Annotated in this window: 99 protein-coding genes, 1 tRNA gene, 2 pseudogenes and 1 riboswitch (2 of these 103 running past the window's edge); of the genes and pseudogenes, 53 read left to right on the forward strand and 49 right to left on the reverse strand. The window is 65.3% G+C overall.

The annotated features are described in order from the left end of the window. From nth to C1720_RS00255, 3 genes are all read left to right on the forward strand, one after another. Positions 1-248 carry the 3' portion of an endonuclease III gene (gene nth / locus C1720_RS00245; protein WP_102282821.1) on the forward strand. The gene continues 403 nt to the left of window position 1, outside the view, so only the last 248 of its 651 coding nucleotides appear in the window; the start codon falls outside the window, past its left edge; the stop codon is at positions 246-248. Between the two features lie 13 nt (positions 249-261). Then, positions 262-624, forward strand: coding sequence for a DUF488 domain-containing protein (locus C1720_RS00250; protein ID WP_050716089.1), 363 nt, complete (start codon positions 262-264; stop codon positions 622-624). Between the two features lie 267 nt (positions 625-891). Continuing rightward, the gene (locus C1720_RS00255) at positions 892-2,598 is read left to right on the forward strand and encodes an ABC transporter ATP-binding protein (protein ID WP_102282822.1); all 1,707 of its coding nucleotides are present in this window, start codon (positions 892-894) and stop codon (positions 2,596-2,598) included. Between the two features lie 327 nt (positions 2,599-2,925). Here the strand turns inward: C1720_RS00255 and yccS are convergent, their stop codons facing one another. The 9 genes from yccS to C1720_RS00300 form a co-directional block, all read right to left on the reverse strand. After that, positions 2,926-5,247, reverse strand: coding sequence for a YccS family putative transporter (yccS, locus tag C1720_RS00260; protein WP_102284413.1), 2,322 nt, complete (start codon positions 5,245-5,247; stop codon positions 2,926-2,928). 177 nt (positions 5,248-5,424) lie between these two features. Then, a complete protein-coding gene (gene tadA, locus C1720_RS00265) occupies positions 5,425-6,789 on the reverse strand; it encodes a tRNA adenosine(34) deaminase TadA (protein WP_102282823.1) in 1,365 nt (454 codons plus the stop codon). A 237-nt stretch (positions 6,790-7,026) separates the two neighbouring features. Beyond that, positions 7,027-8,955 carry a MacB family efflux pump subunit gene (locus C1720_RS00270; RefSeq protein ID WP_158241743.1) on the reverse strand — a complete coding sequence of 643 codons (1,929 nt, stop codon included), beginning with the start codon at positions 8,953-8,955 and terminating at the stop codon, positions 7,027-7,029. A 110-nt stretch (positions 8,956-9,065) separates the two neighbouring features. Next, the gene (locus tag C1720_RS00275) at positions 9,066-10,274 is read right to left on the reverse strand and encodes an efflux RND transporter periplasmic adaptor subunit (RefSeq protein WP_102282825.1); all 1,209 of its coding nucleotides are present in this window, start codon (positions 10,272-10,274) and stop codon (positions 9,066-9,068) included. A 360-nt stretch (positions 10,275-10,634) separates the two neighbouring features. Beyond that, positions 10,635-11,276, reverse strand: a complete 642-nt coding sequence (locus C1720_RS00280) for a TetR/AcrR family transcriptional regulator (RefSeq protein WP_102282826.1) — start codon at positions 11,274-11,276, stop codon at positions 10,635-10,637. Positions 11,277-11,322: 46 nt separating this feature from the next. Next, on the reverse strand, positions 11,323-12,909 hold the full coding sequence (locus C1720_RS00285) for a TolC family protein (protein WP_158241592.1): 1,587 nt from the start codon (positions 12,907-12,909) through the stop codon (positions 11,323-11,325). 5 nt (positions 12,910-12,914) lie between these two features. After that, positions 12,915-14,072, reverse strand: a complete 1,158-nt coding sequence (locus tag C1720_RS00290; RefSeq protein ID WP_233199711.1) for an ABC transporter permease — start codon at positions 14,070-14,072, stop codon at positions 12,915-12,917. Between the two features lie 177 nt (positions 14,073-14,249). Continuing rightward, positions 14,250-17,084: a ribosome-associated ATPase/putative transporter RbbA gene (gene rbbA / locus C1720_RS00295; RefSeq protein WP_102282828.1), complete on the reverse strand. Its 2,835-nt coding sequence runs from the start codon at positions 17,082-17,084 to the stop codon at positions 14,250-14,252. Beyond that, complete coding sequence (locus C1720_RS00300; protein WP_158241593.1) at positions 17,081-18,190, reverse strand: HlyD family secretion protein; 1,110 nt, start codon at positions 18,188-18,190, stop codon at positions 17,081-17,083. The genes rbbA and C1720_RS00300 overlap by 4 nt, the downstream gene beginning before the upstream one ends. A 153-nt stretch (positions 18,191-18,343) precedes the next feature. Here C1720_RS00300 and C1720_RS00305 point away from each other — a divergent pair, with 153 nt between their 5' ends. From C1720_RS00305 to C1720_RS00315, 3 genes are all read left to right on the forward strand, one after another. Next, on the forward strand, positions 18,344-20,101 hold the full coding sequence (locus C1720_RS00305) for a PHA/PHB synthase family protein (protein WP_102282830.1): 1,758 nt from the start codon (positions 18,344-18,346) through the stop codon (positions 20,099-20,101). A gap of 76 nt (positions 20,102-20,177) precedes the next feature. Continuing rightward, complete coding sequence (locus C1720_RS00310) at positions 20,178-20,684, forward strand: phasin family protein (protein ID WP_102282831.1); 507 nt, start codon at positions 20,178-20,180, stop codon at positions 20,682-20,684. Positions 20,685-20,726: 42 nt separating this feature from the next. Further along, complete coding sequence (locus C1720_RS00315; protein WP_102282832.1) at positions 20,727-20,933, forward strand: hypothetical protein; 207 nt, start codon at positions 20,727-20,729, stop codon at positions 20,931-20,933. A gap of 194 nt (positions 20,934-21,127) precedes the next feature. On the opposite strand, the gene C1720_RS00320 is transcribed toward C1720_RS00315, so the two are convergent. After that, positions 21,128-22,291, reverse strand: coding sequence for a D-alanyl-D-alanine carboxypeptidase family protein (locus C1720_RS00320; protein ID WP_102282833.1), 1,164 nt, complete (start codon positions 22,289-22,291; stop codon positions 21,128-21,130). Between the two features lie 45 nt (positions 22,292-22,336). Beyond that, complete coding sequence (locus tag C1720_RS00325) at positions 22,337-22,990, reverse strand: alpha/beta hydrolase (protein ID WP_102282834.1); 654 nt, start codon at positions 22,988-22,990, stop codon at positions 22,337-22,339. A gap of 363 nt (positions 22,991-23,353) precedes the next feature. Here C1720_RS00325 and C1720_RS00330 point away from each other — a divergent pair, with 363 nt between their 5' ends. From C1720_RS00330 to C1720_RS00360, 7 genes are all read left to right on the forward strand, one after another. After that, positions 23,354-25,033, forward strand: a complete 1,680-nt coding sequence (locus C1720_RS00330) for an NAD+ synthase (RefSeq protein ID WP_102282835.1) — start codon at positions 23,354-23,356, stop codon at positions 25,031-25,033. Between the two features lie 119 nt (positions 25,034-25,152). Then, positions 25,153-26,793, forward strand: a complete 1,641-nt coding sequence (locus C1720_RS00335) for a phosphoethanolamine transferase (RefSeq protein WP_102282836.1) — start codon at positions 25,153-25,155, stop codon at positions 26,791-26,793. A 44-nt stretch (positions 26,794-26,837) separates the two neighbouring features. Further along, the gene (locus C1720_RS00340) at positions 26,838-28,154 is read left to right on the forward strand and encodes an RsmB/NOP family class I SAM-dependent RNA methyltransferase (RefSeq protein ID WP_102284415.1); all 1,317 of its coding nucleotides are present in this window, start codon (positions 26,838-26,840) and stop codon (positions 28,152-28,154) included. Between the two features lie 61 nt (positions 28,155-28,215). Further along, positions 28,216-28,851, forward strand: coding sequence for a uracil phosphoribosyltransferase (upp, locus tag C1720_RS00345; RefSeq protein ID WP_050716073.1), 636 nt, complete (start codon positions 28,216-28,218; stop codon positions 28,849-28,851). 41 nt (positions 28,852-28,892) lie between these two features. After that, positions 28,893-29,258 (forward strand): DUF4398 domain-containing protein, encoded by a 366-nt coding sequence (locus C1720_RS00350; protein ID WP_102282837.1) that lies wholly within the window; start codon positions 28,893-28,895, stop codon positions 29,256-29,258. A 51-nt stretch (positions 29,259-29,309) separates the two neighbouring features. Continuing rightward, positions 29,310-30,212 (forward strand): OmpA family protein, encoded by a 903-nt coding sequence (locus tag C1720_RS00355; protein WP_050716071.1) that lies wholly within the window; start codon positions 29,310-29,312, stop codon positions 30,210-30,212. Positions 30,213-30,501: 289 nt separating this feature from the next. Next, complete coding sequence (locus tag C1720_RS00360; protein WP_102282838.1) at positions 30,502-31,689, forward strand: PepSY-associated TM helix domain-containing protein; 1,188 nt, start codon at positions 30,502-30,504, stop codon at positions 31,687-31,689. A 212-nt stretch (positions 31,690-31,901) separates the two neighbouring features. On the opposite strand, the gene C1720_RS00365 is transcribed toward C1720_RS00360, so the two are convergent. From C1720_RS00365 to C1720_RS00385, 5 genes are all read right to left on the reverse strand, one after another. Then, positions 31,902-32,321, reverse strand: a complete 420-nt coding sequence (locus C1720_RS00365) for a BLUF domain-containing protein (protein ID WP_050716069.1) — start codon at positions 32,319-32,321, stop codon at positions 31,902-31,904. A gap of 7 nt (positions 32,322-32,328) precedes the next feature. Next, the gene (gene folE / locus C1720_RS00370; protein ID WP_102282839.1) at positions 32,329-33,045 is read right to left on the reverse strand and encodes a GTP cyclohydrolase I; all 717 of its coding nucleotides are present in this window, start codon (positions 33,043-33,045) and stop codon (positions 32,329-32,331) included. Positions 33,046-33,113: 68 nt separating this feature from the next. Beyond that, a complete protein-coding gene (locus C1720_RS00375) occupies positions 33,114-33,473 on the reverse strand; it encodes a hypothetical protein (protein ID WP_050716067.1) in 360 nt (119 codons plus the stop codon). After that, positions 33,470-33,868 (reverse strand): phage holin family protein, encoded by a 399-nt coding sequence (locus tag C1720_RS00380; protein ID WP_102282840.1) that lies wholly within the window; start codon positions 33,866-33,868, stop codon positions 33,470-33,472. Before C1720_RS00380 ends, C1720_RS00375 begins: the two co-directional genes overlap by 4 nt. Positions 33,869-33,992: 124 nt before the next feature. Then, on the reverse strand, positions 33,993-34,352 hold the full coding sequence (locus tag C1720_RS00385) for an ElaB/YgaM/YqjD family protein (RefSeq protein ID WP_082203286.1): 360 nt from the start codon (positions 34,350-34,352) through the stop codon (positions 33,993-33,995). An 85-nt stretch (positions 34,353-34,437) separates the two neighbouring features. Here C1720_RS00385 and C1720_RS00390 point away from each other — a divergent pair, with 85 nt between their 5' ends. Next, entirely contained in the window at positions 34,438-37,041 is a 2,604-nt protein-coding gene (locus C1720_RS00390; protein ID WP_102284416.1) for an ABC transporter permease, read from the forward strand. 568 nt (positions 37,042-37,609) lie between these two features. Here the strand turns inward: C1720_RS00390 and dnaX are convergent. Further along, positions 37,610-39,865, reverse strand: coding sequence for a DNA polymerase III subunit gamma/tau (dnaX, locus tag C1720_RS00395; protein WP_102282841.1), 2,256 nt, complete (start codon positions 39,863-39,865; stop codon positions 37,610-37,612). Positions 39,866-40,145: 280 nt separating this feature from the next. Between dnaX and tal the strand changes: the two genes are divergently transcribed. Both tal and pgi read left to right on the forward strand, forming a co-directional pair. Beyond that, positions 40,146-41,099, forward strand: coding sequence for a transaldolase (gene tal / locus C1720_RS00400; protein ID WP_102282842.1), 954 nt, complete (start codon positions 40,146-40,148; stop codon positions 41,097-41,099). Continuing rightward, positions 41,096-42,667 (forward strand): glucose-6-phosphate isomerase, encoded by a 1,572-nt coding sequence (pgi, locus tag C1720_RS00405; protein ID WP_102282843.1) that lies wholly within the window; start codon positions 41,096-41,098, stop codon positions 42,665-42,667. The genes tal and pgi overlap by 4 nt, the downstream gene beginning before the upstream one ends. Before the next feature lie 206 nt (positions 42,668-42,873). Here the strand turns inward: pgi and queG are convergent, their stop codons facing one another. Beyond that, on the reverse strand, positions 42,874-43,986 hold the full coding sequence (gene queG / locus C1720_RS00410; RefSeq protein WP_199170911.1) for a tRNA epoxyqueuosine(34) reductase QueG: 1,113 nt from the start codon (positions 43,984-43,986) through the stop codon (positions 42,874-42,876). Positions 43,987-44,074: 88 nt separating this feature from the next. On the opposite strand from queG, the gene tsaE reads away from it, so the two are divergent. Beyond that, the gene (gene tsaE / locus C1720_RS00415) at positions 44,075-44,680 is read left to right on the forward strand and encodes a tRNA (adenosine(37)-N6)-threonylcarbamoyltransferase complex ATPase subunit type 1 TsaE (RefSeq protein WP_102284418.1); all 606 of its coding nucleotides are present in this window, start codon (positions 44,075-44,077) and stop codon (positions 44,678-44,680) included. A gap of 3 nt (positions 44,681-44,683) precedes the next feature. Beyond that, entirely contained in the window at positions 44,684-46,144 is a 1,461-nt protein-coding gene (locus tag C1720_RS00420) for an N-acetylmuramoyl-L-alanine amidase (protein WP_102282844.1), read from the forward strand. 339 nt (positions 46,145-46,483) lie between these two features. Here C1720_RS00420 and C1720_RS00425 read toward each other — a convergent pair whose 3' ends face one another. Further along, the gene (locus tag C1720_RS00425) at positions 46,484-46,978 is read right to left on the reverse strand and encodes a hypothetical protein (protein WP_199170912.1); all 495 of its coding nucleotides are present in this window, start codon (positions 46,976-46,978) and stop codon (positions 46,484-46,486) included. Positions 46,979-47,467: 489 nt separating this feature from the next. Beyond that, entirely contained in the window at positions 47,468-47,863 is a 396-nt protein-coding gene (locus tag C1720_RS00430) for a DoxX family protein (protein WP_102284419.1), read from the reverse strand. A 173-nt stretch (positions 47,864-48,036) separates the two neighbouring features. On the opposite strand from C1720_RS00430, the gene C1720_RS00435 reads away from it, so the two are divergent. The 6 genes from C1720_RS00435 to C1720_RS00460 all read left to right on the forward strand — a co-directional run bounded on the left by C1720_RS00435 (position 48,037) and on the right by C1720_RS00460 (position 56,683). Then, positions 48,037-49,038 carry a metal ABC transporter substrate-binding protein gene (locus C1720_RS00435; protein WP_102282846.1) on the forward strand — a complete coding sequence of 334 codons (1,002 nt, stop codon included), beginning with the start codon at positions 48,037-48,039 and terminating at the stop codon, positions 49,036-49,038. Next, positions 49,035-49,916 carry a manganese/iron ABC transporter ATP-binding protein gene (locus tag C1720_RS00440; RefSeq protein ID WP_050716052.1) on the forward strand — a complete coding sequence of 294 codons (882 nt, stop codon included), beginning with the start codon at positions 49,035-49,037 and terminating at the stop codon, positions 49,914-49,916. The genes C1720_RS00435 and C1720_RS00440 overlap by 4 nt, the downstream gene beginning before the upstream one ends. Continuing rightward, positions 49,913-50,815, forward strand: coding sequence for a metal ABC transporter permease (locus C1720_RS00445; RefSeq protein ID WP_102282847.1), 903 nt, complete (start codon positions 49,913-49,915; stop codon positions 50,813-50,815). Before C1720_RS00440 ends, C1720_RS00445 begins: the two co-directional genes overlap by 4 nt. Positions 50,816-51,019: 204 nt before the next feature. Beyond that, entirely contained in the window at positions 51,020-51,892 is an 873-nt protein-coding gene (locus C1720_RS00450) for a metal ABC transporter permease (protein ID WP_050716050.1), read from the forward strand. A 444-nt stretch (positions 51,893-52,336) separates the two neighbouring features. Next, positions 52,337-54,505 (forward strand): TonB-dependent receptor, encoded by a 2,169-nt coding sequence (locus tag C1720_RS00455; RefSeq protein WP_102284420.1) that lies wholly within the window; start codon positions 52,337-52,339, stop codon positions 54,503-54,505. Positions 54,506-55,315: 810 nt separating this feature from the next. Continuing rightward, entirely contained in the window at positions 55,316-56,683 is a 1,368-nt protein-coding gene (locus C1720_RS00460) for a hypothetical protein (protein WP_146006786.1), read from the forward strand. A gap of 202 nt (positions 56,684-56,885) precedes the next feature. Here the strand turns inward: C1720_RS00460 and C1720_RS14680 are convergent. From C1720_RS14680 to C1720_RS00470, 3 genes and pseudogenes are all read right to left on the reverse strand, one after another. After that, positions 56,886-57,102 (reverse strand): annotated as a pseudogene (locus C1720_RS14680) (hypothetical protein); the annotation flags it as partial. A gap of 90 nt (positions 57,103-57,192) precedes the next feature. Next, positions 57,193-58,371 (reverse strand): hypothetical protein, encoded by a 1,179-nt coding sequence (locus tag C1720_RS00465; RefSeq protein WP_102282849.1) that lies wholly within the window; start codon positions 58,369-58,371, stop codon positions 57,193-57,195. A gap of 118 nt (positions 58,372-58,489) precedes the next feature. Beyond that, positions 58,490-59,209 (reverse strand): helix-turn-helix domain-containing protein, encoded by a 720-nt coding sequence (locus C1720_RS00470; protein ID WP_102282850.1) that lies wholly within the window; start codon positions 59,207-59,209, stop codon positions 58,490-58,492. Between C1720_RS00470 and C1720_RS13540 the strand changes: the two genes are divergently transcribed. Together C1720_RS13540 and hemN are read left to right on the forward strand one after the other, a co-directional pair. Then, positions 59,208-59,381, forward strand: a complete 174-nt coding sequence (locus C1720_RS13540) for a hypothetical protein (protein WP_158241594.1) — start codon at positions 59,208-59,210, stop codon at positions 59,379-59,381. The two genes, C1720_RS00470 and C1720_RS13540, sit on opposite strands and share 2 nt — an antisense overlap. Before the next feature lie 51 nt (positions 59,382-59,432). After that, positions 59,433-60,821: an oxygen-independent coproporphyrinogen III oxidase gene (hemN, locus tag C1720_RS00475; protein ID WP_102282851.1), complete on the forward strand. Its 1,389-nt coding sequence runs from the start codon at positions 59,433-59,435 to the stop codon at positions 60,819-60,821. Between the two features lie 270 nt (positions 60,822-61,091). On the opposite strand, the gene C1720_RS00480 is transcribed toward hemN, so the two are convergent. Next, a complete protein-coding gene (locus C1720_RS00480; RefSeq protein ID WP_102282852.1) occupies positions 61,092-62,327 on the reverse strand; it encodes a cobalt-precorrin-5B (C(1))-methyltransferase in 1,236 nt (411 codons plus the stop codon). A gap of 266 nt (positions 62,328-62,593) precedes the next feature. On the opposite strand from C1720_RS00480, the gene C1720_RS00485 reads away from it, so the two are divergent. From C1720_RS00485 to rsgA, 3 genes are read left to right on the forward strand one after another with little or no spacing between them, the layout of a single operon-like run. Continuing rightward, the gene (locus C1720_RS00485; RefSeq protein ID WP_233199713.1) at positions 62,594-63,919 is read left to right on the forward strand and encodes a M48 family metallopeptidase; all 1,326 of its coding nucleotides are present in this window, start codon (positions 62,594-62,596) and stop codon (positions 63,917-63,919) included. Positions 63,920-63,978: 59 nt separating this feature from the next. Beyond that, a complete protein-coding gene (locus tag C1720_RS00490) occupies positions 63,979-64,359 on the forward strand; it encodes an ACP-like domain-containing protein (RefSeq protein WP_102282853.1) in 381 nt (126 codons plus the stop codon). 58 nt (positions 64,360-64,417) lie between these two features. Further along, on the forward strand, positions 64,418-65,419 hold the full coding sequence (gene rsgA, locus C1720_RS00495) for a ribosome small subunit-dependent GTPase A (RefSeq protein WP_102282854.1): 1,002 nt from the start codon (positions 64,418-64,420) through the stop codon (positions 65,417-65,419). A 387-nt stretch (positions 65,420-65,806) separates the two neighbouring features. On the opposite strand, the gene C1720_RS00500 is transcribed toward rsgA, so the two are convergent. Continuing rightward, positions 65,807-68,335, reverse strand: a complete 2,529-nt coding sequence (locus C1720_RS00500; RefSeq protein ID WP_102282855.1) for a DUF1631 family protein — start codon at positions 68,333-68,335, stop codon at positions 65,807-65,809. Between the two features lie 106 nt (positions 68,336-68,441). Here C1720_RS00500 and C1720_RS00505 point away from each other — a divergent pair, with 106 nt between their 5' ends. Next, complete coding sequence (locus tag C1720_RS00505) at positions 68,442-69,635, forward strand: FAD-dependent monooxygenase (RefSeq protein ID WP_102282856.1); 1,194 nt, start codon at positions 68,442-68,444, stop codon at positions 69,633-69,635. Positions 69,636-69,661: 26 nt separating this feature from the next. Continuing rightward, positions 69,662-69,877: a hypothetical protein gene (locus C1720_RS00510; RefSeq protein ID WP_050716032.1), complete on the forward strand. Its 216-nt coding sequence runs from the start codon at positions 69,662-69,664 to the stop codon at positions 69,875-69,877. 53 nt (positions 69,878-69,930) lie between these two features. On the opposite strand, the gene C1720_RS00515 is transcribed toward C1720_RS00510, so the two are convergent. Next, a tRNA-Asn gene (locus C1720_RS00515) sits at positions 69,931-70,006 on the reverse strand. Positions 70,007-70,103: 97 nt separating this feature from the next. Continuing rightward, positions 70,104-70,223: riboswitch (TPP riboswitch) on the forward strand. Between the two features lie 57 nt (positions 70,224-70,280). Between C1720_RS00515 and thiC the strand changes: the two genes are divergently transcribed. After that, positions 70,281-72,173 (forward strand): phosphomethylpyrimidine synthase ThiC, encoded by a 1,893-nt coding sequence (thiC, locus tag C1720_RS00520; protein ID WP_050716031.1) that lies wholly within the window; start codon positions 70,281-70,283, stop codon positions 72,171-72,173. 343 nt (positions 72,174-72,516) lie between these two features. Here the strand turns inward: thiC and C1720_RS00525 are convergent, their stop codons facing one another. The 5 genes and pseudogenes from C1720_RS00525 to C1720_RS00545 form a co-directional block, all read right to left on the reverse strand. Continuing rightward, positions 72,517-73,536, reverse strand: a complete 1,020-nt coding sequence (locus C1720_RS00525) for a Bug family tripartite tricarboxylate transporter substrate binding protein (protein ID WP_102282857.1) — start codon at positions 73,534-73,536, stop codon at positions 72,517-72,519. Next, on the reverse strand, positions 73,533-74,381 hold the full coding sequence (locus C1720_RS00530; protein ID WP_199170914.1) for a creatininase family protein: 849 nt from the start codon (positions 74,379-74,381) through the stop codon (positions 73,533-73,535). Before C1720_RS00530 ends, C1720_RS00525 begins: the two co-directional genes overlap by 4 nt. Before the next feature lie 89 nt (positions 74,382-74,470). After that, positions 74,471-74,651 (reverse strand): annotated as a pseudogene (locus C1720_RS00535) (IS5/IS1182 family transposase); the annotation flags it as partial. A 117-nt stretch (positions 74,652-74,768) separates the two neighbouring features. Further along, positions 74,769-78,290: a transcription-repair coupling factor gene (gene mfd, locus C1720_RS00540; RefSeq protein ID WP_102282859.1), complete on the reverse strand. Its 3,522-nt coding sequence runs from the start codon at positions 78,288-78,290 to the stop codon at positions 74,769-74,771. A gap of 381 nt (positions 78,291-78,671) precedes the next feature. Continuing rightward, a complete protein-coding gene (locus C1720_RS00545) occupies positions 78,672-79,379 on the reverse strand; it encodes a sulfite exporter TauE/SafE family protein (protein ID WP_102282860.1) in 708 nt (235 codons plus the stop codon). Between C1720_RS00545 and C1720_RS12610 the strand changes: the two genes are divergently transcribed. Further along, positions 79,380-79,712 (forward strand): hypothetical protein, encoded by a 333-nt coding sequence (locus C1720_RS12610; RefSeq protein WP_146006787.1) that lies wholly within the window; start codon positions 79,380-79,382, stop codon positions 79,710-79,712. A gap of 378 nt (positions 79,713-80,090) precedes the next feature. Here C1720_RS12610 and C1720_RS00555 read toward each other — a convergent pair whose 3' ends face one another. Continuing rightward, positions 80,091-82,448, reverse strand: a complete 2,358-nt coding sequence (locus C1720_RS00555; protein WP_199170915.1) for a DEAD/DEAH box helicase — start codon at positions 82,446-82,448, stop codon at positions 80,091-80,093. Between the two features lie 662 nt (positions 82,449-83,110). Further along, the gene (locus C1720_RS00565; protein ID WP_233199715.1) at positions 83,111-83,983 is read right to left on the reverse strand and encodes a DNA ligase; all 873 of its coding nucleotides are present in this window, start codon (positions 83,981-83,983) and stop codon (positions 83,111-83,113) included. A 439-nt stretch (positions 83,984-84,422) separates the two neighbouring features. Between C1720_RS00565 and C1720_RS14070 the strand changes: the two genes are divergently transcribed. After that, on the forward strand, positions 84,423-84,542 hold the full coding sequence (locus C1720_RS14070) for a hypothetical protein (protein WP_233199981.1): 120 nt from the start codon (positions 84,423-84,425) through the stop codon (positions 84,540-84,542). 19 nt (positions 84,543-84,561) lie between these two features. On the opposite strand, the gene C1720_RS13545 is transcribed toward C1720_RS14070, so the two are convergent. After that, positions 84,562-84,726: a hypothetical protein gene (locus C1720_RS13545; RefSeq protein WP_158241595.1), complete on the reverse strand. Its 165-nt coding sequence runs from the start codon at positions 84,724-84,726 to the stop codon at positions 84,562-84,564. A 518-nt stretch (positions 84,727-85,244) separates the two neighbouring features. Here C1720_RS13545 and ybeY point away from each other — a divergent pair. From ybeY to C1720_RS12615, 9 genes are all read left to right on the forward strand, one after another. Continuing rightward, a complete protein-coding gene (gene ybeY / locus C1720_RS00575) occupies positions 85,245-85,712 on the forward strand; it encodes an rRNA maturation RNase YbeY (RefSeq protein WP_102282864.1) in 468 nt (155 codons plus the stop codon). Beyond that, positions 85,712-86,974: a branched-chain amino acid ABC transporter permease gene (locus C1720_RS00580; RefSeq protein ID WP_102282865.1), complete on the forward strand. Its 1,263-nt coding sequence runs from the start codon at positions 85,712-85,714 to the stop codon at positions 86,972-86,974. The genes ybeY and C1720_RS00580 overlap by 1 nt, the downstream gene beginning before the upstream one ends. Positions 86,975-87,172: 198 nt before the next feature. Beyond that, the gene (locus C1720_RS00585) at positions 87,173-87,817 is read left to right on the forward strand and encodes a sigma-70 family RNA polymerase sigma factor (protein WP_102282866.1); all 645 of its coding nucleotides are present in this window, start codon (positions 87,173-87,175) and stop codon (positions 87,815-87,817) included. Next, positions 87,817-88,062 (forward strand): hypothetical protein, encoded by a 246-nt coding sequence (locus C1720_RS00590; RefSeq protein WP_102282867.1) that lies wholly within the window; start codon positions 87,817-87,819, stop codon positions 88,060-88,062. Before C1720_RS00585 ends, C1720_RS00590 begins: the two co-directional genes overlap by 1 nt. 549 nt (positions 88,063-88,611) lie before the next feature. Continuing rightward, positions 88,612-88,938, forward strand: a complete 327-nt coding sequence (locus C1720_RS00595; protein ID WP_102282868.1) for an FmdB family zinc ribbon protein — start codon at positions 88,612-88,614, stop codon at positions 88,936-88,938. 20 nt (positions 88,939-88,958) lie between these two features. Continuing rightward, positions 88,959-89,654, forward strand: a complete 696-nt coding sequence (locus C1720_RS00600) for a DUF502 domain-containing protein (protein WP_102282869.1) — start codon at positions 88,959-88,961, stop codon at positions 89,652-89,654. A 15-nt stretch (positions 89,655-89,669) separates the two neighbouring features. Continuing rightward, the gene (aspS, locus tag C1720_RS00605) at positions 89,670-91,469 is read left to right on the forward strand and encodes an aspartate--tRNA ligase (RefSeq protein ID WP_050716019.1); all 1,800 of its coding nucleotides are present in this window, start codon (positions 89,670-89,672) and stop codon (positions 91,467-91,469) included. Positions 91,470-91,484: 15 nt separating this feature from the next. Continuing rightward, positions 91,485-92,261: an endonuclease/exonuclease/phosphatase family protein gene (locus tag C1720_RS00610; protein ID WP_102282870.1), complete on the forward strand. Its 777-nt coding sequence runs from the start codon at positions 91,485-91,487 to the stop codon at positions 92,259-92,261. Between the two features lie 121 nt (positions 92,262-92,382). After that, the gene (locus tag C1720_RS12615) at positions 92,383-92,610 is read left to right on the forward strand and encodes a hypothetical protein (RefSeq protein WP_146006788.1); all 228 of its coding nucleotides are present in this window, start codon (positions 92,383-92,385) and stop codon (positions 92,608-92,610) included. A 114-nt stretch (positions 92,611-92,724) separates the two neighbouring features. Here C1720_RS12615 and C1720_RS12620 read toward each other — a convergent pair whose 3' ends face one another. The 6 genes from C1720_RS12620 to C1720_RS14075 form a co-directional block, all read right to left on the reverse strand. After that, on the reverse strand, positions 92,725-92,970 hold the full coding sequence (locus tag C1720_RS12620; RefSeq protein WP_158241596.1) for a hypothetical protein: 246 nt from the start codon (positions 92,968-92,970) through the stop codon (positions 92,725-92,727). Between the two features lies 1 nt (position 92,971). Next, positions 92,972-93,502, reverse strand: coding sequence for a DUF1643 domain-containing protein (locus C1720_RS00615; protein ID WP_102282871.1), 531 nt, complete (start codon positions 93,500-93,502; stop codon positions 92,972-92,974). Between the two features lie 12 nt (positions 93,503-93,514). Next, positions 93,515-94,024 (reverse strand): hypothetical protein, encoded by a 510-nt coding sequence (locus C1720_RS00620; protein ID WP_199170916.1) that lies wholly within the window; start codon positions 94,022-94,024, stop codon positions 93,515-93,517. Between the two features lie 186 nt (positions 94,025-94,210). Further along, positions 94,211-94,579 (reverse strand): hypothetical protein, encoded by a 369-nt coding sequence (locus C1720_RS00625; RefSeq protein WP_102282872.1) that lies wholly within the window; start codon positions 94,577-94,579, stop codon positions 94,211-94,213. Positions 94,580-95,463: 884 nt separating this feature from the next. Continuing rightward, complete coding sequence (locus tag C1720_RS14760) at positions 95,464-95,640, reverse strand: type I CRISPR-associated protein Cas7 (protein WP_199170918.1); 177 nt, start codon at positions 95,638-95,640, stop codon at positions 95,464-95,466. Continuing rightward, positions 95,618-96,037 carry a type I CRISPR-associated protein Cas7 gene (locus C1720_RS14075; protein ID WP_199170919.1) on the reverse strand — a complete coding sequence of 140 codons (420 nt, stop codon included), beginning with the start codon at positions 96,035-96,037 and terminating at the stop codon, positions 95,618-95,620. Before C1720_RS14075 ends, C1720_RS14760 begins: the two co-directional genes overlap by 23 nt. A 138-nt stretch (positions 96,038-96,175) precedes the next feature. Here C1720_RS14075 and C1720_RS00640 point away from each other — a divergent pair, with 138 nt between their 5' ends. After that, positions 96,176-96,637, forward strand: a complete 462-nt coding sequence (locus C1720_RS00640) for a YbjN domain-containing protein (RefSeq protein WP_158241597.1) — start codon at positions 96,176-96,178, stop codon at positions 96,635-96,637. 308 nt (positions 96,638-96,945) lie between these two features. On the opposite strand, the gene C1720_RS00645 is transcribed toward C1720_RS00640, so the two are convergent. The 3 genes from C1720_RS00645 to C1720_RS12625 all read right to left on the reverse strand — a co-directional run bounded on the left by C1720_RS00645 (position 96,946) and on the right by C1720_RS12625 (position 98,870). Beyond that, positions 96,946-97,404: a hypothetical protein gene (locus C1720_RS00645; protein ID WP_102282874.1), complete on the reverse strand. Its 459-nt coding sequence runs from the start codon at positions 97,402-97,404 to the stop codon at positions 96,946-96,948. Between the two features lie 282 nt (positions 97,405-97,686). Continuing rightward, positions 97,687-98,220: an Ivy family c-type lysozyme inhibitor gene (locus tag C1720_RS00650; RefSeq protein WP_102282875.1), complete on the reverse strand. Its 534-nt coding sequence runs from the start codon at positions 98,218-98,220 to the stop codon at positions 97,687-97,689. A 401-nt stretch (positions 98,221-98,621) separates the two neighbouring features. After that, complete coding sequence (locus C1720_RS12625) at positions 98,622-98,870, reverse strand: hypothetical protein (RefSeq protein WP_146006790.1); 249 nt, start codon at positions 98,868-98,870, stop codon at positions 98,622-98,624. On the opposite strand from C1720_RS12625, the gene C1720_RS00655 reads away from it, so the two are divergent. The 5 genes from C1720_RS00655 to C1720_RS00675 all read left to right on the forward strand — a co-directional run bounded on the left by C1720_RS00655 (position 98,869) and on the right by C1720_RS00675 (position 104,284). Beyond that, positions 98,869-100,359 (forward strand): mechanosensitive ion channel family protein, encoded by a 1,491-nt coding sequence (locus tag C1720_RS00655; protein ID WP_102282876.1) that lies wholly within the window; start codon positions 98,869-98,871, stop codon positions 100,357-100,359. The genes C1720_RS12625 and C1720_RS00655 overlap by 2 nt on opposite strands. Before the next feature lie 197 nt (positions 100,360-100,556). After that, positions 100,557-100,880, forward strand: a complete 324-nt coding sequence (locus C1720_RS13925; RefSeq protein WP_050716012.1) for a hypothetical protein — start codon at positions 100,557-100,559, stop codon at positions 100,878-100,880. Positions 100,881-100,892: 12 nt separating this feature from the next. Then, the gene (locus C1720_RS00665; protein WP_102282877.1) at positions 100,893-101,915 is read left to right on the forward strand and encodes a homoserine kinase; all 1,023 of its coding nucleotides are present in this window, start codon (positions 100,893-100,895) and stop codon (positions 101,913-101,915) included. Beyond that, positions 101,912-102,706 (forward strand): BPSS1780 family membrane protein, encoded by a 795-nt coding sequence (locus tag C1720_RS00670; protein ID WP_102282878.1) that lies wholly within the window; start codon positions 101,912-101,914, stop codon positions 102,704-102,706. The genes C1720_RS00665 and C1720_RS00670 overlap by 4 nt, the downstream gene beginning before the upstream one ends. Before the next feature lie 378 nt (positions 102,707-103,084). Beyond that, the gene (locus tag C1720_RS00675) at positions 103,085-104,284 is read left to right on the forward strand and encodes an amino acid aminotransferase (RefSeq protein WP_102282879.1); all 1,200 of its coding nucleotides are present in this window, start codon (positions 103,085-103,087) and stop codon (positions 104,282-104,284) included. 169 nt (positions 104,285-104,453) lie between these two features. Here C1720_RS00675 and C1720_RS00680 read toward each other — a convergent pair whose 3' ends face one another. Then, positions 104,454-106,196, reverse strand: coding sequence for a LysM peptidoglycan-binding domain-containing protein (locus C1720_RS00680; protein WP_102282880.1), 1,743 nt, complete (start codon positions 106,194-106,196; stop codon positions 104,454-104,456). Between the two features lie 376 nt (positions 106,197-106,572). On the opposite strand from C1720_RS00680, the gene C1720_RS00685 reads away from it, so the two are divergent. Both C1720_RS00685 and C1720_RS00690 read left to right on the forward strand, forming a co-directional pair. Then, positions 106,573-109,500 carry a LysM peptidoglycan-binding domain-containing protein gene (locus tag C1720_RS00685; RefSeq protein ID WP_158241598.1) on the forward strand — a complete coding sequence of 976 codons (2,928 nt, stop codon included), beginning with the start codon at positions 106,573-106,575 and terminating at the stop codon, positions 109,498-109,500. A 153-nt stretch (positions 109,501-109,653) separates the two neighbouring features. Then, the gene (locus C1720_RS00690) at positions 109,654-109,869 is read left to right on the forward strand and encodes a hypothetical protein (RefSeq protein WP_146006791.1); all 216 of its coding nucleotides are present in this window, start codon (positions 109,654-109,656) and stop codon (positions 109,867-109,869) included. Here C1720_RS00690 and xseA read toward each other — a convergent pair. Both xseA and C1720_RS14375 read right to left on the reverse strand, forming a co-directional pair. Next, a complete protein-coding gene (gene xseA, locus C1720_RS00695) occupies positions 109,854-111,248 on the reverse strand; it encodes an exodeoxyribonuclease VII large subunit (RefSeq protein WP_369406075.1) in 1,395 nt (464 codons plus the stop codon). The two genes, C1720_RS00690 and xseA, sit on opposite strands and share 16 nt — an antisense overlap. Before the next feature lie 38 nt (positions 111,249-111,286). Further along, entirely contained in the window at positions 111,287-111,409 is a 123-nt protein-coding gene (locus C1720_RS14375; RefSeq protein ID WP_255397726.1) for a hypothetical protein, read from the reverse strand. 256 nt (positions 111,410-111,665) lie between these two features. Here C1720_RS14375 and C1720_RS00700 point away from each other — a divergent pair, with 256 nt between their 5' ends. Further along, positions 111,666-112,307, forward strand: coding sequence for a MotA/TolQ/ExbB proton channel family protein (locus C1720_RS00700; RefSeq protein ID WP_102282882.1), 642 nt, complete (start codon positions 111,666-111,668; stop codon positions 112,305-112,307). After that, the gene (locus C1720_RS00705) at positions 112,304-112,723 is read left to right on the forward strand and encodes an ExbD/TolR family protein (protein ID WP_050716004.1); all 420 of its coding nucleotides are present in this window, start codon (positions 112,304-112,306) and stop codon (positions 112,721-112,723) included. The genes C1720_RS00700 and C1720_RS00705 overlap by 4 nt, the downstream gene beginning before the upstream one ends. Positions 112,724-112,869: 146 nt before the next feature. Here C1720_RS00705 and C1720_RS00710 read toward each other — a convergent pair whose 3' ends face one another. The 3 genes from C1720_RS00710 to C1720_RS13550 form a co-directional block, all read right to left on the reverse strand. Next, entirely contained in the window at positions 112,870-113,082 is a 213-nt protein-coding gene (locus tag C1720_RS00710; protein ID WP_146006792.1) for a hypothetical protein, read from the reverse strand. 14 nt (positions 113,083-113,096) lie between these two features. After that, a complete protein-coding gene (locus tag C1720_RS12630; RefSeq protein ID WP_146006793.1) occupies positions 113,097-113,321 on the reverse strand; it encodes a hypothetical protein in 225 nt (74 codons plus the stop codon). Between the two features lie 272 nt (positions 113,322-113,593). Next, positions 113,594-113,752 carry the 3' portion of a hypothetical protein gene (locus C1720_RS13550; RefSeq protein ID WP_158241599.1) on the reverse strand. 93 nt of this gene lie beyond the right edge of the window, so only the last 159 of its 252 coding nucleotides appear in the window; the start codon falls outside the window, past its right edge; the stop codon is at positions 113,594-113,596.

Genomic DNA, 113,752 nt, shown 5'->3' on the forward strand with positions numbered 1-113,752 from the left:
TGGCCGTGGACACGCACATCTTCCGCGTGAGCAACCGCACGGGCCTGGCCCCCGGCAAAACGCCGCTGGCCGTGGAACAAAAACTGCTGGAGCGCGTGCCGCCGCATTACCTGCTGCACGCGCACCACTGGCTCATCCTGCATGGCCGCTACGTGTGCCAGGCGCGCAAGCCCCGCTGCTGGGAATGCGCCGTGGCCCACCTGTGCGACTGGCCGGACAAAACCCCTGCCCCTTCCAAAACCACATGAACGGAGCACCGACATGAGCGCCCCTGCCAACTTTCCCGCCGAGCGCATCTACGACTACGTGCACGCCCCTCATAAAAGCGCCGTGCTGCTTGACCGCCTGTGGCCGCGCGGCATCAGCAAGGCCGCCCTGCAAGGCGTGGCCTGGGAAAAAGACGCCACCCCCAGCACCGAACTGCGCCACTGGTTCCACGAAGACCCCGAAGGGCGCTTCGACGAGTTCTGCCAGCGCTTCCGCCAGGAACTGGCTGCCCCCGCCGCCCAGGCCGCCCTGGAGCGCCTGCGCGCGCTGCCCCGGCCCCTGACTTTGCTCACCGCCGCCAAAGACCCTGCCCACAGCCACATCGCCGTGCTCCAGCAGGCGCTGGCCGGGCGCTGAAAGGCGCGAGGGCGGAGCGCAGCAGGTTCTCCATGCAGCTGGGCCGCGCCTTTGGCCTGCTTTGCCAGTCGGAAAATATCAAAAACAGGAGCGAATTCAAGGGGTAAAAAACGGCGCCTGCGCCCGTATCTCTAGGACCTCATGCTATTTTTTCAGAAGCAATATGCTGCACTTACCATCTGAGGCATTCCACGGCGTGCGGCGCTGGCTTGCGCGTGTGGCTTTGCGCATGCCCTGCGCGCCCCATTCACTCTCATTGCCGCGTTCATGAATTCCGCTTCTTCCCGCCTGCCTCTGCTTGACGTGCAGCACTTGTGCATCCGCTTTGGCGCCAAACCCGTGGTGCAAGGGGTTTCGTTTGCTCTTGCGCCGGGGGAAAAGCTGGCGCTGGTGGGCGAGTCAGGCTCTGGCAAAACGCTGACGGCGCTCAGCCTGCTGCGGCTGCTCGATGGCGCGGCCTTGCAGGGGCGGGCGCTGTTTGCCGGGCGCGACGGGCAGGCGCGCGACCTGCTGGCGCTGCCCGAGCGGCAGATGCGCGCGCTGCGCGGCGATGAAATCGCCATGATTTTTCAGGAGCCGATGACGGCGCTCAATCCGCTGATGACCATCGGCGCGCAAGTGGCCGAGGCCCTGCGCCTCAAGCGCGGCCTGTCCGCTGGCCGCGCGGCGCAAGAGGCGGTTGAGCTGCTGGCGAAAACGGGCATTGCCGAGCCGCAGCGGCGTGCGCGCGCTTTCGCGCACCAGCTCTCGGGCGGGCAGCGCCAGCGCGCCATGATTGCGATGGCGCTGGCCTGCCAGCCGCGCCTTTTGCTGGCCGATGAGCCGACCACGGCGCTGGATGTGAGCCTGCGCGGGCAAATTCTGGATTTGCTGGAGAGCCTGCGGCGCGAAAACGGCATGGCCGTGCTGATGATCACGCACGACCTGAACCTGGTGCGCCGCTTTGCCGACCGCGTGGCCGTCATGCAGCAAGGCCGCCTGGTGGAGCAAGGCAGCGCCGCCGCGCTGTTTGCCGCCCCGCAGCACCCTTACACGCAAAAACTGCTGGCCAGCCGGCCCGTGCGCGATGTCGATGAATCGCCCGCTGGCGACGCGGCGCAAGCCCCCGCGCTGGCCGCGCAGCACGTGCGCGTGACTTACCCCGCGCCGCTGCCGGGCCTGCGCGGCTGGTTCAAAAAAGGGCAGTTCGTGGCCGTGCATGACGCCAGTTTTTGCCTACCGGCGGGGCGCACGCTGGGGGTGATTGGCGAGTCAGGCTCCGGCAAATCCACCCTGGCGCAAGCGGCGCTGGGCCTGCTGCCTTTCACGGGCGAGCTGCGCGTGGCGGGCCGCCCGTGGCAGCGCCGCACCCGCGCCGACAGGCCGCTGCGCCGCGTGGCGCAAGTGGTGTTTCAAGACCCGTTCTCTTCCCTTTCGCCGCGCATGACCGTGGAAGAAATCGTGGGCGAGGGCCTGCTGGTGCATGCCCCCCACTTGAGCGCCACCGAGCGCGCCGCGCGCGTGCGGCAGGCGCTGGCCGATGTCGGCTTGCAAGACGGCGGGCAAGAAGGCGGGCTGGACGGCAAAGAGGAAAGCGGCCCGCAAGCCGCTCAAGCCACGCCAGACAGCGCCAGCCGCGCCAGCCGCTTTGCGCATTTGCTGGGCCGCTATCCGCACGAGTTTTCGGGCGGGCAGCGCCAGCGCATCGCCCTGGCGCGCGCGCTCATCGTGGAGCCGCAGCTGCTGGTGCTGGACGAACCCACCAGCGCGCTGGATGTGACGGTGCAAAAACAAGTCATCGCGCTGCTGCAAAAGCTCCAGCGCGAGCGCCGCCTGGCCTATCTGCTCATCACGCACGACGTGGACGTGGTGCGCGCCCTGGCGCATGACGTGCTGGTGCTCAAGGACGGGCAGGCCGTGGAAACCGGCCCCGCCCTGCAAGTGCTTGAAAAGCCGCAGCATCCCTACACGCAAAAGCTGCTGGCGGCGGCGTGAGGCTTTGCAAGGCTTTGTCCAGGGCCTGCTTCAGCCTGCCTGCGAAACAGATTCGGCGTTTTGAGATTCGGCGTTTTGGCCCTGCGGCGGCCTGCTTTATCCGGCTGCATCCGGAAGCAGGCGCGGCCGGCGGGCGGCGCAGCGCCTTCACGCCCACCCGGAAGCATCAAAAACAGGAGCGAATTCAGAGGGCTTGAAATACCCATCTGCGCAGGCTCCACTAGGACGTATTGCTATGGATAGATGAGCAAAAATACGCGATAGCGGCCTATGCACGGCTTATTTCCAGCCCATTCCAGCGCGCCTTTGCGCCTCGCGGGCTGGGCGCTACGGCTTCTGGAGCGGCGCGGTTGGCCCGGCTTCGCCGGGCGGCGTCATGCTTTTCAGCATCTGGCGGCAAGGCGCGAGCTGGCGGGTGATGAGCGAGAGCTGCTGCCAAAGCACGCTGTTGGGGCGGCGACCCTGCACGCGCGCGCGCAAGGCGCGCACGCCGCTTTGGATGCGCTCGCTGGCGGCGGCAAAGGCGCTGTCGTCCAGCCCGGGCAGGGCTTGCAGCAGCTGGGCCGTTTGGCGGGCGGTGTCGAAAAAGAGGGGAGTGAAGGCTTGCGCTTCGGGTGCTTCGGGCGCTTGCGGCGCGGCTGCCGCTTCAGGCGTTTCAGGCGCGGCGGGCGAGGGCTGCGTTTGCGGCGGCTGTCCGGCGGCGCTGGCTTCCTGCCGCGCCTCCTGGGCAATCTGGCTGCGGTAAGCGCCCAGGGCGGAGATGTAGCCAATGAGCGCGTAGCTGGTTTTCAGCAGGTTCAGCCCCGCGCCCTGCATTTGCGGGCTGTGGCGGCCTGGCTGGCTGCTCATGTCGGAGATGGCGCTGCTCAAGGCGGCCGCCTTTTCGTGCGCCAGGCGGCGTACGCTGCGGTAGGCCACATCGTCGTCCACGCCGTTTTCAAGCTGGCTGATGATGCGTTCCAGATACGCGCCGTTGCTGGCGATGGAGGCGCTGGCGCTGGCGGGCAGGCTGAGGTAGCGCCAGTCGGGCCAGAGAAAGTGCACGGCGGCCCAGGCGATGGCCGCGCCGGTGATGGTGTCGATGATGCGCACGGGCATGGCCGCGTAGATGTCCACCCCCATGAGCGAGAGGCTGGTGAGCGCCTGGATGGTGATGAAGAAGGTGGACCAGCTGTATTTGTAGTTGCGCATCAGGAAAAACAGCGTGGTGGTGAGCACGATGATGCCCAGCTTGGTTTCCACCGTGGGCGTGAACCAGGGCACGACGGAGCCGACGAGCACGCCCGCGATGGTGCCGCCGATGCGCTGGTTCACCCGGCTGCGCGTGGCCGAATAGTTGGGCTGGCACACGAACAGGGCTGTCAGCAAGATCCAGTAGCCCAGATTCAGATGCAGCAGCTCCACCACCGTGCACGAGAGGGCCACCACCAGCGACAGCCGCACGGCGTGGCGAAACACCGGCGAGCGCATGTTCAGCTGGCCGCGCATGGCGCGCAGGGCGTGCAGCAGCGGGCCGTCTTGCTCCTGGGCGGCGATGCGGGTTTTGTCGGAGTTTTCGCCAAAAGCGGCGTCTGCGGCGCTTTCAATGTGGCTGAGCTGGTAGTCAATGCCCGCCAGGTTGTCCATGAGCCTTTGCAGCGCGTGGAGCTGGTCGGCCTGACCGCCCTGCTCCGCCTGATCCGCCTGTTCCGCCTGGCGGCTTTGGGCATGCACGCGCAGCGACTGCTGGCAGCCCGTCATGGCGCGTTGCAGGCGCGCGGAGTAGGCGTAGGGCATGTCGGCGCGCAGGCTGGAAGCCACGTCGCGGCAGGCCTGCCCCTGCAATTCCAGCAGGCGGTGAATGCGGAAGATGAGATCGGTGTTTTTCAGGCTCTCGGCCAGCTCGCGGTAATCGGCATGCGTGGAGCTGATGCGCTCATGCACGTCTTGCGCAATGAAATACAGCCGCAGCATGCGCGCCGTACGCGGGTGCCGGTGCTGGCCGCGCATGCGGTAGAACAAGGCGCTGCGGCACTGGTTGAAGGCGTTGATCACCGCCGTGTTCTGCCGCGCCAGCGCCAGGCGCGGGCCGTCTTCCAGCCACTCGGCCTCGTCGGGGTCGAAAAAAGCGGCTTTGGCGTCGAAATACCCGCCCAGCTCGGCAAAAGCGGCGGCCATGCTGTCTTGCACGGGCCGGTGCGGAAAGACCACGTGCAGGCACAGCGTGACGCTGCTGTACAGCAGCGTGCCGCACAAAATCAGCAGCGGATTCAGAAACCAGGGCGTCTGCGGCGCATAGGCCAGCGTGGTGTAAGTGGCCACCGCCAGCGCGCCAAAGGCAATGGTGCGGTAGCGCAGCCCCAGCGCGCCCAGCACCGTGAACAGGAAAGTGAGCGCCGTCATCGTCACGATAAACGGCAGCCCCGTGCCCAGCATCGTCTGCACCAGCAGCGAAGAAAAAGAAAAGGCCAGCGCCGTCAGCACGATGTTTTGCACCCGCCCCGTCAGCCCGTTGTCCAGATCGACCAGACCGCCCGCAATCACGCCCAGCACCAGCGGCATCGTCCACGCGGGCTGCCGCACGGCCCACACAAAGCCGCAAGCCAGCATCACGCAGCAGAAGATGGGCAAGGTGGCGATGACTTTGGAATTGATGGCAGGCGTGCGCATGGCGTGGGAGCGCGCCGCCAGCGGCTGGCGGCGCAAAAAGGCGCAGATTGTGCGCCTGGCGCCAGTCAGTCGCGCATCAAAACAATGCGCTTTGATCAAGCCGGAAATGAAAACAGCCCGCCAGGCGCGCCAAAGCTTTTTTTGCGCGGCGCAGCCGGAAAACCGGGAAAAACGCGTTCAGTCTTTTGCCCATTGCGCGGGCTGCGCCAGCCGCGCCAGCGCCAGCTGTGCGATTTCGCGCCCTGCCGTGGCGCAGCTGAAGTGGCCCGCGCCGGGCAGGGGCAAGGGCGGCGGCGCGCCCCGCACGGCGGCTTGCAGCGCGCTCATGGCGGCGGGGCCATAAAAAGGGTCGGGCGTGCCGCAAATCAGCAGGCTGGCGCCGTGCCAACGGTTTTGCCAGAAGGCGCGCAAGTCAGGCTCATGCCCGCCATCGGCCAGGCGCGGCAGGGCGCGCAAGGCGGCGTGGTGGCCGCTGTCAGGGAAAGGGGCTTCGCAAGCGGCTTGCTCGTCAGCGGGCAGGCGCGGCAGGCGCGAAAGAGGCAAGCGGGCAGGCGCGCCCTGCCCTGCCCCGCTGGCCTGCGCCGCTGGCGCAAAGCCGGTGTTGATGGCCAGCAGCGCGGCGTAGCGCTGCGGATCGGCGGCGGGCAGCGCCAAGCCCGCCGCGCCGGCCGTGCCGTGCAGGGCCAGGGCCACGCGGCGCACATCCAGCTTGCGCACCCATTCAGTCAGGATTTGCCGGTGCCAGGCCAGGGTGTGGGCGCTTTCTTTCTTGGGCTTGTCGCTGCGGCCAAAGCCGATCAAGTCAGGCGCGATCACGCGGCAGCCCGCCGCCAGCCACTGGGCGGCCATGTGCCGCCACAGGTGGCTCCAGGCGGGCGCGCCGTGCAGGCACAGCCAGGTGATGGGCGCGTCGCGCGGGCCTTCGTCCATGTAGCTCAGGCGCAAGCCGCCCAGGGCGGGCAAGCCGCTTTCGGCATGGCGCGGCCAGGGGTCATCGGGCAGATGGGCAAAGCGCGCGGGCGGCGTGCGCAGCGCGTCTTGCCGCAAGGGGGCGGCATTGATGCGGCGCGGCCTGAAAAAGCCGTGCAGCGCAGCGGCGCATTCGCCCGCCAGCACGCCGCCAGTGACTTGCGTTTGATGGTTGAGTGCGGGCTGGGCAAACAGGTTGAGCAGCGAACCGGCCGCGCCCGTTTTGGGGTCGGCCGCGCCAAAAACCACGCGCGCCAGCCGCGCGTGCAGCATGGCCCCGGCGCACATGGCGCAAGGCTCCAGCGTCACATACAGCGTGCAGCCTTGCAGCCGGTAATTGCCCAGCGCCCGCGCGGCCTGGCGCAAGGCGGCGATTTCGGCATGCGCGCTGGGGTCATGCGCGCCCACGCAGGCGTTGCCAGCAGCGGCGATGCAGCGCCCGTCCTTGACCACCACCGCGCCCACGGGCACTTCGCCGCGCGCTGCCGCCTCATGCGCGACTTGCAGGGCCAGGCGCATCCAGCGGGCGTCTTCAGACGTTTCGGCAGGGGCAGCTTCTGGGAACTTGTTCATGATCTGGCCGGGAGGGACAAAAGAGCGGATCGGGATGGGCCGCGAAACGCAAGCCGCAGACGGGCCTTCGCCGCTTCTTTGGCTGGCTGCTCACGGCTTTTCCCGTTTGGCGAAGCCTTGCCCTGCGCCGCATCAGAAACAGGAGCAAATCTGAGTGGCCCAAAATGCCGGTCAGCGCAGTTTCCACTAGGACATCATGCTATGGATTGAGGAGCGGAAATATCTTGTGCCCAGTGCTTATTGCCGCGAGAGCGCGTCAATCGGGTTCAGGCGCGCGGCGCTGCGGGCGGGCCAGAAGCCAAAGGCCAGGCCGATGAAGGTGGAGCAGGCCACGGCCAGCACGATGGCGTTGGCGGAGAACACGAGATGCACTTCGCTGGAGAGGCGCTCCAGCACCCAGCCCAGGCCAAAGGCCAGACCGATGCCCAGCAGGCCGCCCAGCAGGCAGACGAAGACGGCTTCGATGAGAAATTGCTGGAGGATGTCGGCCTGGCGCGCGCCCACGGCCATGCGGATGCCGATTTCGGGCGTGCGCTCGGTCACGCTCACCAGCATGATGTTCATCACGCCGATGCCGCCCACCACGAGGGCGATGACGGCAATGGAGGAGATGAACACCTGCATGGTGAAGGTGGTTTTTTCGACCATTTCGCGCACGGTGTCGCTGTTGCTGGTGAAAAAGTCTTTGCTGCCGTGGCGGCGCGTGAGCAGCTCGGTGATTTGCTTTTCGGCGTAGTGGGTGGTGTAGCCGTCTTTGACGCGCACGGAGATGTTTTGCAGCACCTGGCTGCCGGTGAGGCGCCCCATGACGCTGGTGTAGGGCAGCCAGACGGTGTTGCCCGAGTTGAAGCCGAAGTTGCTTTTTTCCTTGGCGGTGACGCCAATGATGCGTGCGGGCACGCTGCCCAGCAGGATGATTTGGCCCAAAGGGTTGCCGCCGCCCGGAAAGAGCGTTTTGCGGGTGTTGTCGTCGATCACGGCGTCCAGCGCCAGGTTTTTGACGCTGCTTTCGTCAAACAGCACGCCGGCGGCCAGGGTGAGGCCGCGCACGTTGAAGTATTCGGCGGATACGCCGCTGACGGTGGCGGTTTTTTCCTGGTTGCCCATGCGCAGGGTGACGCTGGTTTGCACTTGCGGCGTGGCGCTGTGTGCGTAGGGCTGCTCGGCCAGCGCGGCGGCGTCGGCAGCCGAGAGGGTGCGGATGGCGTCGGCGCGCCGGTCGCCAAAGCCGGAGCCGGCGAAGATGGAGATGGTGTTGGTGCCGATGGAGCTGATGTCCGAGAGGATTTGCTGCTTGGCGCCTTCGCCGATGGCATTGACCAGGGTGACGGAGACGATGCCGATGATGATGCCCAGCATGGTCAGCAGCGTGCGCATGCGGTGCGAGAGCATGGCGTGCAGGGCCATGCGCGCCGCTTCGCGCAGGCGCATGAGCCAGGCGGCCAGGCCCGCTTTGGGCGGCGGCGCTTCGCTGGCGGGCGCAGCAGGCGGCGCAGCAGCGGCGCTGTCGCGGGTGATGCGGCCGTCGGCAATTTCAATCACGCGCTGCGCGTGGGCGGCCACCTTGGCATCGTGCGTGACGAGGATGATGGTGTGCCCGGCGGCATTGAGTTCCTGAAGAATCTGCATGACCTGCTCGCCCGTGTGGCTGTCCAGCGCGCCGGTGGGTTCATCGGCCAGCACCACGCTGCCACCGTTCATGAGGGCGCGGGCAATGGACACGCGCTGCTGCTGCCCGCCGGAGAGCTGCCCGGGCTTGTGCGCCAGGCGCTCGCCCAGCCCCAGGCGCTCCAGCAGGCGGGCCGATCGCGCGCGGCGCGCAGCCGCGCCCAGGCCCGCGTAGATGGCGGGAATTTCCACGTTGTCTTGCGCCGTCAGGCCCGTCAGCAGCTGATAGCGCTGAAAGACAAAGCCGAAATGCTCGCGGCGCAGGCGCGCCAGTTCATCCGGCTGCATGTCGCGCGTTTCGCGGCCCAGCACCTGGTAGCTGCCGCGCGAAGGCTGGTCCAGGCAGCCGATGATGTTCATCAGCGTGGATTTGCCAGAGCCGGATGGGCCGACGATGGCCACCATCTCGCCCGCGCGAATCGTCAGGTTCACATCCTTGAGCACGGCCACCGGGCCGTCGCCCGCCGGAAATTCGCGCGTGACGCCGCGCAGGCGCATCAGCGGCGCGCCCGGCCCGCCGCCATTCGCTTTTTCCGCTTTTTCCGCGCTTTCTTTCCCGCTTGCTTCCCCGGCTTGTGCCAGGCGGTGTTCGGTCATGGCGCGCTCCTTCAAGGCCCCATGGGCGGCGGCCCCATTTCCACGCTGACGGTATCCCCGGCCGGCGTGGCCTCGCCGGTGATCACGCGCTCGCCTTCTTTCAGGCCCTCCAGCACCTGGGCATGCACGCGGTTGTTCAGGCCCACGCGCACCAGGCGGGTTTCTTCGCGCTGCTCATCGCCCTCGCCCGTCAGCACGCGCACGGCGTAGCGGCCTTCGTCATCTTTGGCGCCCAGCGCGCTGGCGGGCACGGTGAGCGCGCCCTGCACACGGTCCACCACGATGTGCACTTGCGCCGTCATGGAAACGCGCAGCACGCCATCGGGGTTGGGCGCGTGCAGGATGCCGTTGTAGTAAATGGCCGTGGCGCTGGCGGCGGATGTGGCCGACGCGCTGGTATCGCTGCTGCCGCTTTCATCGGCCGGCGGCAGCAGGGCGATGGCTTTCAGCTCGGTGGCGTAACGCTTGTCCGGCTCGCCCAGCAGCGTGAACCAGGCGGCCATGCCGGGCTTGACGCGGGGCACATCGGCCTCGGAAATCTGCGCCTCAATCTTCACTTCGTCCAGCCGGGCGAGCTTGACGATGGTGGGCGTGGACATGGCGGCATTGACCGTCTGTCCCTGCTCCGTCACCACGGCCACGATGGTGCCGTCCATGGGCGCGGCAATGCGCGTGTAGCCCAGATTGGCGCGCGCCGTCTGCGCCTTCAGGTTCGCCTGCTCCAGCTGGGCGGCGTTGGTTTTCAAATCGGCCTCGGCGGCGGCCAGCTGGTTTTGCGCCGACTGCAAATCGGCGCGGGAGGTGGCGTCCTTGGCCATCATCTCCTGCTGGCGCGCCAGGTTTTGCCTAGCCAGCGTGAGCGCCGCCTGCCGCGAAGCGCGCTGCGCCTTGAGCGACTCGATGCCCGCCAGCTCGTCACGCAAGGCGTTTTGCTGCGTGGTGTCGTCAATCTCGGCAATGAGCTGCCCTTTTTTGACCACATCGCCCACCTTCACATGCAGCGCCTTGACCTGCCCCGTGGCCTGCGCGCCCACATTCACCTGCCGCAGCGCGCGAATGGCGCCCGTGGCCAGCACGGTGTCTTCCAGGTCCTGCTTTTGCACGGGCGCCGTCACCCACTGCGGCGCAGGCGGGCCGCCAGAAGTCTTCCACCACCAGAAGGCTGCGCCCAACACCAAGGCCAGCGCCAGCCAGCCTCCTGTTCGCCAAGATTTGCGCATCAGTAAAAACCCTGTGTTGCCCATAAAAGCGCGCGAGTGTACCGAGCGCGCTTTGCGCCTCGGTAAAGAAATAAGGACACCTGTTCCAGTCTGTCCGCGAGGGGCGGCAAGGAGCGGCAAGCGCGAACCGCAGGCAGGTCTTGGCATGCGTTTGCCGGAAGTCGCTTGCAACCTGCCGCAAAGGGCGGGCGCAGCGGCCATGCCGGAAAGGGGGAAAAGCGGATGAAAAGCCTGGGCAAAGAGCTGAATCAGCTCCTTGATTCATAGCATCAGGTCCTAGTGGAACGTGCGCAGATGCCACTTCAAACGCCCTTGAATTCGCTCCTGTTTTTGATGCGTCTGCCAGGCGCTGCCGGTCCGTCAATCCATGCGGGCGCGCGCGATGCGCAGCGCTTCGCTGGCGGGCAGGCCCAGCGAGAGCAAAAGCAGCTCGGTGATGTCGCTGCCAATGCGGCGCGGCGAGGCGCCGCTTTGCTGCATTTGCGCGAAGCCGCCCAGCACGGCGCCGGCCACCAGCACGGCGGCGGTGCGGGCCTGGCCGGGGCGCAGCGTGAAGCGGCCGCTGGCGATGCCTTCGCGCAGGTAGCGCATGGTGGGGCCGTGCCATAGCTGGGCCAGCGGGGGCTGGGTCAGGCCGTAGCGCAAGATGAAGCGCGCCCAGTGCGGCTCGTCGCGCGCGCGTTGCAGGTAGTGGCGCACGCCGGCGGCCAGGCGCATGGCGGGGTCGGGTTCGCCGCTCATGGCGCGGTCGATGCGTTCGCTCATGTCGGCGCACAGGCGTATGACGAGCTGGCCGAAGAGGGCTTCCACGGATTCCAGATTGTTGTAGATGGTGCCGCGAGCCACCTGGGCGGCGGCGGCCAGTTCGCTGATTTGGACGGTGGCCGGGTCTTTTTCGGCGAACAGCCTGAGCGCGGCCTGGTGAATGCGCTGCTGCGCGGCGTTCAGCGGGGGGCAACGGCCGGATGCTGCGGCGGCAGCGGCGGATGGGGTGGCGGGCATGTTTTCTGTTTTCTTGCTGCGGAGCGGGTGCGCGGGCGGGCGGCTTTCACCAGCCGCCGCCCAGCGCCTGGTAGAGGCGGATGCTGGCGCTGGCCTGCTGCATGCGGGCCTGGGCGAGGGCGTCGTCGGCTTCGGCCAGCTCAAGCCGCGCCTGCAAGGGGGCGTCGCGCTGGCGCTCGCCAGCCTGGTAGAGGGCTTGCAGGCCGCTGGCGCGGCGGGCGGCGCTTTGGCGGGCGGCTCGCAGGCTTTCAACGCGCGCGTCCAGCGCGGCGCGGGCGGCGTAGGCGGCTTCAACTTCTTGCAGCGCGTCGAGCACGGCGCGGTCGTATTCGGCCACGGCGGCGTGCAGGCGCGCGTCGCCCGCCCGCGCCTGCGCCTGCAAGCGGCCTGCGGTGAACAGGGGCAGCGAAACGCGCAGGCCGATCAGGCCGCCCGCGCCGCTGGCGCGGGGCAGGCCGCTGAAGTCCAGCCGCCCTTCGTTGCCGAGAAAGACGATGCCAAAGCTGGGCAGCAGTTCGGCTTTCAGGCTTTTGAGCTGGGCGGCGCGCGCCTGCACGGCCTGCTGGCGCGCGCGCACGTCGGGGCGGCGCGCCAGCACGCTGGAAGGCAGCTGCCCGCTTGGCGGCGCGGGCGGCGCAGATGGCTCGGGCGGGGCGGCGGTTTCGGATGCGGCGGCTTCAGGCGCGGCGGCTGGCGCATTCGGCGCATTCGGCGCATTCGGCACATCCGGCAGCAGCGCGGCCAGCGCGGCGTCGGGCTGGCCTGGAGGCTGTCCGCAGAGCGCGGCCAGGCGCTGGCGGCGGGTGAGCAGCAGCGCCTGCAAGGCGGGGCGGGCGGCTTGCAGCCCGGCCAGGCGCGCCTGGGCGGCGGCCACGTCGGCGGCGCGGGCCTGGCCTGCGGCCAGGCGCGCCTGGGCGTAGCCGTGCAGCTGGGCGGCGGTGGCCGTGGCGGCATCCAGTATGGACAGGCGCTGGGCCAGGGCCAGGGCTTCGCGCCAGTTGCTGGCGGCTTCGGCGGCCACCAGCATGTGTGCGCCGTGCAGGCGCTCCTGGGCAATGGCGGCGGCGGCCTGGGCGGCGCTGGCATCGGCGCGGCGGGCGCCGAACACGTCGGCCTCCCAGACGGCGCCCACGCCAGCGGCCAGGCCCCGCGCGTCGGCTGAAGAAGGCAGCGCGGCGCTGTAGGGCGGCGCCAGCGTCCGCCAGGCGCTGGCATTGCGCCAGTCGGCCGTGCCTGCGCCAGCGGCGGCTGCGGCCACGACGGTGGGATACAGGGCTGATTCGGCCACGTCGGCCAGCGCGCGGGCGGCTCGCAGGTTGGCCTGCGCGGCGCGGATGTCAGGGCTGGCGGCCAGGGCGCGTTCGATCAGCGCGTTCATCCGCGCGTCGCCCCAGAGCCGCCACCAGCGGCCCAGGTCTTGCTGCGGCCCGCCAGCGGCTTGCGCGGCGGGGGCAGAAAAAGCGTCCGGCACGCGCGCCTGGGCAGGGGGCGTGTGCACTTTCAGCGCCTGGCCGCAGCCGGCCAGCCAGGCTGCGCAGGCCAGGGCCAGCAAGGGCGCGGCGCGGCGCGGGGAGCAAAGAGCGCGGGGAGCACGAGGAGCGCGGGGAGCGCCTGAGGCGCGAAGAAGGGGCATGGCATTCATCCTTGTCGGGCGAGCATGGAGCGAAAACGCGAAACGGCCAGCGCCAGAAAGAGCGCGCCGGAGACGGCGATGCCCGCCAGCTGCGGCGCGATGGCCCGCACGCCCGCGCCCCGGTAGATGACCGCCTGCGTGAGCGACACGAATTGCGTGGTGGGCAGCCAGCGCACCAGCTGCTGGAGGGCGGGCGGCATGGATTCCACGGGCGAGGCCGCGCCCGAGAGCAGGTAGGCGATGGCGTACACCGGCACCACCAGCAGCCCGAACTGCGGCATGGACGGCGTCAGCGTGGCCAGCCACATGCCCAGCGCCGTGGCCGAAAACAGATACAGCGCCGTGGCCGCGCCGAACAGCAGCCAGGAGCCATTGACCGGCACGCCCAGCCCCAGGCGCACCACGCCCCACAGCGAGAGCAGGGCCGCCGCCAGAATGACCAGCCCGTTGGCCGCGATCTTGCCCAGGGCGATTTCGCTGGCGCGCACGGGCATGACCAGCAGATGCTCGATGGTGCCGTGCTCGCGCTCGCGGATGACGGCCGCGCCCACCAGCACGATGGCCAGGATGGTGACGTTGGTGGCGATCTGCATCACCGAGGTGAACCACGCCGAATCGTTGTTGGGGTTGAAGTGCAGGCGGCTTTGCACCCGCAGAGGCAGCAGCGCCTGCGCGCTGGCGCCGGGGCCGCGCAGCCAGGCCATTGTTTCCTGCAGAAAAATTTGCTGGAAGTAGGCCGCGCCCAGGCTGGCCTGCGTCATGGCGGTGGCGTCCACCAGCACCTGCACCGCCGGGCGGCGGCCCGCCAGCGTGTCGGCCTCGAAGCCGGGCGGAAACTGCACCACGAAGATGTACTCGCCCGCATCCATGCCCGGCGCAACCTGATCGCGCGCGATCAGCGCCGGCGGCTTGAAGTGGGGCGGGCGAATGGCGTCGCGCAGCCGCAGGCTCAGCGACGAGCGGTCGTCGTCCACCACCGCCACCGAGGCATTGAACACGTCGGCGCGAATGCCGTGCGCGATGCTGACGATGGCGAAGGTGAAGGCAAACGCAATCAGCGCCACCAGCACCGGGTCGCGCGCCAGGCTGCGCAGCTCCTTGCCCGTGAGCAGCCCCACGTTCAGCAGCCAGCGCCCGGCGGCGCTCATCCAGCGCGCACGCATGACGCGGCCCTCAAAGCCGGGCGGGCACAAGCGGAGAAAAAAGCGGGCAAGGCATGAAAAGGCATGGCGTGGCGCATCAATAAAAGGAGCGAATTAACGGGGTCTAAAAATGGCATCTGCGCAGTTTCCACTAGGACATCATGCTATGAATAAAGGAGCTGAAACAGGCTCTTTGCCTCACGCCTCCTGCTTGCGCAGCAGCAGCCGCGCGCCCGCCAGGCAGGCCAGGGCCATGAGGGCCAGCATGGCGTAGGGCCAGCCGAAGCTGCCCGCGCCCAGCCCCTTGGAGAAAGCGCCCAGGCTCACCAGCTGGAACCAGGACGACGGAAACGCCTTGCCGATGACGTAGCTGGCGCCGGTCATGGTCGAGACGGGGTACAGCAGGCCCGAAAAATTGGCCGACGGAATCAGGCACAGCAGCGAGCAGCCGAAGATGGCCGCCACCTGCGAGCGCACCAGCGTGGAGGCCAGCAGCCCCAGCGCCGTGGCCGTCAGCGAAAACAGCAGCCCGCCCGCCAGCAGCGCCCAGAACGAACCTTTGAGCGGCACGCCAATCACCGCCACGGCCAGCAGCGCCAGGCTCACGAAACTCGCCGCCGCCAGCGCGGCATAGGGCAGCTGCTTGCCCAGCAGGTACTGCCCCACGCTGGCCGGCGAGGCGTAGAGATTGACGATGGAGCCGGTTTCCTTTTCGCGCACCACGCCCAGCGCGGTGAGCATGGTGGGCACCAGGATCATGGCCAGCATGATCACGCCCGGCGTGATGGCGTAGATGCTGCGGAACTCCTGGTTGTAGACAAAGCGCGTTTGCACCGTGACGGGCCAGGCCGCCGCCGCTGCCGCGCTGACGGGCAGCGGTTGGCTGCGCAGCAGGCGCTGCGCGTAGTCCAGCGTGATGGCGCTGGCGTAGGCGCGCACGCTGGCGGCGGTAAAAGGCACGGCCCCGTCAATGGCGAAGTCGATGCCGGGCTGCCGCCCGGCGGCCAGGTCGCGCCCGAAGCCCGGCGGCACGTCAATGAGCAGGCGCAGGCGGCCATCGCGCAGCCAGGCATCGCCCTCGGCGCGGCTGGCAGGCGAGGGCTGCTGCGCAAAGTAGCGCGAACCCTGGAACTGCTCGATGAAGTGGCGGCTGGCGGCGCTGCGGTCGTGGTCAATGACGGCAAAGCGGATGTTCTCCACGTCAAACGAGATGCTGTAGGCCGCAATGCACAGCAGCGCCACCGGCCCCAGCAGCGCGAAGGCCAGGCGCAGGCGGTCGCGCGCCAGCTCCAGCGCCTCGCGGCGGGCGAAAGTCCAGGCCAGGGCGAGCCAGCGCGCCAGGGCGCTGCGGGGCGCTGGCGGGGCCGGAGCCGCCGCTTCGGGCGCTGGCGGCTCGGCTGGCGGGGCTGCGGGCAGGACTTCAAGTGCGCCTTCCGCGCCTTCTCCATCCTCCGCGCTTGCCTGGCCATCCTCGCGCGCGGCATCTTGCAGCCAGGCGATGAAGGCCCGCTCCAGATCGCCGCCGCCGCGCGCGTCAGCCAGCGCCTGCGGCGCGCCCACCACCAGCACGCGCCCCCGGTGCATGAGCGAAATGCGGTCGCAGCGCGCGGCCTCGTTCATGAAATGCGTGGACACGAAGATGGTCACGCCCTCCTGCCGCGACAGGCTGGCTAGGCGCTGCCAGAACAGATCGCGCGCGGCGGGATCGACGCCCGAAGTCGGCTCGTCCAGGATGAGCACTTCAGGCCGGTGCAGGCAGGCCGCCGCCAGTTGCAGGCGCTGGCGCATGCCCAGCGGCAGCGCGGCGGGCAGCGCGTCGGCGTGCGCGCGCAGATCGAACTCGTCCAGCGCGCGCTCCACGGCCTGCGCCGCCGCAGGCGCGGGCATGCGGTACAGCCGCGCGTGCAGCCACAGGTTGCGGCGCACGCTCAGCTCCTCATACAGCGAAAACGCCTGCGACATGTAGCCCACGCGCATGCGCGTGTTCATGTCGCCCGCGCGGATGGGCTGGCCCAGCAGGCGCGCGCTGCCGCTGGTGATGTCCAGCAAGCCGGTGAGCATCTTCATGGTGGTGCTCTTGCCGCAACCGTTGGAGCCGAGAAAGCCGAAGATTTCGCCGCGCCCGATGCGAAAGCTCACGCCATCGACGGCCGTGAAGCCGCCAAAGCGGCGCGTCAGCCCGCTGGCCTCAATGGCGGGCGCGCCGCCCGTGTCGCGCCAGGGCGCGATGCTCAGCGCGCCGCCCGCCGGGCGCTTGGCCGGCGGCAGCAGGGCGATGTAGGCCTCTTCCAGGCTGGCCGCGCCCGTGCGCTCCATCAGGCTGGCGGGGCTGCCCTGGGCCAGCACGCGGCCTGCGTCCATCGCCACCAGGCGCTCGAAGCGCCCGGCCTCGTCCATGTAGGCGGTGGAGACGATGACGGTCATGCCGGGCCGCTCGCGCCGCAAGCCTTCCACCAGCGCCCAGAACTGCTGCCGCGAGAGGGGATCGACGCCGGTCGTGGGTTCATCAAGAATGAGCAGCTCGGGGTCATGCACCAGCGCGCAGCACAGGCCAAGCTTTTGCTTCATGCCGCCGGAGAGCTTGCCCGCCGCGCGGCCGGCAAAAGGCGCCAGCCCCGTGGCGTGCAACAGCCGTGCCTGGCGCGCCTGCCGCTCGCGCGCGCCCAGGCCAAACAGGCGCGCGAAAAAGTCCACGTTCTCGGCCACGCTCAGCGTGGGGTAGAGGTTGTGCCCCAGCCCCTGCGGCATGAAGGCAACGCGCGCGGCCAGCGCGGCGCGGCCCCGCGCGTCGGCCAAGTCCTGCCCCAGCGTCAGCACGCCCCCGGACTGGATGCGCTTGACGCCCGCCGCCAGCGCCAGCAGCGTGGATTTGCCCACGCCATCCGGCCCCACCAGCGCAATGCTCGCGCCGCGCGGCAGCTCAAGCGACACCTCATGCAAGGCCAGCGCCTGCCCGTAGCGGTGCGTGACGCCGCGCAGCGCCACGGCGGCGTCAGCGGGCGCTGCGGCGGGCTGCGGCGCGCCGCCGCTCAAGGCGCGCCCCCATCAGCGGGCGCGGCCCCTGCGGCCTTCTCCTGCGGCGCCTGCGCGGCGCTTTCCGGGCCGGCCTGCGCTTGCACCTGCACCTGCAATTGCGCGGGCCAGGGCTGGCTGCCGGTGCGCACGTAGCCGTCGCCCGTGACGCCGCCTTTGAGAACGCCCGGCCAGGCCAGCGCCGTCTCACGCGGAATGCGCAGCTTCACGCGGTAAACCAGGTTTTCCCGCTCGCTGGCCGTTTCCACGTATTTGGGCGTGAATTGCGCCTGCTCGTCCACCAGGGCCACCGTGGCGGGCAAGGCGGCGGACAGGCCTTCCAGAGTGACGCGCGCCTCATCGCCCACCTTCAGCTGCCCGGCCACGGCAGCGGGGAAGAACACCGTCAGCCAGGCATCGCCCGCGTCCAGCAGCGTGGCGACGCGGCTGCCCGGGGCCAGCATGGCGCCCGGCTCGGCCAGGCGGTATTCGACGCGCCCGTCCAGCGGCGCGCGCAGCTGCAGCGATTCCAGCATGGCCTGCGCCAGCTCAATCTGCGCCTGCGCTTCTTCTGCGGCGTGGCCTGCGGTTTGCACGGCCCCTTGCGCAGCCTCCAGCACGGCGGTTTCGGCGTCAAGCGCCAACTGGCGCTTTTCCAGCTCCACGGGCGAAATCTGCTGCTGGCGCAGCAGGCTTTGCGCCTGCTGCCACTCCAGCCGCGCCAGCGCCGCCTTGCGCGACTGCGCGGCCTGCCCGGCGCGGGCGCGCGCCTGCTCCGAGCGCGCGCGGGCCAGCGCGGCGCGCGCCTGTGCCAGTTTGGCCTGCAATTCGCCGTCTTCCTGCACGGCCAGCACCTGCCCGGCCTGCACGCGCTCGCCTTCCTGAAAGGCCGCTTCGCGCAAGCGGCCTGGGTATTTGGCAGCCACATCCACGCGCGTGAGTTCCAGCCGTCCGTTGGCGCGGTAAATGCCCTCGGGCAGCGCCTGCTGCCGCGCGCCCGGCCACCACTGCGGCCACCACGGCGGCAATTTCTGGCAACCCGCCAGGGCCAGCGCGGCGGCCAGAAGAAAAAAGCGCAAAGGCGGACGGTTGAAACGAAGGGCCAGACGGGCAAAAGCAGCGGTCATGAAAAACTTGATCGGGGGCAAAACGCCGGGCATTGTGCGCAGCCGGATCATCCAAGTGATTGATGCGCATCAACTGTGCGCCTGAATTTGAACATGAGTGTTCAATTCATGACTAGCATTGCGGACGCAAGAGAAATTTCATCCCGCAACGCCATGCCAGAAAAAAAACCTGATTCCGCCCTGCTGGGCGTGCGCCGCCTGGATTTGCTCACGCATGCCGCCTTGGCGCGCCTGTCGTTTTCCATCTCGCCCCAGTCAATGGTCCTGGCCGTGACGGACTGGGCCACGCACCTGGCAGCCAGCCCCGGCCGGCAGCTTCAGCTGCTGCGTTTGGCGGGGCAGCTTGGCGGACAGCTGCTGGCCTACGCGCAGCGCCTGCTGCTGGCCGATGGCCTGCGGGCCGCGCAGCTGCAAGGCGATCAGCCCCTGGCCGCCGAGCCGCCCGTGCAAGACCGCCGCTTTGCCGACCCGGCCTGGCAGTGGTGGCCCTTCAACCTGCACCACCAGGCTTTTTTGCTGCAACAGCAGTGGTGGGAGGCGGCCACGCAAGACGTGTGGGGCGTGTCTGCGCATCACCAGCAAGTGGTTTCCTTCGCCGCGCGGCAGTGCCTGGACGTGTTTTCGCCCGGCAACTGGCTGCTCACCAACCCCGTCGTGCTGCAACGCACTTGGCGCGAGAGAGGGGCCAACCTCACGCGCGGCCTGAACTACTGGCTGGATGACTTCCAGCGCCTCATGGCCGAAGAGCCGCCCGCCGGAGCCGAGCGCTTCACGCCCGGGCGCGAGGTGGCCGTGACCCCGGGCAAGGTCGTGCTGCGCAACCGGCTGATGGAGCTGATTCAGTACGCGCCCGCCACGGCCAAGACGCGCCCCGAGCCGGTGCTCATCGTGCCCGCGTGGATCATGAAGTACTACATCCTGGACCTTTCGCCGCACAACTCGCTCGTCAAATACCTGGTGGACCAGGGCCACACCGTGTTCTGCATTTCATGGAAGAACCCGGATGAAAACGACGGCGATCTGGGCATGGACGACTACCTGAACCTGGGCTTTCGCGCCGCGCTGGAGGCCATAGAAACCATCGCGCCGGGCCATGCCGTGCACGCGGCGGGCTACTGCCTGGGCGGCACGCTGCTGGCCATCGCGGCGGCGGCGCTGGCGCGCGACGGGCAACTGGGCCGCCTGGCCTCCATGACGCTGTTTGCCGCGCAAACCGACTTCAGCGAACCCGGCGAGCTGAGCCTGTTCATCGACGAAAGCCAGATCGCGCTGCTGGAAGCGCAGATGACCCAGCGCGGCTGCCTGACCGGGCGGCAAATGGCAGGCGCTTTCCAGATGCTGCGCTCCTATGACCTGCTCTGGTCGCGCCTGCTGGGCGAATACCTGCTGGGCGAGCGCCGTCCCATGAACGACCTGATGGCCTGGAACGCCGACACCACGCGCATGCCCGCCCGCATGCACGCGCAGTACCTGCGGCGGCTTTTCCTGCACGACGACCTCAGTGAAGGCCGCTACCTTGTGGACGGCCAGCCCGTCTCGCTGGGCGCGCTGCGCCTGCCCGTGTTCTGCGTGGGCACCGTGGCCGACCACGTGGCCCCCTGGCGCTCGGTCTTCAAGCTGCACCGCCTCGCGCCCGCCGAAATCACCTTCGTGCTCACCAACGGCGGCCACAACGCTGGCATCGTCAGCGAACCGGGCCACCCGCGCCGCCACTACCAGATGCTCACCCGCCACGCGGGCGGCGACAGCCTGACGCCCGATGCCTGGCTGGCCGCCGCGCCCCGCCACGAAGGCTCATGGTGGCCCGCCTGGAACGACTGGCTGAACGCCCGCTCCGGCAAACCTGCCCAGCCTCCGCGCATGGGCGATGCCGTGGCCGACGCGCCAGGCCAGTACGTATTGCAGAAATAAAAGACAAACCAGGCTCCGGCCTTGGCCCATGCAAAACCCCGCATCGTTTTCCCCACCCTGAAGCAAAGGAGCTTTCATGAGCACGACCCAGGACCAATCCACCCGGAACCTGCCCTTCACCCTGCACAAGCTCAATCTGGAACTGCAAGTGAAACTGCTGCGCCTGTTGCAGGAAAACAGCCAGCAATGGCTGGACTACAGCCACCGCCTGCTGCATGACAGCATCAGCGAAAGCGACGCCGCCATGCAAAGCCTGCTGGACGCCGACGACTGGCGCAAGCTCGCCGACCTGCCCAATGACGCCTTCTGGCAGAAAGTGCAGCGCCGCCTCAGCGACAGCCAGGCCGCCATGCAGGCTCTTTTGAAAACGCAGGCCAGCTTTTCCACAGGCGCGCAGCAAGCCATGCAAGCCTGGCAGAAAGACCTGGCCCAGATTCTGGGCGCCATAACCCAAGGGCAGCCGCAAAACCCGAGCGGCCAGAACGCCTTGCAGGCCTGGCTGCAACCTTGGCAATGGCTGCAAAACCCGGCCACGCCCGAACCCGCAAAGGCCGAAGCCAAGGGCAAGAAGCCCGCCCAATAACCAAACTTTCAAGGCCGCGCCTGCCGCACGGGCCATTTGAAAATGAAAAGCCTGCTTTCCATCTGGAATGCAGGCTTTTTCTCTTTTCCACATGGCCCGTTTTCTCAGCAAAGGCCTGTTCAAAGCCAGCTGCAAGGTGCAGAAAGGTTGTGTGACTTGCTGACAATTTGCAAGGCAGCCGCCTTCAAGGCTGCGCTTTTCGTGCTCATGGACAAACAGCAAATGGATTCAGAGGGCTTCAAAAAATAGCTCCTGAATCAATAGCATGAGGTCCTAGTGGAATCTGCGCGAGATGGCTTTCAAGCGCCTTGAATTCGCTCCTGTTTTTGATTCTTTCTGGCGGGCGCAGGCTGCGCTGCCCCAAGCGCCGCACGAAAGCGCGCAAAAAAGGCCGCTGGCAAAGCGGCCTTTTTCATCATGGCGGGGCGCGCAGGCTGCGCCGCTCAGTGCAGCCACAGGCGCATGCCGTCCCACATGCGGCCAAGCCAGCCGGCTTCGGGCACGGCTTCCAGCGCGATGAGGGGCTGCTCGCTCAAGGTCTGGCCGTCCAGCGACACCTTGAGGGTGGCAATGGCCTGGCCTTGCGCGATGGGGGCCACCAGCGGGTCGGGGCGGGCGATTTCGGTTTTCAGATTGCTGGCGCTGCCATGCGGGGCGGCCACGATGATGGGTTGCGTGCGGCCCAGCTTGAGGGTGTTGCTGGCGCCTTTCCAGATGCGGGGTGAGGCGGCGGGTTCGTTGGCGTCAAAGAGTTTCACGCCTTCATAGGCGGTGTAGCCCCAGTTCAGGAGCTTTTGTGACTCATTGGCGCGGGCCGATTCGCTGTCGGCGCCGAGCACGATGGAGATGAGGCGGCGGCCGCCCAGGCCGGGAAAGTCGCGCTTGGCGGTGGCCACCAGGCAGTAGCCGGCGGCTTTGGTGTGGCCGGTTTTGAAGCCGTCCACCGTGGGGTCGCGCTGGAGCAGCCAGTTGCGGTTGTTTTCGTTGCTGGCGGGGGTGCCGGGGTAGCGGTATTTCTTGATGCTGTAGTAGTGCATGTATTCGGGAAAGTCCTGGAGCAGCCGCGTGGAGAGGGTGGCCAGGTCGCGCGCGGTGGTGGTGTGTCCCGCTTCGGTCAGCCCTTCGGGGTTGGTAAAGCCCGTGTTTTTCAGGCCCATCGCCTTGGCCTGCTCGTTCATGAGGCGCACGAAGTTTTCAACGGTGCCGCCCACGCCCTCGGCCAGGGCCACGGTGGCGTCGTTGCCGGACTGCACGATCATGCCCTTGAGCAAATCATCCACGGGCACCTGCATCTTGGGGTCAATGAACATGCGCGAGCCAGGCATCTTCCACGCGCGTTCGGAGACGGGCAGGCGCTGCTCCAGCGTGACTTTGCGCGCGCGCAGGGCGTCGAACACCAGATAGGCGGTCATCAGCTTGGTCAGGGAGGCTGGTTCGACAGGCTCGTCAATATCTTTGGCAGCCAGAATCTGGCCGCCTGCCGTTACGTCCACCAGCATGTAGGCGCGCGCGGCGATGTCGGGCGGCTGGGGCAGGGTCTGGGCGGTGGCCGCCAAAGCGGCTGCGGCGAAAAAAAGCGCGGCCAGCGCGCGGGCAAATCGCGTCATTTCGGAATGAAAAAAGGGGAAAAAACGGGGAAGGACGGTTCAGGCTCAAGCCAGGGAGCGCAAATGGCGCGCGGCCAGCCCCTTGAGCAGCGGCAATTGTCCGTGAAAGAAATGCCCGCCTCCGGGAATAACCGTGACGGGAAGTGACTGCGGCCGCGCCCAGTCCAGCACGGCGGCCAGGGGCACCGTGTCATCGGCCTCGCCATGCAACACCAGCGTTTTTTCATGCAGGCTTTGCGGCACGGGCGGCACGGCAAAGCGCGAAGCGGCCGTGCCCACCAGCACCAGCGCCGCCGGCTCGTCACCGGCTTGCGCCAGGCTGGTTGCGGCCTGTGCAGCCACGAAGGCGCCGAAAGAAAAGCCGGCCACCGCCAGCGCTTCGCCGCCCTCGCGCGCCTGGCTGATGACGGCCAGCATGTCGCGCGCCTCGCCCCGGCCTTCGTCATGCACGCCCGCGCTCGCGCCCACGCCCCGGAAGTTGAATCGCAGCGCGCGCCAGCCGCACTGCACGAAGGCGCGCGCCAGCGTTTGCACCACTTTGTTGCTCATGGCGCCGCCAAAAAGCGGATGCGGATGGGCGATCACGGCCAGGCCGCGCGCGGCCTGGCTGCCGGGCTGGCTGGCGCCGGGGCGGTCCAGCAGCGCCTCAATGGCTCCGGCCTCGCCTTGCAGGGTGAGAGATTGGGTGTGAGCGTTCATGGGCTGGCGATTTTGCTTCAGAAAAGATAGCTGCCTGCGCCCATTCCACAAGGGCTGGCGGGCGATGGGGCGTTGAGGCCCTGATGCTGAAACGGCAAGCGTGCCAGCAAGCGGCAAAGGGCAGAGGGTGGGCGCGGCAAGCTGCCCACATAGCCCGGGTGTATCAGAAACAGGAGCGAATTCAAGGGGGTCAGAATGCCTCTTCGCGCTGATTCCACTAGGACCTCATGCTATGAATGAAGGAGCGAAATCAGGCCATGCGCCGGGCCGTCTTTTTCTGCGCTTTGCGGCCTGGCCGCGAGCAGGCTCCGGGCTGCCGGGCGCATACTCGCCGCCCTTTGCGCAACCGCTTCTTTCACTGCCATGCCCCTGCACATTGCCATTGCCCAGATCAACCCCACCGTGGGCGACTTGCCGGGCAACGCCCGCCTGATTGTTGAGGCCGCACGCGCGGCGCACGCGCAGGGCGCGCGGCTGCTGCTCACGCCGGAGCTGGCAGTGTGCGGCTACCCGGCGGATGACCTGCTGCTTCAGCCCGGTTTCGTTGCGGCCTGCCAGGCCAGCGTGGCGCGCATTGCGCAGGAGACGGCGGCGCTGGCTGATTTGACGCTGGTGGTGGGCCACCCCGCGCCCGTGGCGGGGCCGCACGAAGCGGGGCGCGCGCTGTGCCACAACGCAGCCAGCGTGCTGCGCGGCGGGCGCATCGTGGCCACGGCGCTCAAGCAAAACCTGCCGGATGACGCCGTGTTTGACGAGCGCCGCCACTTTGTGCCGGGGCCGCCAGCGGCCTGCGTGTTCGAGGCAGGCGAAGGCGCGCAGAGCCTGCGCGTGGGCCTGCTCATTTGCGAAGACGCCTGGCAGGCCGCGCCCGCCACGCAGGCCAGGGCGGCGGGCGCGCAGCTGCTGGCGGTCATCAACGCCTCGCCCTGGCGGGCGGGCAAGCCAGACGAGCGCCAGCAGGCCATGCGCCAGCGCGCGCTGGAAACGGGCCTGCCGCTGGTTTACGCGAACCTGACGGGCGGGCAAGACGAGCTGGTGTTTGACGGCGCATCGTTTGCCTTGCAGGCCGATGGCGCGCTGGCCGGGCGTGCGGCGCGCTTTGAGCCGCAGCTGTGGCCGGTGCGGGCGGCCTGGCAAGGCGGCCATCTGGCGCTGGCGGCGGATTCGCCCGAATCGCCTGAATCACCCGAAGGCCAGCTTTGGGACGCGCTGGTGCTGGCGCTGCGTGACTACGCGCGCAAAAACGGCTTTGGGCAGGCGCTGCTGGGGCTGTCGGGCGGCATTGACTCGGCGCTGGTGCTGGCGCTGGCGGTCGATGCGCTGGGCGCAAGCCAGGTGCGCACGGTGATGATGCCCAGCCCCTACACCGCCAGCATCAGCCTGCAAGACGCGCGCGAAATGGCCCGGCGCGTGGGCGTGCGGCATGACGAAATCGACATTGCCCCCGCCTTTGAAACCCTGCAAGCCAGCCTGGCGCCGCTGCTGGACGGCAAGCCTGCCGACACCACGGAAGAAAACCTGCAAGCGCGCGTGCGCGGCGTGCTGCTCATGGCCTTGTCCAACAAGCACGGCCACCTGCTGCTGACCACGGGCAACAAGAGCGAATACGCCGTGGGCTACTGCACGCTGTATGGCGACATGTGCGGGGGCTTTGCGCCCATCAAGGACGTTTACAAAACCGCCGTTTTCGCGCTGGCGCGCTGGCGCAACGCGCACAACCCCTGCGGCACGGTGGACAACCCCATTCCCGAGCGCATCATCACCCGCCCGCCCAGCGCCGAGCTGCGCGAAGGCCAGACCGACCAGGACAGCCTGCCGCCCTATGAAGTGCTGGACGCCATGCTGGCGCGCGTGCTGGAGCAAGGCGATGGTCGCGCCGAATTGGAAGCCGCCGGCTTTGACCCCGCGCAGACGGCGCAGGTGCTGCGCCTGCTGCGGCTGGCCGAATACAAGCGCCGCCAGTCCGCGCCGGGGCCGTGCGTTTCGCAGCGCGGCTTTGGCAGCAAAGACTGGCGTTACCCTGTCACGAACGGTTTGCGATAGACTCGCGCGCCATTTCCAATAATCCTGTTCAGCCCTGCCGCCGGTTATTCATGAAAAGTCCGCCAAACCAGCGGACTTTTTTGTTTTCCGGCAGCAAGCCATTCCGTCATGATTCAGCCATGAAAATACCAGCGCCGCGCCTGACTTCCACCACGCTGGCGGCTTTTGCCGCGCTTTTTTTCACCCTGCTCAATTACGCCTTTTTTGCCGAGGCCTTGCGCGCCCACCCTTTCCGGGGTGAAAGCGGCGACTGGTTTTTGCTGACGCTGCCGTTTTTCATTTTCTTTTTCATCAACATTTTCGCGCAATTGCTGGCGCTGCCGTTTTTGCACCGCGTCATCATGCCCGCGCTGATCGTGATTGGCGCGGCCATTTCATGGAGCAGCATTTTTCTGAAAGTGTATTTTTCGCGCGAAATACTGAATAATGTTTTGCAAGCCACGTCGGCAGAAACGCTGCGCGTGCTCTCGCCTTCTTACGCCATTTGGGTTGTCGTGTTTGGCATTGCGCCCGCGCTGCTTTATTTACTGGTGAAAGTGCAATGGCGCTCTTTGGTGCGGGAGCTGGGCTGGCGCATGGCCTGGATTATTTTTTCGGCGCTGGGCATGGCGGGCATTGCCTGGGGGTTTTATCAGGATTACGCCAGCTTTTTTCGCAATAACCACGGCATCATGAAGCTGGTGGTGCCTTCCAATTTTGTGGGCGCGGCGCTTTCCAAGGCGCGCATGGCCTGGCGCGCGCGCATTCCTTACACCCGGCTGGACGTGAACGCGCGCCAGCTGCCGCCCGCGCCTGGCGCCAAAAGGCGCGTGGCCGTCATCATCGTGGGCGAGACGGCGCGCGCGCAAAACTGGGGGCTGAACGGCTACGCGCGCCAGACCACGCCCCGGCTGGCCGCGCGCAGTGACATCATCAATTTCACACAGGTTTCAAGCTGCGGCACCGATACCGCCACGTCCGTGCCCTGCATGTTTTCCGTCATGGACCGCGCGCATTATGACGAGGCGCACGCCGAAATGCAGGATAACCTGATGGATATTTTCCAGCGCGCGGGCGTTTATGTTTACTGGGTGGATAACAATACCGGCTGCAAAGGCGTTTGCAACCGCATTCCCAATGAATTGATCACCCATCGCAATCTGCCCGAATACTGCCAGGGCGGCGAATGCATGGACGATATTTTGCTCACTGATTTCGACAAACTGATTGACAGCGCGCAAGAAAAAGACGCCGTGCTGGTGCTGCACACCATTGGCAGCCACGGCCCGGCCTATTACGCGCGCTATACGCCTGAATACCGCCAGTTCACGCCCACTTGCGATACCAATGAAATTCACCGCTGCACCAATGAAGAGCTGGTGAATACGTATGACAACACGCTGCTTTACACCGACAAATTCATTGCCGACGTGATTGGGCGGCTGGAAAAGCGCACGGATATGGCCAGCATGGTTTTCTACGCTTCAGACCACGGCGAATCGCTGGGCGAAAACGGCATTTACCTGCACGGCACGCCGCGCAGCATTGCGCCCAAAGAGCAAACGCGCATTCCCATGATTTTCTGGTTTTCGCCCGCCTGGCTGGAAGAAGGCGATTTCGACATTCAGTGCCTGCGCCAGCGCGCGCAAAGCGGCTCATACAGTCAAGATAACTTCTACAGCACCCTGTATGCCCTGATGCGGCTGGACACGCAAGCGCCCGGCAGCACCTGGCAGCAGGCGCTGGACATCATCCAGCCTTGCCGCCGGGCGGGCCGCTGATGGCCGTCCGCCGCCCTGCGGCGCAATGGGAAAATTCGCGCCCCATGCACCTTCTTGCCCTGAGCGCCGCCGCCGCTGACTTGCTGCAAACCCTGCTGGCCCATGCGCAGCCTGCCGATATGGCGGTGTCGCAGTTCTTTGAAAAGCGCCGCACAGGCTCGCGCGAACGCGCCCGGCTGGCCGATGCCGCCTACGCCGTGCTGCGCCGCAAGCGCTGGTATGAACACTTGGCGCGCCGCTTTGAAGCCGAAGCGCCCGCCGGTTTTGCCAACAGTGCTGACTGGCCCATGCCGCGCCGCATGGCGCTGCTGGCGCTGCTTGATGGCGAAGGCAGCGAAAGCAGCGATTTTTCAGACGCGCCCGCCGAACTCCGCTCCTGGCTGGCCGCCTGCCGCGCCCTGCAAAGCCAGCCCGCCGGCCTGTCTGAAGCCTGCCGCCACAACCTGCCCGACTGGCTGGCCGCCGCCTTGCAGGCATCCATGACGCAACAGCCGCAAGACTTCTGGCCGCTGGCCGAAGCCCTGCTGCAAGCCGCGCCGCTGGATTTGCGTGTGAACGCCATGAAGGCCAAGCGCCCTGCCGTGGCCGCCGCGCTGGCCGCAAGCGGCATTCAGGCGCAGGAAACGCCCTGGTCGCCCTGGGGGCTGCGCGTGGCGGGCAAGCCGCGCCTGGCCCATCTGCCCGCGTGGCAGCAGGGCCTTGTGGAAGTGCAAGACGAAGGCTCGCAGCTGCTGGCGCTGCTCACGCAGGCGCGGCGCGGCCAGCTGGTGGTGGACTTTTGCGCGGGCGCGGGCGGCAAAACGCTGGCGCTGGGCGCCATGATGCGCGGCGCGGGCCGGCTGTATGCGTTTGACGCCTCCGCCCACCGCTTGCAGGGCCTTCAGCCGCGTCTGGCCAGAAGCGGGCTGGGCAACGTGCACACCGCCGCCATCGCCCACGAGCGCGACGCACGCCTCAACGTCCTGCAAGGCAAGGCCGATGCCGTGCTGGTGGACGCGCCCTGCTCCGGCCTGGGCACGCTGCGCCGCGCGCCCGGCCTGAAGTGGCGCACCTGCCCTGAAGACATCGCCCGCCTGGCCGAACAGCAGTTTTCCATCGCCCAAAGCGCCGCCCGCCTCGTCAAGCCCGGCGGGCGGCTGGTTTACGCCACGTGCAGCCTGCTGCCGCAGGAAAACGAAGCCGTGGCGCAGGCCCTTTCAAACGCGCTGCCCGGCTTTGCGCCGCTGCACGCGGGCGACGTTCTCGCCGCCGCCAAAGTGCCGCAGGCGGCCCGGCTCACGACTGAAGCGGGACATTTGCGCCTGTGGCCGCACTTGCATGGCACGGACGGCTTTTTTGCCGCCGTCTGGCAGCGCCGGTAAGGACAGGCGTTCGCGCCCGCCGCTTCATTTCGCATCGTCTCCTTCCGAAAGAAGAAAACCAATGACACCGCCCCAAGTCCACCACGTCACCCACCCCCTCGTGCAGCACAAGCTCACCCTCATGCGCAACAAGAACGCCAGCAGCACCACCTTCCGCACCCTGCTGGGCGAGCTGGCCATGCTCATGGCCTACGAAGTCACGCGCGACATGCCCACGCATCTGGTCGAGGTTCAAACCCCGCTGGAAACCATGCAAAGCCCCATGATCGACGGCAAAAAGCTCGTGTTCGCCTCCATCCTGCGCGCGGGCAACGGCATGCTCGACGGCCTGCTGCGCGTGGTGCCCAGCGCCCGCGTGGGGCACATTGGCCTGTACCGCGACCCGGCCACGCTCAAGGCCGTGGAGTACTACTACAAGATGCCCGCCGATCTTCAGGAGCGCGATGTCATCGCCGTGGATCCCATGCTCGCCACTGGCCACTCCGCCGTCGCTGCGCTGGACAAGCTCAAGGCCGCCCGTCCGCGCTCGCTCAAATTCCTGTGCCTGCTGGCCGCCCCCACCGGCATCCAGACCCTGCACGCCGCCCACCCGGACGTGCCCATCTACACCGCCGCCATTGACCGCGAACTCAACGATCACGGCTACATCCTCCCCGGCCTGGGCGACGCGGGCGACCGCATTTTTGGCACAAAATAAAACGTTTCAACCACCGCTTTTTCAAACAGAGAGGAAATACCATGCGCATCACCTCCATTGCCTTGCTTGCCGCCAGCGCCGCCCTGCTGGCCGCCTGCTCCAGCGCCCCCGTTCCGCGCGAGCAAATGGCCGTGGCCAAAAGCGCCGTCGAGCGTGTGAACGCCAACCCCGGCATCGTCAGCAGCGCCCCTGTTGAACTGCAAGCCGCGCGCGACAAGCTCGCCCGCGCCGAGCGCGCGATGAGCAACCGCGACTACGTGCAGGCCCGCCGCCTGGCCGAACAAGCCAGCGTTGACGCCCGGCTGGCCGAATCCAAGACCGCCGCCCTGCGCGGCGAAAGCGCCGTGCGCGAAGTGCAGGAATCCATCCGCTCGCTGGATGACGAACTCCAGCGCCGCGGCCAGTAATTCGCGGCCAGCCATATCTGCGCCATTCCTTTACTCAAACCCCTTATCGCCATGACCCGACAACGCCTTCGCACCTCCGCCTTGCTGGCCGCCAGCGCCGCCGCCCTGCTCGCTGCCTGCGGCGCCAACCCGCCCAACCCCGCGCTTGAAGAAGCCCGCCGCGCCGTCAATCAGGCCGCCGCCACCCCCGCCGTGGCCGAACGCGCCGCGCTCGAACTCAAAGCCGCCTCCGACACCCTGGCCCGCGCTGACCGCGTCTGGGCGCAGGACGGCGACCAGGCCGAAACCGAACACCTGGCCTACCTGGCCCGCCAGCGCGCCGCCATCGCCCAGGCGCAAGCCCAGGCCCGCAACGCCGACAGCCAGCTGCAACACGCCAGCAACCAGGCCAGCCAGCTGCGCCTGCAAGCGCGCACCCGCGAAGCCGAAGCCGCCCGCGCTGAAGCCCTGCGCGCCCAGCAAAGCGCCGAAGCCGCCCGTGCCGAAGCCGCCCGCCAGCAAAGCGCCGCGCAGGCCGCGCAGGCCCGCGTCGCAGCGCTTGAAGCCAAGCTGCGCGAAATCGAAGCCCAGCAAACCGAACGCGGCCTGCTCGTCACCCTGGGCGACGTGCTCTTTGAATTCGGCAAGGCCGACCTGCTCGCCGCCGCCGGCCCGCGCCTGGACAAACTCGCCGAATTCCTGCGCCAGTACCCCGACCGCCGCCTGCTCGTGGAGGGCTACACCGACTCTGTCGGCTCCGCCAGCTACAACCTCGACCTCTCCCGCCGCCGCGCCCAGGCCGTGCAGACTGCCCTCACCCAGCGCGGCATCGACATCAGCCGCATCACCGCGCAGGGCTATGGCAAGGACTACCCCGTGGCCAACAACGCCACTGCCGAAGGCCGCGCCATGAACCGCCGCGTGGAAGTCATCATTGCCGACGACAAAGGCAACCTTCGCGGCCGCAACCAATAAAGAAGCCGCAAGCCATGCCCGCCGGGCCGCCACGCGCGGCCCGTTTTCATTTATGCAAAGCTGCACCAACCCTGACCGTGAAGGACAGCGAATCGGGATGGGCCGCGAGGTGCAAACTACAGACGGGCTTTGTCACTTGCTGAAGATTGGCGAAACCCAAGAGCGCCCGGATCTGCGCTTTTCGCGTCCACGAATAGACTGCGAACAGATTCCTCAATCCATCGCATCCGGCGTGAGGTCATGCAGCTTGTCTTCCTCGCACCTTTTGCCTTTTCAGCCTTTTCATCTCATGACGCCACAAACCACCCGCGTCTGGCTCTGGCTGCACAAATGGAGCAGCCTCATTTGCACCGTCTTCATGCTGCTGCTGTGCCTGACGGGGCTGCCGCTCATCTTTCACCACGAGCTGGGGCACTGGCTCGGCACTGAAATGCAAGCGCCGCCGCTGCCCGCCGGCGTGGCCGCGCGCGCCGTCACCCTGGACGAAGCCGTGGCCGTGGCGCAGCGCGTTCACCCCGATCGCGTGGCGCAATACGCATCGCCCGAAGAAGACAGTGACGATCTCTGGCGCGTGACGATGGCCCCCACGCCCGCGCCCACGGATGACTTCCGCCTTGTCGTGGTGGATGCGCGCACGGGCGACTACCTGGGCACGCCGCCGCTGCACAGCGGCTTTTTGTGGATCATGTTCAAGCTGCACGTGGACCTGTTCGCGGGCCTGGCGGGCAAGCTCTTTCTGGGGCTGATGGGCGTGTTGCTGCTCGTCTCGCTCATCAGCGGCACGGTGCTTTACGCGCCCTTCATGCGCAAGCTCGCATTCGGCACAGTGCGGCGCGGCAGCGACCGCCCGGCCAGCCGCCAGGAAGATGACAGGGCGCGCAAACAGCGCGCTGCCCAGCGGCGGCTGAAGTGGCTGGATTTGCACAACCTGCTGGGCATCGTGCTGCTGGCCTGGCTCTTTGTGGTGGGCGGCACCGGCGTCATCAACACCTGGGCCGATTTGCTCGTCAAATACTGGCAGCACGACCAGCTCTCGGCCTACCTGGCCCCCTACAAAGGCCAGCCCACGGTGCCGCAAGGCGAGCGCGCGCCCATTCACCAGGCCCTGCACGCCGCACAAGAGGCCGTGCCTGATACGCGCCTTTATTTCATGGCCTTCCCGGGCACGGCCTTTGCCAGCCCGCACCACTACGTCTTTTTCATGCGCGGCAACACGCCGCTGACAGCGCACCTGCCGCGCCCCGTGCTGGTGGACGCGCGCACCGCGCAAGTGACCGCCGCGCCGCGCCTGCCCTGGTACCTGACGGCGCTGCTCATGTCGCGCCCGCTGCACTTTGGCGACTACGGCGGCTGGCCCATGCAAATCCTGTGGGCGCTGCTGGACGTGCTGTCCATCATCGTGCTGGGCAGCGGGCTTTACCTGTGGCTGAAAAAGGGCAACAAGACGGCCAAAGCGGGTTCGGTGCAGCGGCGCTGAAAACGCCAGCCCGCTTTCGCTTTCTCCGACATGCTGGCCTGGGATTATCAAAACAGGAGCAAATCAAAGGGATGAAAAAGCCGCTTCGCGCTCATTCCACTAGGACATCATGCTATGGATTAAGGAGCGAATAAAAGCGTCTTTTTCCCGCCTTTGCCGTGCGGCACATTCTTTTATGGCCGGGTTTCAAAGCTCGTGCACTGAACAGGCTCTCAGGCGCGGCCAATGCTGGCCGTGGCGACGAGTTCTTCCAGCAGCGCCAAGCTAGCCTGGCCAGGCAAGGCGTAGGGGTCGAGGGCGGCGCGTTCGCTGTATTTGAGGAGGATGGCAGGGTTGATGCGGCGGGTGTCCACAACGCCCATCGTCCAGCCGGCAAAGCGCCTTTCGGTGATTTCTTCGTAGCGCAGCAGCACCACGTCGCGGTGGCGCGCGTCGCGCAGGATTTCGCCGTAGAGGCTGTTGACGGCGGCGCGGCCGCCTTCAATGGCTTGCATGAACACGCCGTCGCCGCAGACCAGCACGCCAGTGATGCCGCGTTCGGCATTGCGCGGCTGGGAGTGCTGGCAGATGGAGGCGATAGTGGCCGCTGCCGGTTCGGCGGCGCGGCTGGCAAAGAGCAGGCGCACGAGCATGGCGGTTTCAATCCCGGGGAATGAGTGAGAGAAATTCGCGGCGCAAGTTGGGCTGCGTGAGAAATACGCCGCGCATGACGGAGTTGATCATCTTGCTGTCCACGTCTTTCACGCCGCGCCAGGCCATGCAAAAGTGCGTGGCCTGCATGACCAGCGCCAGCCCGTCGGGGCGGGTTTTCTGCTGAATGAGATCGGCCAGCTGCACGACGGCTTCTTCCTGGATTTGCGGGCGGCCCATGACCCATTCGGCCAGGCGCGCGTATTTCGACAGGCCAATGACGTTGGTGCGTTCGTTGGGCATGACGCCGATCCACAGCTTGCCCATGACGGGGCAAAAGTGGTGGCTGCACGCGCTGCGCACGGTGATGGGGCCGACGATCATCAGTTCGTTGAGCCGCTCGGCGTTGGGAAATTCGGTGATGGCCGGCGCGGCGGCGTAGCGGCCCTTGAAGACTTCATTCACATACATCTTGGCCACGCGGCGGGCGGTGCTGGCGGTGTTGTGATCGTCCTCGGTGTCGATAACCAGGCTTTCGAGCACGCCTTGCATTTTGGCGGTGACTTCGTCGAGCAGCTGCTCCAGCTCGCCGGGCTGGATGAAGCTGGCGATGTTGTCGTTGGCGTGGTAGCGCTGGCGCGCGGCTTTGAGGCGCTCGCGGATCTTGGTGGAGACGGGCACGCCTTCGTCTTCGGCGCTGGCAGGCGCAGGGGCGTTGGGGTTCATGGACTGCATGGGCTTTTGGGAGTGGAGCGGAGCGCCGGGGCGCTGATGGCGGGAGCGGCGCGCGGGCGTCAGCGCAGGGTTCGCCCTTTGGCCAGGCCCCGCAAAAAGCCTTGAGCCAAAGGGCGGACGCGCTGATAAATCTGCCAGCCAGACCAGACGCGCAGGCCCAGTCCAAGCAGCAGGCGCGGGCGCGTGAGGGCCGCGCCCGCCAAGGCCGCGCCCGCGAGCAGGAGCAGCGGGCCGTGCTTTCGCATTTGCTCGCGCGCCCGGCTGGCGAGGCTGGCAGCGCCGTCGGCCATGCGGGCGGCGGGGCGCAGGGCCTGGCTGCCTTGGGCGATGCGCTCGCGCAGCTCGGCGGAGCGCGCCAGCAGCCGTGCGCGGCGTTCAGCAAGGGATTCGGGGCTGGAGGGCGTCACGGGAGGCGTCATGAGCGCAGCCTTTCGCAGTCGCGCGCCAGCTCCTGCCGCGTGGCGGCGAACCAGCCGCGCCCATCGCGCGCGCGCGCCAGCGCCAGCCAGGCCAAGCCCGCGCCGCCGCCCAGAAAAAGCGCCGTGAAAACGCCCAGCGCGAGCAGCCGGTGCTCATCCCACAGCAGCACGGTGAGAAATACGGCCAGGAACGCCAGACCAAGGCATAAGAAGGCGGCGGCGGCCAGCGCGCACAGCAGCACGGCCAGCAGGCGGGCGCTTTCTTCGCGCGCTTCCAGCGCCAGCAGCTCCAGGCGCACGTGGGCCAGCTCCAGCGCGTCGGCCAGCAGGCCGCGCAGGCGACTGACGAAGCCAGGGCGGCTGGCGGCGGTATCAGCGGAATCGGCGGCGGGCATGGGCGGGCCTTTCTGGCAGGGGAGACAAAGCAAAACCGGGCCTTGGCAGCCCGGTTCGCGCATCAGACAGGTTTCTGGCGAGGCGGTTTTTGGCAGGCCAAGCGCGCCTTGTGTCAGAGGCCCATCAGCGGCGGCCAATCAGCACGCCAATGAGCAGGCCCAGCGCCGCCGCCACGCCGATGGAAGACCAGGGGTTGTCGTGCACGTAGTCATCCGTAGCGTAGGCCATTTCGCGCGTTTTGGCGCGGATGGCGGCGTCGGCGTCAGCCAGTTTTTCGCGGGCGATTTGCAGGTTTTCGCGGGCGCGGGTGCGCAGCTCGGCCAGGCGGCTGTCGGTCTGGCCGGCGGTGGCGCTGAGCAGATCTTCGGCGTCGGCAATCAGGCGGCGCAGGTTGGCGGCCAGCTGTTCCTTGGTTTCGATGGCGGCTTCTGTCAGCTGCTCGGAGGCAGCAGCGACCTTTTTGGCGGCTTTGGATTCAGGCATGGTTGGCTCCTTGCGAAAGGTGGAAAGACACTTGCGCGGCATGATAGCAGCGGCCAGCTTCTGCAAGCCTGCTACCTTCGCAGCCATGAATCAAACGGTTTCGGTGCTGGCGCTGGGCTGGCGGGGGCTTTGGCGCGATGCGCGCGCCGGGGAGTTGCGGCTGCTGATGCTGGCCGTGCTGCTGGCGGTGGCGGCGCTGGCTTGCGTGAGTTTTTTTGCCGACCGGCTGCAAGGCGGCTTGCGGCGCGACGCGCGACAGCTGCTGGGCGGCGATGTGGTGCTGGCCAGCGACCACGCGCCCGCGCCGCAGTGGCAGGCCAAGGCGCAGGCGCTGGGCCTGCAGACGGCGCTGACGCTGAACTTCGCGACGATGGCGCGCGCGCCTGACAGCGTGGCGGGCGAGCCGGGCGCCAGCCGCCTGGTGTCGCTCAAGGCCGTGCCGCCGGGCTATCCGCTGCGCGGCAGTCTGCGCGTGGCCGATGGGCCGGATGCGCCCGATGAAACCACGCGCGAAGTGCCCGCGCCCGGCCAGGCGTGGGTGGATGCCGCGCTGCTGGAGGCGCTGGACATGGCGCCCGGCCAGAAGCTGCTGCTGGGCGACGCGGCGTTCACGGTGGCCAAAGTCATCACGGCCGAGCCAGACCGGGGCAGCGGCTTTGCGGGCTTTGCCCCGCGCGTGATGCTGCGCGAGAGCGATTTGGCCGCCACGGGCCTGGTGCAGCCGGCCAGCCGCATCACCTGGCGGCTGGCGGTGGCCGGTGATGGCGCGGCGGGCGACGAGGCCGTGGCCACTTTCACGCAATGGGCCGAGGCGCGGCTCAAGGGTGCGGACAAGGCGGCATCCGCAACGCCTGCTGCACCGGACGCACCGGACGCACCGGACACGCGCGGCATGAGCCTGGAGTCGCTGGACAGCGGCCGCCCTGAAATGCAAACCACGCTGGCGCGCGCCGAAAAGTTTCTGAACCTGGTGGCGCTGCTGGCCGCGCTGCTTTCGGCTGTGGCCGTGGCGCTGGCCGCGCGCGCTTTCGCCCTGCGGCGGCTAGATGACGCCGCCGTTTTGCGCGTGCTGGGCCTGCCGCAGCGCGCGCTGGCGGGCGCTTACGCGGTGGAATTTTTGCTGGCCGGGCTGGCGGCCAGTCTGGCGGGCGTGGCGCTGGGCTGGGCGCTGCACCACGCTTTCATCTGGCTGCTGGCCGGGCTGGTGCAGGCGGATTTGCCCGCGCCCGGCCCCTGGCCCGCGCTGCTGGGCCTGGGCGTGGGACTGACGCTGCTGGCCGCCTTTGGCCTGCCGCCCGTGCTGCAACTGGCGCGCGTGCCCCCGCTGCGCGTGCTGCGGCGCGATATGGGCCAGCCCAAGGCCGCCCCGCTGGCCGTGCTAGGCCTGGGCATGGCCGGTTTTGCCGCGCTGCTGCTGGCCGCCAGCCGCGACGCCACGCTGGGGCTGATGGCCGTGGGCGGCTTTGCGGGCGCGGCGCTGCTTTTCGCCCTGCTGGCGCGGCTGGCCGTGGCCCTGCTGCGCCGCTGGGCGGGCGCGGCAGATGGCGCCCCGCGCTGGCTGGCGCTGGCCGCGCGGCAAATCACTGCCCGCCCCGCCCATGCCGTGGCGCAAGTCAGCAGCCTGGCCGTGGGCCTGATGGCGCTGGTGCTGCTGGTGCTGCTGCGCACCGACCTGATGGCCAGCTGGCAGCGCGCCACGCCGCCTGATGCGCCCAACCGCTTCACCATCAACGTCATGCCCGATCAGGCCGAAGACTTTCGCGCCGCCCTCGCGCAAGGCGGCGTGCGCGGCTACGACTGGTACCCCATGTTCCGGGGCCGCCTGGTCAGCATCAACGGCCGGCCCGTCACTGCCGCCAGTTTCAGCGACGAGCGCGCGCAGCGCCTGGCCGAGCGCGAATTCAACCTCTCCCACACCCCCACGCTGCCCGCCCACAACAGCCTGGTCGCCGGCCGCTGGCAGCCCGAAGAAGCGGGCGCGGCCAGCGTGGAAGAGGGCCTGGCCGAAACGCTGGGCATCCGCCTGGGCGACACGCTGGGCTTTGACTTCGCCGGCGCCACGCACGAAGTGCGCGTGCGTTCGCTGCGCAAGGTGGACTGGGGATCGCTGCGCGCCAATTTCTTCGTGCTCCTGCCCGTGAGCGAATTGCCCGATGACGTGGCCTACACCTGGATGGCCGCCTGGCGCTCGCCTGGCCAGCCGGGTTTTGACAATGCCCTCGTGCGCCAATTTCCCAACATCACCAGCATCGACATGAGCGCCACTTTGGCGCAGGTGCAGCGCGTGCTGGCGCAAGTGATTCGCGCAGTGGAATTTCTTTTTGCCTTCACCCTGGCTGCCGGGTTGCTGGTGCTGGTAGCCGCCATCACCGCCACGCGCGAAGAAAAAGCGCGCGAATTCGCCATCATGCGCGCCCTGGGCGCTTCTGCCGCCTTGCTGGGTAAGGTGCAGCGCGCCGAACTGGCCGGCGTGGGCCTGCTGGCCGGCGCGCTCGCCAGCCTGGTGGCCAGCGTGCTGGGCTGGGGGCTGGCGCGCCACGTCTTTGAATTTGACTGGACTGCGCCCCTTGCCACGCCTTTGCTGGGCAGCCTGGCGGGGGCGGCCCTGGCCCTGGCCGCCGGCTGGTGGAGCCTGCGCGAAGTGCTGCGCCGCCCCGTGGCGCAAACGCTGCGGCAGGCGGGCGAATAACCGGAGCGAATGCCCCTGCCTCTTTTCACGCTCACGGCCAACCCGCGATCCTTGCGGCGCGGTGGCGCCAGACGTTTTGCGGCGGCTGATTCATCAGCGGGAATGAGCGCAACTGCAACACGCAGCCCGTGCTGAGAAGCTTGTTCAAAGTCCGTGAGCACGGAAAGCGCGGACTTGGGCAGTCCATGGCGTTGCAAACGCCTTGTCAGGCAGCAGGCGGACAGTCAGGCCTTGCATCTTGCGGTCCATCCCGATTCACTCTTTTCCCCTCACGGCTCAACTCTGGGCAGAATCTCAGAAACAGGAGCAAATTTGAGGGGTCTAAAACACCAGCCTGCGCAGTATCCACTAGGACATCATGCTATGAATAAGGGAGCTAAAATAGACCTTCCAACGTTCGCCCACAGTCGCTAAAAACGACCCCGACGGCCTGTTGCGTCGCAATTGGCTGGCCGGTCAGCCAGCCCGTCTGCGGCTTGCGCTGGCTGCCAAGCTCTCATCTGCTCTTTCATCCTCTCGTGGCCAGCCCTTGAACAAGCTCTGGGGCCGTGCTGGTCGCCTGGCGCGCTCAAAGCGCTTTCAGGCTGCCGGGAACAAGGCGGGCGCCCAGCTCGCGGGTGATGTGCTGCACAAAGGGGTCGGCCATGAGCAGCTCGCGGGCGGCTTGCAGGCGGGCGGCGGCGTGCTGGGCATTGCGGCGGGCGGGGGTGTCGGTGAGGTCGGCGGTTTCGCCGGTTTGCACTTGCAGCGTGATGGCGTGGCCTGCGGCTTGCAAGGCGGCTTGCAGGCGGGCGGCGGTGGCGGGCTGGGCCAGGGTGGCATTGGCGGTGCGCAGCGTCCAGACGCCTTCGCCTCGGGCGATGAGTTGTGATTGCAAGGCAAGTTCGCGCGCGAGGGCGGTGATGGCTTCGCGGGCGATGAGTTCTTGCACGAGGGCATGCCAGAAGCTGCCTTCGGGCGAGGGGGTGAGGGCGGGCGGCGCAGCGCTGGAGGAAGCGGCGGGCGCGCTGGAAGGGCTTTCGTGCGCTGAGGTTTCGCGCACGGGAATGGCGATGAGGCTGGCGGCGGAAGGCGTTTGAGCCGCGCCTGGCTCGCCGGTTGCGCCAGGCGCTTCAGGGGCGGGCGGCGCGTCCACATCCGGTGTGGCGTGGCGGGCGTGAGGCGCGGCGATGACGGGCAGGGCCTGCACGGCTGGCGGGCGCGGCCGCTGGCGGGCGGGTTCGGCGGCGTCATGCCAGGGCGGGGCGCTGCCGGGAGCGTCTGGGTCGCCTTCAGCCATGAGGGCGTCGAACCAGCCGTCGTCATCCGGTTCGCTGGCGCTGTCTGGCGGCGCAGGGAAGGCGGGCTGGGCGAAGGCTGCGGCTTTTGCTGTTTGGGCTTCTTCGGTTTGGGCTTCTTCGGTTTGGGCTGTGTCTGGCAGGGCGGCAGCGGCTGGCGCAGGGGGCGCATCAGCCGCGTGGGCGAGCGATGGGGCCGGGCGGGAGGCAGGCGCTTGCGGGGCGCCGGGCGCGGAGGCTGCCGGGGAACCGGCGGCGGGCTGGGCGGCCGGGGCGGGCTGCCGGGCTTCATTGGGCGCGGCTTCTGGGCCTGCGGCAGGTGCGATGGGGTTTGCGGCGCTGGCGGGCGGCGGCGTTAGCACAGCGGGGGTCGATGCGGCGGCCTCATCCGCTTTCAGTGTTTTTTTTTCTGGCGCGGCGCAGCCGCTGCCGCCGGGTTGGGCGGCAGATGGTTTGAAGGGCAGCAGGCGCAGCAGGGTCATCAGCAGGCCGGTGTATTCGTCGGGGGCCAGGCCCAGTTCGGCGCGGCCATGAATGCACAGGCTGTAGAGCAGCTGCGTTTCATCGGGCGGCAGCAGGGCGGCCAGGCGGGCGGTTTCCTGCGCGTCGGGGTCAGCTTCGTCCACGGGCATGCCGGGCACGGCCTGGTGCACGGCCATGCGCTGGAGCACGCTGGCCATGTCTTCCAGCGCGGTGGCGGCTGAAAGACCGTGGGCGCGCAGGTGGTCCACGGTTTGCACCACGGCGCAGCCATCGGCGGCGGCCAGCGCGTCAATCAGGGCAAAGACGAGGCTGCCGTCCACGCTGCCGAGCATCTGGCGCACGCCCGCTTCGGCAATCTGGCCGCTGCCGAAGGCGATGGCCTGGTCGGTCAGGCTGAGCGCGTCGCGCATGGAGCCGCGCGCGGCGCGCGCCAGCAGGCGCAAGGCGGCGGCTTCGGCGGGCACGTCTTCTTGCGCCAGCACGCGCTGCAAGTGCGCCAGCACGGTTTCGGGGGCCATGGGCCGCAGGTTGAATTGCAGGCAGCGCGAAAGAACGGTGACGGGCACTTTCTGCGGGTCGGTGGTGGCGAGCACGAATTTCAGGTATTCGGGCGGCTCTTCCAGCGTTTTGAGCATGGCGTTGAACGCCGTGTTGCTGAGCATGTGCACTTCGTCAATCATGAAGACCTTGAAGCGCCCTTGCACGGGCTTGTAGACGGCTTGCTCGAGCAGGCCCTGCACTTCGTCCACGCCCCGGTTGCTGGCGGCGTCCAGCTCGGTGTAGTCCACAAAGCGCCCGGCGTCGATGGCCGTGCAGGCCGCGCACTGGCCGCAAGGGGTGGCGGTGATGCCGCCTTGCCCGTCAGGCCCCGTGCAGTTGAGCGATTTGGCCAGGATGCGCGAGACCGTGGTTTTGCCCACGCCGCGCGTGCCGGTGAACAAATAGGCGTGATGCAGGCGCTGCTGCGTGAGCGCATTGCCCAGGGCCTGCACCACGTGCTCCTGGCCCACCATTTCTGAAAAGTTGCGCGGACGGTATTTGCGGGCCAGGACGAGATAGGACATAGGGCGCGGATTCTATGGGCCGCCCCATGCGGCGCAGGGGCATGGCCGGGTGCGGAATACGGATGGAGCGAGCACGGCATGGCCCTTTGCTTGCCAGCAAGAAACAGGAGCAAATTCAAGCAGGCAAAAAATCCATCTCGCGCAGATTCCACTAGGACCTCATGCTATGGATAAAGGAGCGAAATACCTTGCCTGCCCGCAGCCTGCGCCCGGCCCTTCTTTTCTGCGCCTGTTTTCACCGCCAGGCCCAGGCGGGCAGCGCTGATAATCCGCGCCCATCATGAATCAGCTCGACTCTCTCAGGCAGTTCACTGCCGTGGTGGCCGATACGGGCGACTTTCGCCAGCTGGCGCAGTTTCAGCCGCAAGACGCCACCACCAACCCTTCGCTCATTCTCAAGGCCGTGCAAAAGCCCGAATACGCGCCGCTGCTGGCGCAAACCGTGGCGGCGCATCGCGGCCGGCCGCTGGACGAAGTGGCCGACCGGCTGCTGGTGCGCTTTGGCTGCGAAATCCTGGCGCTGATTCCGGGGCGCGTTTCCACTGAAGTGGACGCGCGCCTGTCGTTTGACGAAAACGCCACTTACACCCGCGCCGAGCGCCTGATCGAGCTGTATCAGGCCGAGGGCGTGCCGGTGGAGCGCGTGCTCATCAAGATTGCCGCCACATGGGAAGGCATCCGCGCCGCAGAGCGGCTGCAAAGGCGCGGCATCAACTGCAACCTCACGCTGCTGTTTGCCTTTTGCCAGGCCGTGGCCTGCGGGCAGGCGAAGGTGCGGCTCATCTCGCCTTTTGTGGGCCGCATTTATGACTGGCACAAGGCGCGCGCGGGCAGCGCGTGGGACGAGGCGGCGCACGCGGGCGCCAATGACCCCGGCGTGCAGTCCGTCACGCGCATCTTCAACCACTACAAGCGCTTTGGCATTGCCACCGAAGTGATGGGCGCGAGCTTTCGCAACACGGGCCAGATTGCCGCGCTGGCCGGGTGCGATTTGCTCACCATCAGCCCCGATTTGCTCGCCCGGCTGGCCGAAAGCCGCGCGCCCCTGCCGCGCGCGCTGGACGCCGCAGCCGCCCGCCAGCTTGACTTGCCCGCCGCCAGCTTCGGCGCCGATGAGGAAGCGGCCTTTCGCTTTGCGCTCAATGAAGACGCCATGGCCACCGAAAAGCTGGCCGAAGGCATCCGCGCCTTCGTGGCCGACGCGAAAAAGCTCGACGCGCTGTTGCAGCAATGAGCCTTGCCAGCCGCCCGCGCTGCGACGCCACGCCCGCCTGGGCCGCCCTGGCCGCGCACCACCGGCAGCGCTTTGACGGGGCGGATGCGTTTGATTTGCGCCGCGCCTTTGCCGAAGACGCCCGGCGCTTTGAGCGCCTGAGCCTGCAAGCGCCGCACGTTTTCGCCGATCTGTCCAAAAACCTGCTTGACGAGCGCGCCCTGGCGCTGCTGCTGCAACTGGCCGCCCAATGCCAGCTTGAAAGCTACCGCGACGCCATGCTGGGCGGCCAGGCCGTGAACAACACCGAAGGCCGCCCGGCCCTGCACCCGCTGCTGCGCTGCCCGCCCGGCGCTGCGCCCGCCGCGCTGCAAGCCGAACACCGCGAGTGCATGAAGCAGCTTGACGCCATGCTGGCGCTGGCCGAAAGCATCCGCGCCCAGGGGCGCTTCACCGACGTGGTTCACATCGGCATCGGCGGCTCTGACCTCGGCCCGCGCCTGGCCTTGCAGGCGCTGCAAGATCACGTGCGCCCCGGCGGGCCGCGCATCCACTTCGTGGCCAACATGGACGGGCACGAGCTGGCCGCCGCGCTGGCCGCGCTGCAACCGGCGCGCACGCTTTTTGTCATTGCCTCCAAGAGCTTTGGCACCGCCGAAACGCTGCAAAACGCCCGCTCCGCGCGCGCCTGGTTTTTGCAAAACGGCGGGCAGGAAAGCGATCTGGCCGCGCACTTTGCCGCCCTGACGGCCCGGCCCGAAGCCGCGCGCGCCTTTGGCGCGGGCCAGTGCCTTACTTTTGCCGACGGCGTGGGCGGGCGCTACTCGCTGTGGTCGGCCATTGGCCTGCCCGTGGCCATTGCGCTGGGCGCGGCAGGCTTCAAGGCGCTGCTGGCGGGCGCGCATGCCATGGACCGCCACTTCGCCAGCGCCCCCTTGCACGCCAACCTGCCCGCGCTGCTGGGCCTGCTGGATGTGTGGAACCGCAACTTCCACCGCTTTGCCAGCCGCTGCATCGCCCCCTACCACCACGGCCTGCGCCGCCTGCCCGCCTATTTGCAGCAGCTTGAGATGGAAAGCAACGGCAAGCGCGTGGACGCCGCCGGCCAGCCCCTGGCCTTTGACAGCGCCCCCGTCGTCTGGGGTGAAGCGGGCAGCAACGGCCAGCACGCTTTCTTTCAGATGCTGCACCAGGGCACGCAAGTCATTCCCGTCGATTTCATCGCCACGCGCGAAGCCACGCACGAGCTGCCCGGCCATCACGCCAAGCTGCTCACCAACGCGCTGGCCCAGTCGCGCGCGCTCATGATGGGCCAGGCGGGCGAAGACGGCCACCGGCACTTTCCCGGCAACCGCCCCAGCACCTTCTTGCTGCTGGAGCGGCTGGAGCCGGCCAGCTTCGGCGCCCTGCTGGCGCTGCACGAGCACCGCGTGTTCACCAGCGGCGCCATCTGGGGCCTCAACAGCTTTGACCAGTGGGGCGTGGAGCTGGGCAAGCGCCACGCGGGCGACATCGAAGCCTGCCTGCTGCAAGGCCACGCGCAAGACATGGACGCTTCCACGGCCGGGCTGCTGGCGCGGCTGCGCTAGCGCGGCCCAGGCCAGGGCAGGCGCAAGCCGCCCCGGAGCCTGTTCATGAAAGCCAACTGGCCGTCTGAATCAGCTCCTTGATTGATAGCATGATGTCCTAGTGAACATTGCGCGAGAGCTAGTTTTCATGCCGCCGGATTTGCTCCTCTTCTTGAAGAATGAAACCCTGCCGCGAGGAGCGAATGGCCAGACGGCGCAGGCGGTTCTCAGGCTTTTTGCTCCATGGCCCAGGCCACGTGCTCGCGCACCATTTCGTCGGGGTGTTCGCGCCGCGCAGCCAGCGCGGCCAGCAAGGGGGCGCGGGCGGGGTCGTCTGCGGGCAGGCGGGCCAGGGCGTTGCCCAGGGCGACGGCCACATTGCGCAGCCAGCGGGCATGGCCGATGCGGCGGATGGGGCTGCCTTCGGTGCGGCGCAGAAATTCTTCTTCGCTCCAGGCCAGCAGGGCGGTCAAGGGCGCGCCCGTCAGGCCCTCGCGCTCGTCAAAGTCGGGCAAGGCGCTGACGTGCGCGTATTTGTTCCAGGGGCATACGCGCTGGCAGTCGTCACAGCCGTAGATGCGGTTGCCAATGAGCGGGCGCATGTCTTCGGGAATGGCGCCGTGCAGCTCGATGGTCAGGTAGGAGATGCAGCGCCGCGCGTCCAACCGGTGGGGCGCGACGATGGCGCCGGTGGGGCAGGCGTCCATGCAGGCGGTGCATGTGCCGCAGTGGTGGGTGACAGGCTCGCTGGGCGGCAGGGCGATGTCCACATAGATTTCGCCCAGAAAGAACATGGAGCCTGCATCGCGCGAGAGCACGAGGGTGTGCTTGCCGCGCCAGCCCTGGCCGCTGCGGGCGGCCAGCTCGGCCTCCAGCACGGGGGCCGAGTCGGTGAAGACGCGGTGGCCGAAGGGGCCGAGTTCGGCGGCCATGCGCGCTTGCAGCTTTTGCAGGCGCGCGCGCATCACCTTGTGGTAATCGCGCCCACGGGCATAGACGGACACCACGCCTTCTTGCGGGCGCTGAAGGCGCTCGAACTCCACGCGCTGCCAGCCTTGGGGCGTGCTGCGCGGCAGGTAGTCCATGCGGGCGGTGATGACGCTGACGGTGCCGGGCACCAGCTCGGCAGGGCGCGCGCGCTTCAAACCGTGCGCGGCCATGTAGTCCATGCTGCCGTGAAAGCCTTGCGCCAGCCACTGGCTCAGGCCCGCCTCGGCGCTGGACAGGTCCACGCCCGCCACGCCGATTTGGGAAAATCCCAGCTCCTTGGCCCAGGCGCGCACGCGCTCCAGCAGTGCAACAGGGTCGATCCGGGCCTGCGGGTCTTGATCGGTGGGCATGATTTGTATTTGTCGTTTCCGCAAAGGGGCCGGATTGTTGCCAAAACAGCCCGCCCGCCGCCGCCCCGTCCATATCCATGAACACGCCATGACCGCCCTGCAAGCAGCGCCTTCACCTTCCGCCTTGCAGAAAAACACCCCGGACAGCGCCGCAAACAGCGCCCCGGATACCCCCCCTGCCCTGCAACTGGCCTGCCGCAGCGAAGCCGGCACCGCCGCGCTGGCACAGCGCCTGGCGCGCGGGCTGCAAGAGGCCGCGCCGCAAGGCGCGTTCATCGCCCTGCGCGGCGGCCTGGGCGCGGGCAAAACCACTTTCACGCGCTACCTGCTGCGCGCCCTGGGCGTGGCCGGGCGCATCAAAAGCCCCACCTACGCCGTGATGGAGCCGCATGAAACGCCGTCAGGACTGGCCGTTTTTCACTTTGACTTCTACCGCTTCAGCGACCCCGCCGAGTGGGAAGACGCGGGCCTGCGCGACGCCTTTGCCGCGCCCGCGCTGAAGCTGGCCGAATGGCCGCAGCAAGCGGGCGGCCTGCTGCCCGTGCCCGATCTGGATGTGCTCATCGCCCCCGAAGAAGGCAGCGCCGTCGAAGACGGCGCCCTGCAAGCGCGCCGCATCACCCTCACCGCCGCCACCCCTTTGGGGCGGCGGCTTCTGAACACCCTTGATTCGCACACCCTGGAGAGCTTCTGATCCATGCAACGCCGCGAACTCCTCAAAAAAGGCAGCTCCCTGGCCCTGCTGCTGGGCGCGCCGCAACTGGCGCAAGGCGCGGGCATCATCGCCGTGCGCGTGTGGCCCGCGCAGGACTACACGCGCGTGACCATCGAGTCTGACGCGCCCCTGAAAGCCAGCCACCGCACCGTGGAAGACCCGCCGCGCCTGGCCGTGGACATTGACGGCCTCAAACTCGACGCCGCCTTGCAGCAGCTGGTGGGCAAAGTGCGCAGCGACGACCCCAACATCGCCGGCGTGCGCGTAGGCCAATACACGCCCGATGTGGTGCGGCTGGTGTTCGACCTCAAGCGCGCCACCGAACCGCAAGTGTTCACCCTCACCCCCGTGGCCGCCTACAAATACCGCCTGGTGTTCGACCTGTACCCGGCCAACCCGCCCGACCCCATGGAAATGCTGCTCGCCCAGCTGGGCCAGGGCGGCGCGCAGCCGCCCATTCCCGCCCCGCCGCCCGGCCAGCCCACGCCGCCGGCCACGGGCGTGCACGTGGCGCAGGCCGACGAGCACGACCCCCTGGCCGAACTCATCGCCCGCCAGACCAGCAAATACCGCGAACCCGGCGCTCCCTCCACCGCCGTGGCCTCGGCAGACGGCATCGGCATCAAACCGCCGCCCAGGCCCGAGCCTGACCGCACCGTCGCCAGCGCGGGCGCGCCCGGCATCCGCCCGCCCGCGCGCGGCAGCGCCCCGTCTTCGCGCGGCGGCCCGCGCCGCATGCTGCTCGTGGCCATCGACCCCGGCCACGGCGGCGAAGACCCCGGCGCCACCGGCCCGGCGGGCACGAACGAGAAAAACGTCGTCCTGCCCATCGCCCTGTATCTGCGCGACCGCCTCAACGCCAGCACCGCCGGCCGCTACCCCTTGCGGGCCTTTCTCACGCGCGAAGCCGACTACTTCGTGCCCCTGAACACCCGCGTGCACAAGGCCCGCAGCGTGGGCGCCGACCTGTTCATCAGCATCCACGCCGACGCCTTCACCAACCCCGGCGCGCGCGGCGGCAGCGTCTTTGCCCTCTCCGAGCGCGGCGCCAGCAGCAACGCCGCCCGCTGGCTTGCGCAAAAAGAAAACCAGGCCGACGCCGTGGGCGGCATCAACATTGCCGCCGCCAGCCGCGCCCCCCACCTGCAACGCGCCCTGCTGGACATGAGCACCGCCGCGCAAATCACCGACAGCCTCAAGCTCGGCCATGCCCTGCTGCGCGAAATGGACAAAGTCGGCCACCTGCACAAAAAACAAGTGGAGCGCGCCGGCTTTGCCGTGCTGCGCGCGCCCGACATCCCCAGCGTGCTGGTCGAAACCGCCTTCATCAGCAACCCCGAAGAAGAGCGCAAGCTGCGCACCGCCGCCTACCAAAGCCGCCTGGCCGACGCCCTGCTCGTGGGCGTGCGCAACTACTTCGCCGCCAACCCGCCGCTGGCTTGAACGCCTGTTCAAAGCGCCTGTCCATAAGCCAGGCCGCGAGGCGCACTTGCTCTTTTTTCAGGAGCGAATCAATACCCAAGAAAACGCTTCTGCCGCACGGTCTGACGGGCTTTACTGCTATCAAACACATAGCGAAAAGAAGGCTTCCGGGGGCGCGGGGCGCTTGCGCAAGCCCCTTGCATGCGGTTCACGCGCGGCTTCAATGAGCCAGGGGCCATTCGGGCTTTGTTTTCCGCAAAAACACTTTCCTTGCCGACGGCCGGAAAGCAAGGCTTTCTGGATTATTTTGCGCAAGCGGCAATTGGCTCACGCAGGCAGGCGGCAGATGCCGCATGTTTATCAATGTTCTATCTTCACGACAGTGATTTGTTCGCGTGAAAATCGACGGCGATAATCGCCGCAATTGGAGCCAGCAAATATCGGACGGGTGTCCAGCCACGCATATCGCTTGAACCACCCTCCGGCAATGGCGTCATATGTATGGTATCTTGCAAGCTCTTCTTTTGTTTTCGCATCCGTCAGAACAATATTGTATCTTTGAATTGGAATCGCTGTAAATGACACGACGCTGATATTCGAGCTATTCAAGCCGTGGTGCATGATGACTTCTTTTCCTTTCGCCCTTGACAAATCGGCGCTCTTGACGCCATGACTTCTGCACCAATACGCATGCTGCATGGCGCCAATGATCTCATCGGACAGCGCCAACGGGAAAAAGCCGAAAATGATGGCCAGGCGCGTGAAAAATATCACAGCAGGCGTCCCTGTCATCCCGCGAGTCAGCCATTTGCTCACGGCAATCAAGGTCCTGAAAAGGACGATGAGCGTGAACAAGGCGATCAGTCCAATCATTTTTTCCTGTCAATAAAACCGCTCTCAGGCGGCAAGCTTGTCAACGATGGCAACGGCTGCTCAAATAATCCTATTCATTGCAGCCTGCCCGCGAAAATATTTCTACGCTTCTCAATCTTCTTATATTCCGGTTTTCCGGAAAATGCGTGCCGGCCTGCTTGCAGGCGCAAAGGCGCAGCATGGCCGAGCCTGGCGCATTTTCCCTTATTTTGAGAGCAGATTCAGGCCCTCGAAACGCCTCCGCCGCACGCTTTTATTGACTTTGCCGCCCACAAACCAGTCGTGAAATGCCGATCGCTTTCGAAACCCGTTCAGAATCTGGCCGTGAGGGGCAAAAGCACAGATCGAGATGAGCTGCAAAGCAACAAACCGCAAACAGCGCTGACCTGCTGGGGATTTGCAATGCCGCAGAGCGCCTTAAGTCCACGCTTTTCGCACCACTGGCAGATTGTGAAAACTCTCAGGAACAGCTCAAGCCCGCTTGCGGCGCAGCAGGCCATCGAGCGAGGGCGCGCCGCCGCCTGCGGCGGCCAGGTACAGGAAGATGAAGCAAAACAGCGCCGCCGATTCGCCCTTGTTGAGCAGCGGCATCCACATGCTGGGCTGGCTGTGGGCCATGAAGTAGGCCACGGCCATCTGGCCGGAAAGCAAAAAGGCCACGGGCCGCGTGAACAGCCCCAGCATGAGCAGCAGGCCGCCGCCAATTTCCAGCACGCCCGCTGCGCCCATGAGCGAAAGCAGCTCCACATGCCCCATCGCCGTGGGGTAGCCGAAGAATTTGGCCGTGCCGTGCCAGAAGTACATGTAGGCGGCGGTGATGCGCAAAAGGGCCAGCAGCTGCGGCTGAAAACGGGAAAGCCAGGCCATCAAAAACTCCTTCAAAGAGTGAAAAAATGCACGGAAAAACGTGATGAAGCCGCGCTTTTACCACGGAGGAAAAGGGCTGTGCGCCCTTGGCGCCGCCAGCGGCGGCATTTCATTTGAGCCTAAGATAAATTGACATCCGTTCTAATCTGCACAAACAAAAGAAAGGCAAATGCATGTTCACTTCTTCCGCTTTCCTGCGCCGCTCGCGCCTTGGCCGCCGCGCCGCGCTGACTGCCGCTGGCGCAAGGGTTTTCGCGGCGGCTTTCGCGGCGGCTTTTGCGGCGGCCCTTGCTCTTGGGCTGCCGCCAGCGGCGGCGCAGCCAGCGCCCAAATTCAAGGTAGTGACCACGTTCACCGTGATTGCCGACATGGCCCGCAACGTGGCGGGCGATGCGGCGCAGGTGGAGTCCATCACCAAGCCCGGCGCGGAAATTCACGAATACCAGCCCACGCCGGGCGATTTGGCGCGCACGCAAGGCGCGCAGCTGGTGTTGTGGAACGGGCTGAATCTGGAGACGTGGTTTGAAAAGTTCTTCCGCCGCGTGAAAAACGTGCCGCAGGCGGTGGTGTCGCAAGGCGTGGAGCCGATCGGCATTGGCGCCGGCCCCTACGAGGGCAAGCCCAATCCGCATGCGTGGATGTCGCCCGCCGCCGCGCTGGTTTACGTGGACAACATCCGCGATGCGCTGGCCGCGCACGACCCCGCGCATGCCGATGCCTACCGCGCCAATGCCGAGCAATACAAGCAGCGCATTCAGGCGGCCATCGCCCCCATCCGCGCCGAGCTGGAGAAGCTGCCGCCCGGCGCGCGCTGGCTGGCCACGAGCGAGGGCGCTTTCAGCTATCTGGCGCGCGACTTTGGCCTTCGGGAGCTGTATCTGTGGCCCATCAATGCCGATCAGCAAGGCACGCCGCAGCAGGTGCGCCACATGATCGAGATGGTGCGCCAGCACAAGGCGCCCGCCATCTTCAGCGAGAGCACCATTTCGCCCAAGCCCGCGCAGCAGGTGGCGCGCGAGACGGGCATTCACTACGGCGGCGTGCTGTATGTCGATTCGCTCACCACGGCAGACGGCCCCGTGCCCACGTATCTGGATTTGCTGCGCGTGACCAGCAGCACGATCGCCCAGGGGCTGGCCGAGGGCCTCAAAAAGCAGCAGGGCGGCCAGCCATGACGCAAGCCGCCAGCGCCGCCGCCCCTGCCGCCAGCAGCGGCATTTGCGCCCGGGGCGTGACCGTGACTTATGCCAATGGCCACACGGCCTTGCGCGACGCCAGCTTTGAAACGCCTGCGGGCAGCATCACCGCGCTGGTGGGGGTCAATGGCAGCGGCAAGTCCACGCTGTTCAAGGCCGTCATGGGCTTTGTGCCGCTTTCGGCCGGGCAGGTGCAGGTGCTGGGGCTGCCCGTGGCGCAGGCCATGCGCCAGCGCCTGATGGCCTATGTGCCGCAAAGCGAGGAAGTGGACTGGAACTTTCCCGTGCTGGTGCAAGACGTGGTGATGATGGGCCGCTACGGCCACATGGGTTTCATGCGCCTGCCGCGCCAAGCCGACCGCGCCGCCGTGCGGCAGGCGCTGGAGCGGGTGGACATGTCTGCGCTGGCCGGGCGGCAGATTGGCGAGCTTTCGGGCGGGCAGAAAAAGCGCGTGTTTCTGGCGCGCGCGCTGGCGCAGCAGGCCCGCGTCATCTTGCTGGATGAGCCTTTCACCGGCGTGGATGTGAAGACCGAAAGCGCCATCATCGATTTGCTGCGCCAGCTGCGCGATGAAGGCTGCGTCATCCTCGTGTCCACGCACAACCTGGGCAGCGTGCCCGAGTTTTGCGACCGCACCGCCCTCATTCAGGGCACGGTGCTGGCCTGCGGCCCCACGGCAGAGGTGTTCACCCGCGCCAATCTGGAGCGCGCCTTCGGCGGCGTGTTGCGCCACTTCGAGCTGCCGCAGGCGCAAGGCGTGGGCATCGTCACCGACGACGAGCGCCCGCTGGTGCTGCTGCACGGGCGCTCATCCGTGCGCGGCCAGCCTGATGCGGGCGCGGGGGGCGCGCCATGAGCCTGGCTGCCGTCTGCGCCCTGCTGGCCGAGCCGCTGGGCTACGCCTACATGCGCCACGCCATGCTGGCCGCCGCGCTGGCGGGCGGCGTGTGCGCCTTTCTCTCGTGCTTTCTCATGCTGCGCGGCTGGTCGCTCATGGGCGACGCCATTTCGCACGCCATCGTGCCCGGCGTGGCGGGCGCGTATCTGCTGGGGCTGCCCTACTCGCTGGGGGCCTTTTTCTCCGGCGCGCTGGCGGCGGGCGTGATGCTGCTCATCAACAGCCGCACGCGGCTCAAGCAGGACGTGGTCATAGGCGTGACGTTTTCCACCTTCCTGGGGCTGGGCCTGTTCATCATTTCGCTGGCGCCGGCGGGCATCAGCATCCAGACCATCGCGCTGGGCAATGTGCTGGCCATCACGCCGGGCGATCTGGCGCAGCTGGTGGCCATCAGCCTGCTCACCTTTTTGGCGCTGCTGCTGAAGTGGCGCGACTGGCTGGCGGTGTTTTTCGACGAAGGCCACGCCCGCAGCGTGGGCCTGCACGTGACGGCGCTCAAGGCGGGCTTTTTCGCCATGCTGGCTGCTTGCACCATTGCCGCCATGCAGGCCGTGGGGGCCTTTCTCGTCATCGCCCTCATCATCACGCCGGGGGCCACGGCCTGGCTTTTGAGCGACCGCTTTGGCCGCGTGGCCGCCATTGCCACCGCCATTGGCGTTGCCAGCGGTTTGATCGGCGCCTGGGCCAGCTACTTTCTGGATGGGGCCACCGGCGCCGTCATCGTGCTGCTGCAAACCGCGCTTTTTGCCCTGGCTTTTGTTTTTGCCCCGCGCCACGGCCTGCTGGCTGCGCGCCGCCGCGCCCGCGCCAGTGCTTCAAAGGCGGATGCGCCGGCGGCAGCCCGCAGCTGCTCATGAAAACGCATCAAAGAAGGGAGCAAATTCGATGGGTCAAAAAAGCCTTTTAGCGCCCGTTTGGCGGGGAGGTCATGCTATGAATCAAGGAGTGGGGAAAGCCCCGCCGCCTGCCCCTTTTTCTGCCTCTTTTTCTGCCTCTTTCACTGGCTTTGCCCACGGCAAGGCCGCCAGCGGCCCGCGCGCGCAGCGCCTCCGGCATCCGTCATGACCGCCACTTTCTCTTTCCTGCTCGCTCCCCTGCAATACGACTTCATGCAGCACGCGCTGCTGCTGGCCGCGCTGGCCGCCGTGCCGGCGGCGCTGCTGTCGTGCCTGCTCGTCGTCAAGGGCTACGCGCTGCTGGGCGACGCCATTTCGCACGCCGTCTTTCCGGGCGTGGTCATCGCCTACATGCTCGGCCTGCCCGTGGCCGCTGGCGCTTTCGTGGCCGGGCTGCTGTGCGCCACGCTCACCGGCTACCTGCACACCCGCAGCCGCGTGCGGCAGGACACGCTCATGGGCGTGGTGTTTTCCGGCATGTTCGCCCTGGGCCTGCTGCTGCATGCGTGGATACGCAGCAGCGTGCACCTGGACCACATTCTTTTGGGCGACTTGCTTGGCGCGGCCGCGCCGGAGCTGCTGCAAAGCGCCGCCGTCGCCCTGCTCGTGGCCGCCGCCCTGGCGCTGAAGTGGCGCGATCTGCTGCTGCACGCCTTTGACCCCGTGCAGGCGCGCGTCAGCGGCCTGAACACCGCCGCGCTGCACTACGGCCTGCTGGCCGCCGTCTCGCTGACCGTTGTGGCCTCGCTGCAAGCCGTGGGGCTGATTCTTGCCATCGCCCTGCTCATCGTGCCGGGGGCCACCGCCTTGCTGCTGGCGCGCACCTTTGGCCGCATGCTGTGCCTCTCGTGCGCCGCCGCCGTGCTCTGCTCCGTGCTGGGCGTGTATCTCAGCTTCTTTCTCGACAGCGCCCCCGCGCCCACCATTGCCGTGCTGCTGGGCCTGGCCTTCACGGCCGCCTTTGCCCGCTCGCTCTGGCAGGCCCGCGCCGCCCGGCGCGGCAACGCCCCGGCCAGCGCGGCCCGCCAAGGCGTTTGAGAACCTGGCCGCGTTCTGGCCATGAGGGGCAGCCAGCCTGAAATGCGCGCCGGGTAGGCGGGCTGAATGGGCCGCGCTCATTTCTCTCCTGATTTCGCCTCTGGATTAGCTCCTCGATTCATAGCAAGAGGTCCTGGTGGAAGCTGCGGCAAATAGCATTTTCGGCCCCATGAATCCGCTCCTTTTTCTGATGCAATCCGCCATCCGAATTCGACCCTTGGCGCAAGCCGTGCTGGCGCGCTTCAGGAACGAGCCTGTACGCCGCTGACCGCACGGCAGCCCTGCTGGCCGCCAATCAGGCCATTCATCAAGCCATCAAGCATTAAGCGAGCCGCTGGCGCTGTCCGCGCCGCGCCAGCAACACAAAAAATAACCTTGCACGTCAGATTTACATCAAGAAAAAATATGATTCAAATTTTCAATCACTCTCATTCGCTCATGCATATGAACTCTTCGCTTCTTTTTTCCCGCCTTTCGGGCGTGACGCTGGCCGTGCTGGCGCTGATGGCCGCCTCTGCACAAGCGCAGCAGGCGCAGCGCGCAGAACCTGCCGGCAAGGCGCGCGCGGCAGCCCAGGCCGCTCTCGCTGAAAACGAACCGGCCGAAGACGAATACGAAGCCACCATGCCCACGGTGTATGTCACGGGCACATCGGAAAACAGCGTGACCAAGGGCTATATCGGCTATGACCAGGCCGAAGTCACGCGCAACCAGCTCACCATCAAGGAAACGCCGCAGGCCGTGGACGTGCTGGACATCCAGAAAAACAAGAACTACGGCACCAACGACCTCAGCTCCATTCTGGAAGGCAACGCGGGCATTGACGCCACGTATGACATGCGCGGCGAAAGCATCAAGATTCGCGGCTTCTCCGCCGACGCCAGCGACATCTACCGCGACGGCATCCGCGAAAGCGGCCAGGTGCGCCGCTCCACGGCCAACATCGAACGCGTGGAAATTCTCAAAGGCCCCTCTTCCGTGCTGTATGGCCGCAGCAGCGGCGGCGGCGTGATCAACATGGTCAGCAAGTTCGCCAACTTCACGCAGCGGCGCACCGTGGGCCTGGCCTACGGCTCCTGGGCCAACCGCAGCGCCACGGTCGATATCAACCAGGTCATCAACCCGAACGTGGCCGTGCGCCTGACGGGCGAAGCCAGCGAAGCCAACTCCTTCCGCTCCACCGTGAACACGCGCGGCCGCATGCTCTCGCCCAGCGTCACCGTGCGCGCGGGCAATCTTTCATGGACGGGCCAATACACCTGGGACAGCGCCCGCCGCGTGCCCGACCGTAACCCCGAGCGCCACGTGTATGAGCAAATGGGCCTGTCCTGGCGGCGGGGCTTTGCCCGCCCGGGCGACTTCGTCAAAGACGACTTGAGCGTGCTGCGCTCTGACCTGGCCTGGGCCATCAACGGCAGCTGGGACCTGCGCTGGCAGCTGGCGCACCGCAGCGCCTCGCAAGACTTCGACCACTACTTTGGCGGCACATACAACGCCGCCACGCGCCTGCTGGGCCAGAACTACGCCTGGCAGGAAACGGCCAACAAAACCCTCAGCAGCGCCCTCACGCTCAACGGCCGCTTTGCCACCGGCGCCATCGAGCACAAGCTCACGGCAGGGCTGGACTGGTCGCGCGAAAAACGCGACCCGCTCTTGAGCACCCGGCGCGACCAGCCCATCAACCCCTTCGCCGCGCCCGACACCTGGGGCCGCCTCAATCCGCGTCCGGCCGCCACGATCGACAACCATCACCGCGCCCACTCCTCCGGCCTGTTCGTGCAAGACCTCATCAGCCTGCGCCCCGACGTGAAAGTGCTCGTAGGCGGCCGCCACGACCGCTACAAATTCCGCTCCACCAACATCCGCAAGCAAAGCAGCGGATACGACGGCAGCACCTTCAGCCCCAACGTCGGCGTGGTGTGGGACATCAACGCCGACCACACCGTCTATGCCGCCTGGAACCGCAGCTTCGCCCCTTACGGCGGCAACGGCTATCTGACCGTGGACGCCACCGCCAACCCCGCCACCTTCAACACCGACCCCGAACAATCGCGCCAGATTGAAGTGGGCGTCAAAAGCGACTGGCTGGACCGCAAGCTCAGCACCACGCTGTCCGTCTACAACCTGGAGCACACCAACATCCGCTACCGCCCCGACCCCAACGACCTCACCCGCTGGGCCGTGCGCGGCAAAGAGCGCTCGCGCGGCGTCGAACTCAACGTCATGGGCCGCGTGCACCCGCAATGGTTCGTGCGCGGCTCGCTGGGCCTGATGTCCGCCAAGATCGTTGAAAACCGCCAAAACCGCGCCGAAGAAGGCCGCTACCTGACCAACACCGCCCGCATCAATGGCAACTTGTTCGTGCGCTACGCCCCGCGCCCCTGGTTCGCCGAAGCGGGCCTGACGCACATCGGCAAGCGCTACTACTACGATAAAAACGAAGAACACGGCCTGCCCGCCTTCACCCGGCTGGACGCGCTGGTCGGCTACAGCGCCGCGCCCTGGAACTTCACCCTGGCCCTGCAAAACGTGACCAACAAAAAATACTGGCGCTCCAACGCCATGCCCGGCTCGCCGCGCGCCGTCATGCTCAAGGCCAGCTACGAGTTCTGAAAGCCCGTTCAGCGCCTTCTGCTCATGAGTGCCTGGAAAGCCAAGGGGATGAACCGCAAGCTGGTGTCAAGAACCCGTTCATGATCTGGCCATGAAGGGTGAAAGAGCAAATCGGAATGGGCTGCAAGCAAGCCTTGCAGCTTGCTGAAGATCGGCAAGCTCCAAAAGCGCCCGAGGCCGCACTTTCCAATCCCACGGCCGGACTTTGAACAAGCTCTTGCTGGAACGGGGGCGAACGAAGTTTTTGTCTCATCACAGATTCGCTTCTGTTTTCAATACGCCCAAGCGACGCTGGGCCGCATGGCGCTCCGGCTGCGAGACATCCAATCCTCGTCTCATGACCTCGCATTTCGTTTCGCGCCGTATTTCGCTCCTTTATTCATAGCTGGATATCCTGGAGCAATCAGCGCAAGAAGGCATTTCTGCCCCCCAAATCCGCTCTCGTTCTGATACGAGAAAACGAAAGCAGAGACAGACGGCAAGCGTGGGCCGCCGCTTGAGTTCCGCATGTCTTTGCCTGCGAGAACTGGTGCCGCACTGCGGCGCGGGTGATGCCATTTGTTTCGTACGGAGAAATTTGCGCGGAGAAATTGTTTTCAAAATTTCTGACCGCGCGGCAATCCGCTTTTTTGATTCTGGGCGCAGATCATTCCCGTTTTTCCAAAACAAAAAGTGCGGCAATAAGCGCAGACGCTCGTGTCAATTGCGTTTTTTCGCGATTCATGGCTTTTTGACTGTGGTTTGCACGGCTTTGGCGCTTATCTTGATGCGGGTATGCTCGTTCGCGTCATTCAGCGCTCTTTTTGCGTCATGCCCATTTCTCTTCGCTCCCTATTGCTACTGGCTCCCCTGCTTTGCGCCGCCCAAGCCCAGGCGCAAGCGCCCGCGCAGGAGCTTGCACCCTGCGCGGCCGATGCCTACACGGGTAAGGAACTGCGCTCGCACAACGGCAGCGCTGCCGATCTGAGCTGGTACCGCCGCGTGCGGGCTGAACCAACGGCACAGGGCTGCCTGCGCTACGTGCTGCGCGCCGCGCCGCGCGCGGGGGTGTTTGACAGCATCGCGCCCGTGCCGCTGGGCGGCGCGGCAATGGGTTTTGAGGCCGTGCGGGACGGCCAGCGCCGCCTGTTCAGTCCGCATGGGCAGGATTTGCTGGGCGAGTCTTACAGCCAGCCGCTGCGCATTGCACTGCCGGCCTTGCCCGCCAGCGCCTGGCAAAACGGCCGCTATGCCGGGCAGGGGCAGCCGCCCGCCGCGCTCACGCTGGCGCTAGGCGATGCCCGGCGGGGCACGGTTTTCATGCGCGTGCAGCAAGGCCGCGTGGTGGCCCGCAGCGCCTGGCTGGCCGCACCGGCTGAAAGCGGCCTGGCTCGCAGCCACCCCGTGCCTGCGGCGTCTGGCCTGCAACCGGTGGCCAACATGCAAGGCGCAGTCGGCCTGTTGGCGCTGGCAACCCTGCGCGAGACCGTACCCATGCGCTACGCCGCCGTGGGAGCACTGCCTGAAAGCGGGCAGCCGCAAAAAATCTGGCTGCTGCTGGCCCAGCGCCCCGCCGGAAGCGGTGAGGAAGAAAGCGGCGAGAAAAGTAGCGAAGAAAGCGGCCTCATCGAATTTTTCCTGCCCGATGGCCGCCCCATCACCACCCTGCCCGCCGCGCAAGATGTACATGACGCTCGCACGCAAGACGGCCAGCGCCGCTACCTGGCCTTGCAAGACCGCACGGGCGGCACGTGCCACTACCTCTCGCCCACGCTGCAACCCCTGCTGGCGGGCGGCGTGCCCGCTGCGGCAGACAAGCCCTGCCCTGCCCTGCGCGAAGGCCAGCCCCTGCGCTTTACCGATGCCGCAGGCCGCACGCTGCGCTACAGCTACACGCCGCAAAATGGCCTCACGCCGCTGGGCGAGCCGCTGCCAGGCGCGCTCGTGGCGCAAAACGCCAACCACTTCATGCTGCGGCTGGACGCCAGCAGCAAAGACGAAGCGGCCAACAGCCCCCGCTACATGGCCTACGACGACAGCGGCACGCCCATGCCCGACGCCGTTGGCTTTGACGGCTTTGAAGACCAAGGCTGCGGCGCATGGCGCGTGCTGCGCGACGGCCAGTGGCGCTTCTTCACCGAAGGCGGCCTGTTGCCCGACCGCGAAGCCCCGGTGGCCGGGTGCAGCGCCGGGCGCTGAAAGCTCGCCCGCAATCTGGCGCCGCAAAGGCGAAACAAGCGCGGTGCAGGCTGCGCTTTTAGCTCCTTTATCAATAGCATCATGTCCTAGTGAAGCCAGCGCAAAGCGGCATTTAAGCCCCTTGAATTTGCTCCTGTTTTTGATGTATCTGGGCAGGAAGCAGCATTCCTGGCAGCGCGCATCGGATCCGCACTGTGAGCGCCTACCTGCCGCACCTTGGACGATCGTAGGCCGCCTGTGGAATAGATGCGGATGCGTCTGAAGTCAGTGTTTCATGGCCTGCATCGGCGTTTTGCTCTTGAGCACTGACCTTTGATGAGCCGATACGCCATGCCCAGCGCTTGGCACAGCCGGTCGGTGAACTGTTTGTCGTTGTCGCTCAGCAGCTTGTTGAGCTTGATCGGGCAGGCCTTGTGCAATGCCTAAATGAATCTCGCCCAGACAAATAGTGAACAAGACGCCCGCCGTCTGGATCCGCCTGTTGGCGGATGAAGCCGCAACGGCCTCTCTCAATGTTCTGAAACCTGTATCAGCGCCACCAATTGCGAATCCAGCTCCTGCACCTGGTTTTTGTAATGCTCGCGCGCGGCCTGGTTGCCCGCCGCGTTGTGCCAGGCGGCTATCAAGCGCTGGCGGGTGCGCTGGCAGCGGGACTCCACGTTTTCAATGGGTTTATATTGCTGGCGTGGCAATGCCCCAACGCTCTCCATCATGAGCTGGCAGTGGCGCTGGCTCCATTGCAAACGCCGTTGCGTGCCCTGCGCCGCCAGTTCAGAAGAAGCGCCTTCCTGCTGCATTTGCTGCAAGCGTTTCCATGCCGATTCCACAATACGCGGACGGTAATAGACTGCAGCATTGGCACGACCGCCTATCTGAATCCGGCCGCCGCGATATTCAGAAGGGAAATAAACTGTCAGCACTTCGCCGCCGAACAGAAAGCTGGCCATGCAGTTTAAATATGAGCGGTTTCTCATGGAATCCCTGCAATGGAATACCACGTCATGGTATTGCGTATGGTTCCGGTCGGAAAAAAGGTTTTGCCAAAAGCCTGGCGGCGACATGCAATGCGCATTGCCTGCATCCAAGATTGCCACGCCTTCTCCATCATCAGGGATGCCGTGTTCCCGGTTCAGTTTCTTCAGGATATTCGGATTGCAAATCCAGCCCAGCCACTGCCGCTGCCCCCTGATTTCAGCAGTAACGAAACGGCCCCATTGATAAAAATGACTGGCCACGCGGTAGGCTTCGCCTTGCTCGTCCCTGTCTTTGCGTATGCCTAGCGTCGTGCGGCCGCCCGTGTAGATGGCTTCCACGACTGCGTCATCGCTGTTGCCTTCGTAAACTGAGTAGTCCGCGTGCAAACAAACGGGTTGCAAAACCTCCACGAGGGAGCTGCCATGTTGCAAACCGCAGGTGTTTTCCACACGCTCGCCCGGAAAATCCTGCTCGGCTGGCCATGACAGCCTGAGGCCGGGAAAAGAACCTGTCCGTTTTTTCACGTCCACCGCCGGCATTCCGTAAAAACTGGCTTCATCCGCAAAGGCAAGCTCCACGCGGTCAATCGATATGCCTTCCGGAAAGCTGGGCGAAGTGAAAACGACACGCTCCCCAAGATCCTTGAATTCCAGTTTCTTGAAAAACTCATCGTCATGCGGCGTGCTCTGGAATATTTCCGGGCCTTTTGCCATCTCTGCCTTCTGTAGAATTATCTCTTTTTCTGATAGCCACTTTCAGTGATTATCGAACGGGGCATGCCTTGCCAAGCCATCCGGATTCGCTCTTTTCTCAGGGCGGCCGCAGCCTGCCTCACCGGCAGGCTGATGCATTGACGATGCTGCGCAGACCCGCCGTGTTGAGGATGCGCACGTGGCGCTGCTTGACTTGCACCAGCCCCTCTTCCACGAAGCGCGAGAAAGTGCGGCTGACGGTTTCCAGCTTCAGGCCCAGGTAGCTGCCGATTTCCTCACGCGTCATGCGCAGCACCAGCTCGCTTTGCGAAAAGCCCCGCGCGTGCAGGCGCTGCACCAGGTTGAGCAGGAAGGTGGCCAGGCGCTCTTCGGCGCGCATGCTGCCCAGCAGCAGCATCACGCCGTGTTCGCGCACGATTTCGCGGCTGAGGATTTTGTGCACGTGCGATTGCAAGGCTGGCACTTCGCGCGAGAGCACCTCAATACGGTCAAAGGGCATGACGCAGACCTCGGCGTCTTCCAGCGCAATGGCGTCGCAGGTGTGGCGGTCGCCCACGATACCGTCCAGCCCGATGATTTCGCCTGCCATCTGAAAGCCAGTGACCTGGTTGCGCCCGTCTTCAGTGAGGATGCAGGTTTTGAAGAAGCCGGTGCGTATGGCGTAGAGCGCCGTGAAGGGCGCGCCGTTGTTGAACAGCGCCGCGCCGCGCTTGACCTTGCGGCGCGTGGCCACCAGCTCGTCGAGCTTGCGCGCTTCAGCCTCTGACAAGCCGCTGGGCAAACACAGTTCGCGCAAATTGCAGTTGGAGCAGGCGACTTTGTAAGGGGGCGGCGGCATGTGGGACAACAGCAAACCGCCACGCGGCGGTCAAATCCTGAAAGCGCGCGATTTTATGGCGGGCTTTTTTCACTCTTTTCGCACCTTTTTTCACCCTTTTGCCAAAAGCGGTACGGCGCTGGAGCGGATTGACCGCAGTCAAGGCGCGGAAAACAGCATCAAGGCACAGTAGCCGCTTGCCGTTTTGCACGGCGTTCAGGCAAGAAAAAAAGGATTTTCCGCGATGCAAGCCATCACTCCGGAGCTGATCAGGCGCTTTGACGTCTCCGGCCCGCGCTATACCTCCTATCCCACGGCAGACCGTTTTGTGGAGGCGTTCGGCATGGATGACTACGTGCGCGCGCTGGAGCAGCGCCGCCAGGGGCCGGCGGCTGCGGCGCTGGCGCGGCCGCTGTCCATCTACGTGCATCTGCCTTTTTGCGAATCGCTGTGCTACTACTGCGCGTGCAACAAGATTATCACCAAGCACCACGAGCGCGCCGCGCCGTATCTGGCCCTGCTGCGCCGCGAAGTGGAGCTGCATGTGCAGCACATGGGCCGGGGCGCGGCCGTCAGCCAGCTGCACCTGGGCGGCGGCACGCCCACTTTTTTGAGCGACGAAGAGCTGGCCTGGCTAATGGACTTGCTGCGCAGCCATTTCACTTTCCAGGACGGCGGGGAATACTCCATCGAGGTCGATCCGCGCACCGTCACCGCCGAACGGCTGGAGTCGCTGCGCCAGCTGGGCTTCAACCGCCTTTCCTTCGGCGTGCAGGACTTTGACCCCGACGTGCAAAAAGCCGTGCACCGCGTGCAACCTGCCGAGCAAGTGTTTGCGCTGGTTGCCAGCGCCCGGCGCATCGGCTTTGATTCGGTGAACGTCGATCTGATTTACGGCCTGCCCAAACAGAACCCGCAGTCTTTTGCCCGCACGCTGGAGCAGGTATGCGAGCTGCGGCCTGATCGCATCGCGCTGTATGCCTACGCGCACCTGCCCGAGCGCTTCAAGCCCCAGCGGCGCATCATCATGATTGATCTGCCGCTGCCCGATGCCAAGGTGTCCATGCTCGCCAGCGCGCTCAAAGCCTTCATGCAGGCCGGCTACGTCTATATCGGCATGGACCACTTCGCGCTGCCGGAAGACGCGCTGGCCATCGCCAAGCGGCAAGGCCGCCTGCACCGCAACTTTCAGGGCTACAGCACGCAGCCAGACTGCGATCTCGTGGGCCTGGGCGTCTCGGCCATAGGCAAGGTGGGCGCCACCTACAGCCAGAACGTGAAAACGCTGGACGAATACCAGTACCTCATCGACCAGGGCCGCCTGCCCGTGGCGCGCGGCCTGGCCCTTTCGCGCGACGACATCCTGCGCCGCTCCGTCATCATGGCCCTCATGTGCCAGGGCGAAGTGCTGTTTGAATCCATCGAACTGGCCCACCTCATCGACTTCCGCCAGTATTTCGCTGCCGAAATGGAGCAAATGCGCGAGATGCAGCAGCAGGGGCTGGTGAGCATCAGCGACAGCAGCATCCAGGTCACGCCCCTGGGCTGGTTCTTCGTGCGCGGCGTGGCGATGGTGTTCGACAAATACCTGCAAGCCGACCGCACGCGCGCGCGCTTTTCCAAAATCATCTGAAAGCCTGTTCACAACCTGCCCGCAGGTGAAGAATGGACAGGCAGCCATTTTGCTCCTCTATTTATAGCAATATGTCCTAGTACAGACTGCGCAGGACAGCATTTTTTCCCCCTTGGATTTGCTTCTGTTTTTAATACATCCGTATCGGCGGAAGTTGGCTCCCTTACCGCTTCTTGCGGTCGGTCTTGCCCCTGATGCCCGAAACCGGGCTGGAAACTGTTTTCCTGAAGAGAGGCTTGGGAAGGCTTTGGCGGGCCGCGCTTGCGCTTCCTACTCCGTGTCGAAATCCGCGCTGTGGGTATGGCCGATGCCGGTGCGGCCTGCCGTGGCGGGCAGGGGGCGGTCGTCGGCGGGGGCAGATAGCGCGTCGGCCACCAGGCGGCCTTCAGGGTCGGAGACCAGTACCCGCAATTGGAAGGCGCGGCCATAGCGTGCGGGGGCGGTGAGGGTGCGGATGGCTTCTTGCGCCAGCGCCATGTGGAAGGCGGCGCCCAGGCCGCGTTCAGTGAGCAGATCAGCGCCGAAGCGGGCGGTCTTGGCGGCGGCGATGGCCTCGCAATCGGCCGGGCTGGCGCCAATCTGCCGGGCGACGCGGGCAACCAATGCGGTGTCCACGATGTTGCGGTTGGCATGGGTGATGGTTTCGCCTTGCGCGATCTTGGTGAGCTTGCCCACCATGACGGCCAGCACAACTTGCCGGATGCCCTGGGCCACGCATTCATCCAGCGCGTAGCGCAGAAAGTCGCCCATCTGGATGAAGCAGGCGGCGGGCAGGCCGGGGCGCTCGGCTTGCAGGATGCGCATGGCGAATGTTTCGGTGCGCCCGCCGGTGGTGAGAACGGCCAGGCTGTGCCCCAGCGTGGCCGCGACCTGCACGCCCTGCACGACGCTGGCGCGCCAGGCGGAGGTGGAAAAGGGCTTGACGATGCCGGATGTGCCCAGGATGCTGATGCCGCCCAGAATGCCCAGCCGCGCGTTGGTGGTCTTGCGCGCCATTTTTTCGCCTTCGGGCACGCTGATGGTCACTTCCAGCCCATGCTCGGCCAGCAGGGCGGGGGCCGCTTCGCGCAGGTTGTCGGCAATGTTGGCGCGCGGCACGGGGTTGATGGCCGGGCCGCCCACTTCCAGCCCCAGCCCGGGCATGGTGACGGTGCCCACGCCCGCGCCCGCACGGTAAGTGATGGCGCCGGCCTGGCCGGGAAGCACGCGCACGTCGGCGGTGATGAGGGCGCCGTCGGTGCAGTCAGGGTCGTCGCCTGCGAACTTGGTGATGGCGGCATGCGCCGTCTGCGCCTTTGCATCGCAGCGCCCGTCGCGCACGGCAAAGCGCACGCGGCTGCCGTTTGGCAGCAGGCTTTGCACTTCGGCGGGCACCTGGCCGGCGGCCAGCCCCAGCGCGGCGGCGCGCGCGGCGGCGGCGGCGCACGCGCCCGTGGTAAAGCCGGTGCGCGTGCCGCGCCTGGGCCGTGGGGCATCGGGTGATTCGGCGGCAGGGATTTCGGTCATATGCGCCAAGGATAAGCGCGGGCACGCATTCGGCGATTGGCGCGCACAAAGGTTTTCCGCACGGAAAGGCGGGTGAAAAACTGACGCGAAAGACAGACGCTTTTCACGCGCTGAATGCGATGAAGATGGCGAGCGAATTTCTCCAGCGAGCGGTAGCGGCGCTTTCTGCGGCGTTTGCCCGCAGTGCCGCCTGACCGGGCAGCAAGGCCGGGCGGCGCACCCTACACTCGCCGCTTTTCTTTTCGCGCTGCAAGTTTTCCCACGCCGTGTTTGCCGATCTCACGCCCGCCCTGGCGGCGACTTATGTGTTTGCCGCTGCCGTGCTGCTGCACTTGGCCCTGCGCTTTTGGCTGGCGCTGCGGCAGATGCGGGCGGTGGCGCTGCGGCGCGGCGCGGTGCCGCCGCGCTTTGCGCAGAAGATCACGCTGGCGGCGCACCAGCGGGCGGCGGATTACACGGCGGCCAAGCTGCGTTTTGGCGTGCTGGAAGGCGGCGCAGCCGCACTCATTTTGCTGGGCTGGACGCTGCTGGGCGGGCTGGACGCGCTCAACGCCCTGCTGCTTCAGTGGCTGGGGCCGCGCCCGCTTTTGCAGCCGCTGGCGCTGCTGGCGGCGTTCATGGCGATCAATGCCCTGCTGGACGTGCCGTTTGACGCTTGGCAGACCTTCGTGATTGAGCAGCGCTTTGGCTTCAACAAAAGCACGCTGCGCCTGTGGCTGGCCGATCACGTGAAATCGGCCCTGGTGGGCGCGGCGCTGGGCCTGCCGCTGGCGGCGCTGGCGCTGTGGCTGATGGCGCAGGCCGGGCCGCTGTGGTGGCTGTGGCTGTGGGCGCTGTGGCTGGCCTTCAGCCTGCTGATGATGGTGATTTACCCCACGCTGATTGCGCCGCTGTTCAACCGCTTCGAGCCGCTGGCCGATGAGGAGCTGAAGGCGCGCATCACCGGCCTGATGCAGCGCTGCGGCTTTGCCGCCAGCGGCCTGTTCGTGATGGACGGCAGCCGCCGCAGCGCGCACGGCAACGCCTACTTCACGGGCTTTGGCGCGGCGCGGCGCGTGGTGTTTTTTGACACGCTGCTGAGCCAGCTCACGCCGGATGAAGTGGAGGCCGTGCTGGCCCACGAGCTGGGCCACTGCAAGCGCCGCCACATCGCCAAGCGCATGGTCTGCGTGGCGGCGCTGAGCCTGGCGGCGCTGGCGCTGCTGGGCTGGCTGATGCAGCAGGGCTGGTTTTACGCGGGCCTGGGCGTCACGCCCAACCTGCCGCCTGCGCTGGGCGGCAGCGTGCCCAATCACGCGCTGGCGCTGCTGCTGTTCATGCTGGCCGCGCCGGTCTTCGGCCTGTTTGCCGCGCCGCTCATGGCGGCCCTCTCGCGCAGGCACGAGTTCGAGGCCGATGCCTTCGCCGCCGCCCACAGCAGCGCCGCCTGCCTCGTCAGCGCACTGGTCAAGCTGTATGAAGACAATGCCAGCACGCTCACGCCAGACGCGCTGTACGTTCGCTTTTACTATTCGCACCCGCCCGCCAGCGAGCGCATCGGCCATCTGGAGCGCCTGATGGAGCGGGCGGCGCAGGCGGCAGCATCCGCCTGATTTCCCAAATGGCGGTTTTCCGCTTTTTTCTGTTCATTCATGTCCAAGGAGTTCAACCCATGAAACCATGCAAATTCATTCTTGCGGCCATTTGCGCCCTGACGGCGGCCGCATCCGCCCATGCTGAATCCGGCTCCGTGCCTTACGTTTGCCAGGGCGGCAAGAAAATCAGCGTTTCCTACGTGTTCAATGATGAAACGGGCTTTCCCGTCAAGGCCGAATTCGCCGTGAAAGGCCAGCGGCAAACGCTGGCCTATGACGACGCCAAGTCTGACCACGTGGATTCATTTTTTGTCTCCGCCAAAGGCTGGCGCCTGACGGCGCCCGCCCTGACCATCAAGGAATACAAAAAGACGGACGGCATCATGATTACCTCGCCGCAAGACGAAATCCTGTTCAAGGAATGCGCCCCCGCGCAAAAGAAAAAGGGCCGCAAGTAATAAAACCCGCTGCGAAAAAACGCTCTGACGCCCGCCTGCCCGGCGGGCATTTTGTTTCATGAAGCCTCGCAAGAGTCCGCCTGCCGGCTCCGCCGCCTTGCAAAGCGGCCTCGTCATCGCCAGCCACGGCCGCCACTGCGTTGTGGAAACGGCGGACGGCCAGCGCGTCATCTGCCACCCGCGCGGCAAGAAAAGCCAGGCCGTGGCGGGCGACCGCGTGCTGTGGCAAGCCTCGCAAGACGAAGGCTGCATCGAGCGCATCGAACCGCGCCGCAACCTGCTGTACCGGCAGGACGAGATGCGCACCAAGTCCTTCGCTGCCAATATTGACCAGGCCCTCATCCTGCTGGCCGCCGAGCCGGCTTTTTCCGAGCACCAGCTCGCCCGCGCCCTCATCGCTTGCCAGGCCGCAGGCATCACCCCTCTCATCGCGCTCAACAAGGCTGATTTGGCCGCCGCCTTCTCCCACGCCTGGCGGCGCCTGGCTCCCTACCGCCGCATGGGTTGCACCGTGCTGCCGCTGGCGGCCGCGCCAGCCGCCGCGCCCGGCGCAGCCGCCATGCACGCCCTCACGCCGCAAGCCTTGGCCGCCGCCCATCTGGCAGGCCGCGTCACCCTCGTGCTAGGCCCTTCCGGCGCGGGCAAAAGCACGCTCATCAACGCCCTCATTCCCCATGCCCGCGCCGCCACGGGCGAAATTTCGCAGGCGCTGGGCAGCGGCCGCCACACCACCACCGCCACCACCTGGTACTGGCTGGACGCCGCCCGCACCAGCGCGCTTATCGACTCCCCGGGCTTTCAGGAATTCGGCCTGCGCCACATCACCCCCGCGCAGCTGGCCGGCCTCATGCCCGACTTCGCCCCTCACCTGGGCGCATGCCGCTTCTACAACTGCACTCACCTGCATGAACCTGGCTGCGGCGTGCGCGCCGCCGTGCATGACGAGGGCGCGGATGACGGCAGCGCAAGCCAGGCCATCAGCCCCAGCCGCTACCGCATCTATGCCGATCTGTCCGCCGAGCTGGACCAGCAAGCCTGGCAGGCGCGCGGCAAGGCGTGAAGCGCTGGCAGGCTGCCCGCCAAGCCCTTCAGGCGCGCGCCCGATGGAACCAGCGATGGAACCAGCAACAGAAGCGAATTCGAGGAGGCGAAAACCACGCTCCCGCGCGGTTTCTGGGCAAGGGTGGCGGGCGGATTGGGCCGCTGTGCGTTTGCCCCGCCGTGTTTTCCTGGCGGCGTTTGCAAAGCGGTCTGCTGGAAAAGCCGCGCCTGCGCCGCATGGCTTCTCGCCTGGATTCAGAAAGAGGAGCGAATTCAAGGGGGGAAAAATCCCATTCTGCGCTGTATCCACTAGGACATCATGCTATGAAACGAGGAGCGAAACCAGGCCTTATTGAACCGGGGCGGGCTTGAAAAGCGCCTTGCCGCCGCGCGTCTGCGGCGTTTTTCAGGCTGCGGCGGCGGTGCGGCGGCGCTTTTTGCGGTCTTTCATTTCGCTGAGCGCCTTGTTGACCACTTCGCCGGAATCGACCAGGCGCAGATGGCCGTTGCGCAGCAGTTTCTCGCAGCTGCGGCGCGTCATGGTGTGGGGCTGGCCGCCGTGGCTGACGAACATGAACAGCGAGCCGTTGCCGCTGGTCCAGGTGAGCTTGGCGCGCAGCCACTCGCCGTGCGAGAACAGATCGACCCAGGTGTCTTCGCGCAGGCGGGCCAGGTCGGCGCGGTGGCGGGCTTGCTGCTCGTCGTCATCAGCACCCGGCGCGGCGGCGTTCGCCGTGGCGGCGGCGCCCGCCTGGTCGCGCGCGGGACTGGGCACGCTGGCCTTGCCGGGCGTGGCGGCTGCGGCCGGTTCCAGTTCAGGGCTGCTGCTGGGCATGAAGCCGGCTGCCGCCAGCTCGCGCTGGGCCAGCCAGGGCTGCTCGGAGGTGTCGGCCTTGAGTTCGGCAAATGAGGAGCCGCCCTGGCCGGCTTCGGCCGCGTCGGGCAGGTCATCGTTCAGGTCCATCATGCTGGATGTGGGCGCGCCGGAGGCTTCGGCGTCCAGCGCCGAGCGCACGCGCCGCAGGCGCAGCACGGGTTTGTGGTAGCGCATGAGGGCGTCGAAAAAGCGGTTGGAGTCTTTGGGGTCGTGGCCCAGCATTTCCAGTCCGCGCCGCAGGGTTTGCACGATGTGCGGCACGATTTCAAACAGATGCGCGGGCTGGCGCATGGCCGCTTCGTGGTTCACGCTCCACAGCAAGTCGGTGACGACGGCCAGATAGCCGCCGGGATCGAGCTGGCCGCGCGTGTCGGTGAGCTGCGCGTGGGCGATGACCAGCGCCCATGTGTTGTAGAGAAAGTCGAGCACGATTTTGGGCGCGCCCTCTACGTCTGAACGCAGGCTGAAGCCCCAGGCTACTTTGTCGGCCAGCGCCTGGCGGTCATGCGCGAAGTGAATGGATTGCAGGCCGTTTTTGTGGCTGGCGCTGTCGCTCTGGTCTTCTTCTTCCCAGCGGCTTTCCAGGTCTTGCAGGTGGTTGTCGAAGTCGTGCGCGGTGGCGTCTTTTTGCGCGTCCAGCTCGCGCACCACGCGGCGCACGGGTTCGATGAACTGGGCAAATTCCTTTGAGAATTCGTCGTTGTATTTGAAGCTGCGCTGGGCGATGCTTTCCACCAGGCGGCGCGCCGGATGGGTTTCGTCGCCCATGAAGCGCGGATCGCTCATGGCCAAGCGCAGCAGGGCAGGCTCCAGCGCCACGAAGGCTTCGCGCACGGGGGGCAGCACGCGCACATCGCCCGCCACCTGGTCGATGAGGGCGCGCACGGCGTCCAGCCCGATGACCTGGCTGACTTTCTTGGCCTGCGATTTGAGCTGCACCAGCGTTTGCGTGCGCGCCTGCGGCGAGGCGACTTCGCCCCACACTTTTTGCGGGAGCACGGCCTGCACGTCCAGCTCTTGCGGGGGGCGCTCCATCACGGGCAGGGCGCGTCGCTCTTGCTGGGCGGCGTACAGCTCGCGGTCGCTGGGCATGGGGGTGGAGGCGGCCACAGCGGCGCAGGTCTGCATTTCGCGCCGCACGGCTTCGTAGTAGCTGGGAGGCAGGGGCGCGTCGTGATGAGCCACCCATTGGGGCTGGTAGAGGAAGTCGTGCACCATGCTGTAGGGCACGGCGGGTTCGGCGCTGGCCAGATCGGCCATGGCGGGCATCTGGAAAGCCTGGGCCTGCCCTTGCATGGGAGCGCCTGCGGCGAGGTTGGCCATGCCCTGGCCCAGCGGGCCGGTCATGGCCTGCAAGGGCATGATGTTGCTGGCCGTTTGCATGGCGCCTGGGGTCAGGCGCAGGCGGTAGCGCGCTTCCTGGATGCCTTTTTCTTCCAGCAGCCTGATGATGACTTCGTAGAGGCGGTTGAGTTCGTCGGCGAACGGACGGGTGAGGTGGCGCAGCATCAGGTTGCGCGCTTCGGGCGGCTCGCCCAGCTCCTCAATTACTTCCATGAGCGCGCCGCACAGCACTTCGGGCCGCATGGGGTTGAGGTCGGCGCGCACCACGGGCAGGCCCAGGGCGGAACTCATCAGCGTGTCCAGCCGGGTGAGCCGCTCTTCCACCACGGGCAGCACGGTTTGCTGGAGACGGGAGGTTTCCACGAACTGCGAAACCTCTGCTTCGGCCATGAGTGTGACCGATTCGAGTGAAGCCAGGTTGGAGGGGCGGGGAGTGGGGTTGAGATCCGTGTCCTTGATGGCTTCCAGCGCGTGATTGATGGCTGTTTCAATGCACGATGGAAAGCGCGTGCGCATCTTGGCGCGATGGCGGGCCAGCGCCACCATGGCGTCGGCCAGCTGCTGGCGTTGCAAGGGAATCGTGGATTTGTTTTCTGCTTCTTCCAGCGTCACACGCGCAGCTTCGGCGCAGCGGTCGATCATGGACGACGCCAGGAACACAGCCTCGTGCGTGCTGCGCCTGAGCAATGTGCTGTGCTGGTTGGGCAGTTGCATTGTTGCCGGATGAAAGTATGAATACGGATAGCTTATGGCAAGTCAGCTGCGTCCAACCCCGCCAGAGAGGGGTTTTATGCGGAAAGAAGTCACAATCTGGCGAGTGATGAGCAAGAAACTTCTGATTGCAGGCGGCGGCATTGGCGGCATGGCCGCCGCGCTGGCGGCAGCGCGCGCGGGCTGGCAGGTTCAGGTGCTGGAGCGCGCCAGCGCCTTCAGCGAGGTGGGCGCGGGCGTGCAGATTGGCCCCAACGTCACGCGGGTGCTGCATGCCTGGGGCTTGCAGGAGGCCCTGCGGGCCGTGGCGGCTTTCCCGGATGCGCTTCTGGTGCGGGACGCCGCTTCTGGCGCGGAGCTTGGATACATGCAACTGGGCGAGCGCGCGCAGCGGCTGTATGGCGCGCCTTACGCCACCATTCACCGCGCCGATCTGCACCAGGCGCTGGCTGCGGCCGCGCAGGCTGAATTGCAGGTGCAGGTGCATGCCGGGCAGGCGCTGGCGCGCTATGAAGACCAAGGGGCGGCCGTGCAGGCTTTTTCGGTCAGCCAGACCTGGCAGGCGGATGCGCTGATTGGCGCGGACGGCCTGTGGAGCGAGGTGCGCCAGGGCCTGCTGAAAGACGGCGCGCCCCGTGTTTCAGGCCACCTGGCCTGGCGCGCCATGCTGCGGCAGGCAGATTTGCCCGCCGCCTTGCGCAGCCAGTGCGTCACGGTCTGGCTGGGGCCGCGCATGCACGCCGTGCAGTACCCCGTGCGGCGCGGCGAGTGGCTGAATCTGATCGTGGTGACTGAAGGCGCACCGCCTGAAAACCCGCACGGCTGGGACCATCAGGCCAATGCCTACGAATTGATGGCGCGGATGGGCGGCGCGTGCGCGCCCTTGCGCGACCTGCTGCACGCCGCCCCGCAGGCGACAGTCAATGCCTGTGTCTGGCGCTTGTGGCCCTTGTGCGACCGCGCTCCGGTGCGTGCGGCAGGCGAAATGACGCGCGGCCGCGTGGCCTTGCTGGGCGACGCCGCACACCCCATGCGCCCCTATCTGGCCCAAGGCGCGGGCATGGCGGTGGAAGACGCAGACATGCTGGGCCGCTGCCTGCAGCAGGCTGACGCCGGCACAGCGCCGCAGCAGCTGGCGCGCTACGCGCAAGCCCGCTGGGCGCGCTGCGCCCGGGTGCAGGCCCGCGCCGCGCGCAATGGCGAGATCTTTCATGCCGGCGGCCTTGTGCGCCTGGCGCGCAATGCCGCCATGCGCTTGCTGGGCGCGCGGTTGCTGGATGCGCCTTGGCTTTATGCGTACTGAATTCATATCAAGAAAGGCAATGACCCATGCGCATCGATCATGTCACTCTGCTCTGGGCCGCTGGCGCAGTGCTCTACATCATCCTGGCCCTGCTGCGGGCCTTTGCCATCAGCCGGCTGGAAAAAGAGCAGCCTTCCGACGACCTGAAAGACGAAGTGCGCAACTACCGCCGAAAGGCGCTCATTGCCACGGGCGTGCTGGCAGCCGTGCTCATCGTGCACTGGCTCTGGGTTCATTTCTGAAGCAGGCAAAGAAAAACGCCCCAGTCTTTCGACTGAGGCGTTTGCCGTTTTTTTGGCTCCCCGACCTGGGCTCGAACCAGGGACCTACGGATTAACAGTCCGGCGCTCTACCGACTGAGCTATCGGGGAATGAAGCTGCGCATTGTATAGCAAAAAACGCAGCGCGCGCAAGGTCAGCGGAAAATTTCTGCGGCCTGCCGAAGGCTCGCCGGGTGTTAGCATGGCCGCTTCCACTCCGGGGTGTCGCGGCGTCCGAAACAGGCCACGCGGCTGAGATGGCGCAGCGCCAAACCCGTTCAACTTGATCCGGCTCATACCGGCGTAAGGAGAAGAGGGCATTTCATCCGTCTGGCGCACCGGACGGGCGCCGGAGTTTTCGCCACCTTTCGCAGGAGACTCTCCGATGAATGCCCCCGACAAATTCCAGCAGCTGCTCACCCTCACGCGCGAGCCTTTTCCCGCCTCGCGCAAGGGCTACATCCAAGGCTCGCGGCCTGATTTGCGCGTGCCCGTGCGCGATGTCACGCTCACCAACGACGAAGTGGTGTCGCTCTACGACACCTCCGGCCCTTACACCGACCCGGATGCGCCGATTGACGTGCGCCAGGGCCTGCCCACCGTGCGCGAAGGCTGGATAGCCGAGCGCGGCGACACCGAGCGTTACGCGGGCCGCATCGCCCACATCCTGGATGACGGCGGCAAGCACGAAAAGCGCGATCTGCCCCGCATCGAGCAGCTGCGGCGCGAAGCTGCCGGGCTGCAACGCCAGCCGCGCCGCGCCAGGGGCGGCGTGGGCGGCGGCAACGTCACCCAGATGCACTACGCGCGCAAAGGCATCGTCACGCCCGAAATGGAATACATCGCCTTGCGCGAAAACGGCCGCCGCGAATGGATGGCCGCCTATCTGAACGACGAAAGCCGCGAGCGCCGCCTGGCCGGCAACCCGCTGGGCGCGAGCATGGCGCAGCGCATCACGCCCGAATTCGTGCGCGATGAAGTCGCGCGGGGGCGCGCCGTCATCCCCGCCAACATCAACCACCCCGAAATCGAGCCGATGGTCATCGGGCGCAACTTTCTGGTGAAGATCAACGCCAACATTGGCAACAGCGCCGTCACCAGCAGCATCGAGGAAGAAGTGGAAAAACTCGTCTGGTCCATCCGCTGGGGGGCCGACACCGTGATGGACTTGTCCACCGGCAAAAACATCCACACCACGCGCGACTGGATCATCCGCAACAGCCCCGTGCCCATTGGCACCGTGCCCATTTACCAGGCGCTGGAAAAAGTGGGCGGCATCGCCGAAGACCTCACCTGGGAAATCTTTCGCGACACCCTCATCGAGCAAGCCGAGCAGGGCGTGGACTACTTCACCATCCACGCGGGCGTGCGCCTGCCCTTCATTCACCTCACGGTGCCCCGGCGCACCGGCATCGTCAGCCGGGGCGGCTCCATCATGGCCAAGTGGTGCATCGCCCACCACAAGGAAAGCTTTCTCTACACGCACTTTGAAGACATCTGCGACATCATGAAAGCGTATGACGTGGCCTTCAGCCTGGGCGACGGCCTGCGCCCCGGCAGCTGCGCCGACGCCAACGACGAAGCCCAGTTTGCCGAGCTGCGCACGCTGGGCGAACTCACGCAAATTGCCTGGAAGCACGACGTGCAAACCATGATCGAAGGCCCCGGCCACGTGCCCATGCACCTGATTCAGGCCAACATGGACGAGCAGCTCAAGCACTGCGGCGAAGCGCCGTTTTACACGCTGGGGCCGCTGACCATCGACGTCTCGCCCGGCTACGACCACATTGCCTCGGCCATTGGCGCGGCCATGATCGGCTGGATGGGCACCGCCATGCTCTGCTACGTCACCCCCAAGGAGCACCTGGGCCTGCCCGACCGCAACGACGTCAAGCAGGGAATGATTGCCTACAAGATCGCCGCGCACGCCGCCGACGTGGCCAAGGGCCACCCCGGCGCGCGCGCCCGCGACGACGCACTCAGCCAGGCCCGTTTTGAATTCCGCTGGTACGACCAGTTCAACCTGAGCCTGGACCCCGACACCGCCCGCGAATTTCACGACGAAACCCTGCCGCGCGAAAGCAGCAAAAGCGCTCACTTTTGCAGCATGTGCGGCCCCAAGTTCTGCTCCATGAAGATCACGCAGGAAGTGCGCGACTTCGCCGCCGCCAAGGGCCTGAGCGAAGCCGACGCCCTGCAAGCGGGCATGGCGGAAAAATCGCGCCAGTTCCAGGCCGGCGGCGGGCAGGTCTACATCCCCATCCAGAAGAATGGATAAACCCGCCCCGCAGCCCGGCCAGTCGCAAGGCCGCGCGGCTCATGGCAAGCGATCGGGCCGAAAGCGCAGCCGGCCTTTGCGCTGCGTCATGGCCGCGCGAGGGCCGGGTTCCCCCACGCTTGCTTGCCATCTGGCCGCAAAAGACGAAAGCGCAGCCCGGCCCTGATTCGCTCCGCCGCCATGCCGCCCGCCCCTTGCGGGCACACCATGAAAAATGCTGAAAAGCATCAGAAACAGGAGCAAATTTGAGGAGTGGAAAGCGGCCCTTGCGCCCATTCCACTAGGACATCACGCTATCGTTTTAGAAGCGAAAAAAGCCATCTGGGCAGCCGAGGCCGCCCGATCATTGCGGCTGAAAGCCGCTTTCCCGGATGATTCGGCTCCAGGTTCTCTCGTAGGCGCGTGCGCGGGCAGTGAGCTGCGCGGCGCTCATGTACTCGGGAGTCAGGCCGATGCGATCCAGGCGGTCCTGCACGCCGGGGTCGGCCATGACGCGGCGGATGGCTTCCGACAGCACATCGAGCGCGTCCTGCGGCGTGCCTTTCGGGGCGAAGAAACCGTAATAAGGCAAATCTTCAAAGCCGCGCAGGCCCAGCTCGGCGAAGGTGGGCACCTCAGGCAGGGTTTTCTGGCGCTGCGGGCCAAGAGTGGCGAGCACACGCAGCTTGCCAGCGCGGTGGTTCTCAATGAATTCAGGCACGGAGCCAATGCCGGCGCTGATCTGGTTGCCGAGCATGTCAGCCACCATGGGCGCGGTGCCACGGTAGGGCACGGACAGCAGATCGGCGCCATATTTCTGCGAAAGCACCTTGACGAGGAATTCGGGCACCGAGGCGGGCGCGGGAATGCCAACGCTGCTGCCTCGCCCGTCTTGCTGCCTAGCCCAGGCCATGTATTCGTCCAGACTGCTGGCGGGAGTGGCGGCGGAGACGGCGAAAGTGTTGGCGAAGCTGGCAACGCCAGCGACTTGCGTGAAGTCTTTCACGGGATCAAAGCCCGGCTGCCTGACAACCAGAGGCAGGATGGAGATGGTGTGATCGTGCGAGAAAAAGAGCGTCAGTCCGTCAGGCCGGGCGTTCTTGAGCAATTGCGCGGCAATCTGCCCGCCCGCGCCGGGGCGGTTATCCACAACCACAGGCTGACCCAGCTGAACAGCGAGCTTGTCGGCCAGCAGACGCGCGACGGTATCGGTGCCGCCGCCGGGCGGAAAGCCGATCAGGATATGCACGGGCTTGCCGCCCGCGATGGGCGCGCCGGGCACGGGCGCAGGCTCAGCGGCAAGTTCGGCAGCCCGTGCGGCTGGAAGCAAGGCGGCGGCCAGCGCGCTGGCGGCGAAGCGTTTGACGAAATAGCGGCGTTTCATGGTTGGCTCGTGGGCAAGTGTGGGTTGTCGTGCAGGGTGAGTTCGGGCGGCAGGCGGTCGATTTCGGCCAGCAGGTCCGCCAAAGCGCGGGCAGCGGCGGCAATGAGGGCCTGCCCATCCCCGGCGGTGGCAGCGCGGGCGTTGCCTGCGGCCCCGCTGGGGTGAAGGTCTTGTGCGGCCCAGGCGAAACGGGCGCTCTTGCCGTTGCCCAGCAGGGCGAAGCCGCGCGCGCGCGCCTCGCTGCTGGAGCGGAAATGTTCGGCGCGCTCCCTGCGCACGGCGTGCGGAGCGGCAGCGAGCATGAAAGCCGTCTCCACCTGGCCCGCATGCACGCCAAAGCGCCGCTCCTGCAGGCTGAAGCGGGCCATGAGATCGCCCCCGTCTTCATCCAGCAGAGGCAGATCGAACCAGTTGCAGCGGTAAATGAGCAGCCTCAGCCGCGCACGCAGCTCGCGCGCCAGACCGTCCAGCAAACCGGCGTTGCCGCCGTGGGTGTTGAAAAGCACCAGCTTGCGCACGCCGCTGGCGGCCACGGATTCGGCGATATCGCTCCACAGGCGCAAGGCAGTCTCGGGGCGCAGGGTGAGCGTGCCCGCAAAGTGGGCGTGCTCCGGGCTGTAGCCAATCGCTTGCACGGGCAGAAAAAAGGCGGGCACTTCATCAGCCACCAGGGGCGCTGCGGCCTGCACGATGGCGTGGGCGATGTCGGCATCCACCGACAGGGGCAAGTGCGGACCATGCTGCTCGGTAGCCCCCACGGGCAGCACGGCAATGGCGCGGTCCGTATCGATCTGCGCAAAGTCGGCGGTGGTCAGCGCAGACCAGAAGCGGGGCAAGGCAGGCATGGCGGGCAGTTGGAAAGCAAGCGCGAAATCTTACCTTTGCGCCCACGCCGCAGACTCAGGGCAAACGCGCAAATGGCGGGGAAGGGCCTGCGCTCAACGCTCCAGCGTTCGGCGCGTCGCCTTGAAGGCGTGAAGTTCGCTTTTCTTGGCTCTCTGCGCCGTCACATGCTCACCCAGGATGACTTTGACGCCTTGCGCGAAGGGCTGGCCCGCGTAGCCGCCATCGCACAGCAGGCTTTGCACCCGGCCCAGGCTGCTTTTTTTCTTGCTCGCGCGCTCCAGCAGAGGGCGGATGAGTTCGAGCTGCTCGCCGCTATTGCGTCGAATGCCTTTTGTGCTTGCCCTTCAATTCGCTGCTGTTTTTGATTCGGGCTGGCTTTCAAGCATTCAGCGGGCTTGTGCCGCTGCGGCGCTCTGAGCGACAGGCTGGCCCAGGCTGCGCAGAATGTCGCGCACGAGCTGGGCGCGGTCGCGGGTTTCGGGCAGTTCGCGCTCGATGCGCAGTTTGTCGTTGCCGGCCAGTTTGATGTGGCGGTTTTTCTGAATGAGCTGGATGATGGCCATCGGGTCCACGGGCGGGTTGGGGCGAAAGCTGATGGCGGTCACGCCCGGGGCGGCGTCCACTTTCTGCACGCCGTAGGGCTGCGAGAGCACGCGCAGGCGGTGTACGTCGATGAGGGTTTGCGCGGGCGGGGGCAGTTTGCCGAAGCGGTCCACGATTTCTTCGAGCAGGCGGTCGATTTGCTCGCCGCTTTGGGCTGTGGCGAGTTTTTTGTAGAAGGACAGGCGCAGGTGCACGTCGCCGCAGTAGTCGGCGGGCAGCAGGGCGGGGGCGTGCAGGTTGATTTCGGTGGTGGCTTGCATGGGGGCGAGCAGGTCTGGCTCTTTGCCTGCGCGCAGGGCCTTGACGGCTTCGGCCAGCATGTCGCTGTAGAGCTGAAAGCCGATTTCCATCATGTTGCCGCTTTGGCTTTCGCCCAGCACTTCGCCCGCGCCGCGTATTTCCAGATCGTGCATGGCCAGGTAAAAGCCGCTGCCCAGCTCTTGCATTTGTTGGATGGCTTCGAGCCGCTGCTGGGCCTGTTTGGTCAGGCTTTGCATTTCGGGCACGAGCAGGTAGGCGTAGGCCTGGTGGTGGCTGCGGCCTACGCGCCCGCGCAGCTGGTGCAGCTGGGCCAGGCCGAATTTGTCGGCGCGGCTGATGACGATGGTGTTGGCGCTGGGCACGTCAATGCCGGTTTCGATGATGGTGGAGCACAAAAGCAGGTTGTGGCGCTGGGCGACGAAGTCGCGCATCACGCGTTCCAGCTCGCGTTCGGGCATTTGGCCGTGGGCAATGGCAATGCGCGCTTCGGGCAGCAGCGCTTGCAGCGCTTCGCGGCGGCGCTCGATGGTGTCCACTTCGTTGTGCAGGAAGTAAACCTGCCCGCCGCGCTTGAGTTCGCGCAGCACGGCTTCGCGGATGACGCCCTGGCTTTCTTCGCGCACGAAGGTTTTGATGGCCAGCCGCCGCTGGGGGGCGGTGGCGATCACGCTCAAGTCGCGCAGGCCTTCCAGCGCCATGCCCATCGTGCGGGGGATGGGGGTGGCGGTGAGCGTGAGCACGTCCACTTCGGCGCGCAGCTGCTTCATTTGCTCTTTGTGGCGCACGCCAAAGCGGTGCTCTTCGTCAATGATGAGCAGGCCCAGGTTTTTGAATTTCGTTTTTTCGGAAAGCAGCTTGTGCGTGCCTACCACGATGTCGATGCTGCCTTCGGCCAGCCCTTTGAGCGCGGCGCTGGTTTCCTTGGCGGAGCGAAAGCGGCTCATCTCGGCCACTTTCACGGGCCAGCGCGCGAAGCGGTCGGCCAGCGTGTGGTAGTGCTGCTCGGCCAGCAGCGTGGTGGGCGCCAGAAAGGCCACTTGCTTGCCGCCAGTGACGGCGATGAAGGCCGCGCGCAGCGCCACTTCCGTTTTGCCAAAGCCCACGTCGCCGCACACCAGGCGGTCCATCGGGCGGGGCGAAATCATGTCTTGCACCACGGCGTGTATGGCTGCTTGCTGGTCGGCGGTTTCTTCAAAGCCGAAGTCGGCGGCAAATGGCTCGTAGTCCCGCGCGTCAAAGCGGAAGGCGTGGCCTTCGCGCGCGGCGCGGCGCGCGTAAATGTTGAGCAGCTCGGCGGCGGCGTCGCGCACTTGTTCGGCGGCCTTGCGGCGGGCCTTTTCCCACTGGCCGCTGCCCAGCTTGTGCAGGGGGGCTTCGTCAGCGCCCACGCCGCTGTAGCGGCCGATCAGGTGCAGCTGGCTCACGGGCACATACAGCACGGCTTGCTGGGCGTATTCCAGATGCAGAAATTCCTGCAAGGCGGGCGTGCCGTCGGGGTTTTTTGCGCCCATGTCCATGTTCACCAGGCCCCGGTAGCGGCCAATGCCGTGCTGCGCGTGCACCACGGGGTCGCCCACTTTCAGCTCGGAGAGGTCGCGGATGAGCGCATCGACATCGCTGACTTGCTCTTGCCGCTTGCGGCGGCGCGCGCCGGCGGCCGTGGCGAACAGCTCGGTTTCGGTGATGAAGTCGATGCCGCCTTCGCGCCACGCAAAGCCCTGCGCCAGCGCCGCCGTGGCGATGCCCAGCGGCTCGCCCGTGGCCTGCTGAAAGTCTTGCAGCGAGTCAAACGCGGGCGGGTTCAGCCCGCTGGCGCGCAAAAAGTCCAGCAAGCTGGCGCGGCGGCCATCGCTTTCGGCCAATATCAACTGGCGCGGGCCGCCTGCGGCGCGGGCCGCCGCCATGTGCTGCTGCAAGCGCGCCAGCGGATCGGGCGCGCCGCGCGCCACGGCCAGCGCGGGCAGCGGCGCCCATTCGGCCTGGCTTGCAGCGTCGGCATCGCCTTGCGGCGCTTGCGCATGAGGGGCTGCGCGCAAGGCCAGCTGCGCATGCGCCTTGGCCGCCACGTAAAAGTCTTCGGCGCTCAAAAACAGCGCTTGCGGCGCCAGCACGGGGTGCGAGGCGTCGCTTTGCGCCATGCGCCAGCGCTCGCGCGTGTCTTGCCAAAAGCGCGAAAAAGCCGCCTCCAGATCGCCATGCAGCGCCAGCGTGGCCTCTGCGCCCAGGTAGTCGAACACCGTCGCCGTCTCGTCAAAAAACAGCGGCAGGTAGTACTCAATGCCCGCCGTCGCCAGCCCCGCGCCCATGTCCTTGTAAATGCGGCTGCGCGTGGGGTCGCCTTCCATCAGCTCGCGCCAGCGGTGGCGGAATTTGGCGCGCGCGTCCTCGTCCATCGGAAACTCGCGCCCGGGCAGCAGCCGCACTTGCGCCACGGCGTGCAGGCTGCGCTGGCTGTCGGGGTCAAACGCGCGGATGGAGTCAATCTCGTCGTCGAACAAATCCACGCGGTACGGCTCGGCGCTGCCCATCGGGTACAGGTCAATCAGCCCGCCGCGCACCGCGTATTCGCCCGGGCTGCCCACTTGCGTGACGTGCTGGTAGCCCGCCAGCGTCAGCTGCGCTTTCAGCGCCGCCTCGTCCAGCTTTTGCCCCGTTTCAAAGTGAAAGGTGTAGGCCGCCAGAAAAGCAGGCGGCGCCAGCCGGTACAGCGCCGTGGTGGCTGGCATCAGCACCACATCCGCCGCGCCCTGGCGTATGGCCCAAAGCGTGGCCAGCCGCTCGCTGATCAAATCCTGATGCGGCGAAAAGCGGTCATAAGGCAGCGTCTCCCAGTCCGGAAACAGCGCCGCGCGCAAGCCCGGCGCAAAAAACGGCAATTCGTCCAGCAGCCTGCGCGCATCGCCCGCATCCGCGCACACCACGGCCAGCAGCCGCCCCTGCGCCTTTTCCCGCTCGCCCAGCCGCGCCAGCAGCAGCGCATCCGCACTGCCCGGCGGGCGCGGCAGCGTGTAGCGTTTGGCAGGAGCGAGCTTGGGCAATGGCATGGCATGACGGCAGAAAGAAACGACAAAAACCCCCGGCCACAAACGGGGCGGGGGCGCAAAGCGGCAAATTGTAAAAAGGCGGCGCGCCGGCGCTGGGGGGCGGATACCCCGCCGCGAAGCTGGCCCTGCCCGCCCGGAAACCTTAAAAAAAGAGGAGCGGATTCAAGGGGTCAGAAATGCCATCCGGCGCAGTTTCCACTAGGACATCATGCTATGGATAGAGGAGCTAAAAAGCCCTGTTCAACGCCTGCGCCGCAGGTGCGAAAAGTGATCCGCCGGCCTGCGGCCTTGCAAATCCTCACCGGGCCACAAGACTTGCCTGCTTCTTGCAGCCCATCCTGATTCGCCCTGTCGCCCTCACGGCCAGGCTTTGGGCAAGCTTCAAGGCGCCACGCACCACGGCGCTTGCTGATGGACCAGCCCATGCCACAGCCCCCACAGGGCCGTCAGCATCAGCGCCAGCCCTGCCAGCCGCATGCTCCAGGGGCCGCGCCCGTTCACGCCCAGGCGCAGCAAAAGCCACGGCCCCGCCAGCAGCGAAAGGCCCGAGCCTGCGGCAAACAGCGCCATCGCCGCAGCCCCTTGCAGCGCGTCGCCCGTCAGCGCCGCCACCAGCACCGCCGAATACAGCAGCCCGCAAGGCAGCAGCGCCCACACAAAGCCAATGGCCAGCGGCGCGGCCAGCCCCCAGCGGCCCGACGCCGCGCGCACCCGCGCCCACACGCGCCGCGCGCCCGTTTCCAGCCACAGCGGCTGCCGCGCCCAGATCAGCAGCATCAGGCCCATGGCCGCCGCGCCGATATGCAGCATGCTCCACACGGGCCGCAGCGCCGCCGCGTGCGTGGCCAGCCAGCCCAGGCCCTGCACGGAAGCGGCCGCCAGCGCGCCCAAAGCGCCATAGCCCGCCAGCCGCCCCAGCTGAAACAGCGCCATCGCCCGCGCCGCCTGCGCGGGGCGGCCTGGCCGCCCTGGCATGCCCACAACCACCGCCTGCCCAATGCCTGCGCAGGCCGCCCCGCACATGGCGATGCAATGCGGCCCGCCCGTCAGGCCCAGCAGCAAGGCGTTGATCAGCATGGCGGTTTGCATGTGGCTTTCAGAATCGGTTCACGGTTGTTCAGTGGATGCAAGAACACGGTTTCGGGCGGCCTGCCGCGCTGCAAATCCTTGATGAGCGGCAAGAAAGTCATGAAGCCGTCTGCGGTTTGCGTTCCCTTGCGGCCAGGCGATGAACAGGTTTCCAGAGCCTGTCACGGCATGGGCAGGAAAAAGCGCGGCGGAAAAACGCAAGGCGCACGCAAGGCGCGCGAGCCGCAGATCATCCGGCAAGGAGCGCTTTCGCCGGAAGCCGCCCCTCAATGGCCGATCGCGCCAAAGGTGAATGGTCTGCCGCAGGCGGCGGGCGCGGCGCTTTTGGGTTAGCGCTTCAAGAGCCTGTTCAGCTATTTGCGGAGCGAAAAGCGCGGATTGGGCTGGCTGCGACTTGGCGAATGCCTTGCCGGGCCGCAAGCGGACAGTTTCCGAGTCAGGCGCGGTTTGCGCCTTGCGGCCCTTTACGGCCAGGCTCTGGACGGGTGCAAAGCGCCCGGCTTTTGCATTTCCGTCCGGCTCGCGCCAACAAGGCGGGAGAGGTTCAGAAACGGGAGCAAATTCAGGGGAGCTTGAAACGGCTTTTGCGCCCGTTTCACTAGGACATCACGCTATGTATTCAGGAGCAAATACAGGGTGCTGCCAGGGAGGGCGAGTCCGCGCCAGAGTTGGGCGCGGATCCGCTCTTTGCGGCCAGATGCCAGCGGGATTTCAGCCGCGCGGCGTGTAGGGGCGGCGGGCCGGGCGTTCGCCGTTTCCGGCGCTTTCGCTGCGGGCGGGGCGGCCGGCGGTGGCGCCCCAGCGGCGCAGGGTGCTGGCGCCGCCATAGGGCGCGCGGCTGCCGGGCTTGCTTTCATATGAGCCAGCGAATTTGCCTTCAGGCTTGCCTTTGCGCGCGGGCTGGGTGTCTTTTTCAAAGTGGCGGGGGCGCTGGCCGTCCGCAGCTTCGTTGCGGCGCTCGAAGCGCTTGAAGCGCTCGCCCTGGCCGGCTTCGCGCGGGGCGCGGCGGCCGTCGCGCTCGGGCTGGCGCTCGAATGAACGCTCGAATGAACGCTCGGAGGGGCGCTCGAAGCGGTCGGCGCGGGGGCTGCGGGCGGGGCGCTCAGCACGCTCAGAGCGGTCAAAAGACTCGAAGCGCTCGTTGCGGCGGCCAGCGCGCGGGGTGAAGGGGGCCGCGCGGTCGGCAAAGCGCTCGCGGCGCTCGCTGTCGCCGCTCCAGCCGCCTTCCTGCCAGTTGCCGCGAGGCGCGAAGCGCTCGCCATCGCGCTGTCGCCGCTCAAAGCGGCCCGCGTCGCGGTCGCTGAAGCGCGCGTCGGAGCGCTCGCCAAATCGTTCGTCAAAGCGGCGGCCGCCAGCGGGGCGCCGGCTATCGAAGCGTTCTTCAAAGCGGTCGCCGCTCCGGGAGTCAAAGCGGCTCTCGAACTTGCGGCCGCCGCGCTCAAAGCGTGGCTGCCAGTCTTGCTGCCTGCCCTGTTTGCGGCCGCCTTGGCCGTGCTTGCCTTTGGCGCCGCCAGCGGGGCGGGGGGCGGTGACGGGCGGGAAGTATTTCTGCGGCTCCAGGCCCGCGATGGTGTGGACGGCAAAGGGCTGGCGTGTGTAGGCCTCGATGTCGGCCAGGCGGCGGCGGTCGCGGATTTCGGCCAGGGTGACGGCCAGGCCGTCGCGCCCGGCGCGGCCCGTGCGGCCAATGCGGTGGGTGTAGTCCTCGGCTTTCATGGGCAGGCCGTAGTTGAAGACGTGCGAGAGGGTGGGCACGTCCAGCCCGCGCGCGGCCACGTCGGTGGCCACGAGGATTTGCACGCGGCCGTCGCGCAGGGCTTTTAGGCGCCGGTTGCGCAGGGCCTGGCTGAGCGCGCCGTGCAGGGAGACGGCGGCAAAGCCCGATTGCTGCAAGTCTTGCGCCAGTTCCTCGCATTCCACTTGCGTGCAGGCAAAGACGATGGCCTGGTCGATTTCGGGGCTGCGCAGCCAGTGGTCGAGCAGGGCGCGGCGGTGTTCCGGGGTGTCGGCCCAGTAAAGCTGCTGCTCGATGTTGGCGTGGCGCTCTTGCGGCGAGGCGATTTCGATGCGCTTTGCGTGCGCGCCGCCTTCGCGCATGACGCGCATGGCCAGCTGCTGGATGCGCGGGGCGAAGGTGGCCGAAAACATCATGGTTTGCTGGCGCTGCTGGGTTTGCAGGTGGATTTCGGCCAGCGCGTCGGCAAAGCCCAAATCGAGCATGCGGTCGGCTTCGTCAAGCACGAGAAAGCGCACGCCGTCCAGCCGCACCTGGCCGCTGGCGCTCAAGTCCAGCAGGCGGCCCGGCGTGGCGACCACGAGGTTGGCGTTTTGCAGCCGGGCGATTTGCATTTGGTAGGGCATGCCGCCCACGATGGTGGCGATGCGCAGGCCGCGCACGTGGCGCACCAGCTCGATGGCGTCGCCCGCCACTTGCTGCGCCAGCTCGCGCGTGGGGCACAGCACCAGCGCGCCGGGCACGGCGGGCTTGAAGTTGCGGCGGTCGGTGGGGTTTTTGCGGCGGGGTTTTTTGGGGGCCGGCTCGCCGCGCGCCAGGGCCTGGGCCACGCGGGCCTGCCACTCGGCTTTTTCGCGCTCGGCGGCTTCGGCCTGCATGCCGATGAGCGTGTGCAGCATGGGCAGCAGGAAGGCGGCGGTTTTGCCGCTGCCCGTTTGGCTGCACACCATCAGGTCAATGAAGGCGTCGCTGCCCGCTTGCGGCAGGGCCAGCGGAATGGCCTGCTGCTGCACGGGCGTGGGCGCGGTGTAGCCCATGTCGGCCACGGCCTGCACCAGCTCCGGGGCCAGGCCCAGGGCGGCGAAGGCGTTTTCGCCGCTGGCGTTTCCGGTGTCGGCGGTTTCGTCGCCGGCGGTTTCGCTGCTGGCGCTTTCGCTGACGCCGTTTTCCGGCGTTTCGCCGGCGTCAGCCGTGCGGGCGGCGGTTTCGTGGCCGGGCGCTTGGGCGCTGGCCTCATCCAGGGGCGCGGCAGCGGGATCGGAAGCGGGCGCAGCGTTGGCGGCATCCGTGGCGCAGTCAGAAGCAGGCAGGGCAGAAGAGGCGAAGGGGTTCATCGCTAAAGGCTTTCTTGTCAAAAAAACGGCGCCAATCCGGCGGGCAAAAACCAGCGGGATCACCAAGCGCGCGTGTGGAAGAACCTGCCGCAAAACATCAGGCAAAAACGCCCGGCGGCAGGACAGACACCAACCTTCCAACAGCGCTTGTCGTTCAATTTCTGCCTTTGGCCGCGCAAGCGGTGGTCAAAGGCGCGGCCCCGCAGAAAAACAGGGCGGGGCCAGAAAGCCAGGGCGGCTCTTGAATGCTTTCAAAAGCCGCCCTGCGGTGCGATGCGAGAGGGCGGATGCAATCGGCTCCGGCGCGGCCTGCGTGAAAAAGGCGGAAAAAAGGCACGCCGGAAAAAACGGCGGATTATCGCCGCAAAAGCGTTCGCGCGCTGGCGGGCAGCCTCTCCTGAGGCCTGCCGCACGCTGTGGCCATAAACAGCCAGCGTAAACGATCGCCAAGGGACGCTGGCTGCGCTGAAGCGCAGCAAGAGCAGCCTGTGCCGGATACACGTCTGCTGCGCGATGGCGGCTACGCAAGCCAGCCCTTCGTCCAGGGCGTCAAAAACACATTGGCGCGCATGTGGCGGTGCAGATAGCCAGGAGAAGCGAACTTCACACCTTCGAGGCAATGCCCCTGGCGTTCCTGGCCAAAAGACGCTGAACGGGTTCCTTTACAAGCCTTCTTCGCGCACGCGCAAGAAGGTGGCAAAGCGCGGCAGGCCGCTGCCTTCGTGCAGGCCACGGTAGCGGTAGGTAACCCAGGCGCCCACGGGCGGCGGCGCTTCGCGCTGGGCATCGGTAAAGCCCGATCCGATGCGAAAGCGCCGGCCTTCGGGCGTTTGAACCAGCAGCGCGCCCAGGTGGCCCGCGTGGCGGCCCTTGCCCGGCAGGTGGGCGATGACGCGGGCCTCGGCGTCTTCATGCGGCTTGAGCTTGAGCAGGTGGCTGCTGCGGCCGCTTTGCCAGGGCGCGTTGGCGCGGTGCAGCATCAGCCCTTCGCCGCCGCCGCGCGTTACTTCGCGCAGCCAGGCCAGCAGTTCGGCTTCGGTGGCCACGCGGCGCTGCGGCACGGCTTGCAAGGTGGGGCGGCCCGCGCGGCCAATGGCCGCCTGCAAGGCCGCCAGGCGCTCGGCAAACGGGGTGGCCGGGCCGCCGTGCCGGGGCGCGTCAAACGCCATGAAGCGCAGGCCGCGCCAGGCCGCGTCATCTGGCTGCTGGCGCGCGGCGGCGGACTGCGCCTGCTCGAAAGCGCCACGGCCCGCCCACAGCTCGCCGTCCAGCGCCATGCGCGGCCAGCCTTCGGTGAACCAGGCGGGCGCGGGCAGGCGGCGGCCCGTGCGTGAATACAGGGCCTGCCCGTCCCACCAGGCGCGCACGCCGTCGTACTTTTCGCTCACCAGCCAGTCAGGCAGATGCAGACCGCCCTGGTAGCTGCGGGCCAGCTGGGGTGCGGGCGGCGCTTTGCCCTGCGCGGCCGCCCAAGGCGGCGCGGCCAGCAGAGCGAACAGGCGGAAAAAGCGGCGGCGGCGCATGGGCCAAAGCATACGGGGCGGGCGGCGTGAGCGTGGCGGGCCGTGTTTGCAGAACCTGTTCGCAATCTGTCCGTGGTGCAAAAGCGCGGCCTGCGGCAATTGCACGCTTTCAGGGCGATGTTCAAACCTTTGCCGTGCAGAAAACCACAAATAGATTATTAAAACCTGCAAACCGGAAGGTGATTGGATTTAAGCGCCAGCAGGCGGCCCGATTTTATAACTGAATGGTTTCAGGCAGCCTGCCCGAAGCCGGCAGCCAGAGCGTCCCAAGCCGGTTGCATGTTCTACTCAACTCCCCTCAATGGATAAAGCAATGACCGAAAAACAAATCAAAATTCTGGGCACTATCGTCAGCATCACGTCGATAAGCATGTATGTGGCCTATATCCCGTAGATTGCCGACAACCTCTCTGGCCACAAGGGCAATCCGGTGCAGCCTTTCGTGGCTTTTGTGAACTGCTCGCTATGGACTTGCTACGGCCTGTTCAAAAAACAGCGCGATTGGCCGATTGTGGTGGCCAATGTGCCGGGCATCTTCCTTGGCCTGGCCGCGTTTTTCACTGCGCTGTAAGCCTTTTCAGGCCGCTTTTTCAGGCAGCCTTTTGCCCGTGCGCAAGGCTGCCTGAACGCTTTTTGGAAACGCCCCAATCCTCTTTTTGCACGCCTTTTCCCCGCCAGAAGCGCCGCTGCCTGCTTCCGGCAGACTTGGCAGCCCGTTTCAGCGGCAGAAACGCAATGCGCTGCAAACCATTCATTTCTTGCAGCGAAAATCCTTGTTCATTCCCTCACTCATTCCTTCATTATCAAGCCCCGGCCGGAAAGCTGGGCAAACCCGCCCGCGAAGCGAAGCCGCGCGCGAAAGGCGATGGCAACGGCGGTTCAATGACAGCGATGAAATGGCGGCAACCCAATGACAGCGGTATCTGGCCGCGCAGATTTGAATTTGCGCCAGGCCAGAATCAAGGACGGACACGGCCGCTGATATTTATGCGTTTTGCGGCGGCGCAATGATTAAAAGCAACATGCCGGCATTTTGAACGGAAGCAAAACCACGCCGGCATCTTCAATCCCAAAAACAGTCCTCTGAAAGGCAAGCGCGCCCTGGGCAGGCTGGAAATAAAATGACTTTATTCCTGCCGTGGCCGATCGCGTCACTCGCGCCATGATTCCCGCCTTTGTTCCCGCCTTTGTTCCCGCTTTTGCCCGGCCGTAGCCGCGCCCGCGCGTTTTCCGCTTTTTCCGCTTTTCCGCCCACGCTTTCCCGCCTGCCGCCATGCCTGAACTTGCCCTGAGCCTGCAATTTGCCCGCCGCCTGCCCGATGCCGCCTTGCACCGCGCCGCCCTGCCCCGCCACCGCGCCGCCCGCTGGCTGCGCGCGGCGCTGGACGAAGCCTTGCAAGCCGCCGAAATCACCGTGCGCGTTGTGGGCGAGGACGAGGGCCGCCAGCTCAACCGCGACTTTCGCGGCAAGGACTACGCCACCAACGTGCTCACCTTCGATTACTGCCATGCCCCCGTTTTGCAGGCCGATCTCGTGCTGTGCGCGCCCGTGCTCGCCCGCGAGGCCGCCGCGCTGGACAAGCCGCTGGCCGATCACTACGCCCATCTGCTGGTGCACGGCGCGCTGCACGCGCAGGGCTGGGACCACGAAACCAGCGAGGCCGACGCCGAGGCGATGGAGGCGCAGGAAACGCGCATCCTCGCCGCGCTGGGCGTGCCCAATCCGTATGAGCGCGGCTGATGGCCTGGCCGCCGCCTGAATTGGCCGCCCGCCTGGCCGCCCGCCTGGCCGCCCGCGCCAGGCTGGTGGAGCCTTTCGCGCCCCATGTGAACGCCGCCCTGCCCTGGCTGGCCTACGCGCTGCTGCTGGCGCTGCTGCCGCTGGTTTTTCCCGGCGGCTACGCGCTCAATTTGCTGGCGCAGATGGGCATTGCCGTGATTGCCTGCCTTTCCTACAACATCTTGCTCGGGCAAGGCGGCATGCTCAGTTTCGGACACGCGGTGTACACGGGGCTGGGCGCGTATGCGGCCATTCACCTGCTGGCGGCAGGCTGGGGCGTGCCGGTGAGCCTGCTGCCGCTGGCTGGCGGCGCGGCGGCGCTGGCGGCCGCAGCCGCGCTGGGCTGGGTGTGCGCGCGGCACGGCGGCGGCGTGTTCGCCATGATGACGCTGGGCATGGGCGAGATGGTGGCGGCCATCGCGCTCATGTTTCCGGCGGTGTTCGGCGGTGAGGCGGGCGTGCCGGCCGACCGCGTCACGGGCGAAGTCTGGGGCATCAGCTTCGGGCCGCCCGCGCAGATGTACGCGCTGGCGGCCGCCTACGCCTTTGCCTGCACGGCACTGATGTACGCCTTCACGCGCACGCCGCTGGGGCGGCTGCTGGGCGCCGTGCGCGACAGCGCCGAGCGCGCCGAGTTCATTGGCTGCAACCCGCACCGCGTGCGCTGGCTGGGCTTTTGCGTGGCGGGCTTTTTTGCGGGCGTGGCGGGCGCTTTGGCGGCGCTGCTGTTTGAAATCGTCACGCCCGAATCGCTGGGCGCGCAGCGCTCGGGCGCGTATCTGCTATTCGTCTTTCTGGGCGGCGCGGGCGCGTTCACCGGCCCCATGCTGGGGGGCGTGCTGATGGTTCTGGCCACGGTGTGGCTGTCTGAAATCACCCCGGCCTGGACGCTCTACATGGGCCTGGCTTTTTTGCTGATGGTCATGTATGCCCCCGGCGGCCTGGCCAGCCTGCTGCCCGGCATGCGGCGCGGTTTGGCTGGCGCGCTGCGCCGCCCACAGGCGCGCCATGCAGCGCTGGCGCTGGCCTGGGCCGCGCTGCTGGCGGGGCTGATTGCGCTGGTGGAGCTGCTCTACCGCTTGCAGCTGGCCCCGGCGGGGCAAGGCGGCTGGGCGCTGGCGGGCATCAGCGTGAACGCGCGCCAGCCGCTGCCCTGGCTGCTGGCCGCCGCCGTGGCCGCAGCGGGCGGCGCGGCCATTGCAGTCATGCGGCGCGGCAAATAGGCGGCGCGGCCTCCAAAAAACCGGCCCGCAGCCGGGCCGCTGGCGCGGGAGCGCATCAAAAACAAGAGCGAAATCAGGGCGCTGAAAATGGCATTCGCGCAGATTCATCTAAGAGGCCATGCTATGAATCAAGGAGCGAATGCGGCGGGCGCCGTCAGGCTGCCGCTTCGGGCCGCGCCGCTCCAATAATCCCCGCCCATGACCGCCTCCGCTGACCCCGCCAGCGCCTGGGCCGATGCCGGCGCCCTGGCCCGCGCCTGGCGCGCGCCCCTGTTGCGCTTTGCCCGCCTGCACCTGCAACCCGACGAAGAAGCCGAAGACGCCGTGCAAGACACCCTGCTGGCCGTGCTGGCCGCCCCCGCCGCTGCGCCGCCGCGCGGCGGCGGCCCCCGGCAGGGCGACGCGCGCGGCTACCTCTTTGGCATCCTCAAACACAAAATCACCGACCGCCTGCGCGCCCGCTACCGCCACGGCACGCCGCCTGCGGCCAGCGCCACGGACGGGGGCGCTGACGCGCTCGACGCCGAACTCTTCGATAGCCGGGGCCATTGGCAAACCGGCGCCGGCCCCGCCCTCTGGCACGACCCCGAAAGCCAGCTGCAAAACAGCCAGTTCTTCGCCGTGCTCGAAGCCTGCGTGAGCAAACTGCCGCCCAAGCCCGCCCGCGTGTTCAGCATGAAAGAGCTGCTCGACTGCGACGCCGATGAAATCTGCGCCACGCTCGCCATCACCCGCGCCGACTACTGGCAGTGCATGAGCCGCGCCCGCAAGCAACTGCAACTGTGCCTGGGCCAGAACTGGTTTGCCAGCCCGCCCCCCGCGCCCCGCAAGGAACGCCCCTGATGAACTGCCAGCAATACACCACCTTGCTCGCCAGCGGCCAGCTCGGCCCGCGCGCGCCCTGGCCCCTGCGCGCCCGCGCCGCCTGCCACACGCTCATCTGCGCGCACTGCCGCCGCTTCGCCCGCAACGACGCCGCCCTCACCGCCTTGCTGCAAGGCTGGCGCGAAAGCCTGCAAGCGCCCGGGGCCAGCCCGCCGCCCGATAGCCCGCAGGCATCAGAAACAGGAGCAGATTCAGCGGGGTGAACTTTTCAGTTCCCATGCCCCTAAAAATCCGTCCTCAAACCCAAAGTGAATAGCAAAAATTCCCCATGTCCCCAAGGTCCCCAAGCGACATGACCGGCATGTAGTGGCAAGTGCTGGCAAGCACTTTGCTGAAGAGGGCGTCTCCGCCAGCGTCAAAAGAGCGAAGCGCGGTATTGAGTGGCAGGTTGATGGCTTGCCAGGCGCATCAAAAACAGGAGCTAATTCAGGCGGATGAAATGATGTCTTGCGCTGATTTCACTAGGACGTATAGCTATAAATAGAGGAGCGAAATAAAGCCCTCCATCCGCTCACCGGTTGCTTGTGCTTGGCTCGCCTTGCTCCATTTTCTTCCTCGCGGCTTGCTCTGATGTTCAGTAGAAGCGCTGGCAACTAGCGCACGCCGAACTGGAGTGGGCAAGGCAGTTTTCCAGGCCAGAAGCCGATTGGACATGCGTTCAGGCGCTTCGCCGCTGAATAAGCCGGAAAACTATAATTACAAGCTTTTTGCGGGCGGCAGGCGCACGTGCTTGCCGCCCAATCTGTTTTTCCATGCCGATTTATGCCTACAAGTGCAGCCACTGCGGCTTTGCCAAGGATGTGTTGCAGAAGATGTCTGATGCGCCATTGAAGGTCTGCCCTTCCTGTGGCCAGCCTGCTTTTGTCAAGCAGGTAACGGCAGCGGGCTTTCAGCTCAAAGGCTCGGGCTGGTATGTCACGGACTTTCGCAACGAAGGCAAGGCGGGCGCCTCTTCAGCGCCGGCTTCGGATGCGCCTTCTTCCGGCGCGGCAGCGGGCGCTTCTTCCGGCACCTCTGGCGATGCGGCTGCGGCCAGTAGCGCGGCAGCTTCAACGGGCAGCGCGGCTGCGGCGGACTAGGCAGTTCGAGCGCTCGCGTCATGCACCGGCTGCGTCAATATTTCGTTACGGGCCTGCTGGTCTGGCTGCCAGCGGCCATCACGGCCTGGGTGCTGCTGTGGTTAATGGGCATTCTCAACGGCATTTTTCTGAGCGTGCTGGGCGCGCTGGAGGCCGTGATTCCCGGCATGGTCACCGTGGGCGGGCAGCTTCGGCGCGTGCCGGGGCTGGGCGTCATTCTGGTGACGGTCATCATCTTCGGCACGGGCGTTTTCGTGGCGAACATGGTGGGCCAGTGGTGGCTGCGCCGCTGGGACGCGCTGATGACCCGCATTCCGGTGGTGCGCAGCATCTACAGCAGCGTCAAGCAGGTGTCGGACACGCTGTTTTCCGGCTCCGGCCAGGCTTTTTCCAAGGCGGTGCTGGTGCAGTTTCCGCACCAGGGCGCATGGACGGTGGCCTTTCTGACGGGCCGGCCCGGCGGCGAGGTAGCGGCGCATCTGGCTACGCGCGGCCTGGGCGATGAGCTGGTCAGCGTTTACGTGCCGACCACGCCCAACCCGACTTCAGGCTACTTCCTGCTGGCGCGCCGAGCCGACGTGGTGGAGCTGGCCATGAGCGTGGATGAAGCCCTCAAATACGTGATTTCCATGGGCGTGGTGGTCCCGCCCGCCCGCGCGCAGTCGGCCCCTGCCGCTCCCGCCATCAGCAACCCTGTTTCCCATTCTGGCAAGTAACCAAGAAAGTCCATCATGTCTATGCGCACCCACTACTGCGGCCTCGTGACCGAGGCGCTGAACGGCCAGACCGTGACCCTGTGCGGCTGGGTGAACCGCCGGCGCGACCACGGCGGCGTGATCTTCATCGACCTGCGCGACCGCGAAGGCTATGTGCAGGTGGTTTGCGACCCCGACCGCCCCGCCATGTTCAAAACGGCGGAAGACCTGCGCAACGAGTTCTGCGTGCAAATCACGGGCCTGGTGCGCCCCCGCCCTGAAGGCACCACGAACGACAGTCTCAAAAGCGGCAAGGTGGAAGTGCTGTGCCACGAGCTGAAAGTGCTCAACCCTTCCGTCACGCCGCCCTTCCAGCTTGACGACGAGAACCTGAGCGAGACCACGCGCCTGACGCACCGTGTGCTGGATTTGCGCCGCCCCGTGATGCAGCGCAACCTCATGCTGCGCTACCGCGTGGCGATGGCCGTGCGCAAGTTTCTGGACGAGCACGGCTTCATCGACATCGAAACGCCCATGCTCACCAAGAGCACGCCCGAAGGCGCGCGCGATTACCTGGTGCCCAGCCGCGTGCATGACGGGCACTTTTTTGCGCTGCCGCAATCGCCCCAGCTCTTCAAGCAGCTGCTGATGGTGGCCGGCTTTGACCGCTACTACCAAATCACCAAGTGCTTCCGCGACGAAGACCTGCGCGCCGACCGCCAGCCGGAATTCACGCAAATCGATATCGAAACCTCTTTTCTGGACGAGCAAGACATCCGCAGCCTGTTCCAGGAAATGATCACGCATGTTTTCAGGCAAACGCTGGGCGTGGAACTGGGCGAATTCCCCGTCATGCCCTACGCCGAGGCCATGCACCGCTTCGGCTCCGACAAGCCCGATTTGCGCGTGAAGCTCGAATTCACCGAGCTGACAGACGTGATGGGCGATGTGGACTTCAAAGTCTTCAGCGGCCCGGCCAGCACGCCCGGCGGGCGCGTGGTGGCGCTGCGCGTGCCCGGCGGCAGCGAAATCAGCCGGGGCGAAATCGACGGCTACACCGACTTCGTGAAGATTTACGGCGCCAAGGGCCTGGCCTGGATCAAGGTCAATGACGCCGCCAAAGGCCGCGAGGGCCTGCAATCGCCCATCGTCAAAAACCTGCACGACAAGGCCCTGGCCGCCGTGCTGGAGCGCACCGGCGCGCAAAACGGCGACATCCTCTTTTTCGGCGCCGACAAAGCCAAGATCGTCAACGACGCCATCGGCGCACTGCGCCTGAAGATCGGCCACAGCGAATTCGGCAAAAAGGCGGGCCTTTTCGAAGACCGCTGGGCGCCGCTATGGGTGGTGGACTTCCCCATGTTCGAGTTCGACGAAGAAGAAAACCGCTGGAACGCCATGCACCACCCCTTCACCAGCCCCAAAGACGGCCACGAAAACCTCATGGACAGCGACCCTGGCCAGTGCCTGGCCAAGGCTTACGACATGGTGCTCAACGGCTGGGAGCTGGGCGGCGGCTCCATCCGCATTCACCGCGCCGACGTGCAAAGCAAAGTGTTTTCCGCGCTCAAAATCACGCCCGAAGACGCCCAGGCCAAATTCGGCTTCCTGCTCGACGCCCTGCAATACGGTGCCCCCCCGCACGGCGGCCTGGCCTTCGGCATGGACCGGCTGGTCACGCTCATGACCCGCGCCGAATCCATCCGCGACGTCATCGCCTTCCCCAAAACCCAGCGTGCGCAGTGCCTGCTCACGCAAGCGCCCTCGCCCGTAGACGAAAAACAACTGCGCGAGCTGCACATCCGCCTGCGCAACCCGCAGCCTGCCAGCCACTGACACGCGCCCTGCCCCATGAGCGCCAGCGGCGCCGTCCATGCCCACACCCGCTCTCTGCGGGTAGTGACCTACAACATCCACAAAGGCGTGCAAGGCGTCTGGCCCTCTCAGCGGCTGGAAATCCACAACCTCCAGCACGCCATCGCCAGCCTGCACGCAGACGTGGTGTGCCTGCAAGAAGTGCGCAAGCTCAACCGCAAAGCCGAGCGGCGCTTTGCCAGCTGGCCCCGCCAGCCACAAGCCGAATACCTGGCCCCGGCGGGCTACCAGTCGGTTTACATGACCAACGCCGTCACCGCCCACGGCGAACACGGCAACGCCATGCTCTCGCGCTGGCCCGTGCTAAGCCACCAGCACCAGGACATTTCAGACCACCGCTTCGAGCAGCGCGGCCTGCTGCACTCGGTCATTGACGTGCAGGGCCGCCATGTCCACGTCATCGTCGTTCACCTGGGCCTGCTCGGCGCCAGCCGCATGCGCCAGGCGCGCCAGCTGCAACAGTTCATCGCACGCCAGGTGCCTGCCAGCGCGCCCTTGCTGGTTGCGGGCGACTTCAACGACTGGAGCCAGAAACTGCAAGCCATCCTGGCCCAGTCCGGCCTGCGCAACACCCCCGGCTGCCCCACCTTCCCCTCGCGCCTGCCCCTGGCGCAGCTAGACCACGTCTACGCACGCGGCCTGCACTGCGCCCGCCAGTTCGTGCCCCAACACGCGCACGGGCACGCGGGCAGCCACAACTGGCCCAGCCTCTCCGACCATTTGCCACTGGTAGCCGAATTCGTGCTGCCTTGAAGCGCCTGTTCAAATCCCTCCGTGGGCGCGAAAGCGCAAGCCGGATGCAACCCAGGCTTGCTGCATCCGCTCTATTTTCGGGAGCAAATAAAGGGCCTCGAAAACGCTTCCATCGCACGGTTTGACGGGCTTTGTTGCTATCAAAAAAGCAACAAAACAAATCATCACTTCCAGCGCAGAAGCAGCAACCAAACCCGCTTCACAAGCCATCCGCAATCAGCGTCTGGACATCTTCTGCGGCAGCCCATCACCATCGCATCCGTTCACCCAAATGGCTAGTAGGACGCCCTTGTTCGATACCCGCTATCGCGCCAAGCCTTACCGCCCGGCCATGTCGCTATGGGTCTGATAGCGACCAATCCCCTAAACCGTGCGGAAGGCATTTTTGAGGCCTTCTATTTACTTTTTCAAGAACAGAGCAGAACAAGTCTGACCCGGAGCACATTCAGCTTGCGCTTTGACGTCAAACAAGCCACCCCACCCAACCGAAATAACGCGCCGCCGCTTCGCCCCCGATACCGCGCGCCATATCCAGATTCTCCGCATCTCTTAACTGCCGCAGCAAGATATTCAAAGCATCAACCGCACCTTTTGAATTACCGCGTTCTCGCCGCCATTGCAAACCTGCCGCAGCAAAAACCAGCAGAAACGCTGACATCAGTGCATTCCCGAAACAGAAAATAGCACGGCAGAATTCTGCAGTTTTCACATCAGTTCTCAAATTCCTGCAAATATTTATCCATATCCACTGCTTGAAGCTCAAATCCATATTTCGCATATAAAGGGTGGCGTGGCTGTCCACATTTAAGATAATCACCAATTCTATAAAATTTTAACGAAATTCCTCTAATGGATTGATAAATTTTCTTTAAGCACAACGGCAGATACGGGCGAGAATATATCAGCTTCCCATAAGCCAGCAAGATATCAGCTTCCTTTTGGGAGGATAGAATACGATGAATAATTTCAATATTTTTGTCCATCATGACTCTATCCATTTCGTCTGATAAATTATCAGGATTGGTGGCTCTTTGTGGATATAAATTAAACATCATAAAACTTTTGTATCTGTTTCTTTCTGCAAACCCCATTACCTTTCTAATTGTCATGTCAGGTGTTTGGTCATTTGCCGTACTTGGATTTGCACCAAAAACAAATAAAGTCCTCTCCGACAAACTGCCAAGTGCAAAACGGAATAAGTTATCCTTATCTTTTTCATAAATATCTATCTTGTATTCCATTATTCATCCTTATTATTTATCTGCATCAAGTTCATTTATTACATAGTTGCTCCACATACCCTGCGCTCCTATCCAGCTTCCCCAATAACTCCGGCTGGCAAATTTCCACCAACGAACTGGTTTAGCAGCGTTTACCGTAATCAGGCGGCGGATTTGGCCACTGCTTAGGCATTCGCGCGCGGCAACGATGGTAGTAGATGTTTTGGCCTGCGGATTGCCTGAAAACACGACGGAAAATGCGATGACAGGTCCGCCTATACCACCCAGTGTACCTTTCATCAACGGGTTCCCCGCCATTTCTTTCAAACACAAGCCTTGAACGCAAAGCTGAATTTCGTCCATCGAACTGTGGGTTTGGGTTTGCCGCTTGCATTCCACGGGTTTTAGGCTGTCTGCTTTCGTTTCCAGTTCCACCCGGTCCAGCACGCTGCAGATGCCCAGCTTTCCTGCTAACGCATGCACTGCCCGCTCAAAGCGCACGTCCTTGCACGTTTCCTGCTCGCCCGAATCCCCCCCGCTCATACAACGCTTTTTCCTGCGTGGTCAAATAGTTCTCCGCTCACGCCCGCTCGCTATGAATCAACGCACATTGGCGCGATCAAAAAGCGCAATGCCACAAAGCGGAAAGGGGAATCAGGACCGGCGTCCTGACTCCCCTTTTGATTCACTCGGAAATGCTATTATTTCCTCGAATTTTCAAATAATATGCTACAGGCAGAAGATTTTCTCTATCCATTCATCTTTAGGGAATGGACCGTGAATACTCTTGAAGCATCCCCTGCTTTCAACGCTTCTATCCAGGTCTTTGGCCACCCAGTCCACAACACAAATAACTTTGTTTGCTTCAGCAATAACGCCTTTGACAATACCTATGTGCAAGATTCTGATGTCAGATGCTCCTTTCCCCTTCATTCGCTTGATCGCAATTCGATCACCCACTTGTATTTTTTCTCCTGTTTTGAATTGCTCGGTCTGTTCTTCCTCGTCCCATCCCAGCATCCAATAACCATTTTCAACAAAAAACTGATCCTGGTGATCTTGTCCACCCCAGGAAGCTCCAACTAACCAATATTTCATATCGTTACTCCTAGCATATTAAAAACTTACAGACAATATTCCAGACTCACAGCCATTAAGACCGCCTGAATCGCCATTTACGCGCTTCTCTTATTATCCAGCTGCTCCATATATTCCGCCTCCCTATCCCATTCCCCGACAACTCCAGCTGACAAATCTCTGCCAACGAGCAGGCTTTGCAGCGTTTGCCATAGTTCGGCGACGGGGTTTCGCCGCAGCTCAGGCGCTCGCGCGCGGCAGCAATGTTAGCAGATGTTTTGACTCGCAATCGTCTGAAAACGCGATGGGGACGCAGTGGCGAGTTTGCCTATGCCATGACGCATCTTCGCTGGCTATTTCCTGTCATTTCTTGCAAGCACAAGCTCTGGACGCAGAACTAGATTTCGCCCATCGGATCGGCTTCAGGCTTGCCGGCTTGCATTTCACCGGTTGCCTTCGCTTCCAGTTCCACCCAGTCCAGCACGCTGCCGAATACCCAGCTTCTCCGCTAACACATGCACTGCCCGCTCAAAGCGCACGTCCTTGCACGTTTCCTGCCCGCCCGAATCCACCCACACTCGTGCAACGCTTTACCCTGTGCGGTCAAATAGTTCTCCGCCCATGCCTGCTCGTTATGAATCAACGCACATTGATGCAGGCAGAAGATGTAATGTTGCAGGGCAGAAAAGGGAATCGGGTGCGTATTCTGAATTGCCCTTTGGCTTCCGGTTGAAAATACGGCCATTTCTTTGAATGTTTTAAAAGGCCGTCGATTTGTTGCGAAACCAAGTCCTCAAGGTTTTTCGGTTCGTAGCTGCTATCTTCATTCTCTTTCAGACTGCCGTGCACTTTGGTGGAAGAGTATTATCCTGCTTTGCAGTTATGTTCCGATCAAATGAGTTTCATCACTTCCACGTTGCCTTCTGGCAGGCGAATGATGCGTCGCCCTCAAAGAGTTTGGTTAATACGGTTTTGATTTTTTCGGCATCGTCATCTGAAAAACCGGTGCGCTTGGCAAATTGCGGCGACTTGGCGTCAAAAACGATATGCACGCCGTGATCAACGCGGTGTTTCATGCCCATGGTGTCGGAGCTTTTTCGTGCCGTCGTCTTCGCCGCCGAATGCGAAGACTTGTACGAAGTAGCGCACGCTCAGCCATTTTCCGCAGGCTTGTTGGCAATGTCGTCTTTGTTGGCTTTTTGGGGCATTAAACGCGTTCGCGCCCAAGCCGGCATTTTGTCTTTTGCGCGGTTGGCAAGGCTGGTTATGCCGTCTGTTTTTTTCGTTCGATGGCACATCGCCGTTGCCTTGCTGGCAGTCGCGGATTTTGCGTTTCAGGCACGTTTCGGTCATTTCGCCAAGGCCTTGAAAATCGGCGCGCGGGCGGTTGCTATTTAAAAACCTGTTCACAATCTGTCCGGGGGCAGCAAGCGTGAAATCGGAAGGCCTGCGACGTTGCAAATCCTCACCGGGTTGCATGACCCATCTTTGGTTTGCGCCTTGTAGCCCATCCTGATCAGCTCTTTCTTCTTTGGAAAAGAGCGTGTGATGCCTGGCAGGCGGGCCGTCCGCAGTACATTCCAGCCCCTGCGAACGCAATCCAAGCGAAAGATCTCCATGACAGACCACCTGCCGGAAGGCAAGCTGCCCGATTCCATCGCGTCCATCATTGAAGACATGCCCCTTGTCATCTCCAAGATCAGCGCGGGGCAGCTCATGAACCTGGCCCGCGAAGAGGGCTATTCCTGCTCCCTTGACGAAGACGGCGACCTGCTCTGGAAGATGGACGGCTACACCACCTACCTGTTCATATCCAAAAGCGGGCGCATCATCACTTTTCAGACGGGCTTTCAGTGCAGCGACGAAGACGAGGCCGCGCTGCTTCAGCGCATCAACCAGTGGCATCGCGGTATCCGCTTCGCGCGCACCTACTACGAGAAGCGCCCCGAAAACGCTGATCTGCTCAAGCTGGAGCTGGACATTGATCTGACCGGCGGCGTGACCAAGGAGCGTCTGATCGACTTTCTGATCACCTGCCGCGACATGTTCGGCAAGTGGCGCGCCGAAGTGCTCGATTGACTCAGCATCTTTTGCTGCAAGGGAAAGGCCAGTCTCTTTGCGGAGGCTGGCCTTTTGTTTGGCATCCGTCCGCGCGACGCAGGTGCTGACCACGGCGGGTAGAACGCATCAATAAAAAGAGCAAATTCAAGGGAAAAAAATGCCGTTTCGCGCAGATTTCACTAGGACATCATGCTATGAACAAAAGAGCGCCATGAGGCTGCTTTTTTACCTCTCCTGGAGGGGCCGCGAACGGTTTTTGAGAGAAGCGGGCATGAAAAAAACCGGCTGGCGCATGGCGCGCAGCCGGTTTCCGGAGGCCTGCCGCGTCACTCGCTGGCGGGAGCTGATGCCGCAGCCGGTTGGGCAGGCTGCTCGATGCGCTCGACCTTCGTGCGAATGCCGCCGCCCTTGGCCGGGGTGACGGGCACGGAGCCTGCGGCGCGGCGTGCGCTCCTTTTGCCGCGCACGGCTGTACTGCGGCGAGCGGTTCTCTTTTTGCCTGCCTTGGCGCGCGGGGCGCTGGCTGAAGAGGATTTGTCCCAGGTGTCGATTTCCTTGCCGCAGTCGGGGTCGGCCACGCCAAAGCTCATGGTGGCGCCAGCGCCGAACTTGCGCGGCACGGTGTCGTGCAAGGGCTGCGACATGTCCACGGGCGGGTTGGGCGATTCGGAAATGATTTGGCCTTTGGCGTTGCGCACGATGTAGCAAGAAGCCTGGGCGGAGATGGAGGCCAGGGCGGCAGCGCCTGCAACGAGGGCGATGGCGAAGGCTTTGGATTTTTTCATGCGGGTCTTTCGCGGCTGAACGGGTTGGAGTTACAAAGTTTACAAGAGCGGCATGTTTGCCGCGCCTGCGCTGGCTGTCAAGCGTGGCGGCGCAAAGCGGCCTGGCCCAGGGCGGGCTGATGTGGCGCATAACCCACGCTGGGCTGCCGGAGCTTGCCCGCGCGCCTGCGGTTTGACCGCTGGGCGTTCATGACCAGCATGGCCTGGCTGCTCAGCCAATGCTTGAAGAGGGCATGAAAAAACCGGTGCGAGACCGGTTTTCTTTATGCAGGAAGATGGCTCTTATTCGTCGGCCATCTGGCGCTCGCGTTCAGCTTCAAAGGCTTCGCGCAAGGCGGCCTTCTCAGCGGCGGGCGGCGCGCCGTAGTACACGGGGCGGACCTTGGCGGGTTTGCCGTTCGCAAAGTTGGCATGCAGGCCATAGGCTTTGGTTTCGCCCAGCAGGAAGAAGAAGGTGTTCGGGCAGTTGTGCTGCTCGCATACGGAGCCTTGCCAGTAGCGCTTGCCATTGATGAGGGCTTCTTCAGCGGGCGAGGTGGGGCCTTCGCCTTTGCGGATCCAGGCGGGCGCACCTTTGCGGCTGGCAGTCATGCGTGCCCATGCCTTTTTGGCGGGCTGATCTTCCAGCAGGTTGTAAAGGTAGGGGCCTTCAGGCTCGGCGGCAGCTGGCTCGGCAGCCGGCTCTGGCGCGCTTTGCGTTTGGGCTGGCTGCGCTTCAGGCTGGGGCGCCGGGGCTTTTTCAGCCGATCCGAAGCAGCCCGACAGCAGGGCGATGGCGGCAACGCAGGCCGTGAGGGTGGCGAGGCGGGTTTTCATGAGGTGATGCCTTTCATGAAGTTGAAGAAAGCGCGAGTGTAGGCCGGGCAGGCTGGAAAAAGCTGTTTCGCAGCGGGAGAAAGAGAAACGAATTCAGGCGCAGCAATACGCAAAGGCCCCAAGTTTCATCGGCTCCCAAAGTTTGAGATGGAAAGATATGAGGTTGATGTGTTCGGGAGAAAAACCGCCGCTCTGACGAATCACCCTCTGTGCAGAGCGTGTGCTGCGGCTGACGCTGTTATTCGTCTCCAGAATTCATTCATATGCACGCATGCAGCCGTTTTTTTCCTGATGGGAGATGCCAAACCCTGCGGCTCCGGAGTCTGTTCTCCGCCTGAGCGCAAATGCGGAAAGAACGGGTTAGACGTGGCTGCTCGCAAGCAGGATTGGCGCTTCTTTATTCATAGCGTCATGTCCTGGTGAAACCAGCGCGAAACGGCATTTAAGCTCCTTGAATTCGCTCCTGTTTTTGATGTACCAGGGCGAGCAGCCAAAGCGCCCAGCAAAAATTTCCCAATAAAAGCGAAGATTCGCCCAATAGTCCGCCAGCGCCCGTGAATCGGGAGCTGGCGGCTATTAAAAAAAAAGGAAGCAAAATCGCGCCCTTTTTTGCTTTGCCCTTTTTCATCCACCGCTTCCTGAGCCGACATGAACGACGCCAGCCGCCTTCTTGAAATCACCCCCCGCGCGGGCACGCTGCAAATTGACAACTGGGCTGAGTGGTGGAGCGCGTTTGCCCAGCGCACCACCTGGCTGGATGCGCTGGCGCTGGCCTTGGGCGCTTTGCTGGCCTGGCTGCTGGTGCGCTGGCTGGGCGCGTGGGCTGCCCGCGTGGCCGGGCAGCTGCGGGCCGCGCGCCATGAGGCCGATGGCGCAGGCAGTGGCGCAGCGGGCCAGTCGCGGCTGTCGGTGCTGTTTGGCACGCGGCAGGTTGACGGGGCGCTGTTTCCGCTGTTCTGGCTGGGGCTGACGTATCTGGAGCGCATGGCGCTGCTGCACTGGGTGGGGCACGCGCCGCTGCTGCGGCTGGCGCTGCCCGCGCTGACGGCGCTGCTGCTCATTCGCAGCGTGGCGACGGTGCTGCGGGCGGCGCTGCCGGGCGTGGCGGCGGTGCGGCTGCTGGAGCGCACGGTGTCATGGGCGGCGTGGATCGGCATGCTGCTGTGGGTCAGCGGCGTGCTGCCAGCGGTAATGCGGCAGCTGGACACCATCACCTGGAAGATGGGCGGCACGCAAATGTCGGTGACCGATCTGATTGAGGGCGCGCTCACCGCCGGGGCGCTGATGCTGCTGGCGCTGTGGGCGTCTTCGTATCTGGAAGAGCGCCTGCTGCGCCGGGCCACGGGCGCAACGCTGTCGGTGCGCAAAGCGGTGGCCAAGGCCACGCGGGCATTCATGCTGTTTCTCGGGCTAATGCTGGGGCTTTCGGCCGTGGGCATCGACCTGACGGCGCTGTCGGTGCTGGGCGGCGCCATGGGCGTGGGCATCGGCTTCGGGCTGCAAAAGCTGGCGGCCAGTTACATCAGCGGCTTTCTGGTGCTGGCCGAGCGCAGCCTGCGCATAGGCGATCTGGTGCGCGTGGGCGGCTTTGAAGGCAGCATTGCCGACATTCGCACGCGCTACACCGTGATTCGCGCCACCAACGGCTCCGAAGCGCTGGTGCCCAACGAAACGCTGATGACCAGCACGGTGGAAAACCTGTCGTTTTCAGACTCGCGCCTGAACCAGAGCACCACCATCACCGTGGGCTACGACAGCGACGCCGCCCAGGTGCAGCGCCTGCTGGAGCAGGCCGCACTGCAATGTTCGCGCGTGCTGCGCCAGCCCGCGCCAGCCGCGCTGCTGAACAACTTTGGCGCCGACGGGCTGGAGTTCACCCTGAGCTACTGGCTGGGCGACCCTGAAAACGGCGGCCTGGGCGGCGTGCGCTCGCAAGTGAACCTGGCCATTCTGGATGCCCTGCGCGGCGCAGGCGTAGACATTCCCTACCCGCAGCGGGTGCTGCACATCAACCCGCCCGAAAGCGCCAGTGCTGCCGTTGCCGGCGCTGGCGCCAAACAGGCCCCAGGAGCCGGCCCGCAGACCATCCATGAAGGCGGGCAGGGCACGGCCGCCAGCGCTGAAGCAGGCATGCGCTAATGCGAAGGCAGCGCTTAATTAGCTCCTCTTTCAATAGCATGAGGTCCTAGAACAAAGGGCGCGAAGGCGGTTTTTCTACCCTTCAGATTCGCTCTTGTTTTTAATGAATTGAGCGCTTCTTGGAAAGCCTTGTTCCGAGGAACAGAAGGGTATCCAGGCCGGGCATGCGAAGGAGCGGCTTCTACAATCTGCCGCCTATGTCCAAAGCACTCCTGACCACTGTCTTGCTGGCTGCTGCGCCAGCCTTTGTTTCTGTTTCCGCGCTCGCGCAGGCCGTGGCTGGGCAGGCCGCGCCTGTGGAAGCTGCCGCGCCGCAGCCGGGCGTGAAGGAGAGCGGGCAGCGCGTGGAGCATTTGCGCGTGGAAGACGGCGGCAGCCGCATTGACGAGGTGCGCGTAGGCGGGCAAACGCGCAGCATTTCCGTGCAGCCGAAGGTGACGCAGCTGCCTGCCTATGACGTGCGGCCCGCCCGCCAGGGGCAGCAGCAGGGCGATCGCGTGTGGAAGATTGGCAATTTCTGATCCGCGCGGCGCATGGCTGTCTTTACCCCGGTTCCTGAAACCGATGCCGCGCCGCTGTTCAAGGCGCTGGGCCTGGGCCGCCTCAAAGCGCTGCAGGGCATTGAGGGCGGCATCGAGAACACCAATTTCTTTGCCACGACCGAACTTGATGGCGCAGAGCATGAATGGGTGCTGACGCTGTTCGAGCGGCTGACGCACGCGCAGCTGCCGTTTTATTTGCACCTGATGAAGCACCTGGCGCAGCGCGGCATTCCCGTGCCCGAGCCGCAAGCCAAGCCCGAAGGCATGCGCCGCCGCCCCGGCGAAGACGAGCTGCTGCACACCTTGCGCGGCAAACCGGCGGCCATCGTGAACCGCCTGCGCGGCAAGAGCGTGCTGGCGCCCGCGCCCGCGCACTGCGCCGCCGTGGGCGGCATGCTGGCGCGCATGCATCTGGCCGGGCGCGACTACGGGCGCAGCCAGCCCAATTTGCGCGGCCTGCCCTGGTGGAATGAAACCGTGCCGGTGGTGCTGCCGCATCTGGCCGCAGGCGAAGCTGCGCTGCTGCAAGCCGAGCTGGCGTATCAGAACCACGTGGCCGCCAGCAGCGCCTGGGCTGCTTTGCCGCGCGGGCCGGTGCACGCCGATCTGTTCCGCGACAACGTGATGTTTGACGATGAAGCGGGCGCGCCGGATGCGCCGCGCCTGACGGGCTTTTTCGACTTCTACTTTGCGGGCGTGGACGCCTGGCTGTTCGATTTGGCGGTGACGCTCAACGACTGGGCCACTGATTTGCCCACGGGCGCGCTGGATTTGCCGCGCGCACGCGCGCTGGTGGCGGCCTACCAGGCCGAGCGCGCGCTCACGCAGGCCGAGCGCGATCTGCTACCCGCCATGCTGCGCGCGGGAGCGCTGCGCTTTTGGCTCTCTCGCCTGTGGGACTGGCACTTGCCCCGGCAGGCCAGCTTGCTCAAGCCGCACGATCCCGCGCATTTCGAGCGCGTGCTGCGCCAGCGGCTGGCGCAGCCGCTCACGATGGCGGCGCTTGAATCATGAAACTGCGCATTGCTGCGGCCCGCGAGGGCATTGACTGGCTGCGCAGCGGCGCGCGCGCCTTTGCCCGCCAGCCCGTGGCGCTCATCGGGCTGCCGCTCATGCTGGCGGCGCTGCTGGCTTTTGTGGGCATGCTGCCGCTGGCCGGTCCGCTGCTGGCGCTGGCGCTGCTGCCGGCCGGCACGGTGGGCTTGATGGAGGCCGCACGGCAAGCCATGCAGGGGCGCTTTCCGTCGCCCGCCGTGCTGCTGACGGCGCTGCGCACCGCGCCGCAAGGCGTGCGGCAAATATTGCTGCTGGGCCTGCTGTACGCCCTGTGCGGCGCGGCAGCGGAAGGGCTGGCCTGGCTGCTGCTGGGTGCGCCGCCCGACATGACCGCGCTAGTGAACCTGTCGCAAGAGAAGCTGGCCGACCCTGCCACGCTGGAGCAGGCGCGCGCCGCCATGCGCTACAACCTGGGCCATCTGCTGCTTTTCGCGCCGCTTTCGCTGGCCTTCTGGCATGCCCCGGCGCTCACGCACTGGCACGGCGTGCCGCCCGTCAAAAGCCTGTTTTTCAGCGCGGTGGCCGTGCTGCGCAACTGGCGCGCCTTCACCCTCTATGGCCTGGCGGCAGCGGCCCTGATGGCCAGCGCCACCCTGGCGCTGACCTTGCTGGTGCTGCTGCTGGGCGCGCCCGCGCTGGCGGCGCACGGCGTGGCGCTGCTGGGGCTGGTGATGGCGGCCATCTTCTCCGCCTCGGTGTGGTTCAGCTTCTGCGGCTGCTTCGAGGACGCGCCGCCGGAGCAAGGCTGAGAGCCTGTTGGCGATTTGTTCCCGGGAGCGAAAAACGCGGTCTCGGGCGGTTTGCTGCGTTGCAAGTCTTTGCCTCGCCGGATCACAAGGCAGTCTGTCTGCGGTTTGTGCTTTGTGGCCCATCCCGCTCCGCGCTTAGCCCCTCACGGCCAGATGGCAAACAGGTTCAGGGCACATGGCATGTTTTTGCTCCTCTATCCATAGCAATATGTCCTAGTGCAGACTGCGCAGAACGTACATTCTTGCCCCTTGAATTCGCTCCTCTTTTTGATGCACCCTGGCCGCTGCGTCAGGCCCCGGCGCGAAACCGGTGCGCGGGGCGGACTGTGAACCGGTTCTTACAATCGGCGCATCTCTCACTCCTCTGGAAGCATCCGCATGTCCCTGTTCTCCGCTGTCCAACTGGCTCCGCGCGACCCCATCCTGGGTCTGAACGAGCAATTCGCCGCTGACACCCACCCCGCCAAGGCCAACTTGGGTGTTGGCGTTTACTTTGACGACAACGGCAAGCTGCCCCTGCTGCAATGCGTGCAGGCAGCCGAGCAGGCGCTGATGAGCAAGCAGGCCCCGCGCGGCTATCTGCCCATTGACGGCTTGGCGGCCTATGACAGCGCCGTCAAGGCGCTTGTTTTCGGCGCGCAGGCTCCCGCCGTGCAGGATGGCCGCGTGGCCACCGTGCAAACGCTGGGCGGCACCGGCGCGCTGAAAATCGGGGCGGACTTTCTCAGGCAGCTCACGCCTTCGGCCAAGGTGCTGGTATCCAACCCCAGCTGGGACAACCATAAGGCCCTCTTTTCCCGCGCTGGCTTTGAAGTTGCCGCCTACCGTTATTACGACGCCGCCCGGCGCGGCGTGGACTTTGAGGGCATGCTGGCCGACCTGAACGCCGCCGCCGCAGGCGACATCGTTGTGCTGCACGCCTGCTGCCACAACCCCACGGGCTATGACCTCAGCGCCGCGCAGTGGGATCAGGTCATTGCCGCCGTCAAGGCCAAGGGCCTCACCGCCTTTCTCGATATGGCCTACCAGGGCTTTGGCCAGGGCTTGGCGGAAGACGGCGCCGTCATCGGCAAATTTGCGGCCGCTGGCCTGAGCTTTTTCGTCTCCACTTCTTTCAGCAAGAGCTTCAGTCTCTACGGCGAGCGCGTGGGCGCTCTCTCCGTGGTGTGCGAGAGCAAGGATGAAGCCGCCCGCGTGCTCAGCCAGCTCAAGCTCACCATCCGCACCAACTACAGCAACCCGCCCACGCATGGCGCCGCCGTGGTTTCCGCCGTGCTGAACACCCCCGAATGGCGCGCCTTATGGGAAAAAGAGCTGGGCGAAATGCGCACGCGCATCAAGGCCATGCGCCAGGCGCTGGCCGATGGCCTGAAAGCTGCGGGCGTCACGCAAGACATGAGCTTCATCGTCAATCAAGTTGGCATGTTCAGCTATTCCGGCCTGTCAAAAGAGCAAATGCAGCGCCTGCGCAGCGAATTCGGCGTTTACGGCACCGATTCGGGCCGCCTGTGCGTGGCCGCGCTCAACAGCCGCAATATTGACCATGTTTGCCAGGCTATTGCGGCGGTTATGAAATAGTCATTTTGTCCTCTCGCGGCCTGGCCGCATCCGGCAAAAACGGCGCTGCAAAGCAGCCGTTTGCATTCGGGCATGCGTGTTCCCATGCTCCCGGCATGAAAAAGGCGGCAGGCCAAATGCCTGCCGCCTTCGTGTTTTTCTGAAATGGTCTTCAGGCCATCATTGCAAATCAGCCAATGGTCAGCTGCCCTGGCAGTTTGGCATATTGTTTGTCGCCGACATCGAAGCCATCTGAAATATTAAACAAGCGATAGCATGTGTTGTAATCGTTGCCATTCAGGTTGCGCGCCAGACTGATTGCAAAATCTTCAACCGAAGCAGCTTGCCCGCCCATGGTAACCAGCTCTCGCAAATTCGGGTTGCGCTCGCCAGCTTTCGTGGCTAGATCAAGCAGGGTTTTCATTTCGCTGCTGGTATAAGTCAGCGTAACAGTCTGGCCCGCCTTGACAGGGCCGCTGGTGGCTTTGTTCGCATCTCCCGTTTGCGCAATATTTAGCAGCTGGGCGCTGTTTTCATCTACCTTCACGGTGTAGGAATAACGCCTCTCCGAGACCACTTCCTTGCCGCTGGCATCAAATTTCTGCGTGACGGTCATGGGTACATTGCCCGAATATTGAAGGGTGACCGTGCCTTGTGCCGTACCATCCGGGAATCTCGTGATGACGGTATTGCCAGTATTTTTGGCGCCTTCCAGGCCAAGATTGACCGGTCCCAGCTTGATATCCAGCTTTGATTGCGAACTGAAATCGAGTTTCTCGATGGCCTTTACGCTCGAGATACCCGTTCCATTGTTTTCCGGCATATTGCCGTTGGCAAGAAAGTCGTTATAGGCGGCCTTTCCTTCCGGGGTGGACAGATCGAATTCGGCGGTTTTCAAATGCGCAGTTTCCAGCTTGTCATTGCGCCCCAGCATGATGCTGGCCACTTCAAAATCAATGCCCACGCCGTTATACGCGTTAATGGCCTCTTTCGGGCCTGCCGTCACACGAACCTTGTTGGTATCGGTTTTTTCCACCAGCAGGCTGACGCCGCTTTCATCCGTGATTTTGGTCTGTGTGGCCAAATGCTTGAACGTCGCCTTGAATTCATTGGTGGAATATGAAGAACCGTCCATTTTGACCACGGTTCCGGTCGGCATGGAATCGGGCGAAAACGGGCTGACGGTGCGCGGCGCCGTGCTTTTGGCGGCCTGCTCCGGCATGGACACTTCAAAACTGCTCTTGATGCCGCTGGTATGCCCCGCGCTGAGGCCGACATGGCCACCGCTGGCGCCGCCCTGCAAACTCACGGACACATCGCCAGACGAAGTGAAGGTGGTAACGCCGTTTTTGGTGTTCAGGCCGCTGACCACCGTGGCATTGGTATTCACGCCAAAGCTGATGCCATAGCCCTTTGAAGTTTTGATGCTCTCCGTGAAGCCCGTGCCAGCCGAAACGCTGAATGTGCCTTTGCTGGGGTCCACAGACGCATCCAGGCTGCGTGACGAAGAGGATGAGCTTTCGCTGCCGTCCAGATTCGTGGTCTTGGTGGTGTCCGTCTGTTTGCCGCCAACTGAAACCTTGCCATCGGTATCCCCGCCGACATGGGTGTTGGTCTTGCTGGTTTTTTCTGTTGTGGCGCCGCCCTGCGGCACGCCAGGAGCGGAAGCAGACTGGTCGTCATTCACCGTCACGCTGCCCTTGCCCGGCTGGGCTGCTTTTGACTGTTTTTCGGGAATGTTCAGAACATCGCCCGGATAGAGCGCATCGGGATTGCTGATTTGCGGATTTTTCGCGATGAGGTCCTGCGTGCTCACGCCCTGCTTGCTGGCAATGCCGCCAATCGTGTCGCCATGCTGGACGGTGTAGGTTTTTTGCTCCTGCGGCGGCTGCACTCGCGGCAACAGGCTAGCGATCAAGGGGGCAATGCTCATGGCTGAATCTCCTTTGGGTGGTTGCACAAAAGCGGACTTCCACACTTTAGAAGCTTGTACGTCATAGCGATAGCTGGGGTGATTACCAGTCGGGCAAACACAAGCCCCTGGGTTTTGCGTCTTCCTATACAAAGATACCCCTAGGAAAACACCCCAGCTAGGCAGCAGATATCGCGCTCAATAGACTGGAAGCGCAAGTTCAGCTGGTTTTAAGGCGAATCCAAAGCAAGCCGTCCGGCTGGTATCACCCCCTCCATCTTTGAAAGGTCCTGTTATGGCTTCCGGTATTCATGGCACCAATCTCATTTCCCATACCAAGTTTGTGCCGCCTCCGCCCCCACCTCCGCCACCGCCCCGCAAAGAGGTTGATAACGCCGTGCGCCAGCCAAACTTGCATGCAGGAAAGTCCGATGCGCCCCCGCCAGAGCGCTACGTGCAGCACGAAGTGCAAAAAAACGAAAACCTGACTGAAATCGCCCACCGCTACCAAACCTCCACCCCCATGCTGGAGGCAGCCAATCCGCAGCTGAACAATCCTGATGCGCTGGAAATAGGGCAAAAACTGAATGTGCCTATCGGCGCCAATTACGGAACCGAACCCACGCGCGATGTGCTGGAACCCGGGCAGACGCTGACCGACATGGCGCGCGAACACCCAAACGTGAGCGCACGAGACATCGCCCGCGCCAACCGCTCCAGCGTGCCCAACAGCAACCGCGTGCAGGCTGGCCAAGAACTATGGGTGCCCGCGCAGAAAGATGCTTCACCGCTGGAGCAGAAAGTGCAGGCCACCGACCAGGCCCAGGCTTCGCTGGACCATGCCCAGCAGCGCTATGACTCGCTGCCGCCTGACGCCCACCCTGCTGTCCGTGAAGACGCACACCGCAGCGTGCAAACGGCGCAAGGCAATCTAAACCAGGCTGTGCGCGAAGAGCTGGACCTGCGCGCCAAAAACGCCACCCCGCCAGAAGGCGCCTGGAGTAATGATGAAGAACGCTACGCCGCTGCTGGCGCACAGCTGAAGGAACGCTATCAGGCTGACGCAGGCGCCACCAAGCAGCTGGACACGGCTTTGCAAACCCTGGCAAATGAACGCTATCGCGCCAGCCCCGCAGGCCAGGCGGAAGAAATCGTCACTCAGGCCACGGCGGCAGGCAAGTCGCCAGAGCAGCAAATGCAGGAGCTGTCCAAACGCTTGGCAGATGCACCGCCCGAAGTCAAGTCAGCCGTGGCAGCCAGCCCGAAGGGCCAGCAAATGTTGCAGGACGCAGCCACCTGGGCGACAGAACCGCTGGCAGGCGGTGATGCCCAGCAGGCTGAACGCGACCACGGCACCCCTTTGGCCGCAGGCATCCAAAGCGCAGAGCGCCTGGAGCAAGTCACAAGAGGCCTGCCGCCTGACATGGCCGCGCAGCTCACGGGCAAGGCCATGCCCACGATCGAAGCCTTCAGTGGCAGCTTCAAGGAACATTACCCCACGCTGAACTCGCCTTTCACAGACGATGGCTTCCAGAACCTGATGAAGGCAATGGACCGCGGTATCGATACCCCGCAGGGCCAGATCAACATGCAAAAACTGGCTGCGCAGGACGTATGGGACCGCACGGCCATGCATCAGCACATTGCGGAAGGAGGCCGTCCCGCCTACGCGCTTGAATGGGCCAAGCAGCAAGGCGTGGATATTGACGCCGTAAAGCAGGACATCCGTTCTGCCATGAAAACGTATGCCAGCAGCATTGACCAGACAGGCAAGGCATACGCCGAACACATGAGCGAGCTGGGCTGGCTGGTGGCCAATCATGGCGGCGCCATGACGCCTGAGCAGCTTGAGCAGGCCATTGCCCAATACGCCAAAGAAAAAGGCCCTGAATGGGAAGCCAAGGGCAATGAGCTGAAAGCCCGCCTGGTCGCGCATGGCGAAAAACTGGCAGGACAGATCGCCGATCTGGACCCGGAAGGCGGCAGCGCGGAAATCGCCAAGGAAATCCTCAGCAATCCTTCGGCGCAGCTGGCGTTCAGCTCCGCCGTGCAGTCAAACCCGGAACTTCTGGCTGGCGCGCAGGGCGAGAAAGTCGCCAACTTCTTCTCCAATCCGGGCGTGCAGGCCAAGCTGGGCGATCAGGGGCGCAAGCTGGTTAATGAACTGGCCTCGGCCTATGCCAAGGGCGTCGTTTTGGACAAGATTGGCAAGCTGGACCCTAGCGATGCCGCCAGCGTGGCCAGCGCCAAACAAGCGCTGACCGGTCTGAAAGACTCACGCTTTGCCAAACTGCTGGGGCTTTCGCCCTCGCAGATGGACGAAGTCGTCTCGGCGCTGGAAAACACCATTCCCAAGGCAGGCGAATCGGCTGATGACATCGCAAAGCGCACGAGCGCGCTGGATACCAAGCTCAATGGCATCAAGGGGCTGAATGGTTCCACGGCAGCCGGGCGGCTGATACGCGGGCTGGGCATAGCGCTTTCTGGCGTGAGCTTCCTGGCTTCCACAGGCAAGGCCATCAATGACCCCACCGTCAAAAATGGCCTGCAAGCCATCGTGGGCGCTGCTGGTCTGGGCCAGCGCGGCAGTGAGCTTCTGGTGGCCATAGGCAAGGTGGATGCCGACTCCGCTTTGGGTAAGCTGGGTGGCAAAACTGCAGGCAAGGTGGTGGGTGCTTTAGGCGCCGCCCTTGACGCCTGGAGCATGGGCGAATCGTTTGCCTCTGGCGATATTCCTTCCGGCGTGCTGTACGGCACTAGCGCCGCAGGCGGCCTGATGGCCACTTTTGGCGCAGGCAGCATGGCCGGCCCCATCGGCATCGGACTGGTGGTGGTCTCCGTGATTGGCCTTGGCATATGGAACTCCGTGAAGGAAGCCAACAAGCACGAACCCGGCAGTGACGGCGGCGCATCTTTGCGGTTCCTGCAAAACGCAGGCATTTCCGAAGCAGCGGCCCAGGAACTGGTCAATCAGAACGGAAAGGGACACAGCCCAGTGCCGCTGCTGCTGCGTTATGCCGAACACAAGGGCTTGGACATGCAAAAACCGGAAGACCAGAAAAAGTTCGTTGACTGGCTCAACCACATGCCTCATGACAAGCTGGTCAATTTGCGTGACCGCCTGCACCAAACGCTTGACTACAACGACGGAAACATGGAGAAATTCCCGGCGGCCAAGGAGGGCGACGATCGCTGGAAGCCCGTCCAGAAAGTGCCAACGGGAGGCCCTGGTTACGGAACGATGGATGTCAATATGCCCCCCAGCTCCGCCGCGCAAATGGACAAGGTGCTCACCCACCTGGGTCTGCCCGTGCTCACTCCTTGACGGCAAACAAAGTCATCGCACATGTCAGCCACTACCTGTCCCCACTGCGGGCAACCCGCCATGTCTTCATTGAAGAAGCTCGCTCTCGGCTGGGCACGCAGCGTGCCTTGCAAGGCGTGCGGGCTGCGGGTTTCGGTTTCACCTTTGCCTGCCGTGGCAGCCATGCTGCCAAGCATGGCCGTGGTGCTGGCGGTCACATTGCGCTGGGTGCGCGATCCCGCCCTCATGATCATGCTGGGCGTTGTGGCCTTGTCGATTTCTTTTGTGCTGCACCTGTGGGCTGTTCCGCTGATCAGGACGCAACTGACTGATCCACGCGCCGTGGCCAGGGCGCGCGGCCAGGATCAGGGCGATCAGCCGCCTCGCTGAACAGGCGAAACCTCCGCGCTCTGCACGGTCAGCGCCAGCGCGCCGTCGGCCAGCGTGGCCCGCACGGGCTGGCCGGGCTGGGCTTGGGCGGCGCGGGTCAGGGGCAGGCCGCCGCTGGTTTGCAGCAGGGCGTAGCCGCGCGCCAGGGTGTGGCGTGGGTCGAGCAGGTCAAGCCGCAAGGCGGCGCGGGTCAGGCGCTCGCGTTCGGCTTGCAGGGCGCGGGCAGCAGCCAAAGGCCATGCCTGCGCCAGGCTTTGCAGGCGCTGGCGGGCGCTTTGCAGCGCGGGAGCGCTGGCGGTGGGCAGGCGCTGGCAGGCGTGCGCCAGGCGTGCGGTTTCGCGCTCCAGCCGCAGGCGCAGCGCATGCAGCATGCGTTGCTGATGGCGCTCCAGCCGCAGGCGTTCGGCGGCCAAGGCGCTGGCAGGGCGGCCCAGACGCAGCGCCAGGTGATCCAGCCGCTGGCCTTGCGTGTCGATGCGGTGGCGCGCGGCGCGGGCCAGCCGCGCGGCTTGCGTTTGCAAGGCGGCCAGCAAAGTGGCGCGGTCAGGGCAGGCCAGTTCGGCGGCGGCAGTGGGCGTGGGCGCGCGCAGATCGGCCACGAAGTCGGCAATGGTGAAGTCGCTTTCATGCCCTACGCCGCTGATGACGGGGATAGGGCTGGCGGCAATGGCGCGGGCCAATGCTTCGTCGTTGAAAGCCCAGAGGTCTTCAATGGAGCCGCCGCCGCGCACAAGCAAGATGACATCCACGCACGGCTGCCGCTGCTTTTCCGGTGCCGCCGCACGGCGATGCAGCCGGGCCAGTGCATTCATGGCATGGATGAGTTCGGCCGGCGCGCCCGCGCCCTGCACAGCAGCGGGCGAGACGATGACGGGCACGTGCGGCGCGCGGCGGCGCAGGGCCGTGAGCACATCGTGCAAGGCAGCGGCGTGCAATGAAGTGACCACGCCAATGCCGCGCGGCTGCGCGGGCGGCGCCCGTTTGCGGGCAGCGTCAAACAATCCCTCGGCCTGCAAGCGGGCCTTGAGCTGCAAAAACTGCTCAAACAATGCGCCCTGCCCGGCGCGGCGCATGGTCTCTACCACCAGTTGCAAATCGCCCCGCGCCTCATACACGCCCAGGCGGCCGCGCGCCAGCACTTGCTCGCCATCGCGCGGCGCGAAATCCAGCCCGCTGGCCGCGCGGCGGAACATGGCGCAGCGCAGCTGCCCCGTTTCATCTTTCAGCGAGAAGTAGCAATGCCCGCTGGCCGCGCGCGAAAAGCCGGTGATTTCGCCCTGCACCGTCACCGGGTTCAGCCGCGCATCCAGCACCTGCGCGATGGCCTGGCACAGCTGGCCCACGGGCCACACATCGGACTGCGGCAAGGCGGCTTGCAAACCACCCTGCGCAGCAGCGGAAAAACCGGCGCGAACGCTCACTGCCACGGCCACACCTGCCGTTCTTCCACAAAAAGCGCGCTCCCGGGGTAGGCGCGGCGCGCCTCCGCGCAAATGACGATCCGGCGTAGCAACTGCTTGATTTGAAATGATTTTTTCATGCCAAAAATTTCATCGACGCGCCCAAAACCGCATCAAATCAGGCTTTGCAAAGGCTTTTCCACCCGGTTTTTCACAGAGTTGTCCACAGAGCGTGTGGATGAATGCCAGCCAGCCCCCGGCCCGCCGCTTCCGGCCGTGCAACAGGCTGAAACGCGGGTAATGCGTGGGTAATAATTGCCCCTTATCACGCTTCGCAGGCGCTGGCACAGCCGGTTTCTGCTTTTTCATACAGTATTTTTGCAACGGAGAACCGTTTTGCTTTCCATCATACAAGCGGCCGGCTGGCCCATCTGGCCCCTCATCCTGGCATCCATCATCGCGCTGGCGCTGATCATCGAGCGCTTCATCAGCCTCAAGCCTTCGCGCATTTACTCGCCCAGCGTGGTGGATGAAGCCATCAAGGTCTCGCACCGTGGCGTGCCTGGGCCTGACACCGTCAATCAGCTCGCGCAGCATTCCACCGTGGGCGAAGTGCTGGCCGCAGGCTGGCGCGCGCTCAACAGCAACCCGCAATGCAGCCCTGAAGAAATGCGCGCGGCGCTGCAAGCCGCTGGTCGTAGCGCCGCGCACAAGCTGGAGCGCTTCTTGCCCGCGCTGGCCACCATCGCCTCGGCCGCGCCGCTGCTGGGCTTGCTGGGCACCGTGATCGGCATGATTGAAATCTTCGGCTCGCAAGCGCCTGCCGGCTCGCTTGCGGGCGGCAACCCGGCCAAGCTGGCGCACGGCATTTCGGTGGCGCTCTACAACACGGCCTTTGGCCTCATCGTCGCCATTCCAGCCCTCATCTTCTGGCGCTACTTCCGCGCCCGGGTTGATGGCTACGTGCTCGCGCTGGAGCTGGCCGCCGAGCGCTTCTCCCACCATCTGGAGCCGCTTTGCAAAGGCAGCAAGCGATGAAATTCAACCCCCGCCCCCACGCCGATCCGGAGATCAACCTCATCCCCTTCATCGACGTGCTGCTGGTCATCCTCATCTTCCTGATGCTGACCACCACCTACAGCAAATTCACCGAGCTGCAACTGAACCTGCCCTCGGCCAGCGCCGACGCCTCGCAGACACGGCCGAAGGAAGTCGTTGTCTCCGTCGCCGCCGATGGCCGCTACATGATTGCCGGCCAGGAGCTGCCCGCCCGCGACACCGACACCGTGGCCGCAGCCCTCAGCCGCGCCGCCAGCGCGGCGGGCCAAGGCAGCGTCATCGTCATCAGCGCAGACGCACAGGCCAGCCACCAGTCCGTCATCACCGTAATGGAAGCCGCCCGCCGCCAGGGCCTGACGCAGCTGACCTTTGCCGCGCAAACCGGCGGGCAATAGCCGCCAGGCCGCCCAGATGGCAGGCGGCCGCAGCACCGAACGGCTTTTGCACGACTTTTCCGCCCAGCTTCACTGCCGCCTTGCACCAGCGCTTTGGCCTGCCGCCTTCACGATGCAAGCGCGGCGGGTGAGAAGGAACCGCGCCATCAAGCTTTGGCAGACATGGCCTTATTGGCTTTAATTGGAAAGAAGTTTTCCAATTGCGCGTTTCCAAAACAGGCCATGAAATAAGAAAGGCAATGGCAAAAAAGGCGATGGCCGCAATCGTGCTGGCAGCCGCGCTTTTGCCAGGCTGCGGCGTTTTCAGCCACAAGCTGGCGCGGCCCATCGTTCATCACGCGCAAGGGCAATGGACGCATGAAAACACCGCCATTTACGGCAGCGTTTCCAGCTTCCGCGTGCGCCGTATGCAGGCTCGGATGAAACTTATGAATTTCTCTATATCCACAGCCAACCAGCCGACGGCGCCTGCTTCTGCCAAATCATTCCCAAAATGCTGGTGGCAGACTTTTTCAGCAGTCCGCCCGTCAAAGGTCCGTTCAGCCCAGGCCAATGCATTGGCGGTGCGGCCAGATAACGCGCTTTCGCCGGATTTCATTCTGCGTCTTGCAGCCCATTCAATCCGCCGCCCTCCCACAAGCAGATTTCAAGCAGGCTCCACGGTATCTTTTCGCTCTACTATCAATAGCAAGATGTCCTAGTAGAACGGGCGCAGAAGGGTATTTTTGCTCCATTGGATTTGCTTCTGTTTTTGATGCTGCAAGCTGTCGTGCAGTTGCTCGGTCAGCGCCGGGCCGCGTGAAGCAGTTGGCGCAGGTGAAGGCGATGACGGCGGCGCGCGCAGCACGAACCAAGCGGGCGTAAAGCTGTTCACGGAGAAGAAAAAGCAGCGGCAATCCAGGCATGGCCGTTTGCGCGCGAGGGCGGCAAAGACGCGAGCGTCTTGACATCCAGGATTGATTTGCGCTGGCTCTCTGCTGAAGCGGCAGCGTGGGAAGGGGGCGAAAAGGGGAACGCTGTGGGGGACGC

This window comes from Ottowia massiliensis, from assembly GCF_900240305.1.
In the GTDB taxonomy this organism is placed as follows: Bacteria; Pseudomonadota; Gammaproteobacteria; order Burkholderiales; family Burkholderiaceae_C; genus Ottowia; species Ottowia massiliensis.

Coding starts and splice junctions, on each gene's coding strand:
- C1720_RS00505 (WP_102282856.1), top strand. CDS start 68,442: ATGAGCAAGAAACTTCTGATTGCAGGCGGCGGCATTGGCGGCATGGCC.
- C1720_RS00490 (WP_102282853.1), top strand. CDS start 63,979: ATGAAACCATGCAAATTCATTCTTGCGGCCATTTGCGCCCTGACGGCG.
- tal (WP_102282842.1), top strand. CDS start 40,146: ATGAATCAGCTCGACTCTCTCAGGCAGTTCACTGCCGTGGTGGCCGAT.
- C1720_RS00340 (WP_102284415.1), top strand. CDS start 26,838: ATGCACCTTCTTGCCCTGAGCGCCGCCGCCGCTGACTTGCTGCAAACC.
- C1720_RS00280 (WP_102282826.1), bottom strand. CDS start 11,276: ATGCCCGCCACCCCATCCGCCGCTGCCGCCGCAGCATCCGGCCGTTGC.
- C1720_RS00380 (WP_102282840.1), bottom strand. CDS start 33,868: ATGCCCGCCGCCGATTCCGCTGATACCGCCGCCAGCCGCCCTGGCTTC.
- C1720_RS00310 (WP_102282831.1), top strand. CDS start 20,178: ATGAGCACGACCCAGGACCAATCCACCCGGAACCTGCCCTTCACCCTG.
- C1720_RS00590 (WP_102282867.1), top strand. CDS start 87,817: ATGAACTGCCAGCAATACACCACCTTGCTCGCCAGCGGCCAGCTCGGC.
- C1720_RS00615 (WP_102282871.1), bottom strand. CDS start 93,502: ATGGAATACAAGATAGATATTTATGAAAAAGATAAGGATAACTTATTC.
- C1720_RS00385 (WP_082203286.1), bottom strand. CDS start 34,352: ATGCCTGAATCCAAAGCCGCCAAAAAGGTCGCTGCTGCCTCCGAGCAG.
- C1720_RS00655 (WP_102282876.1), top strand. CDS start 98,869: ATGAACGACGCCAGCCGCCTTCTTGAAATCACCCCCCGCGCGGGCACG.
- C1720_RS00610 (WP_102282870.1), top strand. CDS start 91,485: ATGAGCGCCAGCGGCGCCGTCCATGCCCACACCCGCTCTCTGCGGGTA.
- C1720_RS00555 (WP_199170915.1), bottom strand. CDS start 82,448: ATGAACCCCTTCGCCTCTTCTGCCCTGCCTGCTTCTGACTGCGCCACG.
- C1720_RS14075 (WP_199170919.1), bottom strand. CDS start 96,037: ATGCAACCCGGTGAGGATTTGCAACGTCGCAGGCCTTCCGATTTCACG.
- C1720_RS00325 (WP_102282834.1), bottom strand. CDS start 22,990: ATGAACGCTCACACCCAATCTCTCACCCTGCAAGGCGAGGCCGGAGCC.
- C1720_RS00420 (WP_102282844.1), top strand. CDS start 44,684: ATGCAACGCCGCGAACTCCTCAAAAAAGGCAGCTCCCTGGCCCTGCTG.
- C1720_RS00645 (WP_102282874.1), bottom strand. CDS start 97,404: ATGAAAAAATCCAAAGCCTTCGCCATCGCCCTCGTTGCAGGCGCTGCC.
- mfd (WP_102282859.1), bottom strand. CDS start 78,290: ATGCCATTGCCCAAGCTCGCTCCTGCCAAACGCTACACGCTGCCGCGC.
- yccS (WP_102284413.1), bottom strand. CDS start 5,247: ATGCGCACGCCTGCCATCAATTCCAAAGTCATCGCCACCTTGCCCATC.
- C1720_RS00450 (WP_050716050.1), top strand. CDS start 51,020: ATGACCGCCACTTTCTCTTTCCTGCTCGCTCCCCTGCAATACGACTTC.
- C1720_RS00600 (WP_102282869.1), top strand. CDS start 88,959: ATGCACCGGCTGCGTCAATATTTCGTTACGGGCCTGCTGGTCTGGCTG.
- C1720_RS00275 (WP_102282825.1), bottom strand. CDS start 10,274: ATGCGCAAATCTTGGCGAACAGGAGGCTGGCTGGCGCTGGCCTTGGTG.
- queG (WP_199170911.1), bottom strand. CDS start 43,986: ATGCCCACCGATCAAGACCCGCAGGCCCGGATCGACCCTGTTGCACTG.
- C1720_RS00440 (WP_050716052.1), top strand. CDS start 49,035: ATGACGCAAGCCGCCAGCGCCGCCGCCCCTGCCGCCAGCAGCGGCATT.
- C1720_RS00350 (WP_102282837.1), top strand. CDS start 28,893: ATGCGCATCACCTCCATTGCCTTGCTTGCCGCCAGCGCCGCCCTGCTG.
- C1720_RS00455 (WP_102284420.1), top strand. CDS start 52,337: ATGAACTCTTCGCTTCTTTTTTCCCGCCTTTCGGGCGTGACGCTGGCC.
- C1720_RS00305 (WP_102282830.1), top strand. CDS start 18,344: ATGCCAGAAAAAAAACCTGATTCCGCCCTGCTGGGCGTGCGCCGCCTG.
- C1720_RS00675 (WP_102282879.1), top strand. CDS start 103,085: ATGTCCCTGTTCTCCGCTGTCCAACTGGCTCCGCGCGACCCCATCCTG.
- folE (WP_102282839.1), bottom strand. CDS start 33,045: ATGAACCCCAACGCCCCTGCGCCTGCCAGCGCCGAAGACGAAGGCGTG.
- C1720_RS00470 (WP_102282850.1), bottom strand. CDS start 59,209: ATGCCGCCGCCCCCTTACAAAGTCGCCTGCTCCAACTGCAATTTGCGC.
- C1720_RS13545 (WP_158241595.1), bottom strand. CDS start 84,726: ATGAATGGTTTGCAGCGCATTGCGTTTCTGCCGCTGAAACGGGCTGCC.
- C1720_RS00650 (WP_102282875.1), bottom strand. CDS start 98,220: ATGAAAACCCGCCTCGCCACCCTCACGGCCTGCGTTGCCGCCATCGCC.
- tadA (WP_102282823.1), bottom strand. CDS start 6,789: ATGAACAAGTTCCCAGAAGCTGCCCCTGCCGAAACGTCTGAAGACGCC.
- C1720_RS00375 (WP_050716067.1), bottom strand. CDS start 33,473: ATGACGCCTCCCGTGACGCCCTCCAGCCCCGAATCCCTTGCTGAACGC.
- C1720_RS00680 (WP_102282880.1), bottom strand. CDS start 106,196: ATGAGCATTGCCCCCTTGATCGCTAGCCTGTTGCCGCGAGTGCAGCCG.
- C1720_RS00330 (WP_102282835.1), top strand. CDS start 23,354: ATGCCCCTGCACATTGCCATTGCCCAGATCAACCCCACCGTGGGCGAC.
- C1720_RS00545 (WP_102282860.1), bottom strand. CDS start 79,379: ATGCAAACCGCCATGCTGATCAACGCCTTGCTGCTGGGCCTGACGGGC.
- C1720_RS00290 (WP_233199711.1), bottom strand. CDS start 14,072: ATGCGTGCGCGCTGGATGAGCGCCGCCGGGCGCTGGCTGCTGAACGTG.
- aspS (WP_050716019.1), top strand. CDS start 89,670: ATGTCTATGCGCACCCACTACTGCGGCCTCGTGACCGAGGCGCTGAAC.
- C1720_RS00435 (WP_102282846.1), top strand. CDS start 48,037: ATGTTCACTTCTTCCGCTTTCCTGCGCCGCTCGCGCCTTGGCCGCCGC.
- C1720_RS00255 (WP_102282822.1), top strand. CDS start 892: ATGAATTCCGCTTCTTCCCGCCTGCCTCTGCTTGACGTGCAGCACTTG.
- C1720_RS00390 (WP_102284416.1), top strand. CDS start 34,438: ATGAATCAAACGGTTTCGGTGCTGGCGCTGGGCTGGCGGGGGCTTTGG.
- C1720_RS00670 (WP_102282878.1), top strand. CDS start 101,912: ATGAAACTGCGCATTGCTGCGGCCCGCGAGGGCATTGACTGGCTGCGC.
- C1720_RS00355 (WP_050716071.1), top strand. CDS start 29,310: ATGACCCGACAACGCCTTCGCACCTCCGCCTTGCTGGCCGCCAGCGCC.
- C1720_RS00300 (WP_158241593.1), bottom strand. CDS start 18,190: ATGACCGCTGCTTTTGCCCGTCTGGCCCTTCGTTTCAACCGTCCGCCT.
- rsgA (WP_102282854.1), top strand. CDS start 64,418: ATGAAGCCTCGCAAGAGTCCGCCTGCCGGCTCCGCCGCCTTGCAAAGC.
- C1720_RS13925 (WP_050716012.1), top strand. CDS start 100,557: ATGTCCAAAGCACTCCTGACCACTGTCTTGCTGGCTGCTGCGCCAGCC.
- C1720_RS00525 (WP_102282857.1), bottom strand. CDS start 73,536: ATGAAACGCCGCTATTTCGTCAAACGCTTCGCCGCCAGCGCGCTGGCC.
- upp (WP_050716073.1), top strand. CDS start 28,216: ATGACACCGCCCCAAGTCCACCACGTCACCCACCCCCTCGTGCAGCAC.
- C1720_RS00365 (WP_050716069.1), bottom strand. CDS start 32,321: ATGCTCGTGCGCCTGCTCTTTGCCAGCCGCGCCGCCGAACCGGCAGCG.
- C1720_RS00710 (WP_146006792.1), bottom strand. CDS start 113,082: ATGCGTCCATTGCCCTTGCGCGTGATGAACGATGGGCCGCGCCAGCTT.
- C1720_RS00530 (WP_199170914.1), bottom strand. CDS start 74,381: ATGCCTGCCTTGCCCCGCTTCTGGTCTGCGCTGACCACCGCCGACTTT.
- C1720_RS00500 (WP_102282855.1), bottom strand. CDS start 68,335: ATGCAACTGCCCAACCAGCACAGCACATTGCTCAGGCGCAGCACGCAC.
- C1720_RS00250 (WP_050716089.1), top strand. CDS start 262: ATGAGCGCCCCTGCCAACTTTCCCGCCGAGCGCATCTACGACTACGTG.
- ybeY (WP_102282864.1), top strand. CDS start 85,245: ATGCCTGAACTTGCCCTGAGCCTGCAATTTGCCCGCCGCCTGCCCGAT.
- C1720_RS00640 (WP_158241597.1), top strand. CDS start 96,176: ATGACAGACCACCTGCCGGAAGGCAAGCTGCCCGATTCCATCGCGTCC.
- C1720_RS13540 (WP_158241594.1), top strand. CDS start 59,208: ATGTGGGACAACAGCAAACCGCCACGCGGCGGTCAAATCCTGAAAGCG.
- C1720_RS00315 (WP_102282832.1), top strand. CDS start 20,727: ATGAAAAGCCTGCTTTCCATCTGGAATGCAGGCTTTTTCTCTTTTCCA.
- C1720_RS00335 (WP_102282836.1), top strand. CDS start 25,153: ATGAAAATACCAGCGCCGCGCCTGACTTCCACCACGCTGGCGGCTTTT.
- tsaE (WP_102284418.1), top strand. CDS start 44,075: ATGACCGCCCTGCAAGCAGCGCCTTCACCTTCCGCCTTGCAGAAAAAC.
- C1720_RS00285 (WP_158241592.1), bottom strand. CDS start 12,909: ATGCCCCTTCTTCGCGCCTCAGGCGCTCCCCGCGCTCCTCGTGCTCCC.
- C1720_RS00270 (WP_158241743.1), bottom strand. CDS start 8,955: ATGCGCCTGCGCGGCGTCACGCGCGAATTTCCGGCGGGCGACGGCCCG.
- C1720_RS00705 (WP_050716004.1), top strand. CDS start 112,304: ATGAAATTCAACCCCCGCCCCCACGCCGATCCGGAGATCAACCTCATC.
- C1720_RS00665 (WP_102282877.1), top strand. CDS start 100,893: ATGGCTGTCTTTACCCCGGTTCCTGAAACCGATGCCGCGCCGCTGTTC.
- C1720_RS00320 (WP_102282833.1), bottom strand. CDS start 22,291: ATGACGCGATTTGCCCGCGCGCTGGCCGCGCTTTTTTTCGCCGCAGCC.
- C1720_RS12630 (WP_146006793.1), bottom strand. CDS start 113,321: ATGAAATCCGGCGAAAGCGCGTTATCTGGCCGCACCGCCAATGCATTG.
- hemN (WP_102282851.1), top strand. CDS start 59,433: ATGCAAGCCATCACTCCGGAGCTGATCAGGCGCTTTGACGTCTCCGGC.
- C1720_RS14760 (WP_199170918.1), bottom strand. CDS start 95,640: ATGGGCATGAAACACCGCGTTGATCACGGCGTGCATATCGTTTTTGAC.
- thiC (WP_050716031.1), top strand. CDS start 70,281: ATGAATGCCCCCGACAAATTCCAGCAGCTGCTCACCCTCACGCGCGAG.
- C1720_RS00585 (WP_102282866.1), top strand. CDS start 87,173: ATGACCGCCTCCGCTGACCCCGCCAGCGCCTGGGCCGATGCCGGCGCC.
- C1720_RS00580 (WP_102282865.1), top strand. CDS start 85,712: ATGGCCTGGCCGCCGCCTGAATTGGCCGCCCGCCTGGCCGCCCGCCTG.
- C1720_RS00480 (WP_102282852.1), bottom strand. CDS start 62,327: ATGACCGAAATCCCTGCCGCCGAATCACCCGATGCCCCACGGCCCAGG.
- C1720_RS00625 (WP_102282872.1), bottom strand. CDS start 94,579: ATGAAATATTGGTTAGTTGGAGCTTCCTGGGGTGGACAAGATCACCAG.
- C1720_RS12625 (WP_146006790.1), bottom strand. CDS start 98,870: ATGTCGGCTCAGGAAGCGGTGGATGAAAAAGGGCAAAGCAAAAAAGGG.
- C1720_RS00510 (WP_050716032.1), top strand. CDS start 69,662: ATGCGCATCGATCATGTCACTCTGCTCTGGGCCGCTGGCGCAGTGCTC.
- C1720_RS00465 (WP_102282849.1), bottom strand. CDS start 58,371: ATGGCAAAAGGCCCGGAAATATTCCAGAGCACGCCGCATGACGATGAG.
- pgi (WP_102282843.1), top strand. CDS start 41,096: ATGAGCCTTGCCAGCCGCCCGCGCTGCGACGCCACGCCCGCCTGGGCC.
- C1720_RS00565 (WP_233199715.1), bottom strand. CDS start 83,983: ATGCTTTGGCCCATGCGCCGCCGCCGCTTTTTCCGCCTGTTCGCTCTG.
- dnaX (WP_102282841.1), bottom strand. CDS start 39,865: ATGTCCTATCTCGTCCTGGCCCGCAAATACCGTCCGCGCAACTTTTCA.
- C1720_RS00595 (WP_102282868.1), top strand. CDS start 88,612: ATGCCGATTTATGCCTACAAGTGCAGCCACTGCGGCTTTGCCAAGGAT.
- C1720_RS14375 (WP_255397726.1), bottom strand. CDS start 111,409: ATGAAAAAATCATTTCAAATCAAGCAGTTGCTACGCCGGATCGTCATT.
- C1720_RS00620 (WP_199170916.1), bottom strand. CDS start 94,024: ATGAGCGGGGGGGATTCGGGCGAGCAGGAAACGTGCAAGGACGTGCGC.
- C1720_RS00460 (WP_146006786.1), top strand. CDS start 55,316: ATGCCCATTTCTCTTCGCTCCCTATTGCTACTGGCTCCCCTGCTTTGC.
- C1720_RS00445 (WP_102282847.1), top strand. CDS start 49,913: ATGAGCCTGGCTGCCGTCTGCGCCCTGCTGGCCGAGCCGCTGGGCTAC.
- C1720_RS00430 (WP_102284419.1), bottom strand. CDS start 47,863: ATGGCCTGGCTTTCCCGTTTTCAGCCGCAGCTGCTGGCCCTTTTGCGC.
- C1720_RS00360 (WP_102282838.1), top strand. CDS start 30,502: ATGACGCCACAAACCACCCGCGTCTGGCTCTGGCTGCACAAATGGAGC.